Consider the following 115,343-nt stretch of genomic DNA (forward strand, 5'->3'; position numbering starts at 1 on the left):
TGGGAGCGTGAGTACGGCAGTTTCGAGCGGATCTTCCGGTTCCCGCTCGAGGTCGCGGAGGACAAGGTCTCCGCAGAATTCGCGAACGGCGTGCTGACGGTGAAGGTGCCGAAGCTGCAGCAGCAGAAGGCGCCGCCGCGCACGGTGCCGATCGCGAAGCGGTAGGAGCGGAGCGCCGAAGCGTCGGACGCGCAGGAATGCGCGTCCGACGCTTCGCGCGTCCTTACTTCAGCCGCGCGAGCTTGCCCTTGCTGCGCACGAGGTTCTTGTAGTCCCACTGGATCGCCGCGGCCTTCTTGAGCCAGCGGCGCAGCACCGTCGGCTTGACCTCTGCCGCCGCGTTGAAGAACACCGAGGCGTCCTTGAACTTCCCGCCGATCACGTCGAGGCCCGGCTCGCCAAAGTCGGCGCCGCTCCAGAACATCAGGCGGATGCCGGGCTTCTGCTTGCTGAAGCCGACGATGGGGTTCCCGTCGAGGAACCACACCGGATGCCGATGCCAGATCTTGGACTCGGCGCCAGCCAGCCTGGCGTCGATCTCCTTGGCGAGCAGCGTGCAGACGGCACGATGCGCGGGGTCCTGGTGCTTGATGTAGGCGGCGATGTCCTTGTGCATCCTAGTCCTGTGGGGCGCGCGCCGCTGCGAGGAACACGAGGGCGAACGCGAGGTCGGGGAGGGCGCTGATGGCCATCTGCGCCGGGAGCTGCCCGGCGATGGCGTAGGCGAGAGTCAACGCGAAGAACCCAAGTTTGCCGAGGCCGCCGACGACAAGCAACGGGGCCGGGACGACGCGCTGACGTGCCATCCAGGCGTAGACGCCGCCGAAGAGCGCGATGGTGAAGCCGACTTGGGCGGCGAAGAAGGGACTGACATCGACCGGCACGAACGGTGACGGGCGCCCGAAGGCCAGCGGCGCAAAGATCGCGACGCCCAACCCGTTGAGCCCGACGCTCGCCCACAGCGCGCCGCGGAGCAAGCGGCTACGGTGCACCCGAGCTCTCACCCAGCGCCCGAAGATAGCGGAAGAGCCCTTCCATCTCATCGGCGGTCAGGTGGGCGAAGCGGTTGCGCGAGACGCCGCTCATCATTGGGAGCTCACGTCCGCCCTTGGCCTCGCCGGAGCGCATCAAGTGCGTGAACTCCTCCAACGTGTAGGCCGGCAGGATGCCCGGCAGCGACGGGGAGCCATCGACGCCTTGCATCTCGTGGCCGTGGCATTCCGTGCACATCGTGATGGCGGCGTAGTGCCCGGTGCGCAGCGTGGTGTCGCTGGGCGGGGGCAGCGGCGTCTCCGTCTCGACGTAGTAGCGCGACGGGCGGAACTGCCCAAGCGCGACACCGACGCGTCCGAGCGGACCGAGTTGGAGTGCGCCGTCCATCCCGTCCGTGCTCGGCAACGATCGCAGGAAGGCCAGCAGGCGCGCGAGGTCGTCGTCGGTGAGCGAGCGGAGCATCTCCGCGGGCATCGTGAAGAGCGACGTCGAATCGCCCCGGACGCCGTGGCGCAGCGCCCGCTCCAGCTCGGCGTCCGAGCGCGTGGGCACGAGGCGGGTCAGGTTCGGTGCGACCACCGTGGCGACATTCGGCTCGGAGAAGAACACGCCGCCCTGCAACGCGTCGCCGTGGCAGGCGAAGCAACCACGGGTGCGCGCGATGCGTTCGCCTTCGGCGATGGTCGCCGAATCGTTCGGCAGCGGTTGTGCGAACAGGGGCGCATCGATTGTGTATCGCGCACGAATCGTCCGCTCTGACATCGCGTAGGCTGCCGTCGCCGCGACCAGCACGAGCACGGTCAACGATGCGGCGGCGTAGCCGATCCACTTCAGCAGACGGTTCACGCGGTACCCCGGGTTATGGATAGCGACGCTTGAGCTCGGCCACCGACTCGGCCACGATGCGCTCGAGCACGGTGAGATTCACGTCGGTCAACTGCTTGAAATACAGGCAAGACTTACCGATCCGGTACTTGCCGAGCTTGGGCAGAAGTGCCCGGTTCTTCGCGGTCTCGGCCATCACGTAGACCACGAGGTCCTTTCCGCGGATGGCGAATCCCGCCACCGGCCAGTCGCCCGTGCGCCCCGTGGCATAGGTGTACGTGTACACGCCGAACCCGACGATGCTCGGCCCCCACATCTTCGGGGACTTCCCGGTGACGCGGCGGAGCATCGCGGTGAGCTGCTTGCAGTCCTTCGCCTGCTGGGGCGTCGCTCGGGACTTGATGTACTGCGCGACGCTGGCGTTGGTGGGTTTGGTCTTGGCTTCGGCCATTGGGAGGGGACGTTGGCGGGTGCGGGATAGGACCTCGGCCACCAATAGAACGCCCGAGCATCGCGCCCGCCACTGCCCGCCACTGCCTGCCGCTCTCAGCGCGTACGCGTCACTGCGGCTCCAGCGCGGACGCCGGCACCCGGTACGCGACGATTGTCGGCACGTCATCCTCGTCCCGCTCGATGCTGATCATCGTGCCGTTGCGCAGGAACAGGACGGGACGTGCCGTGCCGAGCGTGACGGTTCGGATGAAGCCCGAATCGAGATGGAAGACGTCGGCCACGGTCGGCTCGTCGCTCAGGACGTCGCGCGTCGCCCAGACGTAGCCGCGCGCGTCGAGCGTCAGGTCGGTGTACGCGGGCATCCGCGGCTCGATGTGCGCCACTTCGAGCAGCCGGTCGGTCGGGATCGTGCAGGGCTTTCGTCCCTGGAGCTGGATGCTGCGTCCCGGACCGAGCTCGCGTGCGGCGAGGGCGCGATCGGTGGGGCGACGGAGCGTGTCACGCGACAGCGCGCGCGGTGCCGCCCGTGGTGTCCGCACGACGATGGTGAACTCGCCAGTCGACGAGACGATGGTGTCGCCGCGCGCGTCCCAGGCAAGGACCGGCTGGAAGACCGGCTCCACGGAGTACCCGATGACGTTGCAGACGGACTCGATCATCCCGGTCTTGGCGGACGGAACGGAGTCGAGGACCTGCCAGGCGTCGGCTGCTTCGGCGAGGAGGCGTGCTCCCCCGCCGCTGCGAGGAGCCGAGCTGCCGACGATTGTTGCGTCGGAGCGAAAGCGAAATCGGAACGGACGTCCCGACGTCGCGACATACTCCTCGCGAAACTGACCCGCTTGGTCGAACACCACGAGCCGACTCTTCTCGGCGTCGAACACGTGCACGGCGCCGTCCGGCGCGACGGCGAGCGTCAAGGGAAACGTGAGCTCCCCGGGACCCGGACCGCGGCGACCCCAGCTCGCGCGCAGCACGCCGCTGGAGTCGAGCACGGCGATGCGCCCGGCGGTCCGGTCGATGACGAAGAGACGGTCCTGCGCGTCGGCGACGACGTCGTTGCGCGTGAGCGTCTCGAAGACCAAGGCCGTGTCATCGACACCGCCGATCTGCCAGAGGCGCTGGATCGGCGATTCTACGAGCGCGTCGGGGTTCGGGGGCTTCGAACCGGAGTCGGCACAGGCGACTAGCAGGCCCGCAGCGCAGATGTGAGCGAGGTAACGCGGCGCATCGGCGAGGCGATCGGTATCCATTCGTGGAGTCGGCATCGTAGTCGTCGCAGCGGCGTCAGCGAATCGGACGCTCGGCGACGAAATCATACATCGTGACGCGCCGGAGCCGATAGTACGCCACCCAGTATCCGCGCAATGACTGCAGGTACTGCAGCAGGGCCTGGTCCTTCTCCGTCTGCGCTTGGTACAGGATGTCCGGCCCGATGCGCCCGATGACATAGCGGTTCTTGGCCACGTCGAAGCGCTTGGCGCCGACCGTGTCAGCCTTCGCCGCAATAGCCAGTTGCCGGCGTGTGAGCGCGAGCTGGAGGGCGGCGAAATGTGCCTCCTGTGCGGTCTGTTCGCGGGTCTGACGCCCGGCGTGCTCAACGCGCTCGCCGTCGAGCTTGGCCGCTTGCATCTGCGCGGTGCGACCGCCCCACTGTACCAGGGGCACGGACACGGCGAGTGTGACGCGCTGCGCTTCGCCGAGGTCGCGATACACGTCGCCGACGCCGCCTAGTGAAGTCTGATTGAACCCCATCGACGCTTGCAGGGTGGCGCCGGCACCGGTGCCGTAGCGCGCTTCCGCAACGCGCCGGTCCGCCTGCGTCTCCTGCAGGTGCAAGTCGGCGATGGTCGCACGATTCCGAAGGGCCTGTTGCACGGCGAGCGTCGTATCAGCACGCAGTTCGGGAACGTCCGCATCCACGACGACCTCGAGCGCCGTACCGACTGGCAGGTTCAGCGCGAGACGCAAGGCCGCCAAGGTCCGGTCCCGCTCCAACCGGGCGCCGTCGAGCGCCACCTGCGCGCGCAGCAGCGCGAGTTCGCTCTGTAGGAGCTCGTTCTCTCCGAGGCGCCCGACCTCGAAGCGCCCGCGGTTGAGCGTATATAGGGTGTCGTTCACTGCCGCGTTCGTTTCGGCGTTCACCAACTGCAGTTGTGCCGTGTAGTAGTCGAAGAACGTATTGGTCGCCTGCACGGCGATATCTTCCATCGCCTCGAGGTACGCGCGCTCGGCGATGTCGGCCCGCAGGTCCTGCTCCCGGGAGTCCCATCGCAGGCGATTCGGCCGGAAAATATCCTGCCGGATGCCCAGCAAGAGCGGCGTCGAGTTCCAAAGCCGGTCGTTGATGCTGCCACCTCGATCGAGGCGCGAGAGGGCGGAGCTCACGAACAGGTCTCCGCCCAACACGGGCAGGCGCTGCGTCAGCGCCATATTCGCCGAGGCCTCGTTCTGCTCCTGCTCACGGTAGACCGTCTGGCCCGTGACCGGGTCAATGACGGGGATGATGGAGCGGTTGTAGGAGGGCGCGTTCCCGGTCAGCGCGAGCTGGGGCAGCAGGCCGGCACCGAATGCGCGGTCCCGAGCCCGCGCCGCGTCCCGCGTCGCCGCCGCCGCCTTGGCCGCGTGGCTCTCGCGCTGCGCCCGCGCCACCGCATCCGCGAGAGAGAATCGCAACGGGGCCTGCGCCCATAGCGGCACGGCCCAGAGCAGCAGGACGGCCGCCACCGGCCGAATCGCTCGTGTCATCGGTTCACTCGTATCGAAGGCAGACCACCGGGTCCTGCCGCGCCGCGCGCCAAGCAGGGACGATGCCGAACACCAACCCCACCGTCAGCGAGACCCCGAAGGCCACCGCCACGGAGACGCCCGACACCATCGTCCGGATCCCGGCGAGGTGCTGGATGCCGACGCTGAGCGCCGTGCCGACCGCGATTCCCGCCACCCCGCCGGCGACGCTGATCAACACCGCCTCGGCAAGGAACTGCGCAAGGATGTCCCGTTGCGTCGCGCCCATCGCGCGGCGCACGCCAATCTCCCGGATCCGCTCGAGGATCGAGGCCAGCATAATGTTCATAATGCCGATGCCGCCAACGATCAGGGAGATGCTCGCGATGGCGCCGAGTACCACGTTGAAGATGGTCTTGGCGCGCTGCTCCTGCTTGAGCAGCAGCTCCGGCACGGTCACCTCGAAGTCCACGACGCCGTTGTGGCGGCGCGTCAGCATCCGGCGCACGACGTCGGCAACCTGCGGTACCTGCCGCGAGTCCGCCACGCGCACCACGATTCGGTCCAACTGGTTCTGGTTTGAGCGCTCGGCGCGCACTTCGGCGGGCGGTTCCTCTGTCTCGGCCGTGGGGGCGCCCGCCGGGCGACTGGCCAACTCGATCTGCGCCTGGGTCACAAGGGCGCGGTTACGGTAGCGCAGCAGCAGCGATTGGACCGGGACGAAGACGTCCATTCCGATGTCGCGGAGGCCGAGCCGCTCGGTGTTCTCGCCGGCCACTTGTCGGTCCGCCAGCACGCCCACCACCGTGAGCCAGGTCTCTCCGACTTTGATGGGCCTGCCAATGGGGTCCTCGGTCGTGAAGAAGCGAGTACGGACGCCGTGGCCGATGATGGCGACGGGCCGCCCCTGCGCCATCTGCTCGGCCGTAAAGTGGCTGCCGCGGGCCAACTGCATATTGAGCAGGCGGAAGTACGCGCTGTCAACGCCGACGACGCGCCCCGACCGGCGGCGGCCTTCGCGCGTGATGGACGTGTTGAGGACGATCTCCGCACTGACCGCATCGACGCCCGGCACGTGGGCACGAATCGCTTCGGCATCGAGGTACGTGAGTCCCGGTGTGAAGCGCTTCGCCTGTCGCGCGTCCTCCTCCTCAGCGGCGCCCTCCTGCTGTTCGACATAGGGCGCGACGAGCACGTTGTTGGCGCCCAATAGCTTCATCTGCTCCAGAATCTCGGCTTCGGCGCCGCGTCCGATCGCGAGCATCGCGATGACGGAGGCCACGCCGAACAGGATGCCGAGCGAGGTCAGGCCGGCGCGCAGGCGATTGTGCGCCACGGCCTCGAGGGCCGTGCGCAACGCAAACAGCGCGTGCGCGGCGAATGCCTGGCCGCGCGCCGTCCAGCGGCCGCCCTCAGGCACCGGGCGGAACGGATCGCGTCGTGGTCGCCGTGTCGCCTGCGGCGGCTGGCGCGCCGCGAGTCGACCCTGGCAAGCGCACGGCCGAGAGCCGATCCGGATTCGGCGGTGGCACCAGCAGCACTTGATCCCCGGCCGACACACCCCGCAGCACGACGACCTCGTTGTCATTCATCACACCGGTCTCGACTTCCTGCCGGATGACGCGCACTCCGCTGCGGCGGAACACGTAGGGCACGTCGTCGATGGTCGTCACGGCCTCGAGCGGCACGGAGAGCGCGTCCGCGAGCCGTGCGGTCCGTACCGCGTTGCTCGTGGTCATCCCGGGCCGCAACGTGGTGTCCGCCCCCGACACCGTGATGCGCACTTCGAAGACCTTGGCATCGGTGTTGGGTCGCTGCTCCCCGACATTGGCGACGCCCGCCACCACGCCTGCGAGCCGCTTCGTCGGATCGGAGTCCAGCGAGATCGTCACCTGCTGCCCGACAGCGACTCGCCGCACGTCGATTTCATTGACGTAGGTGATCGACTCCATTTTCGAGAGGTCCGGAAGCGTCGCCACGTTCGGATCCCAGGGGCCGATCTGCGAGCCCGCGGTGCGCTTCTTGCCGTTCCACTCCTTGACGTAGATCACCATTCCTTCGGATGGCGCGCGGATCGTGAAGCCCTGCGTGACTTGGTCCACGATGGTCAAGAGGTTGCGCTGCCGCTGCACGTCGGCACCGACCTCGTTCATCTTGGCTCGCGCTTGCTCCACCCTCGTCACGTAATCGAGCCGAGCCTGCGCCAGCGCCCGTTGCGCGCGCTCCAGGTCGATCTCCGCCTGCCGCTGCACCGTGGGGGCCTCGTACACCGCCTGCTCACGCGCCAGCCGCCGCTCCTCAAGTGCGAGCTCCATCCCGCGGATGTCTTCCCGCGCTTTCGAGAGATTGAGTGTCGAGTCGAGCATCGCCTGCTCGAACTGCGCCTCCGCCTTCTGCAGCGCCAGCGATACGTCCGAGCGGCGCTGCGCCAGCGAGGAACGATCGAGTTCCGCCACGAAGTCGCCAGCCTTCACGATCGTCCCTTCGGGCACGAGCGTCTGGATGCGGATGTTGAAGGCGTTGGCCTGTTGCATTCCGGGCGGCCCGGCGATCTGCACGAAGGACTGGGCGCGGAGCTCTCCCGCAGTGGTCACCAGCACCGTGAACTCGCCTTGGCGCACCGAAGCCACCAGCGAACTGCCGTCGTCGACCGCAGGGCGTGCCAGCAGCCACGCGCTGGGGACGCCCAGCAGGAGCAGCACCAGCACGATCATCGTCTTGCGGGACTTCGGAAGTCGCACGGATCGCGTCTCGAGAGAGGGGTGGGAGTCCTGCAGGGGGCGGCGCGAATCACCCGCTCCCCTTAGACGTCTGGAGCGCGCCAAGGGTTGCACTGCCCTCCGCTCGCCGCCAGCGACGATGCGGGGGAACCCTTGGCGGCGCATCCCCCTTCACGGACTCTTAATGAAGTGCTAATGCCGCGGCGTGGATTGGCTGACCAGCCCCAGTCCACGCGAAGGCTGACCATCGCCCGTCAGTACCCGAGCCGTCGCAAATACTCGCGCCCCGCCGCCACCGTCGCCCACGCATCCGCCGGCTCGTCGTGCTCCACGAACACGTTGCGCACCCGCCCCTCCAACGCCACCGACAGCAGCCGTCGCCAGTCGATCACACCGTGCCCGACGTCCATCTGCCGGTGATCCGGCGGGCCCGCGGAATCCTTCAGGTGCAGGTGCGTGATGCGATCGCGATGCCGCTGCAGCAACTGGACCGGGTCGTGCCCGGCCTTGAACGCCCAGAAGCAGTCGAGCTCGATGTCCACGTACGCGGGATCGCTGGTCGCGAGCAGCAGGTCCCAGCGCGTCTGCTCGCCGATGCGCTCGAACTCAAAGTCGTGATTGTGGTATCCGGTGCGGATCCCGTGGGCGCTGGCCTGACGGCCGGCGGCGCTGAGGAGGGCGCCGAGTCGCCCAAAGCCCTCGGCGCTGCGCTGGGCAGGTGCGGTCCACGCGACAATCAGATGCTTGTGGCCCATCGCCTGCGCCGTCGCGATCGTGGCATCAATACGCTCAGGCTGCAGCGCCTCGACAGGTACGTGCCACGCCGGCGCCTTGAGGCTGAGGGCGTCGAGCTGCGAGCGCAGCACAGAAGGCGAGCGGCCCCAGTCGCCCCACCACTCGATCTCCTGGTACCCGAGTCTTGCGATTTCGCGCAGCGTCCCTTCCGGATCCGCCCGCATCTCGTTGCGCAGCGTGTACAACTGCACGCCCACGCCGTCGAGCGCCCGCGAAGCCGGGAAGGCGCGCAGCGCGCGGGGGAGGGCGCTGGCGGCAAGCGCCGCGGCACCGAGGGAACGAAGCATCGAGCGGCGGGTCGTCACGGGATGTACTTCCTCGGGTCGAAGGCCATCTGCGGTGTGTAGAGCGCGCGCAGCGTCTGGATGTCGCGGTCGGGGTCGCCGGTGGTCGCGAACGGCGGATGGATATGAATAGAGCGCGTGGAGAAGTCGAACGCCACCGGCACGATGGGTATCTGGGCCTTGTGCGCGATCCACCAGAAGCCGGAGCGCCAGCGCGGCGTGGCTTTGCGCGTGCCCTCGGGCGAGAGCGCGATGGTCACGCGCTCGCGCTGCTGCACGAGCTCGGCGGTCTGGGTCACGACGTCCTGCTTGCTGAAACGGTCCACCGGGATACCGCCCAGCCAGCGCATCAACAGGCCCAGCGGAAAACGGAACAGCGTGTCCTTGCCGAGGAATGTACCGCGCAGGCCGATGGCGTATTTGGCCATCACGCCGACGCAGAAGTCCCAGTTGGAGGTGTGCGGCGCGACGATGAGCACCATCTTCTTCACGTCGGGGATGGGCTCGCCGGTGAACCTCCACCCGAAGATCCGCATCAGCCCAGTGGCGACGGTGCGCGTGAAGGCATTGCCGCGCGAGTCCACGCTCGGCGCGAGCACGGGGACGTTGACCACGCCCCCGCGGCGTCCGGGCGGGTCGGGCAGGCGGTCGCTGCGCGCGATGGGGCCGAGCACGCGCCAGCTGAACAGGCCGAACGCCGAGAGCAACAGGCCGACGCCGGTGAAGATCGTCGACCAGGCCGGCGCGCCGTCGGCGCGTCGCAGCACTTCCACCAGCGTGCCGCCGACGAGCGGGCCGGTGAGGAAGCCGAACGAGCCCGCCACCTGGAAGCTGCCGAAGAGGCCTTCCCCTGCGCCGCGCTTCGCGAAGTCGCTGACGAGCACGAGGCTCGGGGCGAACATCAGCGCGCTGAGTACGCCGCTGGCGATCATCGCCCAAGGCAGCAGTGACATCGGCAGGAAGCCATACAGCGCGTACACGCCGCCGAAGGCCACGTTGGCGCCGATGAGTGGCCAGAACCAGCCGACGCGGTCAGCGAGCTTGCCGGCCGGCCAACTCAGCACGGCGAAGGGCAGCAGGAACAAGGACATCAGCATTCCGCGCGTGGCGGCACCGACGCCGTGCACCTCGGTCAGGAACAGCGTGAACGTCGAGACGAAGATGCCGATCAAGAAGCGGTCGGCGAAGCCATACGCCAGCGGCATCCAGCTCACGAGGCGGCGGCGGTCCCAGCGATACCGCGCCTGCGGGTCGCGCGCGGGCGCGGCAGACTCGGGGACGAACGCGCCGGTCACGGACGCGAGCAGCAGCAGCACCGCGCCGACGCGATACACGCTGAGCGGATCGCGGTCGATCAAGAGGCCGCCCAACGGTGCGCCGACACCGACGCCGACCATCAGCGCGCCGGCCACCAAACCCAGCGACGCCCCGCGACGCTCCCCGCCGCTGCGGTTGGCGGCAATCATCAGGAAGGTCACCGCCGGCAGGTGCGCGATGCCGTCGAGCGCGCGCCAGGCGAAGAGCCCCGCCAGCGTCGTCGACGCGCCCATCCCGACGAACGAGACGGCGTCGAGCGCCAGCAGGCCCATCACCCAGCGCCGCGTCTGCGGCCAGCGACGGTGCAGGGCCATCGCGACGGGCACGGCGACGATGCCGGCCAACTGGTTGAGCGAGACGAACAGGTGCGCCTGGAACCGCGTCCCGCCGTGCCGGTCGACCACGAGCTCGGTGAGCCCGGGGACCAGCAGCGTGATGGGGACCAGCGTCAGGAACGTCGCGAGCGCGATAGCGCCCAGCGCCGGGGTATTCGAGCGCGTCACGCCCGAAATCTACTTGAAGCCATCCTCATAAAGGTCGGCCAGCCGGCCCAGCGAGCTACCAAAATCCCCAGTGGACTCGGCCACCTGCAGCGCCGCATCGAGCTCCGGCGTGAGAATCGGGCTGCCGCGCAGCGTCACGCTCAGCGGCTGCGAGGCCAAGGCCCGCTCGCCGAATCGCCGCACGTGCGCGTACAGCTGCGGGTCCCCCGACGATTCGGCTGCCAGCATTGCCGCGCGTGGCAGTGGCAGGCCGGCCTCGATGCATAGGGCCAGCGTGCGCGCAAATCGCGCCCGCACGAACTGCGACCGCCGCTGGTATCGTTGTGCCAGCCCGGCCAGCACGACCCCGCCGCCGGCGAACCAACCCACCAAGCCGAGCGCCACGATCGTGAAGTACGCCTTTACCTGGCCGTAGAAGATCAAGGGCAGCGGCGCGACCCACACCGCGAACAGCGTGAGGAACATCGGGTAGGTCATCCACTTCTTCACCTGCAGGATCATCCGGTACTGCCGCTGGTGAAAGTCGGCGAGATGCGTGAGCATTTCCGCCAACTGTCCGGATTCTTCGCCCATTCGCAGCAGCGCGGCCTCGAAGGGCTCGAACAGCTTCGGCGCGGCACGCACCAGGCTGGCGATGTCCTTGCCCTTCGACGTGCCGGCGAGGAGATGATCGCGGATCGCGCCGGTCGCCCCGCCGCGCGCGACGGTCTTGGAGAGGATCGCTGGGTGGGTCAGCCCGGCGCTGAGCCCCATCCGCCAGCCACGATAGAACTCGGAGCGGTCGCGCCCGTCGTCGAAGGCGCGCATCACCGCGGCGATCGACGTCTTCACGCCACGGCCCTCGCCGCGCGTTCTTCGCGCACCAAGTGGCGCAGCGCCCACACGCCCAATGCCGGCCCCACGGCCAGCAGAGCGAAAGCACCTTCCCAGCCCACGCGCGCCACGGCCGGCGGAATGAGTTGGATGGTGAGCGTCGTGAGCAGGAAGCCCAGCGACACCTGCACCGTCAGCGCCGTGCCCACCGCGTGCGCCGGCACCGACTCCGTCACCAACGCCGAGAACTGCGCCGAGTCGGCGATGATGAAAAAGCCCCAAGCCAATGCGAGGATGGCGACAAGCCACGGAGCGCGCCCAAAGGCGAAGCCGATCGCCAGCGCCAGCGCCCCGCTGGCGAGCATCGCACGTGAGGCCACGCGGGCGCGTCCGATGCGATCGCCCACGACACCGCCCCAGAGGCAGCCGAAGCCGCCGATGGCGATCGTCGCGAAGGCCAGCACGCCCACCCAGGGCGCCGCCGCCGATTCAGCGCGGCCACTCGACGCCACGGCACTCGCGGCCAGGAACGCCGGAATCCAGGTCCAGTAGGAGTAGAGCTCGGCCATATGCCCAAGGTAGCCGCCGGTGGCCTGCCGCCAACGGGCACTGCGCAGCACTTCGCCCACCAAGCCCCACGAGAACGGGCGCGCCGGGAACGCGAAGGGGCCGTCGAACCAGCGCCAGTGGATGAGCGCGGCGGCCAGCAACGCTGAGCACGAGGCGGCGATGATGGGGACGGCGAAGGGCAGGGCCGGAATCGCGTGCCACAGGTACGGCGAGGCCTTGCCGACGGTGAGCGCCCCGACGACGAAGGCGATCGCGATGCCGCGGCGGGCGAGAAACCAAGTCGCCGCCATCTTCATCGCGGGCGGATACACACCAGCGAGCATCGCACCGGTGAGGGCGCGGCCGAGCAGGGCGGTGCCGTATCCCGGCGCGACCAAGAGCAGGAGGTTGGCGGCAGCGCCGAGCACCGCGCAGACAGCGAAGAGCCGACGGGCCGGAATGACGTCGGCGAGGTTGAGCAGGGCCGAGACAGCTGTGCCGGCGACGAAGCCCAGCTGGACGGCCGTGGAGAGCCCACCGACTTGGGCGGGCGACAGCTCCCAGCGCAGGGTCAGGGCCGGCGCCGCGGCGCTACCGGCGAACCACAGGCTCATCCCCAGCAGCTCGGCCACGGCCACCAGCGCGAGCATCCGCCAGGCTTGGGCGGGTGGGTGCGAAGTGTCGTCCGGCGCGGTAACTTGGCGCCCATCTCCCGCAGAGGCGTGCATCGCGTGAAAGATACGGCGGCCGAACTCGAGCTGCTCATCCGTTCCAAGTACGCGCTCCTGCTCCTCGACACACCGGAGCTCGAGCGCGCCGACCAGTTGCTGGCAACCATCGCCTCGCAGCAGTCGCTGCTGTTCTTCTCCTGGAGCCGCTCGCGGGGCATTCGCCGGGGCGCACAGCCGGGCGACCCGATCATCGAGAAGACGGCCGAGCCCGCCGCGGCGTTGGCGCGCATCCCGCAGGAGGGTGTCGGCGTCTTTCACTTTCGCGGCCTCGGTGCGTTTCTCGACGATCCGGTGGTGGCCAGCCACGTCACCGACGTGGTGGCGCACTTCGGCAACCGTCGCGGTGCGCTGGTGATTTCCGGGCACGGCGTGCACCTGCCGGACTCACTGCGACCGCACGCGGTGACGCTCGAGCTGCCGCCGCCGAGCTTCAACGACCATCGCCAGTTGCTCGAGCGCGTCATCCGCGAGCTCTCGGCCAAGATGCCGGTGCGCGTCGAGATCACGCACGAGGAACGCACGCGCCTCGTGAACAACCTCGTAGGCCTCACGCACACCGAGGCCGAGAAGGTCATCACCAAGCTGATAATGGAAGACGGCGCCCTGCGCGCCAACGACGTGAAGCGCGTGGCCGAGGCTAAGCGGCAGGTGGTGGAGCAGGACGGCCTGCTGGAATACTGGCCGGCCGAGCAATCGCTGGGCGAGGTCGCGGGGCTGCACGGCTTCAAGGCCTGGTTGGCCAAACGTCGCGCCGTGGTCCACGACCCGCAGCGGGCGGCGCAGTTCGGTCTCGGGTTCCCGCGCGGTGTGTTGCTCCTGGGCGTGCCGGGCTGCGGGAAGTCGCTCTGCGCCAAGGCCGTGGCCAGCGAATGGGGCCTGCCGCTGCTGAAGCTCGACCCGGCCAACCTCTACGACAAGTACATCGGCGACAGCGAGAAGAACTTCAAGCGCGCGATGCGCACCGCCGAGCGGATGGCGCCGATCGTGCTGTGGATTGACGAGCTCGAGAAGGCCTTCGCCAGTGGCGGCGACTCTGACGGCGGCGTCTCCAAGCGTGTGTTCGGCACCTTCCTGAGCTGGTTGCAGGAGCGCCAGGGCGACGTCTTCGTGATGGCGACGTCCAACGACATCGCCAAGCTGCCGCCGGAGTTCATCCGCAAAGGGCGCTTCGACGAAGTGTTCTTCGTGGACCTGCCCAAGGTGGCGGCGCGCTCCGAGATCTTCCGGATCCATCTGCAGCGCCGCAACCAGGATCCGGCCCGCTTCGACCTCCCCGCGCTCGCGCAGGCCAGTGAGGGCTTCAGCGGCGCCGAGATCGAGCAGGTGGTGGTGGGCGGCCTCTACGGCGCCTTCTCGGGCAACACCGCGCTCGACACCGGCGCGCTCCTGCACGAGATTTCGTCCACCCGACCGCTGTCAGGCACGATGTGGGAGCGGATCGCCGAGTTGCGGGAATGGGCCTCGACGCGCACCGTCGCGGCCGACTGAGAGCCGATTCACCCACCGTCGCACCCACCCTTACGAGGCACTGCCGATGCGCATCAGACTCGCCGCCACCCTCGCCGGCCTCGCGCTGGCATCCACCGCCTGCGCCAGCTCGTCCTCGACGCCTGCGGCTTCCGCGCCGGCGCCTGCCGCGGCTCCCGCCGCCGTCGCCCAGCCGGCCCCTGCCGCGGTCAACCCGGTGGGCCGTTGGACCATCGCCCTCACGGCACAAGGGCAGGCCTTCGACTTCGTGATGGACCTGCGCCACGTCTCCGGCGACGACTACTCGGGCGTCATCTCCAGCCAGGCCTTCCCGCCGATGTCCACCAACTCGGCCAAGCGCAGCGGCAACTCGATGATCATCAAGGTCACCGCGCCCACGGGGGACGAGGCCACGTTCAACATCATCTTCGAGGGCGACGTCCTCAGCGGCGAATGGTCGATGCCGGGGGATGGGTCGCGGGTGAGCGGGAGACGGGTGGCGCAGTAAGGTTCGGTCCGGACTGCGTTTCACCACAGAGGGCACAGAGGGCACAGAGGGCACAGAGAACGGCAACTGCGAACTGCTCCTAACGCAGAGGCGCAGAGCTCGCAGAGAACAGCAACTGCTTTTTTAGGGGGCTCGCACCGATAACTCGGTACGAGCCCCCAAGAATTTGCAGTTGCGGTTGTAGTTCTCTGCGAACTCTGCGCCTCTGCGTTGAACAAGCAGTGCAGTTCTCTGTGCCCTCTGTGGTGAATAGCAGTTCAGCCCGTGACGTCGAGCGGAACCACCTCCTCCCCGGGGTTCACGAACAAATCCTGCTCCACCGCGTGCTGCGTGTCGTGCAGGACCTTGTACCGCCCTCCGAGCGCCATCAGCTCGCGGTGCGACCCGCGCTCGATGATCTGCCCCTCCTCGAGCACGAGGATCTGGTCCGCTGAGCGGATCGTCGAGAGCCGGTGCGCGATGACGAAGGTCGTGCGTCCGGCGCGCAGTTGGCGCAGGGCCTCGCGGATCTCGCGCTCGCTCTCGGAGTCCAGCGAGCTCGTGGCCTCGTCGAGGATCAGCACCTGCGGGTCGGCGAGGATGGCGCGGGCGATCGCGACGCGCTGCCGCTGCCCGCCGGAGAGCTTCACGCCGCGCTCGCCGACGATGGTCTCGTAGCCGTCGGGGAAGCCCTTCACGAACTCGTCGCAGTTGGCGATGCGCGCCGCCGCGATGATCTCGTCGCGCGTGGCCCCTGGCCGCGAGAACGCGATGTTCTCGGCCACCGTGCCGTCGAAGAGGAAGTTGTCCTGCAGCACCACGCCTAGCGTGCTGCGATAGTCGCGCAGGCGGAGCGTGGCGAGGTCCTGCCCGCCGATCGTGATGCGGCCGCGCAGCGGACGGTTGAACGCCAGGATCAGCGAGATCAACGTGCTCTTGCCCGAGCCGCTGGAGCCCACCAGCGCCGTGGTCGTGCCGGCCTTGGCGGTGAAGGTGACGTCCTTGAGCACGGGAATGCCCGGACGGTACTCGAACCACACGCCCTCGAACGCGACGTCGCCGTTAGCGTCGTTCAGCAGATGCCGAGCGCGGTCGTCCTCGTCCTCGGTGGGCGTCTCGAAGATCTCGCGGATGCGGTCGAGGCCGGCGAAGGCCTCCGTGATCTGCGTGCCGATGTTGGCCATCTGCACCACCGGGAAGCTGACGAGGCCGACGAAGAACACGTAGCTGATGAGGTCGCCGAGCGTCATCTGGCCCGCGGCCACCGCGCGGCCGCCGACGACGAGGATCAGCACGCCCACCGCACCGATGATCACCGTCGCCATCGCGCCGACGGCGCTGGTGCCGGTGATGGTGCTGGCGATGTTCCGGAACAGCCGATGTGCGCCGCGCGTGAAGACGATCTCCTCGCGCTTTTCGGCGGTGTACACCTTCACCACGCGCGCGCCGCCCATCGCCTGGCCGAGCCGTCCGCTGACCTCGGCCTGGATCTTGGAACGCTCGCGGAAGATCGGCCGCAGCTTCACGAAGGCGTAGGCCATCACGCCGCCGAACACCGCCAGGAACACCAGCGTGACGACGGTGAGGAACCAGTTGAGATAGAACAGGTAGCCCAGCGCCAGCGAGGCCGTGAGCATCCCGCCCACCAGTTGGATGATGCCCGTGCCGATGAGGTTGCGGATGCCTTCGGCGTCGTTCATCACGCGGTTGATGAGGATGCCGCTCTGCGTCGCGTCGAAGAAGCTCACCGGGAGGCGCAGCACACGCGCCTGCACCTTGCGGCGCAGTTCGGTGATGGCGCGCTGGGCGGCCACCGAGATCACCTGCGAGAGCGCGAAGGAGCTCGAGGCTTGCAGCAGCGTGGCCACGCCGGCGGCGACGGCGATCGGCGTGAGCAGCTCGATGCGTCCCTTGCCGAGCACCTCGTCGACGATCCACTTCACGCTGCCGGGGAGGACGAGGCCCGAGAGGCGATTGACGAGCATCAACACGAGGCCGATGCCGAGGGCGCCGCGGTGCTGCCACATCAGGCGCCGGGTCTCGGCCCAGGCGGCCTTGTAGTTGGTGGGCTTCTTCTCTGGCTTGGCGGGCTGGGTTGGTGCGGTCACCGAAGGGTCTCGCGGATCCGGAGCATCGGCTCCGGGTCGTCGGTAATGATGCCGTTGATGCCAGCGCGCCACAGGCCTGCGGCGCGGGCAGGGTCATTGATGGTCCAGACGTGCGTCGGGCCGCCGGCGGCGCGCATCATCTGCGCAAAGCGCTCGACGGGCAGGGGGATGATGCGGTGGAACGGCGGGATGCAGAGCGCTTGGTACGGGAGGCGCGTGGGCCGCGCACCGGCAAGGGCCGGAAGGTACTGCCTCGTGAGCGTGCCGGAGCCGGGGCTGACCGGCACGCCCGCCTCCTGAAAAGGAATCAGCGCCTCGTCCAGAAAGCTCCCGACGAGCACGCGGTGCAGGTTCTGCGTCTCGCGGAGGACGGCGAGGGCAGGGCGGGCGACCTCCACCGACTTCATCTCGATGATCAGCGGCAGGTCGGGGATGGCCGCCAGCGCCTCGCGCAACGAGGGGACGGGCTCGGGACGGTCGCGGAAGGCAAAGCTGCGTCCGCCGTCCGTACTGAACCGGTACGCGGCGTTGACCTGCGCCAACTCGGCGCTGCTGCGCTCGCGGATGGGGCCCCGGGCGTCGGTGGTGCGGTCCAGGGTGGGGTCGTGGTGCAGCACCGGTTCGCCGTCGCGGGCGAGGTGCAGGTCGAATTCCAGCGCATCCACGCCGAGCGCTGCCGCGTGGCGCAGCGAGGCGAGGGTGTTCTCGGGCCGCACGGCGCGGGCGCCGCGGTGGCCGATGACGAGGCGGCGCGAGGGGTCGAGCAGGAGCACCCTGCAAAATACACGGCGGGGGGTGGGCCGCTTGGCCCACCCCCCGCCGGTCCTGCAGGTGTCGCTTAGAAGTTGTACGAGACGCGGGTCGTGGCGAACCGGCCGACCGGGGCGACGCCGATGAACGACGGCACCTGGTTGTCGAGCAGGTTCTGGATGTTGAGCGACCAGCGGATGTTCTGGGCCACCGGGAGCTTCCAGGAGAAGCCGGCGTCCAGGAAGGCGTTGACCGGGACGCGGTCGTAGCGCACCGGCGTACCGACGTTGTAGCTGTTGAACACGCCCGAGTTGACCGGGAAGGCGTCCATATACCGACCGCGGATCTCGTAGCTCATATTGCGCGTCTCGTCCGAACGGCGGACGGTCAGCGAGCCCCGGTGCTTCGGCGTGTTGGCGGCGAGCGGGTTGGCCGCCGTGGCGCCGCGCGCGTCAGCGAAGACGTTGCGGCTCAGGTTGGAGTAGGTGGCCTCGACTGCCCAGCCACCGTCGAGCAGGTAGTCGACGGCGAGGTCGATGCCGCGGACGTCCACGTGGCCTTCGGCGTTCTGGTACGTGAACACGAAGTACGAGCGGTCGTACAGCGGCGAATCGAAGGCCAGCGTGCCCGTCGGGATGCTCGCGAGCGTGGTGATGATGGTCGACATCGCCGCCGGTACGGCGGGCGCCGGCACACCATTGGCCACCAACGCGCCCTGCAACGTGGCATTGCCGCCGACGAAGCCCGTGAGGCCGTTCGGGCTGGTGCCGGAGCCCGGATCGAAGAACACGGCGTCGTCGAAGTTCACGACCTGGGTGGTCGGATCGGCGGGCCGGATCTGGTACCAGTAGTCCGCCGAGAAGCGCAGGCGGTCACCGATGATGCCCTTGTAGCCGATTTCCCAGGTGTTGGAGAAGTTGGCACCCAGCGGGGCGAGGTCCTGCACGGTGTTGAAGTTCACCAGCGGCGAGCCGAGGCCCGGCGTCAGGTTGCGCAGGACCAACGGCATCTGCGTGTTGGTCGGCGTCAGACCGTTGAGGGCCGCAGCGATGTTGTCGCGCTGGGTCGTGTTCAGGCCGAATGCCGCGGCCAATCCGGCCGCAATCTGCGCACCGACGCCGGCGTTGAGCACCGCAGGGAACATCTGGGCGCCCGCCACTGGGGTGCGGTTGTTCCCGGTGAAGTTGGACTGCATGCACAGGCCGTTGGCCGTGGTCTGCGCCGTGGCGCAGCTGCGGTCATAGCGCCAGCCGTCCTTGGCCGGGTTGCCGAAGATGCGCACTTCCGTATTCCCGGTGGCCGGGTTGTTGAAGCCCGGGCCGGCGTCCACCGACTGTCCCGACCACTGGTCGAGGAAGAAGGCGAACGACGCCGGCGAACCGAACGCGCGGTTGAACGTGAAGCGGAAGTTGTGGTTCGGCGCGGCCTTGTAGAGCAGCGCGGCGCGGGGCGAGAACTGCGTGCCTTCGATGCGCGAGTTCATATCGCCGCGCACGGCGCCGAGCAGGTCCAGCTTGTCGGTCAGCGGCTGCGTGAACTGCAGGTAACCGCCCATCTCATTGATGTTGTCGTCGTTCTCGTTGCGACCCATAATCGTCCCCTTGGTCTCCGGGGTGGTCGCGATGTAATCGATGCCGCCGACGAGGCGCGTGCTGCCGAGCGTGTACGCCTGCTGCGCCTGGAACACCAGCACCGAGGACTGGTCCACGACCGGGATGCCGGAGCGGAGGTAGAAGGTGCCGTTCGGGTCGTTGGCGTCGTTGTTGCCGGAGTTCGACGCGTTGTAGAACACCTGCGCGAAGAAGTCCTTGTGGCGGAAGCGCTGCTGGAAGTTGGTGTAGCTCCAGTTCTGCACCTGCGCCGCGCCGAAGGTCGTCGTGATTTCGAGTGCGCTGCCGGCCATCGTGTAGCCGAAGGTCGTGATGGCCTCGGTGTCCTCGTTCGGGCGCCAGTCGAGGCGGGCCTCGGTGCTGTAGCGCTCGAGGCCGAAGTTGCGCGTCACCGGCTGGCCCTGGCGGCTGGCGGGCACGCGCGCATCGGTGGCCGACCAGGTGGCCGGCTCGTTGGGGTCGTTGTACTGCCAGTCGTCGGCGCGGAAGTACTCGCCCGAGAGCTTGAAGGCGAACTGGTCGTTGATGCGCTGCGCGTGGCGGCCGGCGAGGCGGAACATCGAGCGCTCACCGCCGTCCAGCGTCAGCGAGGTGCCGCGCGAATCGAACGGCGACTTCGTGATCACGTGGAGCACGCCGGCGCCGGAGTTCGGGCCATACAGCGCCGAGGCCGGACCCTGCAGCACCTCGATGCGGTCGATGTCCTCGCCGGTGCCGGTGAACAGGAACGGCACGTTGACGCGCAGCGAGGGCACGCCGGCGAAGCGGTAGTCCTGCAGCATCAGCATCGACGTCGAGAACGCGTTGTTGAAGCCGCGCGAGACGATGTTCGCCTGCACGATGCCGCCGTTCGAGATCGACAGGCCCGGCTGACCCTTGAGGTGGTCGGTGACCGTGACCGCCGGACGTTCGGCGATGCGCTCCGAGGTGATCATCGAGATCGCGTTGGGCGACTCGAGGATCTTCTCGCCGCCGACGCCGCGCACGCCCGTCGAGACCACCGGGTTGAGGATGGCGGCGACCTGCGTCAGCGCGACGTTGAGGGTCACCGTCGCGCCGGCCGCTACCGTCACGCCCTCGATGCGGCGCTTGGAGTAGCCGATGGACGTGACCTCGACCGCGTACGTGCCGGCCGGGACGGTGAGGCGGTACGAACCGTCCTCCCCGGAACCGACGGGCATCCCGGCGGGCGTGGCGCCGGTGAAAGCCTGCACGCGAGCGCCCGGGAGCGCAGCGCCCCCTTCCTCCTGCGTGACGCGGCCACTGATCGTGCCGTTCTGGGCGTCGGCGGCGCCAGCGGCCGCAACGAAGCCAAGGACCGCGAGCAACCTGCTGACGAGACGGATGCGCATACGAGACATACCTCGAAGCGGTGGGATGTGAGGTCCACTCGGACCCAGCCTGGCCTTGGTGACGGAAATCACCCCGGCGGAGGACACCCTAACTTCCTCTGCCGACGGGTGTCCGTCAACCTTTATAGGCGGGCCGCCCGCCCCACCCGGACGGGGCGCGGGCCGCGCTGGTCCCGCCCTGCCGCCCTCAACGGATGCCGAGCGCCTTATGCGTCTGGACCGACAGGTGCCACTGGGGGTGCGCCAGGCAGTAGGCCACGGCCCCAGCCGTGGCCTCGGCAATCCCCGGTCCGTCCATCGGCTGCAGGTAGAAGTGCCGGAAGCTCATCCTCGCAAAACGCTCGGGCGGCGCCTTGTCCTGAGGATACACGAGCTTGAGCTCGTCCCCCCCGCTGACGGCAAGGGGTGCATCGGCCTTGGGACTCACACAGACCCAGTCGATCCCTGCCGGCACCGGCTGGGTGCCGTTGGTCTCCACCGCCACCTCGAATCCGCGGGCGTGCAGCGCAGCCACGGCCGGCGCATCGAGCTGGAGCAGCGGCTCCCCGCCGGTGCAGACCACAAACGGTCGCCCCCCGGCATCGGCCGGCCAGCGGGCCGCCACGGCCTCAGCCAGCGCCTCCGCCGTCGCGAACTTCCCGCCGTCGGGCCCGACACCCACGAAGTCCGTGTCGCAGAAGCTGCACACTGCCGTCGCCCGATCCCGCTCACGTCCGGTCCAGAGGTTGCACCCGGAAAACCGGCAGAACACGGCCGGCCGACCGGCGTGAAAGCCTTCGCCTTGAAGAGTGTAGAAGATTTCCTTGACGGAATACATCGGGACGGATGACGGATGACGGAGGACGGAGGCTACAGTCCAATGTAGCATCCGTCCTCCGTCATCCGTCCCGATCCGCTTCCTCAAACCCCTTCGCCCGCAACAAGCACGCATCACAGCGCCCGCAGGCCTCGCCCGTGGGAGCGGGGTCGTAACAGCTCGTCGTCATCGCGTAGTCCACGCCGAGGGCGCGGCCGCAGCGGATGATCTCGGCCTTGGTCATCGCGATCAACGGCGTCAGCACGCGCAGTCGCTGCTGGCCTTCCACGCCGGCCTTCGTCGCGAGGTTGGCCATCTGCGCGAACGCGGCGATGTACTCGGGACGACAGTCCGGATAGCCGGAGTAATCGAGGGCGTTCACGCCGATCAGGATGTCGTTGGCGCCCAAGGTCTCAGCCCAGGCGAGCGCGAAGGACAGGAAGATCGTGTTGCGCGCCGGCACATACGTCACCGGGATGCCCTCGCCGACGCCGCTGAGGTCGTCGTGCTTGGGCACGGCGATGTCAGCGGTCAACGCGCTGCCGCCGAAGAGGCGCAGGTCAATGTCGACGACGACGTGCCGCGCCACCTTCCATTGCGCGGCCAGCGCCCGGGCCCGTTCGATCTCCAGGCCGTGCCGCTGGCCGTAGCGAAACGTGAGCGCGTTGACCGCGTAGCCGGCATCGGTGGCCATCGCCAGCACGGTGGCGGAGTCGAGGCCTCCGCTGAGCAGCACCACGGCCGGCGTGCCCGGTGCGACCTTCGCCAGCACGTCGCTCATCCCGTGCGCAGGCTGGCGACGATCTCGCGCAGGCGCACCGAACCCTTGAGCAGGGCGTTGGCCGCGCCGGACATCTCCTCGCAGGCCGCGCTCTGTTCCTGCGTGGACGCCGAGACCTGCTGTGCCGCCGCGGCGTGGCCCTCGGCCGCGCGCGCCGCCGCCGAGATATTGGACGCGGCCTCGTTCACCGCCGCGACGTTCTGGTCTGCGACGCTGCCGAGTCCGTCGGCCGCGCCGCGAGTGCGTTCGGCCGACTGGCTGATGTCGCCGAGGGCCGCATCGATGCCCTGCGACGCCGCCTCGATGTCCGCGACGCGCGCGGCCCCGGTCGCCATCGCCTGCGTCGTCGTGCCTACCCGCCGCGTGACCACGGCGGTCAACTGAATCACGTCCTCGGCCGCCTGCTGTGCTTGGTCGGCGAGCTTGCGCACCTCGTCGGCGACGACGGCAAAGCCGCGCCCCGCCGCGCCGGCGCGCGCCGCCTCGATCGCCGCATTCAACGAGAGCAGGTTGGTCTGCTCGGCGATGCGGCTCACGATCGCGACGAACTGGTTGATGCTCTCGGCGGTGGCGTTGAGCTCCTTCACTTCGAGCGCAGCGTGATCCACCGACTGGCGGATCTCGGCGAGCATCGTGCGCGACCGCGCGATCTCCTGGCGCTTCTCGCGCGAGAGGCGTTCGATCTCGCTGGCGAGGTCGGCGACCTCCTCGGCGCCGGCCTTCACCTCGTGGGCGCGCTGCCGCACGCCGCCGAGCGCGCTGTCGGCGTCGCGCAGGGCCGAGACCTGGACCTCGGCGCCCTCGGTCACTTCGGACATCGCGGTGGCCGTCTGCGTCGCGGCGAGCGATACCTGCTCGGCGGCCGAGGTGAGCTGGTGGGCGGAGGTCGCGACTTCGTCGGAGGTCGCGCTGGCCACCTCGGCTACGCGGGCGAGGTTGGCCGCCGAGGTGTTCATCGCCTCGGCGAGTTCGCGGAACTCGCCCGGCAGGTCGGTGTCGGTGCGGACGTCGAGCTCGCCGCGGCTGAGTGCGCGGGCGTGTGCCACGAGTTGGCTGAGTGGCGTGCCGATCGACCGGCCGACGGTCGTCACGATGCCCAAGCCCAACGCGATGGCCCCGAGGACCACGAAGAGCAGGAAGCGCTGTTGCCGCGCCGCCGACTCTTGCAGCGCGGCGGTGGTGCGCTCGAGGCTGGTGGCGCGCTGTGCGTCGAGGCGTTCGATATCCGAGGCCAAGGCGGTCTCGAGCTCCCGCGTCTCGGCGATGCGCGCCTGGGCGGCCGTCGTGCGTCCGAGGTCGGCGAGGCGGTGCGCCGCGGCGAAGGCCGTCTCGAGGGCGGAGAGGCGCTCATCGATGGTCGCCACGAGCACGACTTCGTGCGAGCTGAGCCCGCTGCTGGCGTTCAAGGCGCGTTGCGCGGCGTGCGCGCTCCACCCGGCGTCGCGGAAGGCGCGGAGGTCGGCCGCGTCGCCGCGTTCGAGGTAGCGCCGCCCGGCCGTGATCTGCAGCGCGATGTTGGTGGAGAGCGTGGCGCTGAGTGTGGACTCGCGGCGTACCGAGCCGAGGGTGCGGCCCATCTCCTCGCTGAGACTCCCGATGGCGGCACGGCCCACGGCTCCGGCCAGCACGAGCAGGCCGACGACGATGGTCAGGCCGAGCGTGAGCCGGCTGCGGATGGTATCGAGGCGGATCATCGGGACTCCTCCACCGGCACCAAGGCCCCGCCGCGCACACGGGTCATCGTCAAGCTCTTCCCGATGGGATCGCCGGTGAGCTGGAAGGCGATGGCGCCGGTGACGCCGCGGAGGGGGTCGCGCGTGGTGCGCGCTCCGAGCCAATCGCGCAGCTTGGCGCGGTCCGGGCCCACGGCGCGCAGGCCGGCCGCCATCACCTGCACGGCATCGTAGGCGAGCGCGGCGTTGCCGTCAGGATCTTCGTTGTACTTGGCGCGGAAGGCCTCGACGAAGCGTTGCGCCTCCGGGCGAGGATCCAGTGAGGTAAACGGCGCGCCCACGAGCGCACCCTCCGACGCCGCGCGATCGGCCACGACACCGGTCCAGCCGTCACCGCCGAGGAAGTCCGCCGTGAGTCCTTGCGCCCGCGCCTGCCGTAGCAAGGCCATCCCCGAGCGCTCGGTGCCCGCGACGAAGACTAGGTCTGCACGGCGGGCCAGCGCCCAGGCGACGAAGGCTTCGGCGTCACCGCCGCTGCCGTCGATCGGATCGAAGCCCAGCACCTCGCCGCGGAAGGTGCTGCGGAACGCGTCGGCGAGCCCGCGGCCATAGGCGTCATTCTCGTAGAGCACCAGCGCCCGCCGCTTGCCCATCCGGTCGGCGAAGCGCGCCAGGTCGGCACCGTTGGCCGAGTCGCTGGAGATGACGCGGAACACCCAGCGCGAGATGCCCGTGAGTTCCGCCGAGGACGCCGTCGTCGCCAAGGCGGTGAGCTGGCCGTCGTACACCTTGGAGGCCGCGACCATCGCGCCGGAGGTGACGTGCCCGACCACGGCAGCGATGCGCTCGTCGTCGACGAACTCCTGCGCGATCGTCGCGGCTCGCGAGCCGTCGCCGCCATCGTCACGGAACTCGATGACCAACTGCTGGCCGTCGATGCCGCCGCCGGCGTTGATCTGCTCGAGCGCTAGCTCCGCGCCCCGCTTGTTGGCGATGCCGAAACCCTCCTCGAAGGGGCCGGCCATCCCGAGCCGATATTCGGCGGCGGAGTCACCGCAGGCCAGGAGCATTGCGGCGGGGGCGAGGAACGACAAGTAGCGACGGAGATTGCGCATCAGGGGGACGGAAGACGGAGGGGGAGCCGTCTGCGAGACATCTATATCTATGCTCCCGCGACTGTCAGTAATCTGGACAGTTCCGAGTCGATTCGGAACGGCCGAGGGCGCTCAGCTTGCTGAGTCGCGGAGGGCGGCGAGGCGCTGCCGGGCAAGCTGCCGGAGTGGTTCGATAGCTTGGTCGCCGAGCGAAGTGCGGCGGAGGAACTCCTCGTACGCCGACATCGCCTTCTGCCGGTCCCCGACGCGCTCGTAGAGCGCGGCCCTCGTGAGGAAGGAGCGCGTGTAGACGACGAATCCCGGCTCACTGAGCGCCTGTGCGTTGAAACGGCCGGGATCCAGCGCCTCGAGATACCGGATCGCCCAGTCCGTGTTGCCGACCGCTGCCAGCACCTCCGCGCGGCCGTAGGCCCGCTGGCCGGCGAAGCCGAAGCGCGCGGTACGCAGGCTGTCGGGTGGCGTGAAACGCTGGGCGATGTTGCGCGCCGTGGCGGTGTCGCCGCGGCTGAGGGCCTCGAGCGCGTCGAGGTCGGTGTGCTGCACCGTCCCGCCGCCGGGCAGGCGGCGGATCGCGTTGGAGTAGAGCGTGTCGCGCGTCGCGAGATAGGCGGCGTACATCACGCCACCGGAGGTCGCCGCGACCTGGGCGAGGACGCCCTCCGCGCCGCCCGCGACGCGGCGGGTACCCTCCGCGAGCAGTCGGCGGTCCGCGGCCGACACGCTGCCCGTGATGCCGGCGCGCAGGCCGGCGGCGTACCAGCCGAGCACCTGGCCCGTCGGCGTGCTGGTGAAGGGAAAGACCGGGTCAACCTCCTCGACGTAGGCCAGCACGCGCGCGACTTCCGTCGCGTTGCCGACTGCGGCGGCGGCATTGAGTGCCGTCGCGATCGCGATGATGCGCTCGTTGGCGGGCACGCGCCGGAACTCGGCCGGCGACGTGCCGCCGAGGACATCCCGCATCTCGGTGAAGGCCTCGAGCGGTTGGTCGGCGAGCAGGCGGAACGTGATACGCTGCATTCGCATGCCGGGCGTGCGGAGCCCGGGCCGCTGCATCGCTCGCTCCATCGTGAGCAGTGCGGAGTCGACCATTCCGGCCACGAAGAAGCTGTTGGCCAGCGAGAGGTGCGGAGTGGATGCGTCGGGGTCGGCACGCACCCAGCCGCGCGCCATCTCGAGTCCGATCTCCTGCGCCTGCATCCGTCGGCGTTCATATCCGGCTGGCCCACCGATGGCCTGTAGCTGCTCGGGGCTGGCGAGAATGAGGACCGTATCGCCATCCAGCACGGCCTGCCGTTGTGGGCTCGCGAGGCCCTGATACTGTTGCACCAGATGGCTGTAGGCGAGGTGGAAGGTCGAATCGATTTCGATGGCGCGCCGGAAACCCGCGATGCTGCGGTTTACGCGCTCCGAGATGCGGGCGACGGACTCGTTCGGTGCCCCGACGTCGTGGAAGTACGAGTCGGCGAGGCCGTACCACCCCTCGGCCACCAGCGAGTCCGTCGAGAGCAACTCAGCATAGATGCGCTGGGCGTCGAGGAGGCGTTTCCGGGAGTCGTCTTGGCCGGCGAGTACAGCCGAGAGGCCCTCGACCAGCGCGAGATGGCCTTGTACCAGCAGTTGCTGGCGGCGGGGCAGGCGGTCCGCCAGCTCAGCGGCGCGCCGCGCAGAGTTCACATACTCGGCCGACGCGCCGTCGCCCCAGCCCAGCGCCAGCGCGCGCCTGTGCCAGGCCAGTGCGAAGGTGGAGTCGGCGGCGATCGCGACCTGGAAGGCGGAATCGGCTTGCTGCAGGCGCCACGAGTTGAGGTAGCGGACGCCGTCGAGATACGCGCGGTAGGCCGTCAGCGAGGTGGTGGTCTGCCGAGCGACGTCCACGCTGGCCGAGGTCGCGCCGCCGGCGACGTTGAGCAGGTAGCGTGCGAGGTCATCGAACAGCGACCGCGGATCGGCGCTGAGCGCTGCGGCGCGCGTGACCGTGTTGAGCGCGCGACCGCCGCGCACGTCGTACAGCCGCGCCGTGACGAGCAACGAATCGGCGGTGGTGGACACCTGGCCCATCACCAGCGTCCCGGCGCCGCCGCGCCGCGCCATCTCCTGCGCGCGGTCGAGGTCCACGCGTCGGTCCTCGGCGCCGGCCTCGCGCACGTATTTCATCGTGCGCTCGTAATCCATCACCTGCAGGTCGGTCCACTGCGCCAGTGCCAGCGTGAGCATATTCACGGCGCCGTCCCGCAGCCACTGCACGTCGGGGTTGCCGCTCTGGATCTCGAAGGGCACGACGGCGTAGCTCTTGCGCGGGTCGCCGCCGCCGTCGCGCGAGCCGAAGGCCGCGTAGGCGCCGAAACCCAGCGCCAGCACCGCGACGCTGATGGCGGCCCAGAGACGTCGGCGCCCCGCCGGGGGACGGAGCGCACCGAGCGCGCGCGTCGCGCCCGAGCCTGGCGTCGGTGTCCACGAGGCGGCGATCATCTCCGCCATCTCGCGCCCGGTAGTCCAGCGCTGCGTGCGGTCCTTCGCCAGCGCGCGGTCGATCGCCACCGCCGCGCCCTCCGGCACCTGCGCCGCCGCTTCGGCCACCGGCTTCGGCGTCTCCGTGAGGTGCTTCACCAGCATCCCGGCCACGTTGCCGCTCTCGACCACGGGCTTGCCGGTGAACATCTCGTACCCGACGAGGGCCAGCGCGTACAGGTCGCTGCGACCATCGATCGTCTGCTCGCCGGTGGCCTGCTCGGGGCTCATATACCGCGGCGAGCCGAGGATCATCCCGGTGCCGGTCATATTGCCGCTGCCCTCGAGCGCGCGTGCCACGCCGAAGTCGGTGAGCATCGCGCGACCGGTCTCGCGGTCGATCAGGATGTTCTCCGGCTTCACGTCGCGGTGCACGATGCCGTTGGCGTGGGCATAGTCCAGCGCCATCGCCAGTTCGTGCAGGATGCGCTCGCCGTGCTCCGCCGAGACCTTGCCCTCGCGGCCGAGCAGGTCGCGCAGCGACTCGCCCGGCACGAGCTCCATCACGAAGTACAGCAGCCCGTCGGCTTCCCCCGCGCTGTACACGGCCACGATGTTCGGGTGGCGCAGCTTGGCGACGGTGCGCGCCTCAAGGAGGAAGCGCTCCTTCAGCTCGGGGTTCAACGCCACGTCGCCGCTGATGACCTTGATTGCCACGGCGCGGTGCAGCGTGCGATCGGTCGCACGGAACACGCTGCCCATCCCCCCTTGGCCGAGCAGGGACTCGATCTCGTACTGCGAGCCGAGCCGGGCCTCGAGGGCGCTGCGCAGTGCGTCGCTGTTCATCCGGTCGCCTTGCCGCGGCCGTGGCGCGCCGCCGGCTGTTGCTGCGTGAGGCAGTGCAGGGTGCCGAGACCCCAGACGAGGTCCACGGCGTGGATGCCTACAATCTGCCGCGACGGCATCAGCTCGGCGAGCGTGTTGAGCGCCACACGGTCGTTGGCGTCGTTGAACGTCGGCACCAGTACCACGCCGTTGGCGATGTAGAAGTTGGCGTAGCTCGCCGGCAGCCGCGTGCCGTCCATCACGACGGGTCGCGGGTACGGCAGGGTCACGACGCGGATCGCATTGCCCTCGGCGTCCGTCGCGCCCTCGAGCCGCGTGAGGTTGTCCAGCGAACGCGCGTGGTTCTCGTCGGACGGGTCCTCTTCGTGCGCCAGCACCATCACGCCCGGCGCCACGAAGCGCGCGATGTCGTCCACGTGGCCGTGCGTGTCGTCACCGACGCAGCCCTCGCCGAGCCAGATGGTCTTGGTGATGCCCAGCGTCTCAGCGAAGATCCGCTCGTAATCGGCGCGCGTGAAGCCGGGGTTCCGCACCTGCACGTCGCTGAGCAGCCACTCCTCGGTCACGAGCATCGTGCCGCGGCCGTCGGTCTCGATGCCGCCGCCTTCCAGCACCACACGGCCCTCGCCGTCGTGCCGCTGCGGTTGCGTGAGCGGGAGGCCGGTGTGGTCGGCGATGAACGCGCCGATCTTGTTGTCGCGTTCGAAATTCTCGTATTTGGCCCAGGCGTTGAAATCCCAATTCACCGCGTGCACGACGCCGGCGGCGTCGTGCACGAAGGTCGGGGCCGAGTCGCGCAGCCACACGCGGTCCGTCGGGCACTGCATCAGGTGGATCCGGCCCTGCTTCACCTCGTGCATCCGCAGGCAGTGCCAGGCCGCTTCTTCCGTCTTCTCGTCGTGCACGAGGATGTTCACGCGCTCGTGCTCGGCGAGCGCACGCGCGATCTCGGCGTACACCCAGGGGATCGGACCGAACTTGCCCGGCCAATCGGGTTCGTGGTGCGGCCACGCGATCCAGGTCGCGTCGTGCCGCTCCCACTCCGCGGGCCAGCGCACGCCACCCGCTGCCGCGCGCGGCGCCGCCTTCCGCGCGGCCATCAGTGCCCGATCCAGCGCGAGAGGATCGGTTCGTAGGCGTCCACGCGGCGGTCGCGCAGGAAGGGCCAGTTGCGCCGCGTGTACTCGATCAGCGCCGGGTCGCAGCTGGCGATCAGCGTGTCCTCGTCGGTGCCCGCCTGCGCGAGATAGCGGCCGTAGGGATCCACGATGAAGCTGTGCCCGAAGAACTCGATGCCGTCCGTGCCGGCCTCGGGCTCGAGGCCCACGCGGTTGGGTGCGGCGACGAACACGCCGTTGGCGATCGCGTGCGCGCGCTGCGCGGTGCGCCAGGCGTCGGTCTGCGCCGCACCCCACTCGGCCTTCTCGGCCGGATGCCAGCCGATCGCCGTCGGATAGAACAGGATGTCCGCGCCGAGCAGCGACGTGATGCGCGCACCCTCCGGATACCACTGGTCCCAGCAGATGAGCACGCCGATCGTGGCGTAGCGCGTCTTCCAGACCATAAAGCCGCCGGCCTCGCCGCTGGGGCCGCGCATCCCGGCGGGCTGCACCGGATGGTCGCTCTCGCCCGGGGCGAAGTAGTACTTCTCCTCGAACATCGGGTCGTGCGGGATGTGCATCTTGCGGTACACGCCCAGCGGCGTGCCATCGGCGTCGATCACGACGGCGCTGTTGCGGTACACGCCCGCCGCCTGCTTCTCATAGATGGGCACGACGAGCACGACCTGCAGTTCCTTCGCGACCCTCGCCAGCGTCGTCACGGTCGGACCATCCACCGGTTCGGCCAGGTCGAAGCGCGAGGCGTCGAGCTTCTTGCAGAAGTAGGGCGCGTTGAACAGTTCCTTGAGGCAGATGACCTGCGCGCCCTTCTTGGCGGCGTCGCGGATGCGCGTGACGGTCGCGTCGAGGGTCTGCTGCGGCGTGTCGAGGACGCCGTCCTGGATGGCGGCGACGGTAAACGGAGGGCGGGGACTCATAGCGCGGAATTTCGCCCTACGGGCCGCGCACCGCTACCACGATGTCCATCACGTTGGTGCCGGTGTGCCGCGCCGGCAGGATGGCGTCGGCGGCAGAGAGCGCCCCGTAGGCGTCGCAGCGCGCAAGGGCGCGCGCTGGATCGGCGCCCGCCCGCTGGCTCGCGCGCCAGGTCTCGCGCCCGACGAGTGCTCCGGCCGCCGGGGCGGGCCCGTCCCGGCCATCGGTTCCCGCCGCCAACACCCAGGCCTCCGCTGCGAGGTCGTCCAGCGACTCGGCGGCGGCCAGCGCAAGCTGCTGGCAGCGCCCGCCCAATCCGTGGTCCTCCGGCAGGCGCACCGTGGTCTCGCCGCCCCAGATGAGGCAGGTCCCGGGTGTCGCGCGCGCGAGCGAATGCGCAATCACGTGCCCCGCCGCCGTCGCGTCGCCGGTCAGCGTCGTACGTGAGAGCAACACGGGTGCGTATCCCAATCGTTGCGCCTCGGCCGCGATGCCTTCGAGCGCCGAGGAGTTGCCCACCACGAAGGGCTCCTCGATGCGGGCGAAGACTTCGCTGCCCGGCTTCGGCGTCTCCGGCAGCGCACCGGCGCGCATCGCACCCAGCGTACTGGCAATGGAGAGCGGAACCTGCTTGGCGAGCCCCGCATCGCGCAGGATGCGCTCCACGTGCCAGGCACTCAGCGGGTCCGGCGAGACGGGCCCCGAGCCGATCATCGACGGATCTTCGTTGGGCACGTCAGCGAGCAGGATCGGGATGACGCGCGCGCAGTCGAGTGCGGCGGCAAGGCGGCCGGCGCCCCAGCGCGAGAAACGCTTGCGCACGGCGTTGATCCGTGAGATCGGGACGCCCGCACCGAGCAGCAGCGCGTGCAGCTGCGCGAGATCCTCCGGGCGTACGCCGGCGATCGGTGCGCCGATGAGGCTCGAGCTGCCGCCCGAGATGCAGATGATCACGACATCGTCGCGACCGATGCGCTCGAGCAGCGCGCTGACGCGGTCGGATGCCTCCAGGGAGCGGACGCCTGGGACCGGGTGGTCGCCGAGGACGTACTCGAGCACCGCGTCTGCGTGCCGCATCTGCCCGTCAATCGGTGCCTGAGCCACCACCAGCCCGCCGGCCACGTGTAGCCTGCGCGCGCGGCACTCCAGTGCCGTCGCGGTTGCCATCGCGTGCGCGGCCTTGCCGATGGCGAGGATCCAATGCGGGCGGTCGCGGCCGAGCTCGAGCGTGACCTCGCTGGCGGCAAATCCGCGCCGCACGGTGGCGGACGGGTCGGCGGCGGCGAGTGCGGCGTCGTATAGGGCGCTAGCCGTCGCTCGCGCTGACGGCGTCATTGCAGCAGCGGGGCTAGTTGCCGCTCCGCGCGCGCCGCACCGCCTCGCCCAGCTCCGTGTAGGAGTCCGCCGATAGCTCCGCAAACGGCCGCATCACGTGGGTGATCCGCCCGTCCGGCCCCACCACGTAGAGCACTCGCCGAAGCAGGTTCATCGCCGGATATTTCACATCGTAGAGCTGCCCGACGGTCGCCTCGCGGTCGCTGAGGAAGGTCATCGGGAAGTTCTCGTCCTTGGCCCAGGCGGCGATGGTGTCCACCGGATCCGTGCTCACGGCCAGGACCGTGACCCCCTCGCCACCACTAAAGAGGCTCGGGAACTGGTCGCGGTAGGTCTGCATCTGGACCGTGCAGCCTCGGGTCCTGGCCCGCGGGTAGAACGCGATGACAACGACTTGGCCGCGCAGGTCGGACAATTTGACGGGGTTTTGACTCACGCCCACTTTCGTTGCCGCAGGCAACGAAAAGTCTGGCGCGAGGTCGCCAACGCCCGGGGTGCCCCCCTGCGGGGCCTGTTGGGCGACGAGGGGCCCGGCGGCCAGGATGAGGGCCGCCGCGGTGATGGAACGAACGAGAGAAGTCTGCATATCCGTAGTCTGGGCTCCCTCGGAGGCCGGCGCAATGTCAGTCCAACTCTTCATTCTCAGGGAATGAACACCTCCAGCAACCCAGCGCCCTCCGCGCAGAGCATCGGTGGCGAGATGGTCTCGCTGCTCCATCGGCTCGGCTTCGACGTCGTGGTCCGGGATCCGGACACTGTCGATATCCTGGCAGCCAGCCCCGGCGCCGAGCGCGCCCTGCTCGCGGCCACGCCCGGGGCCGTCCGCGTGGCCACGGCACGAGTCGCTGGGGTGGCCGTCCGGGTCGAGCTGCTGCAGGCCGCAGCCGCCACCCCCGTGCTCACGCCGCGGCAGATGGCCGTCGGCGCCCTCCTCAAGGACGGGCTCCGGAACCAGGACATCGCCGACCGGCTGGGCATCAGCGTCCACACGGTCCGGCGGCATATGGAGCAGGTCTTCCGACGGCTCGGCGTCTCGGATCGCGAGGCTGCCTCGGCGTTGATTGAGTCCATCAGCGCCAAGTCGTAGGTCGCGTCCGGAGGCCCCGCCGCTGGCGGACGCTCCCGGGACGCCCTGCGGACGCTGGCCGGACAGTCGGGGAACTGGGCGCTCCTAGCGTTGAGGCGTACACCAACCCGGAGTCGCCGATGCTGAACGCCGCCTACCCCCGCCCGTCGCTGTCTGTCGCCCGCCGTCCGCTGCCGTCCACGCCCGGTGCGCTCGGCACCGAGCTGGCCACCCTCCTCCGTGCGATCGGCGTGCCGGCCGTCGTGACAGACTGCGCCGGCCGCGTGATCGCCGCCACACCGGAAGCCGCGCACGACCTCGCCTGGCGCGGCGGCAGTCTGGGGGACGGAGTGGAGGTCCGCATCTGCGGGCAGACCTTCAAGCTCGTGATGACCCGCGGCGCCTCGCGAATGCAGGGCCTCGACCTCACGCCGCGCCAGCGGGTGGTCATCGAGCTCGTCGCCGAAGGACTGCGCAACCAGGAGATCGCGGACCGGCTCGGCATTTCGCTGCACACCGTGCGTCGCCACGTCGAGGCCCTGCTCAAGCGCCTCGGGGTGCACACCCGCGCCGCGGCGGCCGTGCTGCTCAAGGAAGCTCAGCGTCACGAGCAGCTCGGCGGAGCCTCCAAACACCCGTCCCGGGCCGCCTGAGCGCTACGGCGCGCTCGGGGCGTCCAGCACCCGCAGCGCGCCGGGCACGCAGGCGATTGTCACCGTGGCCGACTCGGCGCGGTGCAGTTCGCCGTCGAGCTCCAGCCACGGCGGGGCGGGGCAGGTCACCGTGAACTCGGGCGCGGCCGTGTGCCGCACGGCGGGATGATGCAGGTGCGTGCCGGTCAGGGCGCGCACGAGCAGGGGCAAGCGTCCCAGCCGGATGCCGTCGCCGAAGAGCACGGCGTCGAGGCGACCGTCGTCCACTCGCGCGCCGGGTGCGATGCGGAACGTGCCGCCGAACTCCTTGCCATTGGCGATGACGAGCATCAGGCGCCGCGCGGAAGCCGACGCGCCCACTCCGGCGATGCCGCGGACCTGCGCGTCGAGCCCGGCATAGGTGAAGAGCTCACCCAACGCCGCCGCCACATAGACCGCCGGCCCCCGCAGCAACGGAATGCGCTTGGTGGCCTGCAGTACGGCCACATCGAAGCCCATCCCCGCGACGTTGGCGAACCAGGCATCGCCGGCGCGGCCGAGATCGACGCGGCGCTCTTCACCGCCGGAGGCGACCAGCGCGGCCATCGCGTCCACGTCCCGCGCCGACGCGCGGAGGTTCTTGGCGAAGTCGTTCCCCGTGCCTGCCGCGACGAAGGCCATCCGCGCCGGCGAGCCGAGCTTGCCGAGCGCGACGGCGCACTTGCCCCAGGTGCCGTCCCCGCCGGCGACGACAATGGTGTCGATGCCATCATCGAGGGCCTCGTGCACACGGCGCGCTTCGTCCCCCGGCGCAGTCGTCGCGACGAGGTCGGTGATGCCCTGCCGCGCGAAGGCGGCGCGGATGCGCGCGTGCATCCGCGCGCCGCGGCCGCGACCCGAGGCCGGGTTCCAGATGAGCCGCGTGCGCAGGGTCAGCCGGAGCGCAGCTGGTCGGCCAGCGCGCGGGTCTCGGCGTCCGGCGCGGCGTCGAGCTCCTGCCGCATCGAGCGCGCGAAGTCGTCGTAGAGCTTGAGGGCGTCGGCGCGGGCGCCGGCGCGCGCCAGCAGTTGCATCAGCTTGCGCACCACGCGCTCCTCAAAGCGCACGAGCCGGGCCACCTTGCGCACCCACTGCGTGGCCATCGTGAGGTTGGCCTCGCGCTCGAGCTGCTCCACGTAGCGCAGCGCGTGCTGGAGCGCCGTCTGGCGAACGGCCTCACGCTCCTCCTCCAACCACTGCTCGAAGCCCGGGGCGTCAGCGAAGAATCCCGGCAGCAGCGGGCCTGGGTACAGCTCGATCGCGCGCAGGAACTGCCCGGCCTCGCCGGCCGCCTCGAGCGCATCCACGTCGCACCAGACAAGGTCACGGTTGAGGGCCAGCTCTTCATCGCCGCGGCTGAGGATGACCTCGTCGCCGATCGCCTTACGGACCGCGTGCACCGCCTTGCGCAGTGCCGTGCGCGCCGACTCGGTGTCCACCTCGGGCCAAAACAGCGTGGCGATGAGGTCGCGGCGATGGTAGCCGCGCGGCCGCGCCACGGCGAGGTACGCCAGCAGCGCCACGCGCTTCGTCTGCGTGAGCAGCGCGTCCGCCTCCGGATGCCCGACCAGCTTCACCCCGCCGAGGAGGTGAAGCTGGAGCGGACGATCGGGCGAAAACGGGAGCGCCACCAAGGACCTCCGACCGACGGGTGGTTACTGCGCCAGCTGCCGGAGCACGTAGTGCAGGATGCCGCCGTGGCGATAGTAGTTCATTTCTTCCGGCGTGTCGATGCGGCTGCGCACCTGGAAGCTCTTGTCGCCGGCCTTCACCGTCAGCGTCGCCCGCGGGGCCATCGCATCGCTCATCCCCTCGATGCTGATCTCCTCGAAGCCCGTGAGCCCCAGCGACTGGCGCGTCTCACCGTTCACGAATTCCAGCGGGATCACGCCCATCCCGACGAGGTTGGAGCGATGAATGCGCTCGAAGCTCTCGGCGATGACGGCGCGCACGCCGAGCAGCGCGGTGCCCTTGGCCGCCCAGTCGCGCGACGAACCCGTGCCGTACTCCTTGCCGGCGATGATCACCAGCGGCGTACCGGCGGCCTGGTAGGCCATCGACGCGTCATAGAAGCTCGTTGGCTCGGCGTTCGGCGCGGTGCGCGTCCACCAGCCTTCCATCCCCGGCGTGAGGTCGTTCTTGAGGCGGATGTTGGCGAAGGTGCCGCGCATCATCACCTCGTGGTTGCCGCGGCGGGCGCCGTAGGAGTTGAAGTCCTTCTTCTCCACGCCCAGCGACTTGAGCCACTGGCCGGCCGGTGACTTCTCGGCGATCGAGCCGGCGGGCGAGATGTGGTCGGTGGTGATGGAATCGCCGAACATCCCCAGCACGCGGGCCTTGGCGATCGGCTTCACGCCCGGCGCGGTCTTCGACATTCCCTCGAAGTACGGCGGGTGCTTCACATAGGTGGACTTGTCGTCCCAGGCGTAGCGGTTGCCCGTGGGCACCGGAATGGCCTTCCACTCGGTGTCGCCGCCGAAGACGTCACTGTATTCCTTCTCGAACTGCTCGCGCTTCACCGAGCTGAGCACCACGTCTTCGACTTCCTTGGGGCTCGGCCAGATGTCGCGCAGGAACACGGGGCCGTCGCTGCCGATGCCGAGCGGCTCGGTGTCGAGGTCGATGTCCACGCGGCCGGCCAGCGCGTAGGCCACCACCAACGGCGGCGACGCGAGGTAGTTGAAGCGCGTCTGCGGATTCACGCGGCCTTCGAAGTTGCGGTTGCCCGAGAGCACCGCCGCCACCGTGAGCTTGCCGTCGTCGATCGCCTTGCTGATGGCTTCGGGCAGCGGACCCGAGTTGCCGATGCAGGTCGTGCAGCCGTAGCCGACGATCTGGAAGCCCAGCGTGTTGAGCGCGGGCTGCACGCCGGCCTTGGCGAAGTACTCGCGCACCACCTTGGAGCCCGGCGCCAGCGAGGTCTTCACCCAGGGCTTGGTCTTGAGGCCCTTGGCTACGGCCTTCTGCGCGAGCAGGCCGGCGGCGAGCATCACGCTCGGGTTCGAGGTGTTGGTGCAGCTCGTGATCGCCGCGATGACCACCGCGCCGTCCTTGAGCTGGAAGCGTTCACCGCGGTGGTCGCAGTCCATCGCCGCCGCGGTGAGGTCCACCGGCGCGCCCTCGGATACCATCGCTGCTTCGGGCGAGCCTGGCCCCTTGCCGGCGGCGCCCGCCTTCACGGCCGCGGCCGCCGCGACGCGCTCGCGTTCGGCCTTGTAGGCCTCGGCGTAGTTGGCCTTCATCGCCGTGAGCGCGATGCGGTCCTGCGGACGCTTCGGGCCCGCCAGCGACGGTACCACCGTCGCGAGGTCGAGCTCCAGCGTGTCCGTGAACACCGGATCCGGCGTCGCGTCGGTGCGGAAGAGCCCCTGCGCCTTCGTGTACTCCTCCACCAGCTTCACCTGATGCTCGCTGCGGCCCGAGAGACGCAGGTACTTGAGCGTCTCGGCGTCCACCGGGAAGAAGCCCATCGTCGCGCCGTACTCCGGCGCCATATTCGCGATCGTCGCGCGGTCGGCCAGCGAGAGCGAGCTCAGGCCCTGACCGTAGTACTCGACGAACTTCCCGACGACCTTCTTCTTGCGCAGCATCTCGGTGCAGGTGAGCACCAGGTCAGTCGCCGTCGCGCCCAGCGGCAGCTTGCCGACGAGCTTGAAGCCGATCACCTCGGGGATGAGCATCGACACCGGCTGGCCGAGCATCGCCGCCTCGGCCTCGATGCCGCCGACGCCCCAGCCCAGCACGCCGAGGCCGTTGATCATCGTGGTGTGCGAGTCCGTGCCCACGAGCGAGTCGCAGTACACGGCCTTCTTGCCGTTCTCCTCGCCCACGAAGGCGACCTGGCCGAGGTACTCGAGGTTCACCTGATGGCAGATGCCCGTGCCCGGCGGGACGACGCGGAAGTTGCGCAGCGCAGTGCCGCCCCAGCGCAGGAACTGATAGCGCTCGCCGTTGCGCTCGTATTCGAGCTTGGTGTTGATCAGCTCCGCCGCCTCGATGCCGTACTCGTCCACCTGCACCGAATGGTCGATGACGAGGTCCACCGGCTGCAGCGGATTGATCTTGGCCGGGTCGCCGCCGAGCGTCGCGATGGCGTCGCGCATCGCCGCGAGGTCCACCACGCAAGGCACGCCGGTGAAGTCCTGCAGCAGCACGCGCGCCGTGCGGAAGGCGATCTCCTTGTCCACCGGTGCCTTCACGTTCCAGGTGGCCATCGCCTCGATGTCGGCCTTCTTCACGAAGCCGCCGTCCTCGTTGCGGAGCAGGTTCTCGAGCAGCACGCGCAGCGAGAAGGGCAGCGTTGCGAGCGTGGCGCCCTTGAGTCCGGCCACGGCATCGAGCTTGTAATAGATGTAGGACTGACCGTCGACGGTCAGGGTGGAGCGGCTGTTGAAGCTGTTCTTGGCGGACATCGGGAGTCCCAGGGGGAGTTCGGCCGGAGCCACTGAATCGGAGCGGCGCTCGACTCAGGCTGACTGGAATCTAAGGCTCGAACTGGTCCAATGCAGGACGGACAATGACGGAGGACGGATGCCGGTCGGCGCCGTAGTTGGCATCCGTCATCCGTCTTCCGTCTGCTCCTCCAGGATTGGCATCTCCATCGTCACGTGCCGCTCCCCGTCCTCGATCGCCTCCACCTGGATTGCCTCGGCGTGGCACTGGTGCACGAAGTCCCCGTCCGAGCGGCTCCATTCCGTCGGGCTGTGCAGCACCTGCGCCTTGCCGTTCTGGTCCATCGCCATCATATGCGGCGCCAGGGTCGCACAGAGCGTGCAGCCGGTGCATTTGTCCCGGTCCACGCGCACCTCGACCATCCGGCGCGGCCAGACGCCGCCGAGCAGCAACGAGGCGCCCACGCGGTCGAGCGCCTGCACTGCCGCCTCGTAGCCGAGGTCGATGATGCGCGAGACGTGGCCGAAGCTGAACCAGTTGTAGTGCCACACTGCCGGCCGCACGAGCAGCAGGGGCGGGCCGCCCCAGTTGGCCAACTGCAGTGCCTGCAGCGACTTCATCATCACCTGCGCGCTGCGCACATAGATGGCGGCGAAGCCCTTCTCGCCGATGCGCCGCGCGCGCGCGATGTTGCTCGAGCCGACGTCCACCGCGACGACGGCGTCCATCCCGTGACTGGCGGCGAGGGCGGGTACGTTGTCGGCAATGCCCCCGTCGGCGCAGGTGCGGCCGCCGATCTTGCCCGGCGGAAAGAAGCCCGGCAGCGCACAGGAGGCGTACACCGCCTCGCGGACCGACACGTCCTCCAGGCCCGGCAGTCCCCAGAGCACCAGCGCCGCGCGCTCGAGGTCCACCGTATTCACCAGCAGGCGCCGCGGCAGCTCGCGGAAGGTGCCCGCCGGCACGATGTCATCGATCAACGCCTGCAGCGGCCGCGCCAGGTACAGCGAGGGCGAGAGCATCCGCTTGGTCACCATTCCCACGTGGTTGATGCGGAAGAGATCGTGCTTGGTCAGCGCCTTGGCCCGCGCGACCATCTCGGCGATGGGCATCCCACCGGCGTACGCGGCGGCGATCAGCGAGCCGATGCTCGTCCCGGCGACGACCGTCGGCGAGATGCCGCGTTCCTCGAAGGCCTTGAGCACGCCGATGTGCGCGAAGCCCTTGAGGCCCCCGCCGCCGAGGACGAGGGCGAGCTTGGGGGGAAGGCTGAGGGACTGGGGGGAGTGCGCGTGCATCGGTGTCGCGATTCGCCGTGGGTCGTCAGTAGAGTAAGATGCCCGTGCAACCTCCCGTCCGCGGAACGGCGTTGGCGGCGGCGGGGTTCACCAAGTGTGGGCTGTGGACCTCGCCCTGCGCAACGCCCGTTGACTCCTCGATGCCCGGTTCGTTCCTGACGATATTCGCTGAGTTGGAGGCCGCCGTCGCGGATGGCGCGCTCACGCGCTACGCCGTGGGTGGGGCGATTGCCGTCACGTTCTATCTTGAGGCGACGGAAACCGAGGATGTCGATGTCTTCGTGGTCGCGGACGACCACGGGAGCCTGCTGAATCCGTTTGGCGCGGTGTACCAATGGTTTCGTGAGCGAGGCGCCGGCTGGCAGGACGAGCACCTTGTGGTGGCTGGCTGGCCCTTGCACCTTCTCCCGTCCACCGGGCCACTCGTTGACGACGGGCTGCGGCACGCGCGGCGCGAGACCGTCGAGGGACAGCCAGTGTGCGTTCTCAGTCTCGAGCACTTGGCGGCCATCGCGCTCGAGACCGGTCGAGGCAAGGATCGCCTGCGCCTGCTGCAGATGTGGGAATCGTCGCTGCTCGATCGCGAGCGTTTCCTCGCACTGGTGGAGCGGTTCGGTTTGACCGATCGCTGGCAGAGGTTTCTCCTGCTCATCGAGGATTCGACGTGAAGAAGTCGCTGCAGCGCGCCCTCGTGTCCAAGCGGACACAACGACAGACGTCGGCGAAGCAGAGCGTGGCCAAGAAGCTGGCGGTCGTCGAGCGGATGCGTGACCGGAAGGCGTCAATTCAAGGCCGCGCGGCGCCAGCGAGGCGGTCCGGCGCGTCGCGCTAGCTTGCCGGGCGTGTGCCCGCGCACCGCGAGCCCGGGCCCATAGCTTTCTGCAGATGCGCCTGCTCCTCGTCGAAGACGACGCCCGGATGGCCGCGACGGCCAGCCAGTTCCTGCGCAACCACGGTTTCGCCGTGGACCACGCAGCCACCGGCCGTGCGGCGCTCGACCTCGCCGCCCTCAACCCCTACGATGCCGTCGTGCTCGATCTCGGGCTTCCCGACCTCGACGGTCTCGACGTCTGCCGGCGCCTGCGCCAGGCGCAGCCCTCGCTCCGCATCCTGATGGCCACCGCCCGCGACGCCGTGGACGCGCGCATCGCCGGCCTCGATACCGGCGCCGACGACTACCTCGTGAAGCCATACGCGCTCGGCGAGCTGGTCGCGCGCCTGCGCGCGCTGCTCCGCCGCCCCGCCGACGCGCTGCCGCCGGTGCTTCACCTGGGCGACCTCGCACTCGACACCGGCAATCGCAGCGCGCGCCGCGGCCCGCGCGAAATTCCGCTCACCGCCAAGGAATACGCGGTCCTCGAAGTCCTGATGCGCCACCCCGGCCAGGTGCTCACGCGCGAGCACATCAGCCAGCACGCTTGGGACGACAACTACGATCCGCTCAGCAACGTCATCGACGTCTATATCGGCCGCTTGCGCCGCAAGGTCGACCCGCCGGGCGAGGCGCCGATGCTGGAGACGATGCGTGGGGTCGGGTACCGGCTGGCCCCGCCCGGAGCGGCGCGGTGATCCGGCACTCCATCCGCGCGCGGCTCACCGCGTGGTACGCGGGCTCGGTGCTGCTACTCCTGCTCACCGGGACCTGGGCGGCCCGCAGCTACGTGCGGCAGTCCATCGAGGAGGAGTTCGCGCGCTCGCAGGACGCTGCCGCGATGCTCGTCAGCGGATTCTTCCGCGTCGAAGTCGCGGAGTATCGCGACATCGAAGGCACGCTCGGGCACATCGTCGGCGAGCTGGTGATTCCCGACCGACATATCCACTTCGTGCGGCCCGACGGCAGCGACTACCTGCCGCCCCCAGGCGTCCGTGTGATGCCGCTTCCGGTGCTCGCCCCGCCGCTGCGCACGGTCCATCGCCCCTTGGACCCCGACCTCGCCCCCGGCTGGCAGGTGCGGCTCACCTCGTCCGCAGCGCCGCTGGCCCGCCAGCTCGCCGCCGTTGACCGCGGGGCGCTGCTGGCGATCCCGCTCGCCGTCCTGCTCGCCATCGTCCTCGGCTGGGTGCTCACCGGCCGCACGCTGCGGCCCGTGGCGGCGATGGCGGACGCCGCCGACCGCATCAGTGCCGACGCCTACGGGCGCCTCCCCGTCGCCGTGCCCGACGACGAACTCGGGCGCCTTGGCATCCGCTTCAACGCCCTGCTCGACCGCCTCGACCAGGCGATCGCCACCCAACGGCGCTTCCTCGCCGATGCCGCGCACGAACTGCGCACGCCGATCGCACGGGCCCGCGGGGTCGGCGACCTCGCGTTGTCGCAGCCGGCCGGCGCCGAGGACCGCAATGCCCTGCAGCGCACGCAGCGCGAGCTCGAGGTGATGTCGCGTCTCGTGGACGAACTGCTGGAACTCGCGCGCAGCGACGCAAGCCGCGGCGCGGCGCTGCAGCCCGGCTTCCTCGACGACGTCGTGACCGACGTGGTCGGGCGATTCGACGGCCTCGCGCGCCGCAACGGCGTTGCGCTGCTCGTGGAGGTGCCGGAGGAAGCGCCGGTGCGGATGGACGCCGCGTCGGTCGCGCGGTTGGTCGGCATCCTCGTGGACAACGCCATCCGCTACACGCTGCGCGGCGGCTCCGTCCGCGTCGCCGTGAGTGCGGGTCCCGACGCCTCCACCCTCGTCGTCGAGGACAGCGGCATCGGAATCCCGGCGGCGGAGCGCCACCGGCTCTTCGAGCGCTTCTTCCGCGGCGCGGCCGCGCGTGAACTCGCGCCGGACGGTTCCGGGCTCGGCTTGCCGATCGCCCGCGCCGTCGCCGAGCGCCACGGCGCGCGGATCGAGATCGCCGAGCACGCGCCGCGCGGCACCCGCATCAGCGTCCGCTTCCCCCGCGCTTGACCGCCCTCCCTCCCTTTCAACGATGACGTCCCCGACTCTGCGCCTGCTGGTGACCGGCGGCACCTTCGACAAACAGTACGACGAGATCCACGGCACCCTCGCCTTCGGCACCTCGCACGTCGAGGACGTGCTGCGCCGCGGCCGCTGCCTGGTGCCGCTGGTGGCGGAAGTCCTGATGCTCAAGGACTCGCTTGACCTCACCGACGAAGACCGCGCGCGCATCGTGGCGGCCGCACGCGCCAGCGCCGAGTCGCGCCTCGTGATCACGCACGGCACCGACACGATGGTCGAGTCTGCCCGCGCCCTCGCCGCGGCGGATCTCGACAAGACCGTCGTTCTCACCGGCGCGATGATCCCGTATGCCTTTGGGTCCTCGGATGGACTCTTCAACCTCGGTTCGGCGCTGAGCTTCGCGCAGGTGCTGCCGCCGGGCGTCTACGTCGCGATGAACGGCCGCGTGTTCCCCTGGGACAACGTGCGCAAGAATCGCGAGCGCGGGGTGTTCGAACCGGCGCGCTGACGCCGGCGCATCCCGCGCGCGTTCATCGTGGGTTCATCCGGGCGGCCTAGCTTGCCCGTTGATGCCACGATTCCGCTTCGGCGCCCTCGGCGCCATCCTGCTGGTCGCGCAAGCGGCCACCCCGCCGGCCGCCGTGGCACAGGCGGCACCGCGTGATGCGACGGGGCTGTCGCCGCTGACGCTCGAAGAAGCTGTCACGCGCGCGATGCAGCACGGCCCCGCCGCCCAAGCCTCCTCGGCGGCACGCCAGGTCGTCGTCGGGCGCGCGCGCGCCGACGCGCAATGGGCGAACCCCACCTTCGAGCTCCGCCGCGAGAACGAAGGCTCCCCGCTGCCGTACGATGACTTCGCGACGTTCACGCTACCGGTCTCGTTCACCGGCCGGCGCTTCGCCCTGCGCGATGCGCTGGGGGCCGCGCGCGAGCGCGGTGCGGCCGACTCGCTGTTCGTGCAGCGCGAGGCCGGCTTCGACGCCGCGCGCGAGTGGTGGACGGTCTGGGCGGCGAGTTCGATGGCCGACTTCGCTGCGGCACAGGCCACGCGCTTCGCCGAGCTTGCACGCTTCGATTCCCTGCGCGCGGCCGAGGGGGCCATCGCCGAGGCCAGCGCAATCCGTACGCGCCTCGAAGCCGAGCGCGCCGGCTACCACGCGGTGCAGGCGACCGCCGCCGCCGGGCGCGCGCGCGCCGCGCTGGCGGCGCGTATCGGGCTCGAGGATCCGCGCACGCTGCGCATCGCCGCCCCACCGCAACTGGACCTCTCGCCGCTCACGCTCACGTCCGACGAGGCCGTGGCACAGGCGCTGGCGTCGCGGCCGGATGTGCGCGCCGCGCAGGCGGCCGTGCGCGAGGCCGATCGCCGCCGCGCCGCCGAGGACCGCGGGTCCTTTGCAGACGTCGGCGTCACCGCGGGTTACAAGGGCACCAGCGGCTATGCCACTGGCGTGGTGGGCCTGTTCGTCACGCCGCCGGTGCTCAATGCCAACGGCGGCAACCGCGAACGCGCGACGGGCGAATGGCTCTTGGCCGATGCCGAGCGCCGCGCGATCGAGATTCGCGCCCGCGGCGAGGTGCAGGCAGCCTACGATGCGGTGCGTGCGATGGACGCGCTCGCCGTCCGCGCCGACGCGGCCAGTCCGGCGCGTGCCGACGAACTCGCGAGCGCGGCCGAGGCGGCGTATCGCGAGGGCCACGCCACACTCACCGAAACGCTCGAGGCGCTGCGCGCCGTTGCTGACCTCCGCGCCGCGGCCCTGCAGGCCACCGCGGACCGCCACCTGATCCGACTCGACCTTCGGCGTGCGATGGGTGCGCCGGTCCTGGAGACCCCGTGATGCGCGCCGTCGCCCTCGCCGCCCTCGCCGCCCTCGCCGCCTGCGGCGGCGAAGAGTCCGCCACGACAACCGAGGGACCCGCGGCCGCTGATACCGCCTTGATCAGCGCCGAGGCCCTGCGCATCGGCGGCTTCGCGCTCGGCGCCGCGGCCGTCGAACCCTGGCGCGAGTCGTGGCGGCTGCCGGCACACGTGTCGTACGATCCCAACGACGCACAGCCCCTAGGCTCGCTGGTCGAGGGCCGCGTGCTCGAGGTGCGCGCGTATCCAGGCGACCGCGTGCGCGAGGGCGACGTGCTCGTCGTCGTGCACTCGCACGAGATGATGGACGCGCGCCAGCGGCTCATCGCCGCGCGCGGACAGGCCGTCAGCGCCGACTCCAACCTCGCGGTCGCGGTGCAGGCGGCCGGCCGCAGCGAGCGGCTGCTCGCGGCGAAGGCCATCGCGGTGGCGGACGTGGAGCGCGCACGCGCTGCGCACACCGCGGCGATCGCCACGCGCGACGCGGCGTACGCGGAGTTGGATCGCGCCGAGGGCTATGTGAAACACCTCTTGGGCGACGGACCCACCGGCGACGCCGACGAGCACGCGGCATTGGTGCGCGCGCCCTTCGACGGCGTCGTGACGAGCCGGCAGGCATTGCCCGGCCAGGTCGTGCTCGTGGGCCAGCCACTGGTCACCGTCGCACGCGACGCCGGACTCGGCCTCGTGCTGCAGTTGCCCGAAGAAGCCATCGCCGCCGTGTCCGTCGGGGAACCGGTGCGCTTCACCGTGCCGGCGTATCCGGGTCGCGTCTTCGACGCGCGCATCACGCGCATCGCACCGGTGGTGGACTCCACGAGCCGGGCGGTCGAGCTCTGGGCGCGCGCCGCGGCGGGATCCCAGGCCTTGCTGCGCGCCGAGATGACGGCTGACGCGGAGTTGTTGGGCGCGGACGGCGCGCCGGTGCTCGCGGTGCCGGCCGAGGCCGTGCAGCTGATGGAAGGCGACACCGTGGTGGTGAAGGGCACGCGCCTCGGGGAAGGAATGCTTCTCGAAGCCGTGCGCGTCAGCGTCGGGCGCCGCAACTCGCAGCGCGCGGAGATCCTCGCGGGCCTTGTGGCTGGCGATTCGATGGTGACGCGCGGCGCGGCACTGGCCAAGGCCGAGATCCTCAAGCGCCAGGGCGCGGGCAGCGGAGACCACCACTAGTGCTCAAGCGCCTGGTCGACTTCGCGCTGCACCAGCGCTTCTTCGTCATCGGCGGCGTCCTCACGGTCGTCGCCTTCGGCTTCTACGCGCTCACGCACATCCCCTTCGATGCGTACCCGGACCTCACCGGCACGCGCGTCGAGGTCATCACCAGCGCGCCGGGGATGCCGCCGGAGGACGTCGAACGGCTCGTCACGTATCCGCTCGAGTCCACGCTGATGGGCATCCAGGGCGCCGAGAACGTGCGCTCGGTGAGCAAGCAGGGACTCTCGCTGATCACCGTGAGCTTCCCTGACAAGGTCGACGTGTACTTCGCGCGCACCTTGGTGCAGCAACGCGTGGCCGATGCCGTGGGCGCGCTGCCCGCCGGCATCGAGCCCGGGCTCGGGCCCGTGAGCACGCCGATGGGCGAGCTCTACCAGTACACGGTGACCAGCGACTCGATGTCGCTCACCGACTTGAAGACGCTGCACGACTATACGATCCGCCCGCGGCTGCGCGTGATTCCCGGCGTGTCGGAAGTGAACTCCTGGGGCGGGTTCATCGAGCAGATCCACGTCGTCGCCGAGCCGGCGCGCCTCGCCGCGCGCGATCTCACGCTGCAGGAGGTGCACGACGCCCTCGACGCCAATAACCGCACATTCGGCGGCGCCTACGTGGAGACCGCCGGCGAGCGCTTCACCATCCGCGGGATGGGGCGGGCCGAGTCGCTCGAGGAGATCGGCCGGATGGTCGTCGCCACGCGCGGCGGCGCGCCGGTGCTCGTGCGCGACGTCGCGCGGGTCGAACGCGGCGCGCTGCCGCGGCAGGGTGCCGTCACCCAGGACGGCGAGGGCGAGGTCGTCACCGGAATGGTGCTCAAGCTCAAGGGCGCCGACTCCCGCCGCGTCATCCGCGACGTGCGCGCGCGGCTCGACGAGGTCCGCGCCGGCCTGCCCGCCCACGTGCAGATCACGCCGTTCTACGACCAGACGGAGCTGATCCAGCGCACGACGAAGACGATCACCAAGAACCTCATCGAAGGCGGGCTGCTCGTCATCGCCGTGCTGTTCCTGTTCCTGCGGAACTGGCGCGCCTCGCTCATCGTCGCGTCGGTGATCCCGCTCTCGATGCTCTTCGCCTTCGGCGGGATGCACCTCTTCGGCTACGGCGCCAACCTGATGTCGCTGGGCGCGCTGGACTTCGGCCTCATCGTCGACGCGTCGGTGGTGATGGTCGAGAACTTCGTGCGGCGGCTGGAGGAAGGCACACCGGAGGACCGGCGCTCGGTGTTCCTCTCCGCCGCGGTCGAGGTCGGCCGGCCGATTCTCTTCGGCATCGCCATCATCGTCGCCGTGTACATCCCGATCTTCACGCTCGACGGGATGGAAGGCCGGATGTTCAAGCCGATGGCCTTCACGGTGGTGACGGCGGTGCTGGGCTCGCTGCTCCTGGCGCTCACCTACGTGCCGGCCGTCGCCTCGCTGGCACTCAAGCACGACCACGAGGAACGGCACCGGGTGCTCGACGCCCTGCGCGCGGCCTACGCCCGCGGCCTCGCTCGCGCCATCGTCCACGCGCGTCGCGTCGTCGGCGTGTCGGCCGTGGCCGTCGTCGTCGCGCTGGTGTCGCTCGCGTTCATCGGCACCGAGTTTATGCCGAAACTCGACGAGGGGAACATCCTCATCACCTCGCGCCGGCTCCCCAGCATCTCGCTCGAGGAAGCGACGCGGCTCTCGACCGAAGCCGAGCGGATCATCCGCCGCTTTCCCGAGGTCATCACCGTCGTCACCAAGGAAGGCCGCCCGGACCTCGCCACCGAGGCGATGGGTCTCTACGAGGGCGACACCTACGTGATCCTCAAGCCGCACGACGAGTGGACCTCGGCGAAGACCAACGACGAGCTCGTGGCGCGGCTCGATTCCGCACTGGCCGCGATTCCGGGCCTGGAAATCGCCTTCACGCAGCCGCTGGCGATGCGTCTCGACGAGGCCGAGAGCGGCATTCGCACGGACCTCGGCATCAAGATCGTCGGGCCCGACCGCGAGGTGAACGAGGCGCTGGGTGCACGCATCGAACGCATCGTCGCCGGCGTGCGAGGCGCGGCGGACGTGTCGGTGGAGATCGCCGACGGCAGCGGCCAGTACCGCGTGCAGGTAGATCGCACCGCCTTGGCTCGCTACGGCGTGCAGGTCGCGGACCTGCAGGCGGCACTGGATCTCGCCACCGGCGTCGCCGTGGCCACGGAGCTCGTGGACGGCCCGCGGCGCGTCGGCGTGGCCGTGCGCCTGCCGGAGTCCGCGCGCAGCGACCTCGAGGCGCTCCGGCGCATCACCGTGCGCACGGCCAGCGGCGCGCGCATCCCGCTCGGCTCGTTGGCGACGATCGAGACGGTGATGGGCCCCGAACTCATCGCCCACGAAGACGCCCAGCGCCGCACCCTGGTGATGAGCAACGTGCGCGGCCGCGACCTCGGCAGCTTCGTGCAGGAGGTGCGCGCGCGCGTGGCCGCCGAGGTCACGCTGCCGCCGGGCGTGTTCCTCGAGTGGGGCGGGCAGTACGAGAACCAGACGCGTGCGCTGGGGCGCCTGGCGCTCGTCGTGCCGGCCGTGGTGCTGATCATCTTCCTGCTGCTCTTCCTCTCCTTCGGCTCCGTGACCCAGGCCGGTCTCGTGCTGCTGAACGTGCCCTTCGCGCTGGTCGGCGGCGTGGCGATGCTCTGGATGCGCGGGCTGAACCTCTCACTCTCGGCGAGCATCGGGTTCATCGCGCTCTTCGGCATCGCCGTGCTCAACGGCGTGGTGATGATGGAGCACATCAATGCCTTGCGCGCGCGAGGCCGCGTCCTCGAGGACGCCGTGCTGCACGGCGCCGTGGACCGCCTGCGGCCGGTCCTGATGACGGCGCTCGTCGCCAGCCTAGGCTTCGTCCCGATGGCCCTCGCCACCAGCGCCGGCGCCGAGGTGCAGCGGCCGCTCGCGAGTGTCGTCATCGGCGGGCTTGTGACCAGCACGTTCCTGACGCTGTTCGTACTGCCGGTGCTGTACCGGGCGCTGGCGCGTTGGGAGGCGACTCGTAAGGACGGATGACGGAAGACGGATGATGTATGCTTAGGACGTTGCGTGCCGTTCGCATCCGTCCTCCGTCATCCGTCCTCCCTCCGAAGTCCAATGCCCGACCCGCTCCTCAAGTATCGAGAGGACTTCCCCATCCTCTCCACCTGCACCTACCTCGTCTCCAACTCCCTTGGCGCGATGCCGCGACGGGTGCCGGAGCGGTTGCAGGAGTACGCCGACGCCTGGCGCACGCAGGGCGTGCGCGCCTGGGCCAAGGGCTGGTGGGAGATGCCGGTCACCGTCGGGGATGTGGTCGCGCCGCTGATCGGCGCGGCGGCGCAGGAAGTGGGCGTCGTCCCCACGGTGACGATGGCGCAGGCCACGATCCTCTCGGCCATCCCGTTCACGAAGGGCCGCGACACGGTCGTGATGACGGAGTTGGATTTCCCCAGCGTGCGCTACGCGGTGGAGCAGCTGGCGCCGAAGTTCGGCGCGCGCGTGGTGGTGGTGTCGAGCGCGGATGGCATCTCGATCGACCAAGCGGCGCTGCACGCGGCCATCACCGAGCGCACGGCCTTGGTGTGCGTCAGCCACGTGCTCTTCCGCTCGGCCTACATCATCGACGCCGACGCGCTGGTGGCGCACGCGCACGCGCAGGGCGCGGTGGTCTCGCTGGACTCGTATCACGCCGTCGGAGTGATCCCGGTGGACGTGAAGCGCAGCGGGGTGGACTTCCTCGCCGGCGGCGTGCTCAAGTGGCTCTGCGGCGGTCCGGGCGGCTGCTTCGTGTACGCAAGTCCGGAGGCCAGCGCGCGCTTCGCGCCGGCGCTGACGGGGTGGCAAGCGCATCGCCGGCCGTTCGCGTTCGAGCCCGCAATGGATCCTGCCGACGGCATCTGGCGCTGGCTGGGCGGCACGCCGACGGTGCCATCGCTGTATGCGGCCACCGAGGGCCCGCGCATCGTGGCGGCTGCCGGGATGCACGCGGTGCGCGAGAAGAGCCTGCGGCAAACGGCGCGCTTGGTGGAGTTGGCTGACGCCCGCGGCTATCGCGTGCACGCCCCGCGCGATGCCGCCCGCCGCGGCGGCACGGTGGCCTTCGACGTGCCGCACGGCGCCGAGGTCGCGCAGGCCCTGCTCGCGCGCGACGTCGTCATCGACTACCGGCCCGGCGCCGGCATCCGCGTGGCCCCGCACTTCTACTCCAGCGACGACGAGGTGGAGCGCGTCGTCGGTGAGATCGACGACATTCTGGCCACGGCGGACTGGAAGCGCTTCGCACACTCGCGCCCGACCGTCACCTGACCCTTTCGCTCGCTGCGTCAGAGGGGTAGCTTCGCTAGAGACGTGGTCCCCACCCGAACGCCCAGCCCACCCCGATGCCCACGCCGCCGAAGAAGCTCCGCAAGCAGTACGTCAACAACGAATTCCCGACCGCCGTCCTGCGCTTCGAGGATGGGCACGAGATCTCGATCAAGCGCGGCACCGGGAAGGCCTTCGATTGCTACGCCGGCGAGAACATCAAGCTGCTCGCGGTGTTCGATCCGGACGCCCGCGAGCGCGACTTGATGGAGACGCGCCGCGCCGACGACTTCGACGACGCGTGAGCGGGGCCTGCCAGCGCGCCTAGGGCGCGAGCAGCTGCAGGGTCGTAATGGCCGCCTCTAGCCGGCTGGCCGTGCAAGGGAGGTTGACGAGTGCATCGCGCGCACCGAGCGCTCCGGTACTCCCGTGGTCGTGCGCGAGATAGATCACCGCAAGTTTCGGATGGAGCGTCCGAAGGAGCCGCGCGAGATCGCGGCCCGCCATCGTCGGCAGGACCAACGGCGTGATCAAGAGCGCGACTGACGCGTCTCGCAGCGTGTGGACGTCTTCCGCCGCGGCGAACTCCCGGACTTGGTGCCCGAGGCGGACGAGCGCGCGGCGTGCGAGTTGCCGGATGTCCGCGTCGGGTGCCACGACGACGCCGACGGGGCCGCCCGTCAGCGGTTCGGGCGGCGGTGGCGCTTCCTCGGTGGCCGCTCGCGTCGGGAGGAAGATCGTCACCCGGGCACCCGCGCCGGGCGCGTTCTCCAGATAGAGGTTGCCCCCCGCGCGACGCGCCACGGCCAGTGCGCGCGGCAGGCCGAGGCCGCCGTGCTCTGCGGTTCCCTTGTTGGTGTAGAACGGTTCTGTTGCGCGCTCGAGGGCCTCCGGGTCGAATCCCGGCCCGGAATCCTCGACCACCGTCGCCACATATTGCCCCGGCGCGAGTCCGAAGCGGTCGGCTGCCGCGAGGTCAAGCGTTCGAACGTTGGTGCTGATGATGACACTGCCACGCCCGCCGATGGCCTCGGTGGCGTTGCGCGTCAGTACACCGACCAGGTCGAGTATGTGTTCGGCGGGCAGCCCGACCTTTGCCCCGGTGGCGTCGAGCACGGCGAGCACGCGGAGTGCCGGGTAGTCCCGCCTCAGGCGAAGGACGAGATGCTGCAACACGCCGTCCAGCACCACGTCCCCGGTGGCGAGCGGCTGGTTACCGCCCAGAATCGCGAGCTGGAATGCGAGCGCTGCGGCCGCCGTCGCGTCCTGCAGGATCGAATGCGCGCGATTCGCCACCCGCACGTCCGAGGTCTCCAACAACTCGGTGGCGTTCTGGATGATTGCCTGCGTCTGCCGCCCAAGGTCGCGCGAGACGCCCCGCGCAATCCGCGCGATCGCCTCGAGACGCTGCGCCCGCTCGAACTGCCGCTCGACCACGCGCTGCGCCGTGACGTCGGTGGAGATCTCGACCAGCCCGACGACGCGATCGTCGAGACTGATGACCGGCGCGATGGCGACGCCCGTTTCGATCAAGCTGCCGTCCTTGCGCCGTCGAGTCGCCGATTGATCGACGAAAGTCTGCCGCGTCTGCAGGACTTCACGAAGCAAGGCGGCGTCGTCCCAGGCGTGTGGCAGGGTGGGCAGGTGGCCCCCGCGCACCTCCTCCGCGAGCCAGCCGTAGGTCTGCTCCGCCATCCGGTTCCATTCTGTGACCGCGAGCTGTTCGTCGAGCGTGATGATTGCCACCGGGCTTGATGCGAGGACGGCGTACGCACGCGCGTCCCGGTCCCGGATCATCTGCTCGGCGGCAGGGCGGGTGCGCATATCGCGGGCGATGAGCGCGAGGCGCGGCAGCGCGGAGTCCCGCATCAGCCACACCTTGCACTCCAGCGGCACCCAGGTGCCGTCGGCTGCGCGTGCCTTGACGTCAAGGACGGGCAGTGGATTGCGGCCAGAGTACTCAGCCTCGATCGCCAGGGACGACGCATCGCGATCGTCCTCGTGGACCCAGTCGAGGAGATGCGTCCCGATGACTTCGCTCGGGTCATACCCGAGGATTCGCATCGACGCCGGATTGGCGTACTCAACGCGGCCCCGCGACCCGATGACAAGAATCAGGTCGGACGCTGCGTGAACGATTTGCCGGAAGTACTCGTCGTCGGTGCTGAGGCCGAAGTCGGGTATATCCATAACGTCGTTTTGGCTCCCGAGTTCGGCTGTTATGAAGCGTGGACAGGACTGTACAGGAAGTATACAGACGCCGAGTATCAGGGGATAGCTGACGCGGTTGCTCGGGCTCGGAGTCTCTCGTAGACTCGTCCCGATGATGTCTTCTCGCTGCAGGCCCTCGTGAGGGAAGCTGTGCGCGTCCAAGGCGTGGAGCGACTGGACGGTGCGGTTGTTGCACTCGAGAGTTCCGTGCTGGCGCAAGGGCTTCCGATTCCCGCGAACGCAGATGCCTCGCGCCGAATGCTGGCGGCCGTGCGCGCCGCGGGCGCCGTCCCGGCCATCACCGCCGTCGTGCGCGGGCAGGCCACGCTCGGGCTTACGCCGGAAGAGCTCGCGCGCTTCCTCCGGCGCGACGGCGTCCGCAAGGTCTCGGCCCGGGACCTCGGCGCCTGCGTCGCCGACGGCGCCGATGGTGCGACCACGGTAGCGGCCTCGCTGGCGATCTGTCGTGCAGCCGGTGTACGGGTCTTCGCCACCGGCGGCATCGGCGGCGTGCATCGCGAACCCGCCTTCGACGAGTCGGCAGACTTGCTCGAGCTCTCGCGGACGCAGGCCGTGGTGGTCTGTGCCGGCGCCAAGTCCATCCTCGACCTGCCCGCCACACTGGAACGGCTTGAGAGCTACGGCGTGACGGTGCTGGGCTACGGGGCCGATGAGTTTCCGGGCTTCTTCGCCGCGTCGACCGGACTGACCGTGCCGCTCCGGGCCGACTCACCCGCCGCCGTCGCCCGCATTGCGCAGGCAAGCTGGTCACTGGGTCACCCGGCCGCAGTGCTGGTGGTGCAGCCGCCGCCCGCCGCGGCAGCGCTGGGCGCCGAGGAGGTCGCGGCGGCGGTGGACTCGGCGCTGGCCGCCGCCCGCCGCGATGGTGTACGGGGCGCCGCCGTCACGCCATTCCTGCTCCAGCGGGTACAACAGGCCACTGGGGGGCGCTCGCTGTCGGCCAACCTGGCCTTGCTCGAGTCCAATGCCGCGCTCGCCGGGGAGGTCGCAGTGGCGTTGGCGGCCCTGACCTAGGCGTGCGTCAGGATGTCTGTTGACTTCGTGGTCCGCATTATAGGTTAGTCGGACAACCCTAGCGCGCTGGAGGTCACCCGCACGATGCCCTCTCCGTTCCTGAGTTCCGAGGAGTACGACGAGCGCGCGCACCAACTGTACAACGAAGGCAACTACGACGAGGCGCTCGCGCTACTGCGCGAGGGCCTCGGATTGTATCCCAATGCGGTGGAACTGCACGTCGGCGTGGGCTACGCGCGCCTCGCGCGCGACGAATTCGCCTGGGCGCGGCGGTCCTTCGAGGAAGCGCTGGTGCTCGACCCGGAGCACGAGGACGCCCTCGCCGGGCTCGGCGAGGTGCTGCTCAAGCTCGGCCAGCACAACGCCGGCCTGAAGAGCTTCCGGCGGATCCTCGAACTCGGCTACAACGATGACATCGAGCTGATGCTGCAGGTGGGGCGCGCCCTCTTCCGCGAAGGCTTTATGGAAGACGCCAAGGACTTCTTCGAAGTCGCGGTGCAGCAGACGCCGGAGAATGCCGAAGCCGTCGCGATGGTCGGCTATGCGCAGCACCGGCTCGGTGACGAGGCGGCCGCCGTCGAGACGCTGCGCAAGTCGCTGCAGCTCGACCCCGAGCACAGCGAGGCGCGCATCTACCTCGGCAACATCCTCTATGACCAGGGCGAGTACGAGGCCGCGCTGTACCACCTCGACCGCACCAAGCCCGAGGAGCACTGGGACGAACTCGGCATCTGGCGGCTGCTGGAGCTGCGCAAGTCGCACCTGCGCCTGCGCGACGACGACCCCTCGCTGCGCATCTGGGAGCAGCGCCTCACCGAACTCACGCCGGCGCCGGACGCGTTGGACGAGATGCTCGGCGAGATCGAGCAGCGGGCGGCGGAGCAGGAGCAGGAGGACGCGCGTGCGCAGCTCGAGCTGTTCGGCGCATTGCTCAGCGACCTCACCGAGCAGAAGGGCGGGCCGGCGCGGCACCGCGTGATCGGCCGCGACGGGCAGACCTACGACGGCGACTGGGACGAGATCGTGGCCGCGATGCGCGACGCCACGCCGGGACAGGCCGGGCGCAGCGTCGAGGAGTTTATGCAGTCCGAGGCGCGGCGCGGCTATGCTCTTACGGGCACCCTCATCCCGACCCGCGACGCGGAGAGCTTTCTCCGTGCCAGCGCCGACGCCGGCCTCTTGCGCATCCTCGCGTGATCGCGCTCCGGAACGTCGGCAAGACGTACCGATCGCTTTTCGGCGCCGAGGTTCGGGCCGTCACGTCGGTGACGCTCGAGGTGGCGCGCGGCGAGATCGTCGGCATCGCGGGACCCAACGGGGCGGGCAAGAGCACGCTCATCAACATTCTGCTCGGCCTGTTGCCCGTGGACGAAGGTGAGGTGAGCATCGACGGGCTCTCGCCGCGGCGCTTCGCGCAGCAGCACGGCGTCGCCTACCTGCCCGAGCTGATGACCTTCCCGCTGGAGTGGCGCGCCGAGGAGACGCTGTCGCGGATGGCGGCGCTGGCTGGGCTTGCCCCGGCAGCGCGCGTAGCAGCCGTGGAGCGCGTGATCGAGGCGGTGGGCATCGCCGAGCACCGGCGCAAGAAGCTGAAGGCGCTGAGCAAGGGCAACCTGCAGCGCGTCGGGTTGGCGCAGGCCCTGCTCGCGGACCGCGACCTCGTGGTCTTCGACGAACCCACGCACGGGCTGGATCCCGTGTGGACGGCACGCTTCCGTGACATTGTCGCGGGGCTACGGCGTCCGGGTCGAGCGATGCTCATCGCCTCGCACAACCTCGACGAACTCGAGCGCCTCTGCGATCGCGTGGCGATCATCGACCACGGCCAGGTGCAGCGCGTGGTCTCTGTCCGCGAGGCGGCGGGGCAGGGTGCGCCGCGGCGCTGGCGCATCCGCGTAGCGCAGGCGCCGGACGCCGTCGCGGCGCACTTTCCGGGGGCGACCGTCAACGGCCACGATCTCGAGTGCACGGCCGACGTCGCCGGCCTGAACGCCGGGCTCGCCGCCGCGATCGCCGGCGGGGCCCTCATCCTCGCGGTGGCACCGGCGGAGTCCTCGCTGGAAGAAGCCTTCCGCTCTGCCGTGACGGCCAGGTGACGCCCCGATGACGCTGCGCCCCCTACTTGCCTACGCTCCCTGGCACGCGCGGGATGTCCTTCCGCGCGCCCTGGTCCCCTTGGCGGTGTTCGCGATCGTGGGGGGGCTGCCCGTCTTTGGCTACCTGCGCAACCAAGAGATCATTGACCTCGCCAACAACGCCACGCAGGCCGACTTCGTCCGGGCGATGTTCCGCGAGGTGCTGCCGCTGGCCATCACGCTCGGCGCCTTCCTGTTTATGACGCAGAGCGTCGCCCTCGACCGCGACCGCCAGCACACGCGCTTCTTCTTCGCGCATCAGGTCCTGCCGGACGCGTTCTACCTGCAACGCTTCGTCGTCGGCCTGGTGGTCTTCGTCGCCTGCTTCGCGCCGGTGCCATTGGTGATGCAATGGTTGCTGCCCGACCTCCCGGTCCTCGGTGCCTTCGGGGCGCTGGTGATTGCGCTTGTGCTCGTCGGCGGGCTGACGGTGCTCGCCGGCTCGCTGACGCGGCGCGACGGGCTGGCGGTCATCCTGACGTTCATCGTCGTACGGACGCTGCAGCAACTGTCGCAGGCCGACGTGCTGGCCGACTGGGCGGACCCGATCGTGCGCGGGATGCCGCCAATCCAGACGATGGCGGAGCTGCAACGTGCCTTCCTGACCGCCGCCGCCTTCCAGTGGACGGACGTCGTGCACGTGGTCGGCTATGGGCTCGGACTGCTGGCCGCGGGCCTGCTCGTGGTCCGCCGATCTCCGCTGGTGCGGTGATTCGGTGACGTCTGCGTCTAGGTCCCTGCTGCCGGCCGAAAGCGTCCGTCGCGAGCGCCTCCCCAACGGACTCACCGTCCTCATCCGGCGCGACAGCACCGCCCCGGTCGTGGCGATCGTCACCTGGGTGAAGGCAGGGTACTTCGACGAGCCTGACTCCACCGTCGGCATCGCCCACGCGTTCGAGCATATGTATTTCAAGGGCACGCCGACGCGGGGCGTGGGCGAGATCGCGCGGGCCACCAAGCTCGCCGGGGGCTACCTCAACGCCGGCACCATCTACGACCACACGCACTACTACGCCGTGCTGCCGGCGAGCGGCTTTGTGGCTGGCCTCGAGGTGCAGGCCGACGCCTACGCCAACTCGGTGATCGATGCCGGCGAGCTGCGCCGCGAACTCGAAGTCATCATCGAGGAGACCAAGCGCAAGGCGGACTCCCCAGCGCCGCTGGCGCTGGAAACGATGTTCGAGTTGCTGCACGACCGGCACCGCATTCGGCGCTGGCGAATGGGTCGCGAAGCCGAGCTGCGCGCGCTCACCCGCGACGACCTCCTGGCCTTCTATCGCAACTACTATCGGCCCTCCAACACGGTGCTGGCGATTGTCGGCGACGTGGACCCCGATGTCGCACTGGCCGAAGCCGTGCGGTGCTACGGGCACCTAGCGGACGCACCCATCGCGCGGAAGCCGGGCCCGCAGGAGACTGAGCCCGCCAGCTTCCGCGTGCGCGAGTGGGCCGGCGACATCGCCCAGACGGAGCTGGTCTTCGGCTGGCGCACGCCCGGCAGCGACCACCCCGACGCGCCGGTGCTCGACTTGCTCGGCACGGTGCTCGCCGGCGGGCGCGCCGCGCGCCTCACGCGCGCTACGCGCGATCGGCGCTTGGTCTCGAGCATCAGCGCGTACAACTACACGCCCACCGAGATCGGCGTGTTCGTCGTGCACGCCAGCGCGGCGGCGGAGCGCGCGCGCGAGGCCGCCCGCACGGTCGCCGACCAGCTACGCCGTGTCCGTGACGGCGACCTCAGTGCAGGCGAGGTCGACCGCGCCCACCGCCTCGTAGAGGCGCAGTGGTTGCGGCGCCTCGAGAGCGCCGAGGGGCAGGCCAACTTTCTCGGCTCCTGGGAACTCGTCGGCGGTTGGCAGCAGGGCATCGCGTACCGCGACGCGATGCTCGCCGCCGATGCCGCGCGGTTGACGGAGGTCGCTAACCGCTGGCTCGACCTCGACCGCGCGGCGCTGGTCGCGTACCGCCCGAGAACGGCGGAGCCGTTGGCGGCTGACGCGGCCGCCGTACGCGCGCTGCTCGCCGAACCCGGCATCCCGGCGCTGCCGCCGACGGCCGCGGTGCCGACGCCCAAGGCCCCGCCCGCCGCGCGCGCGACGCACGAGCGCGTCGTCGACGGCATCCACGTGTTCCGCACGCCGGCGGGCATTCCGATCCTCGTCAAGCCCCGTCCCGGTGCGGCGCTCGCCCACGTCGGCTGCTTCATCGCCGGCGGCGTGGTGGACGAAGTGCCGCAGCGCGGCGGACTCTCGACCTTGATGGCACGCACGATGCTGCGCGGCACGGTGCACCGCGATGCCACGCAGCTCGCGGAAGCGGCCGAGCGCCTCGGCGGCACGCCCGCCACCAGCGTCGGTACGGAAGCGATGCAGTGGACGCTCGGCGTCCCGACCGAGCGGCTCGCCGAGGCCGCCACCCTGCTCGCGGAGCTCGTGCTGGCGCCGACCTTCCCCGAGGACGGGCTCGAGGCCGAGCGGACGATTGCGCTGGCCTCGCTCGGGGCGTTGCGGGACGATATGTACCGCCAGCCGATGCGCTTGGCGGCAGAGGTCGCCTGGCCGGATCATCCGTACGGTCGCTCCACCCTCGGCAGCGAGGAGAGCGTGCGCGCGCTCGGGACGGCCGAGCTCCGCGATTGGCACACGACGCGGGTGCTCTCGTCCGCGGCGGTAGTCGCCGTCGTCGGCGACGTGGATCCGCAACGTGCCGCCGACGTGCTGGCGACGCAGTTCGCGGGGCTGCGTGCCGCCCCTCGCCCGAACATCCCGCGTGCGGAGTGGCCGGCCGCGCACGCCATCCGCGTCGATGAGCGTGACCGCAAGCAGACGGCGCTGGCGCTGTTCTTCGACGGGCCGGCGCGCGACAACCCGGCGCGCTTCGACGCCGAGATGCTCGGCGGCGTCGCCAGCGGCCTCGGGGGTCGCTTCTTCGAGGAGCTGCGCGACCGCCAGTCGTTGGCCTACACCGTGATGGCGCGTCCCTACGCCCGCGCCGTGGGCGGGACCTTCGCGGCGTACATCGCCACGTCGGCGTCCAAGGAGGAGATTGCCCGCGCCGGCCTGCTCGCTGAGTTCGCCAAGTTTCGCGAGGACCTCGTGGCGCCGGAGGAGCTCGAACGCGCGCGGCGCTACGCCATCGGTGCCTGGCAGATCCGTCAGGCCAGCGGGGCCGCCGTGCTCGGCGAGCTCGCCGATGCATTCCTCTGGGGGCGCCTGGAAGACCTGACGCGCTACCCGCAGGATCTCGCGGCCGTCACGCCGGAGCGGATGCGGGCGCTCGCGGCACGCTGGTTCGATCCGTCACGGCGCGTCGAAGGCGTGGTGCGCGGACGCGCCTAGCGCGCCGTCGCGCTGCCGTGGCCCATCGCGGCGTTGAGCCAGCGGACCATCGGAAGCAATGCCGCGTAGTCCTTCAGGATGTTGTCCACGAGCCGCGGCGAGAGCGCCTCGGCGTCGCTGAGCATCCGCGAGGCCGTGAACGAGTTGAAGCGCAGCAGCTCCGCCGCCGGATGATCCGGCGCCACGCCGCGCGGCACCCGCGTCAGCTTCACGCCCGGCTCGTCGTCGGTGAGTCCGCCGAAGCGCCGTACGAAGGCCGGGGCCTTGAGCAGCGTCGCGAAGGGGCGGTGATCCTCGAGCAGGCGCTCGCGGATGCGGTTCAGCGCCGGACGCGGCGGCATCCAGTATCCGGCGGCGACCATCGAGGCGCCGGGCTCGAGATGGAAGTAGAACCCCGCGCCGCCGTGCGCCTCACCCACGCTGCGGCCCACGCCCCGACCGGCATCGCGGTGGAAGACCCACAATGCCGCGTGCGTCTTGTACGGCGACTTGTCCTTGCTGAAGCGCACGTCGCGGTGGATGCGGAACAGCGCGCGCTTCGGCGGCGCGACGAACTCGGGCGCCAGCGTCGCAAAGCGCACGTCCAGCTCCTCGGCGAGGCGCCGCAACGGCTCCTTCACCGCGCGCTCGTAGACGGCACGGTTGGCCTCGAACCACGGCTTCTCGTTGTGCCGCTTGAGGCCCCGGAGAAACTTGAGCGACTCCGGCGCGAAGCCGGCGAACGCGCTCACGGCGTCGTGCGCGGTGGGTTCGGCAGGCGTGGGGCGTTCGGCGCGCCCACGACCGTCGTCAGCGAGCGGTGCCCGTTCGCGCCCACCGTGCGCACGCCCACCCACACGTCGTCGAGTTGCTCGTCGAGCAGGAAGCTCGTAGCCAGGCCTGCCGGCACGATGCGCGTATACGTCGGCGCCGTCGTGCGACGCACGAGCAGCTCGTAGCCGCTGACGCCGGGGACGCTGTCCCAGCGGATGTTGAAGCTCTGCCCGCCGGATTCACGGTCCCGGCTGTAGGCCGTGCGCGTCGGCCGCGATGGCGCCGCCGCCAGCGAGACCACGGTCGCCAAATTCAGGCGCGCCACCTTGGCGATGTAGCCGAAGTTGACGTGCTCGAAGGTGTCGGTGACGAGGTGCTGCCGCTTGTAGTTCTCGAGCCGCTCCGAGAAGCGCAGCGCCGGAATGCCCTGCCGATGGAACGGTGCGTGGTCGCCGCCGCGGCCCAGGCGGTCGAGGCGCAGCACCGGCAGGACCTCGAAGTCCGGCTGGTAGAGCGCACCGATCGCCCACACGTAGCGCGCCAGCTCGCCGCCGCCGACCGCCAGCGAGTCCACCGCGAACACGCGGACGGAAGTCGAGTCCACGCGGCCGTCGTCGGCCACCACATTGCCGATAATGTCGTCGGTGAACGCCGCCGTCACCGTCTTGCCCTCACGCTGCAGCCGTTCGGCGAACTGCGTCGAGCCCAGCAGGCCCTGCTCCTCGCCCGTGTAGAGCACGAAGGCGATCGTTGCGTCCAGCCCCTGCGGGAAGTGCTTGCCCACCACCCGCGCGAGCTCCATCACCGCCACCGTGCCTGAGCCGTCATCGTCGGCGCCGGGCGCGTCGCCGGTGGCGTCCATCGGGTTGGGCGACGAGCAGACGCAGGAGTCGAAGTGCCCGCCGATCACCACCACGCGGTTGGGGTCGCGCCCCGGCAGCCAGGCGACGACGTTCACGATCGGCCAGCGCGGACGCTCGATGTGGCGCGTGATGACCGCGGTCCCCGTGTCGTACTCCACGCGGAGGCAGCCCCCGCAGTCCCGCGACGCGCGCTGCAACTCAGCGTAGATCCACCGCCGCGCCGCCCCGACGCCTCGCGTGCTGGACAGCGTGTCGCTCATCGTGTGCCGCGTGCCGAAGGACACGAGCACCGAATCCATCGCGCGGAACCGTGCCGGCGAGACCTCCGCCATCGCCGCCGAAATGCGGGCGTCGCGCTGCAAGCCGAGCGTGGAGGGATTCTGTGCGCCCAAGCCGGACGCAAGAAGTAAGGAAGCAAGAAGCAAAGTGCGCATAAGAAGAGACTCAGAGGAACCCGCAGTGAGCCAGCCAGAGAAACAACGAAGGGAGGCTCTCAAGTGCTGAAAGCGCCTCCCTCTACGCCGTTCCCTTCCGTCTTCAGTCTTCCGTCATCCGTCATCCGTCTCAGAACATCGACATCGCCAAGAACGACCGCAGCGAATCATTCGTCGCGCGCAACCGGCCCGAGAGCAGGCGGACGCAACTCCACAGCACCTTGTACGCGATCTCGCGGTTGAAGTCGAGTAGCAGCTCGAAGTCGCTGCGCGAGATGGTCAGCACCTTGGTGCCGCCGTTGGAGATGGCGTCGGTGGAGCGCTCGGAGCGGTCGAACACCGACATCTCGCCGAAGAGGGCGCCGGGCTTGAGCACGGCCAGTGCTTCCTCGCCGCTGCCGGGCACCACGCGCGAGATGCGCACGTCGCCCTCGACGATCAAGTAGAGGCGGCTGCCGGCCTCGCCTTCCTTGAAGATGTACTCCCCCGAGACGAACTCCTTGGTGCGGCAGACCTCGGCGACGCGCGCGAGCTCGCCGTCATCCAGGTTCTGGAAGATCGCCACGCCGCGCAGGAGCTCGACCACATCCGACATTGCAGCCTCGGGTAGTGCAGGGAAGGAGACCTAGCGAAGCTACCCCAGAGGCTCGGGGCAGGGCAAGCTGTGGTGCCGCAACCGGTTGCCGTTTTAGCTTGGGGGATGCGACGGATCGGGCTTCTCGGCGGGGCTTTCGCGCGCCGCGCGGCACGTGTGGCGGCGACGCTTGCGTGCTGGGGCGTGCCGGCGACCCTGGCTGCCCAGGTCCACGACGAACTGCGCCACGCGCCGCGGGTGCCGCAGTGGGAACTCCGGGCGGAGGGGGTGGCTGCGCAGCAGCCGAGCGCGGTCGTGGGCGCGGGGGTCAACCTGCGCGCGGGCTGGTATGTGCGTGCGGGGGCGCTGCTTGCGGCTGGGGCGGCCTTCCCGGAATCTGGTCGGGCAGTCGGCCTAGCACGGCTCGACGCGACGCTGCGCTTCCACCTCGATCCGTTTGCCGACCGGCCGCGCGGACTCTATGCGGGTGGCGGGCTCAGCGCCGCGCACGTCGGCGGCGGAGACGGATTGCAGGATCCGCGTCTGATGCTGCTGGTGGGCGTCGAGGGCGAGCCGTCTGCCGGCCGTGCCTGGGCGTTCGAGGTCGGTGTCGGCGGCGGACTGCGCATCGGCGTGGCCCGGCGCAGCGCACGCCGCGACGGCTACCGCTAGCCGCCAGCGCAAGGCCTTGAAACGACGAAGCCCCGGCGCGTGGCCGGGGCTTCGTCTGCATCAGGCGGCGCTGACCGCGTCTTCGGTCGCGCCCTTCTTCACCGTCGGGGCCGCGAAGCGCTCACCGAGCACCCGCAGGTCCGCGATCTGCTGCTTGCTGAGCTCGTGGTAGCGTTCGGCGAGATACTGCATCGTCTCGTTGAACCACTCCGTCTGGTGCTCGGGCAAGGACCCGATCACGCCACAGCTCATAATGTGTTGGAACAACTCATTGCGCGCATCGTCGAACGGGGATGGCGCAGCGGTCCGTGCCGGACCGCGATTTTTCGGTCTGCTCATCTCGTCCGTTTTGAGGTGAGAGTGGACGGTTCGTTCCGCCCACGGGCGAAAGCTAATCGAGGTGCGCCCATTCTCCTACCCCACGTGTGCAGATAGTTTGCGAGGGTTCACCCTCACATCGTGACCCCGTTCGGAGCAGCCCGTGGCCCGCAAGTCTCCCGGTTCAAACAAGTCCTTCGGCGCGATCGTCGCCGTCGTCGTGGTGGTCGGCGTGGCCGTCCTCGGGTACGTCGTGTCGCGTCCGCGCCAGGTCCAGCAGATCGACCTCGCCACGATGCCCAAGGTCGAGGCGGCGGGAATCCTCAAGGGCAATCCCGATGCGCCGGTGCAGGTGATCGAGTTCGCGGACTTCGAGTGTCCCGCCTGCGGCAACTTCGCGATGGTGACGATGCCGGACGTGATGAAGCGCCTGGTCGAGACCGGCGTGGTGGCGTTCCGCTTCTACGATATGCCCGGGCACACCAATTCGATCCCCGCCCACAATGCGGCGCACTGCGCCAACGAGCAGGGCAAGTTCTGGGAGATGCACGACCTCATCTACGCGGGCCAGTTCGACTGGAACACCCAGGCGACCCGGAACCCGAAGCGCGTGCTGCAACGCTATGCCGAGCGCATCGGGCTCGACGTGAACCAGTGGAGCGAGTGCGTGGACTCCGGCCGGCAACTGCCGCAGATCTCCGCGAACCGCGAGGAGTCGGCTCGCTTCCGCGCCCGCTACACCCCGACGTTCGTCATCGGCGGCACCGTCGTCGATGGATCGATCCCGTACGACGAGTTCAAGCGCTACGTGGACGCGGCCCTCGCGCAGGCCACCACGATGGCGCAGCCGCCGGGCAGGTGAGCATCGGGCGGTCCTAGTCCGGGGCGCGGCGGACGCCGCCCCAAGCGGCGCCCGTAGGCCCGGAACGCGGCCGCCCCGGCTTCGCCGACGGCGCGCTCGTCCCCTCGGGTGGCGCCATCAACCCGGCGCCCGCCACCGCGGCACTGAGCGCGTACGAGCCCGTCACGCCGCCGTGGAAGCTCGTCGCCCACACGCGGTACGTGCCCGCCGGCAGCATCCGCACGAGGCGTGAGTCGGTTCCCGCGCCTCCATCGTCGTCCGCGTCGAGGAATTCGTCGTCCGCGGTGCGCAGTTCCAGATAGGTGTCGAAGCCAGCGCTCGTCAGGTTGAGTTCCACCATCGTCGGAGCGTCCAGCGTCAGCGTCCACGGGTCGCCGAAGGCGCTCGGGTAGCCTTCCATCGGGCAGTCGGTAATCGCCAGCGCGCCGTTGACGGTGCTGGGCAGCGCCAGCACGCCGGCCGCCGGGCAGGGTACCGACTCCTCCACGCTGAGGGTTACGGTGCCGCTGTTTCCCGCGAAGGTGCCTCCCCACAGCAGGTACTCGCCCGCCTGCAGCATCCGCGTGACGGAGGTAGTTCCCGGAAGGAACGCGACGTTGGCGTCGAGGAACTCCAGCAGCGGACCGGTGATGGCCACGACGGGCGCGAAGTCGGCCGACGTGGCCGAGACGCGCACGCGCTGCGGCGCGGCTAACGTGAGGCGCCAGCCCTCGGCCGCCGGACCGGCCAGCAGCGTGCAGGAGGCATCGCCCACGGCTGCGCTGGCCTCGCCGCCCAGCGTGATCGTCGCGGTGATCCCGGTGCCGCAGTTGCCTCCGGTCACGGCGCTGCTGAGTTCAAAGCTGTTCGTCACGGCCGGCACATCGTCTGCGCCCACGAACAGATGGTAGGTCCCCGCGTGCTGGACGGTCCGCATCGTGGCGGTGACGCCGTCGGTGCTGAACGCACCCTCCAAGACCCAGCCGTCGGCGTCGAGCAGGAAGAGCAGGGGCACGAAGCCCGTCGCCGAGACCGTGAAGCGCGCCCCGCCGCTCCCGCTAAACGTCACGGGGTAACCGAAGGCGCGGTACGCACCATAAAGGATGCAGCTGCCGGCCCCACCGATGCTCCCGTTGCGTGAGCCGCCGATCGCCAATGCCGCCTGTGTGCTCGCCGCGCAGGGCGGATAGCGCACGTGGACCGCCACCGAACGCGTGGCCGTGCCCGACGTCGCCGTGATGAACGTGGATCCGACGCCCACCGCCGTCACGAGTCCGCCCTCGGACACCGTCGCGACGGCCGACGCCGACGTGGTCCACGTCACCGGGGCCCCGCTGATCGTGGAGCCGCTGGCGCTCGTGGCCGTCGCGACGAGCTGCCGCGTGCCGCCGAGGTCGAGAGAATCGCCCGCATTCGCGATGACCAGCGCCGCCACGCGCGGCGCCGGCGCCGTCGCCGTCTCGCAGCCGGCGATGAGCGGCAACGTGAGGAGCAGGGCGACAGCCGTGCGGGAAATGCGGCGCAGCGCGAACCGGACCATCGACAACTCCAGTGAGGGATGTCTGAGATATGCCGAGTCGCGCCCGAGGTGCCATCACGCCCTAGGGCCACGCACCAAGGGAGCGTTTCGGCGCCTGCTCAGCCCTCGTCGGCCTCGTACTGCTCCTTCAGCGACGCCACCACGTTCGGATCCGCCAACGTTGTCGTATCACCCAGTGCACGGCCCTCGGCGATGTCTCGCAATAGCCGCCGCATAATCTTGCCCGAGCGCGTCTTCGGCAGGTCCGCCGAGAAGAGCACGTCGTCCGGCCGCGCGAGCGCGCCGATCTTCTTGGCCACGAACTCACGCAGCTCATCGCGCAGCGATGAACTCTTCTGGAAACCGTCGCGCAGCGTGACGAAGGCGCAGACGGCCTGGCCCTTGAGGTCGTGCGCCTTGCCGACCACCGCCGCTTCGGCCACCGCCGGATGTTCGACCAGCGCCGACTCCACTTCCATCGTGCCGATGCGGTGTCCGGCCACGTTGAGCACGTCGTCCACACGCCCGAGCAGCCAGAAGTAGCCGTCGGCGTCGAGCTTGGCGCCGTCGCCGGCAAAGTAGAGGTCCGGGCGGCCCGGCCACTTGGAGAAGTACGTCTGCACATAGCGGGCGTCGTCGCCCCAGATGGTGCGCAGCATCGACGGCCACGGCTTGGTGAGCACCAACAGGCCACCGCCACTCGTGAGTTCGTTGGCCGCCGCATCCATCAGCTTGGCGGAGTAGCCGGGGAGGGCCTGCGTCGCCGAGCCGGGCTTAGTGGCGGTGAGCCCGGGCAGCGGCGAGATGACGATTGAGCCCGTCTCCGTCTGCCACCAGGTGTCCACCACCGGGCAGCGGTCGCCGCCGATGTGCTCGCGGTACCACATCCAGGCTTCAGGATTGATCGGTTCGCCGACGGAGCCGAGCAGGCGCAGCGTCGAGAGGTCGTGCCGCTGCGGGTGCTCCACGCCCCACTTCATAAAGGCGCGGATGGCCGTGGGCGCGGTGTAGAGGATGGTCACCCCGTAGCGCGCGATGATGCTCCAGAAGCGGTCGCGCTCCGGCCAGTCGGGCGCGCCTTCGTACATCACGCAGGTGGCGCCGTTGGCCAGGGGTCCGTACACGAGGTAGCTGTGGCCGGTGATCCAGCCGACGTCGGCCGTACACCAGAACACATCGTCGTCTTTGAGGTCGAACACCATCTTCGTCGAACTGGCGACGCCGGTGAGGTAACCGCCGGTGGTGTGCACGATGCCCTTCGGCTTGCCCGTCGTACCGGAGGTGTAGAGGATGAACAGCACGTCCTCGGCGTCCATCGGCTCCGGCGCGCACTGATCGTTGGCGTGCTGCATCAGGCGGTGGTACCAGTGGTCGCGGCCCTCCTGCATATCCACGTGCGCCTCGCCGATCGGCCCGCCCGCGCGGCGCTGCACCACGACCACGTGCTGCACGCTGGGGCATCCTTCGAGCGCCTTGTCGGTGTTGCGCTTGAGCGGCACGACCTGCCCGCGACGATACCCGCCATCGGCGGTAATCACAACCTTGGCCTCGGCGTCGTTCATCCGGTCGCGCAGGCTCTCGGGCGAGAAGCCGCCAAAGACCACCGAGTGGATGGCGCCGATGCGCGCACAGGCCAGCATCGCCACGGCCGCTTCGGGAATCAGCGGCAGATAGATGCCGACGCGGTCGCCTTTCGTGACGCCCAGTGACTTGAGCACGTTGGCGAAGCAGCGCACCTCGCGCGCGAGCTCCCAGTAGGTGAGCGTGCGCCGGTCGCCGGGCTCGCCTTCCCAGATGATGGCCGCCTTGTTGCGCAGCGCCCCGGCGAGATGCCGATCGAGGCAGTTCTCGCTGACGTTGAGTTGGCCGCCGATGAACCACTTGGCGTGTGGTGGTTGCCAGTCGAGCACGCGTTCCCAGGGCTTGGTCCACCGCAGCGTGGCTGCCTGCTCTGCCCAGTAGTGGATGAAGTCCCGGTCAGCCGCTTTGTGTCGGCTACGGTCGTGGACGTGGGCCTGCGCGCTGAACTCCGGCGCGGGCGGGAAGGAGCGATTCTCGACGAGCAGGTCGCGGATCTCTTGCATAGGCAAAATGCTAATGACTGCGGTGGCGTATTCCGGATATGTCAACATATGCGACACTGACGCATTTTTTGCCAGATTTACCGCAAGCCGCGGTGCTGATTGGGGGAAGTCACGCTGTGACAGACTGCTAACTGCTTGTTGAATATGATGTTACGGCGCGAGCTTGGTGGCACGGGTATCGCCATTGTAGCGAGGGCAGAAATGCACTCCGCCCATCAGGAGCCCTCGTGGCCGCGACTATGACCTATCACAGCCCGGACCCCATCCTCGTGCCCCTAGTGTGTCCGCCCCGACTCACCACTGAGCATCGGGTGGATTTCCGCCGCGATGCGCTGCACGCGCTCGACGCCGCGTTGGCAGTCGGCGCACGGGCGGTCACGCTGGACCTCGGCGCGGTCGTGGAGATCGACGCCAGCGGACTCGGCGTCTTGATTCTCCTGCAGAAGCGGGCCCGTGAGCTGGGGATGCGCACGCGTCTCGTGCAGGTGCCCGGCGTGGTCGAGCAGCTCCTCAAGGAGACGCAGATGGCTCCCCTCTTCGACATCGTCCGCACCGGATAGGCCCCGGGGCAGCGACGCCCCCGTTCGACGATGGCATCGGGTAGCTTTCGCCCGATGCCTCACACCCAGGACCCGACGCCGTGACGGCGTTGCTCGACGCGTCCGGCCTCGCGCGCAGCTTCGGTACGCGCCGCGCCGTGGATGGCGTACGGTTCGCCCTCGCTGGGGGAGAGGCGCTGGCGCTCTTTGGCCCCAACGGCGCTGGCAAGACCACGCTGCTGCGGCTGCTCGCCGGACTGCTCAAGCCCGATGCCGGGCAGGCACGCATTGCGGGCGAGCTGTTGCCCGCCACTGCCGCCCGTGCGCGCATCGGGCTCATCTCGCATCGCACGATGCTCTACGACACGCTCACCGCGCGCGAGAACGTGTTGTTCGCGGCGCGGCTGTACGGCCTCGCCGACCCGGATGCCGCTACGCAGCAGGCCCTCGACCAACTGCGCGTGGCTGACCGCGCCGAAGTGCCGGTGCGGGCGCTCTCGCGCGGTCTGCAACAGCGTGTGGCCATCGCGCGGGCCATCGTGCACGAGCCGGATGTCCTGCTCGCCGACGAGCCCTACACGGGCCTCGACGAGCAGGGCGCCGGCGCGCTCACCGGACTCTTGCGCGAACGCCGCAGCGCCGGTGCGGCGCTGGTGGTCGTGACGCACCAGTTGCAGGAAGGCCTCGCCGTCGCGTCGCACGCGGCGGTGATGCGCGCCGGCCAGTTCCTGCGCCTCGAATCCACCGCCGGACTCGACGCCGCACGCTATGCCACCGAGTACCGAGGAATGTTCTCGTGAGCCGCGGCGCGCCGCCCGCGGCCCTCGCTGCCGCCTGGCTCGTGGCCCGCAAGGACCTCGCGATCGAGTTCCGCTCGCGCTCGGCCTTCCTCTCCGCGCTCGTGCTCTCGCTGCTCTCGTTGGTGATCTTCTACTTCGCCTGGGACCCGACGGCCGTCGCCGCGGTGGATGTCGCGCCGGGGATCCTGTGGGTGACGTTCACGTTCTCCGGCCTGCTGGGCCTGCACCGCTCGTTCGGCGTGGAGGCGCAGGAGCGCGCGATGGACGCGCTGCTCGTCGCGCCGATCGCCCGCGAGTCCCTCTTCCTCGGCAAGGCCTTCGCGAACCTCATCTTCGTGCTGGGCGTTCAGTTGGTGGCCCTGCCGGCGCTGGCGCTGTTCTACAACCTGCCGCTTGGCACCACGCTGGGGCCGCTGGCGCTGGTGATGGTCGCCAGCGCCATCGGCTTGACCTGCGTGGGAACGTTGTTCGCCGGCATCACGTCCAACACGCGGATGGCGGAGTTGCTGCTGCCGGTGCTCGCGCTGCCGTTCTTCGTGCCCATCGTCTTGCCGGCGGCGCAGATGACGGCCAAGCTCCTCGCGGGGCGGCCGTTCGCCGAGTCCATCGGCTGGCTGCGCATCCTGCTCGCGTTCGACCTCGTCTTCCTCTACGCCTGCACCATCGCGTTTCCCTTTACGCTCGAAGACTGACCGGATGACTCACTCCTCGATGGCGCGCCCGCGCGCCGGCTTCGATTGGCTGATGCTTGCCGCCGTCGCGCTGATGGCCGGCGCGCTCGTCCGCGCCATTTGGTTCACGCCGCCGGACCGCTTGCAGGGCTACGCGCAGAAGATCTTCTACATCCACCTGCCCTCGGCCTGGGTGGCCTTCCTCGCCTTCGGCCTCACGGCGATCGCCGGCGGCGTGTGGCTCTTCATCAAGGACGCGCGCCTCGACCGCTTCGCCGAGTCCTCGGCCGAGGTCGGGGTGATCTTCACCACCGGCGTGCTCATTTCGGGGCCGCTCTGGGGCAAGCCGATCTGGGGTGCCTGGTGGGTGTGGGACGCGCGGCTCACGCTGACGCTGTTCCTGTGGTTCCTCTACCTGGGCTACCTCGTGCTGCGCAGCGCCGTGGACGACCGCGAGGCGCGGGCACGCTACTCGGCCGTCGTCGGCATCCTTGGCGCGCTGCTGATCCCATTCATCCACCTCAGCGTGTACCTGTTCCGCACGCAGCACCCGACGCCGATCGTGGCCAACACCGCGGGTATCCAGATGCCGCCGGTGATGATCACGACGCTGTTCCTCTCGCTCGGCGCCTTCACCGTGCTGTATCTCGCGCTGGTGCGGCAGCGGATGGCGCTGGCCGCCGAACGCGATGCGCTCCTCGACGCCTCGACGGCGGAGTGACGATGCCTGACAACGCCATCTACTACCAGATTGCCTACGGCGCGATCATCGCGCTGTTCGTGGGCTACGGCCTCTCCATCCGCCTGCGTCGCAGGGCCGTGGCGGCCAAACGCGCCGCGCACGAGCGGCCGCGGTGATCCACCCCTGGAAGGACCTCGCGCCCGGGCGCACGCCGCCGGAAGTCGTCACGGCCGTCATCGAGATCCCGCAGGGCGCGCGCAACAAGTATGAGTTGGACAAAGAGTCCGGCCTGTTCCGCCTCGACCGCGTACTGTACTCCGCCGTGCACTATCCCGGCGACTACGGGCTCATCCCGCGCACGCTGCACGAGGACAACGACCCGCTCGACGTCCTCGTGATGATCAAGGAGCCGACATTCACCGGCTGCTTGATCGACGTGCGGCCGGTGGGCGTGCTCAAGATGCTCGACAAGGGCGAGCCTGACGACAAGATCCTGGCCGTGCCCGTGGATGACCCGATGCACGGCGAGTACTTCGACATCGCCGACCTGCCGCAGCACCAGCTCAAGGAAATCGAGCACTTCTTCGCGATCTACAAGGACCTCGAGGGCAAGCGCGTCGAGGTGGTGGGATGGGGCAAGAGCGACGAGGCGATGCGCATCATCGACGAAAGCATCGTGCGCTACGCCGAGGCCTACCTCTCGCAGGGACCGTAGCGGGCCCGGCGGTCCCTCGCGGTCTACTCTCCGCTACCGAGCCAGCTCCGCATCCGCTCGCGGAACGCGCTCTCGCCTTCGCGCCGCGGCACCTTCGTGATCACGGTGATGCCGCCCATAATCGTGTTGCCGGTGACGCGGATGGTCGGCGCACCCGGCACGCCGGCCTTGGACTTGTCCGCCACCGAGCCCATAAACGACGAGCAGTCCACGTCCGCCGGTAGCCCAGGCGGCAGGATGATCTTGAGGTCGCCCATAAACACGTCGGCCTGGATGTCCACGCCTTCGGCCGGAATCGGCGTCTCGCGGAAGTCGAGCAGCACGCTGCCCATAATCGTGCTCGCGAGAATCAACGGCGTCGGCGTCCACGCGCCTTCTTTCTTGATTTCGCTCATCACGGCGGCGTAGCGCTTCTCGCCGGGGCCGAGCCCTCGGCCGCGCTGGCGTTCGGGCGGCAGCGGACTGCGGGGTGCTGCCGGCACGGGCGCGCTCAGCGGTACCGGCGGCGGCGCGGGCTCACCGAGGCGTTGGATCTGGATCGCCGGCAGTCCGTCGAGGACCGTATTGAGCTGTGCGCGGTCGGCGGACTTGTACACGCGCTCGAGGCGCGCCTCCAGCTCACCGGTGGTCAGTTGGTCGCGTGCGTACGCGGCGCAGAGCTTCTGGACGACGTCTTCGCGTTCGAGCTCGAGGGTCATAGGTCGAAACCTACGCGTTCAGCGGCCCCAGAGTGACGTCAGCGTTCCAAATGGCGGTAGCCGCCGCGGTAGTACACCAGCGGATGGCCCTCGCGCAGGGCGGTCGCGTGCACTTCGCCGACGAGGATCGTGTGGTCGCCGGCCGGGTGCCGCGCCACTACGCGGCACTCCAGGTGCGCGAGCGCGTCGTCCAGCAGAGCCAGGCCGTGCAGTCCACGGCGCAGCGCCACGCCGTCGAAGCGGTCCACCTCGCGCTCGGCGAAGCGGCGCGACACCGCTTCCTGCCCCTCGGCCAGCACGTTGACGGCGAAGGTCTCGCAGTGCTCGAGCACCGGGGCCACGCTCGCGCCGTTATCGATGCAGACGAGGATCATCGGCGGATCAAGCGACAGCGAACTGAACGCGCTGACGGTCATCCCCACGTCGCGGCCGTCGTCGTCGCGCGCGGTCACGACGGTGATGCCTGAGGCAAAGCGCCCGAGAGCGGCGCGGAACTCCGCGGGATCAACCGGCATCGCGTGCCTGCTGCGCGAGCAGCGCCGCCTGCGCCCGCAGCGCCGCCGACGCCGGCTCGGCGTCGCCCAAGCGGCGCATCCGGCGGCGATACGACCGCGCCGATTCCAGCGCGAGCGCGCAGGCGACGCAGGCGGCCGCGTGCGCCTCGACGCGCGCCGACGTCAACGCATCCGTCTCGTCCGCGACGAAGTCGCCGAGGACGGCCCGGACAGCGCTGCAGGGCGTGGTGTCGTGGTGCGGGGGAGGCGTGTCGTTCATTCTTTCTCCACTCAACCATTAACTTCCCCGACGGTTCCCACCAGCCTCCCACCCCCCGTGTCCGCTACCGTCGACCCCCTGCTCCCCCTGGCCCTGCTCGAGGCCGTCCGCACCGTGGACCTCCCCGACGCAGAGTACGAGACCGAGTTCGTCGAGGAGCTCCGGACCAAGCGCTTCGGGCTCAGCGACACGGTCCACGCGCAGATTCGGCGCTATCACGAGGCCGTCAAGCGCAACCAGCGGCCCAGCGCCGAGGAGGCGGCGGGCATCGCGCGGCTCATCGGGCGTCGGCCTGACGCCGAGGCCGTGTTCCGCGAGGCCGGCCGCAACCTCGCCCGCCGCACCTACGACCGCGTCTCGCCGCTGGTCAAGCGCCTCACGCACCTGCTGCCCTCGCTGTTCGCGCGGCCGCTGGCGCTGGGGCAGATCCGGCGCATCGGGGCGCGGTACCTCGCCGGCAATGTGCGGCGCGTGGGGGCCTCGGTGCATCTCGAGGTGCGCGAGTCCGTCACGCTCGACGCCGCGCCGCGCCAAGCCGGCTGCAGCTTCTATGAGTCTGCCCTGCGCGAGCTGATGCAGCAGTTGGTGGACGGCGTGGGCTCGGTGGAGCACGTGCGCTGCGCCTCGCGCAGCGAAGGCAGTTGCGAATGGCGCGCCCAGTGGCGGACGGTGCGCTGACGATGCTGACGCCCCAGATGCTTCCCGCCGTGCAGCGCGCCCTCGCCGAGGCCGGCCTTGATGGCTGGCTCGTCTACGACTTCCGCGGCCTCAATCCCGTCGCCGCCTCGGTGCTCGGCATCAAGGGGATGGTCACGCGCCGGATCTTCGCGTGGATTCCCACGGTCGGTACGCCGCAGGCCATCACGCACGCCATCGAACCCGGCCCCTGGGCTGCGTGGCCCACGGAGTGGCCCAAGCACGTGTACTCCGCCTGGCGAGAGCTCGAGGCGCTGCTGCCCACGCTGGTGAAGGGCAAGCGCGTCGCGATGGAGTACGCGGCCGGCGATGCCGTGCCGGTGGTCGACCGCGTCCCAGCCGGTGTCATCGAGATGGTACGCAGTGCCGGCGCCGATGTCGTCACCAGCGGCGAACTCGTCACGCGATTCTTCGCCGTGTGGTCCGACGCCGAGATCGCCAGTCACCGGGCGCACGCCGAGCTGCTGCGCGGCTTCGCCCACGCCGCCTTCGCGCGCGTCGGCGAGACCATCCGTGCCGGCACGCCGATCCACGAGCACGAGGTGATGGAGTGGATCCAGGGCCAGTTTGCCGCCCACGGCCTGTTCACCGACCACGGCCCCAACGTCTCAGCCAGCGAGAACGCCGCCAACCCGCACTATGAGCCCAGCGCGGCGCACCCGCGGCGCATCGTGAAAGGCGACGTGCTGCTCATCGACCTGTGGGCCACCAAGCAGCAGCCCGGCGCGATGTGGGCGGACCAGACCTATATGGCCGTCGTGGGCACGCCCAGCGCCAAGCAGCAGGAGGTGTGGGCGACGATCCGCGACGCGCGCGACGCCGCCATCGCGCTGCTGATGCGCAAGCTCGCGACTGGCGAGGCGGTGCAGGGCCGCGAGGCCGACGCGGCCGCACGTGCCGTCATCGAGGCGCGCGGCTACGGCAAGTACTTCACGCACCGCACCGGCCACTCCATCGACGCGCGCGGCCTGCACGGGATGGGGCCCAACCTCGATGACCTCGAGACCCGCGACGAGCGCCAGCTACTGCCGGGCGTGGGGTTCTCGATCGAACCCGGTATCTACATCCCGGGGGAGTTCGGGATGAGGACCGAGGTGAATGCGTACGTGGGGGCGAGTGGGCTGGTGGTGACGCCTGGGGAGTATCAGCGTGAGCTCGTGGTCCTTTAAGGGCGGTTCACCACAGAGGACACAGAGGACACAGAGAACTACAAAACCTAGGGGGTGCGCACCGATACGTCGGTGCGAACCCCCTAAGTACTTGCTCTTGCAGTTCTCTGTGTACTCTGTGCTCTCTGTGGTGAACCGCAGTTACCCCAGCACCCGCCGATCCACCGCCATCGCCACGAACAGCAGCGCGAGATACAGCAGCGAGTACCCGTACACCCACCACGAAGGCTTGGCACGGGCGCTCGGCTCCGCGACGCGCACCTTCCACACCCCCCAGAGCAATAGCCCGCCCAGCAGCAGCGCCGAGACGAGATAGAACAACCCGAAGGCCTCCCACGTCACCGGCAGCACCGTCAGCGCCACCAAGAGCACGCTGTACCACCACATCTGGTCGATCGTCTCGCGTTCGCCCCACACCAGCGGGGCCATCGGGACGCCGGCCTTGCCGTAGTCGCCCTGCTTGTTCAGGGCGAGGGCCCAGAAGTGCGGCGGCGTCCAGTAGAACACGATCAGGAACAGCATCCAGGCCGTGAGGTCGAGCCGACCCGCCACTGCCGCCCAGCCCACCAGCGGCGGGAAGGCCCCCGCCGCGCCGCCGATGACGATGTTCTGCGGCGAGCTGCGCTTGAGCCAGCGCGTGTAGATGAACACATAGAAGTAGAAGCCGGCCAGCGCCATCGCCGCGGTCAGCACGTTCACGAAGCGCGCAAGCAGGAACGTGGCCGCCGTCGCGAGCCCCACCCCGAAGGCCAGCACCGCCAGCGGGTGCATCCGTCCGCTGGGGATCGGCCGCAGCCGCGTCCGCGCCATCACGTCGTCGATGTCGCGGTCGATGTACATATTCACCGCGTTCGCGCCGCCAGCCATCAGGTAGCCGCCGATCATCACGAGCATCACGATGGACAGCGTCGGCACGCCCGCCACATACATCGGGGCGACGGTGGTCACCAGCAGCAGCGAGATGATCCGCGGCTTGGTGAGGGCGATCAGGTCCTTCGCCAGCGGGGCCTCGGCCCGCAGCTCGGCGCTCGCGGGTCCGGTCATAGCGTGATCGACTGCGAGGCGGGGTCGAACTGCACCTCGACGATCGGCGGCCGGGTCGCGGCGCGCCAACTCAGCCACAGCACTAGCGCCAGCACTAGGGCCGGCCCCCACGCGAACACCCGTTCGACGAACGGGACGCGCGTGCCGGCCAGCGCCCAGGCGCGGGCGGTGGAGCGGAGGATGGCCACCTGCGCGACAATTACCGCGAGGACGGCCGCCCAGAAGAGCAGGGTCGGGAGGGAGGCTGGCATTGGTCTGGGTGAATAATCGCCCCATCCCCTCCCCGCAGGGAGTGGGCTTGCGTAGCTTCGCCCTATGGCAACCTCCCCCGAAGCACAGCCCACGCTTGCGCGCAGCATCGGCCTCTGGAGCGCGATGGCCGTCGTCATCGGCTCCACGATTGGCTCCGGCATCTTCCGCTCCCCGGCCGGCATCGCCGACAAACTGCCCGGCCCCGTGCCGATGCTGCTGGCCTGGGTGGCCGGCGGCATCTTCGCGATGTGCGGCGCGCTCACGATCGCCGAGCTCGCCAGCGCCTTCCCGAAGACGGGCGGCATCTACGTGTTCCTCAAGGAAGGCTGGGGTGACCGCACGGCCTTCACCTTCGGCTGGGCGCAGTTGGTGATGATCCGCGCGGCGTCGCTGGGCGCCATCGCCATCACCTGCGCCGAGTACTTCTTCCGCGTGATGGGCTGGAGCCTGGACGAGGCGATGCCCGTGCGCTACGCCGCGGCCACGGCCATCCTGCTCACCGCCAGCTTCAATATCCGCGGGGCCAAGGTTGGCGCGGCGTTCACCAACTTCACCGTGCTGGCCAAGTACGGCGGCCTGCTGTTCATCGTGATCGTGGCCTTCGCGGTGGGCCTGCCGACCAACGGCCTCAGCAACTTCACGCCGGCCATCCCGCCGGGCAGCCTGAGCATCAGCGCCTTCGGCCTCGCCTTGGTCAGCACGCTCTGGGCCTTCGACGGCTGGGCGGACGTGTCCAACAACGGCGGCGAGGTGCGGGACCCGCAGAAGAACCTGCCGCGGGCGCTCATCGGCGGGACGCTCCTTGTCATCGCGATCTACCTGGCCGCCAACCTCGCGTACCTCTCGGTGCTGAGCATCGAGGAGATGCGCGTCTCGCGGCTCGTGGCGGCCGACGTGGCCGAGCGGGTCATCGGCTCGGCGGGCGTGGTGTTCGTGTCCGTGACCGTGATGATTTCGACGTTCGGGACACTGAACGCCGTGCTGTTCACCAGCCCGCGCATCTTCTTCGCGATGGCGGCGGACGGGCTGTTCTTCAAGCAGGTGGCGTCGGTGCACGGTAGCTGGGGCACGCCGTGGGTGGCCATCGTGATGACGGCGACGCTGGGTGCGCTCTTCGTGCTGCTGCGGACCTTTGAACAATTGGCGGACGCCTTCGTGACGGCATTCCTGCCGTTCTACTTCTTGGCGGTGGCCTCGATCTTCCGCCTGCGCCGCCGGCCGGATTACCAGCCGTCGTTCCGCGTGCCGTGGTATCCGCTGGTGCCGGCGCTGTTCATGTGCGCCGTGCTCTACCTACTGGGCAACGCGCTGATCAGCCCCGACAGCCGCTGGCAGACGGCGGGTGTTCTCGGCGCCTGTTTGATCGGTTTGCCGGTGTATTCGTTGACCGTGGGCCGCCGCCGGTAACGGTTCGGTAGCCTCCGGCCTCCGTCGGTTGACGGGGGTGCGGCGGGGCGGCGAGCTTCGCACTATATTTTCGTCGGCTTTACAGCGCCGGACCGACCCCCGGGTCTGGAGGCGCACCGCTGGTTCCCACCCCACAGAGGAAACCCCAATGAAGCGTTGGATCCTCCGGTTGACGTTTGCACTGGCCGCGATGGCCGCCGCTGCGTCTGCCACCATCGTCTCCGCGCAGGTGACCACGGGCCAGATCCGTGGCATCGTGACGGACGGCGAGAACCGCCCCCTCGAGGGCGCGCGCATCACCGCAGTGCACCTGCCCTCCGGCACCCAATACGTGGGTGCCACTCGGGCGGATGGACGCTTCAACATCCCCGGTATGCGCGTCGGCGGCCCCTACAGCGTCGCGGCGACGATGATCGGCTTCGCACGCCAGAGCCGCGACGACATCGAGGTGGTCCTCGGTGCCTCGGCCGACCTGATCTTCAAGATGGACGCGGTGGCCACCCAGCTCAGCGCCGTGACCGTGACCTCGGAAGGTGGCGAGCTCAGCTCGACCCGCACCGGCGCGGCCACCAACGTGCGTCGCGAGGCACTGGAGCAGTTGCCGACGATCACGCGTCGCCTGGCGGACTTCACCCGCCTCACGCCGCAGGCCAGCGGCAACAACTTCGCCGGCCAGGACAACCGCCTCAACAACATCACGGTTGACGGTGCGGCGTTCAATAACTCGTTCGGCCTCGGCGGCCAGCCGGGTGACCGCACGCAGGTCTCGCCGATCTCGCTCGACGCGATCGAGGCGGTGCAGGTGAACATCGCGCCCTACGACGTGCGCCAGGGCGGCTTCGTCGGCGCCGCGGTGAACACCGTCACCCGCTCCGGCACGAACGAGTTCTCGGGCTCGCTGTACTACAACGTGCGCGACCAGGACTATGTGGGCCGTACCGCCGGTCGTAGCACCTTCAACCCCGGCACCTTCAGCTTCGACCAGATCGGCTTCCGCCTCGGCGGCCCGATCATCAAGGACAAGCTCTTCTTCTTCGTCTCGTACGAGTCGGACGAGAACACCGCGCCGGGCAACACCTTCCTGCCGCGCGAGGCGGGCCAGACGGCCGCCGGCAACATCACGCGTGTGCTGCGATCCGACCTGCAGAACGTGCGCGACACGCTGATTACGCTCTTCGGCTACAACCCGGGCCAGTTCGAAGGCTATCCGGGCGCCACGCCGTCGGCGCGCCTCACCACGCGCATCGACTACGCGCTGAGCGACCGCAACAAGTTCTCCTTCCGTTACTCCTCGCTGGACTCCGAGACCGACGTGCTGGTCTCGACCTCCAGCTCCCTGGGCTTCGGCCGCACGCGCAACCAGGGGATGAGCTATACCGGTTCCAACTACACGATTCTCGAGAACATCCGCTCGTACGCCGCGGAGTGGAACTCGCTGATCACGGACCGGATGAGCAACCAGATGATCTTCACGTACACCAAGCAGGACGAGTCGCGTGGAGCCATCAGCAACCTGTTCCCCTTCGTGGACATCCTCGACGGGGGGCAGACCTACATCTCGTTCGGTTCCGAGCCCTTCACGCCGAACAACGAGCTGCGCTACAGCACCTGGCAGCTGCAGAACAACTTCACGATCTACGGGAACCGCCACGACCTGACCTTCGGCCTCAACATCGAGGGCTATGAGTCGGAGAACGTGTTCTTCCCGGGCAAGCAGAGCGCGTATGTGTACAACTCGCTGCAAGACTTCTACGATGACGCTCGCGGATTCGTGGATGCGTGCGGAACGGGAGCTGCAGCCCAGACGTGCTCGGCCTACGCTGCATCGCCGGCCGGTGTCGGGCCGCGCCGCTTCCAGGTGCGCTACGCCAACATCGCCGGGATGGAGAAGCCGGTCCAGCCGCTGGAAGTCAACTTTATGGGCGCCTACGTGCAGGATGAGTACCGCGTCGGTCGCGGCCTCACCCTCACCGGCGGCCTGCGTGTGGACGTCGTGAGCTTCGGCAACACGGCGGAGGAGAACACACAGGTCAACTCGTATACGTTCCGGGACGAGAACGGCAACAACGTGCAGTACAGCACGGCCAAGCTGCCGGATGCCACGCCACTCTTCTCGCCGCGCCTCGGCTTCAACTGGGATATGCGCGGCAACGGCCGTTCCGTCGTGCGCGGCGGCAGCGGCATCTTCACCGGCCGCCCGGCCTACGTCTGGATCTCCAACCAGATCGGAAACAACGGCATCCTGACCGGCTTCATCCAAGCGGACGGTCCGGGCGGGTCCGAGCTGACCACTCGTCCGTTCCATCCGAACCCCGACCACTACAAGCCGGCTACGGTGACGGGTGCGCCGGCCGCGTCCTACGAACTGGCCCTCACCGACAAGAACTTCAAGTTCCCGCAGGTGTGGCGCTCCAATCTCGCGATGGACCATCGATTCGAGAACGGCTGGCTCACCACGGTCGAGTTCATCTGGGGCCGTGACGTGAACGGCATCTATTACATCAACGCCAACCTGCCAGCGCCGGATGCTGCCTTCACGGGCCCGGGTGCCCGTCCGCGCTGGTTGTCAGACAAGTGCCCGGCCACGACGAACGAGCGCGAAACGAACCGCATCAATTGCAACATTACCAGCGCAATCGTCCTCAAGAACCAGAACGTCGGCCAGACGTATAACGCCGCCATCTCCCTTGAGCGCGCGTACCGCAACGGCTTCTACACCAAGCTTGCCACGGCCTACGGCACCGCCACCAACACCGTGGACGCGGGATCCATCGCCTTCGGTTCGTGGAACAACAACCAGCACACCGGCAACCCCAACCTCCCCGGCCTCGGTGACGGTGCCGGATATCAGGGCCGCCGCTCCTGGATCGTGAGCTCCTACACGCGGGATTGGTTCGGCTGGGGCAACACCACGATCTCGGCCTTCCTTGAGAACTTCCAGGTCGGCCAGACCAGCTACGTCTTCGGTGGAGACCTCAACGGTGACGGCGGCACCTCGAACGACCTGATTTACGTGCCGCGCGACCAGTCGGAGATGAACTTCGCGCCGATCACCGGTGCGACGCCGTTCACGCCGGCTCAGCAGGCGGCGGCCTGGGATGCCTATATCGAACAGGACCCGCACCTCCGCACCCGTCGCGGCCAGTTCGCCCGCCGCGGTGGCCTCAAGCTGCCGCAGGTGACGCGGATGGACCTCAGCGCCTCGCAGGACCTGAGCGCGCTGTTCGGCGGAAAGAAGAACTCGCTCCAGGTCCGTGTGGACATCCTGAACTTCACGAATATGCTCAACAGTGACTGGGGTCTTGCCCAGTTTGCCGTGAACAACGCGCCACTGATTCCGCGTTCGTTCCAGACCACGGGAACGGTTGGCGGTGTGGCGTGCACGGTCGTCGCGCCCTGTAACGGACCGGCCGACGGTACCGGTGCCGCGATCTACACGATGCGCGTCATCAACGGCCAGTTGCAGAACCGCACCTTCCAGAAGTCGGCGAACACCAACGACGTCTGGCGTATGCAGCTCGGCCTCCGCTACACGTTCAACTAAGCCCAGTTCCCGCTCGGCAGACCGCCCCGTCAACCGTCACGGTTGCCGGGGCGGTCTCGTTTCCGGGGGGAGAGGGAACGGCAATTCACCACAGAGGGCACAGAGGGCACAGAGAACTGCGCCGGAGAGCGGTGCTGGCGGTGCGAGAACGGCAACCGCGAATCAACGCAGAGGCGCAGAGGACGCAGAGCACTACAACTGCCACTGCAAAAGCTTTGGGGGTCCGCGCGGATGCATCCGCGCGGACCCCCAAGTACTCGCAGTTGCACTGCTCTGCGATCTCTGCGCCTCTGCGTTGAAGGCAGTTGCGGTTCTCTGTGCCCTCTGTGGTGAAAAGCCGTTCCCTCTCCCCCTCAGAAGATCGACAGCTTGATGTACTTCCGCGGATTCCGCTGGAAGTCCGCCGTCAACGAATCGAGCCGCGTCAGCAGCGCCCGCGTATCGCGGTAGAGCCCCGCATCGTTGAGCAGCAGGCCCGCCGAGCCCTCGCCGCCCTCGAGCTTCGCCAGCACGCCGTTGAGCTGCTCCGTCGTGGCCCGCAGGTCACCCGCCAAGCTCCCCATCGCCGTCGCGGCGCCGGCCAGCGCCTTCACGGTACTGTCGACGCTGGCGGAGTCCACCGCGCTCACCACGCGCCGCACCGCCGCCTGCGTGCGCGACAGCTCCTCGGACTGCACCGCCGCGATGGTCGTCAGCTGGGCCAAGAAGCGATTCGCGTTCTGCACCGTCGCCCGCAGCTCGCGCAGCCCGCCATCCTGCACCAGGTCCCGGTTGAGCGCCGCCGTCAGCGACTGCAGGTCGCTGCCGATGGAATCCACGCGCGCCAGCACGTCGCCGATCTGCACCGACGGCGGGCCCGCCGGGATCGTGTCACCCTGCGAGAAGTCCTCCAGCGTCAGCGGTCCCTCGGGGTTCACGGTCACCATCATATCGCCGAACACGCCGTTGGGGACGATGCGCGCGATGGCGTTGCGCGGCACCTGGTAGCGCTTGTTGATGCGCATCGTGACGAGCAGCGTGCCCTCGCGCCGGAACGCCACGTCGGACACATACCCCACGGACACGCCCGAGAGCAGCACGGGCTGGCCGGGCCGTAGTCCGGCGCCCCACTCGAACACCGAGTACACCGGATAACCCGGCGCGATGCCGCCGCGGGCCAGCAACAGGGAGCCGAGCACCCCGAGCACCAACGCCAGGGTGGCCACGATTCCCACGAGGACTTCGTCGCGACGCTTCATTAGGCCTGAAGATACGGGGCGAGGAGGACGGCCGTGATGGCGTCCAGGATCAGGATGGCGATGGACGACACCACGACGGCCTTGGCCGTGCTCTGGCCGACGCCCTCGGCGCCGCCCCGCGTGGTGTAGCCCTCGTAGGTGCAGAGGAAGGCGATCGCAGCCCCGAAGAGCGTCGCCTTGATCAACGAGTACGTCACCTGGAACTGGTCGTAGCCCAGGCGCACCCCTTCCATAAACTGCGCGTACTTCACGTCGGTGATCGTCACCGCCGCCATCAGGCCGCTGAGCACGCCGAAGACGTCGGCGAACACCGTCAGGATCGGCAGCATAATCACCGCCGCGATGATGCGTGGGATAATCAGGTAGGCCACCGGGTCGAAGGCCAGGGTCTCCAAGGCATCGATCTGCTCGGTGACCCGCATCGTCGCGATCTCGGCGGTCATCTTCGCGCCGACTCGTCCCGCGAGCACCAAGCCCGTGAGCAACGGCCCTGTCTCGAGGATCACGATCTGCCGCGAGCTGAGGCCCACGATGCTGAGCTGGATGCCCGGAAACAGCTGGTAGCGGATCTGGATCGTGATCACGCCGCCGATGAAGGCGGCCACCATAATCGCCAGGGGCAGGGAATCCACGCCGATGGTGCGCATCTGGTGGAAGACCTCGCGGCTCCAGGTGCGGCCTTCCTTGAGCGCACGGCCCAATTCGCGGAAGAACAGCACCCGCGCCCCGATGCCCCCGAACAGCGCCATCGCGCTGCGCCCCATTCCCCGGAAGAACCGGAGACCGGTGCGCGGCACGATCGGGAAAGTCTCGGTGGGACGTCCAGCCACGTTAGGTCCGGACCTTGATGAGGAGGAAGGTACCGATGCCGGTGAACAGGGCGCCCGGCATCCAGGCGGCCAGTTCGGGCTTCACGAGGCCTCCGGCGCCGATGGCCTGCGTCAGCTGGAGCAACACGAGGAAGATAACCGTCACCGCGAGCGAGATGGCCACGCCGTACGCGGTTCCGCCGCGCTGGGTGCTCGTGGCCAAGGGCGCGCCGATGAGCATAATGATCACGCAGGTGACCGGGATGGCGATCTTGAGCATCCGTTCCACGCGCAGCTTCTTCACGTCGGCACCGGAGCGCTCCATCGCCGCGATGAACCGCCCGAGGTCCTGGAATCCCATCTCGGCCGGCGCCTTGGGGTTGGCCATCAGGTGCTGCGGCCGTTCCGTGAAGTAGCGGTCGCGCAGGGAGTCGAACTGGACGCTCATCGACGACAGCGAATCGGGCATCAGGTGCAGGTACCCGTTCTTGAGCGTCCAGCCCCTCCGGTCCGCCCAGTCCGCCGACTCGGCGGTGATCACGAAGCTCGGGAACTCGGGGCCGACGCCGCGTCGCTCGATCTCCACGCGTTGCGCCGTCGCCGAGCCGACGTTGGCGTAGCCGATCTTGTAGACGCGGCCCTCGTCGGCGGCGTAGGCGAAGTTGGAGCGCTCGTTCGCCAAGCGCACCGACTTCTCCTGCAGCAACTCCAGCCGGCGCGCGTTCAGCGGCGGGATCAGCTCCGAGAGCGTGAGGCCGAGCAGCGTCGCGACGACGGCGCCGAAGCCGATCGGTGCGATGAACCGGTGGAAGCTGATGCCCGAGGCCTTGGCCGCGGTGATCTCGCTGTGCCGCGTGAATCCGCCCACCGTGAACACCGTCGCGAAGAGCACGGCCGCCGGCAGCACGAGGAACATCGTCTCCGGGATGCCGAAGAGGTACGCCAGCGCGATGTCGGCGGGCGGGAGCTCGCGCGAGAGATAATTGTCGAGCTTCTCCGAGATGTCGATGATGATCACGAGCATCGGGAAGCCCAGCGCGGTGGCGGCGAGGACCTTCCAGAACTCGCTCAGCACGTAGCGGTCCAGCGGGTGGATCCAGCTGCGCCGGCGGCTCACGTGGGGCTCCGGCGCCACTTGGCCTTCGCGGCGTCGACGAGCCGCCCCCACCACTCGCTGGTCTCGCTGCCGCGGTGCGTCGAGCCCTCGCTGCCCAGTCGCGCCGTCAGCACGATGCCGACCGCGCCGAGTACGGCGTTGGCGCCCCACATCGCGAAGGCGGGGTCGAGCAGCCCGCGGTCGGAGAGCGCCTCGCCGGCCAGCAGGCCCACGTAGTAGATCGCGAAGACCCCGAGGCTCACGCCCAGCGTGAGGCCGACGCCGCCGCGCGGGAAGCGCAGGGCGATGGGGGCGCCGAGCAGCACGAAGACCACGCAGGCCGCGGCGATCGAGAACTTCTTCTCGATTTCCACGCGGTAGCGGTCCATCTGTGCCTTCACGCTGCGCATCTCGAAGCGGTAGCCCTCGAGGATGACGGCGTCATAGTCCGGGAGTGTCTGGGGCGTGACGCGCTGGGGTGCGGGCACAGGCTCCTGCGCCGCCTCGGCCGACTTCACGCTGGTCCACTCGCGCCACTTGGCCAGCGCCCCGCAGTAGTACGCAGCGAGGCGCCAGCGCTCACGCGGCGGCACGGCCAGCGTATCCGCCGGGTTCTCGGCCAGATGCACCTGCCGCCAGACGACCGTCCAGGAATTGCGCGTGGACTCGACGCGTTCCTGCAGCTCGCAGATGGTGTACTCGCGATCGGAGCGGTAGGCCGCGTTCCTCGTGGTGCCGCGGTCGAGCCCGGCGGCGATGCCGCGCACGACGATGCGATCCTCGGTGAAGAAGCTGCGCTGCAGCCGCTGTGGGGCGTCGGCGGCGCTTTCCACCGACTGACCGTGATAGAGCGTCAGCACCAGGTCGGTGCCGCTGGCCGAGAAGGCCAGGCCGCCACTGTCGGCGCGGATCGTGCGTCGCGCGGCCGCGTCGCTGAGGTCGTAGATGGTGACGTCGCGCATCCGGTTGGTGCCCGGCTCGATGCGCGCCGCCCGCAGGTACAGCGAGCCGCGCACGACCTCGTTGATGACCTGCTCGCTGAGCGCCAGCGTCGGCTTCACCCGCGCGATGTCTCCCTGCAGGGTGGCCAGCCGATGGTTGGCGCGCGGCAGCACTTGGTCGTTGAACCAGACCATCAGCAGCGCCAGCCCGATGGACGCGATGATCACCGGCCGCACCAACAGTTGCATACTCACGCCGCTGGCCTTGAAGGCCGTGATCTCGTTCTCGGCGGCGAAGCGTGAGAAGGCGTGCAGCGTGGCCATCAGCACGGCCATCGGCAGGGTCATCGCCACCGTGAACGGGAGCGAGAGCACGAGGAACTCCACGATCACCGACCACGGCAAGCCCTTCCCGACGAGCTCGGGAAACTTCTTGGCGATGAAGTTGAGCAGGAGCAGCGAGGTCAACGCCGAGACGGCGAAGAGCAACGGCCCGAGGTGCTCGCGGAGGACGTAGCGGGAGGCGATCTTCACTTGCGTATATTCCACTAGCTATTGATGGCCGGGCAAGGTGCGGCGGTGTATACCCCACAGCACCGTGTTCGCCGCGCCACCACTTCCGCCCCGTCCCGATGTCCCGGCTCCTGCGCCCGTTCCGTTGCGCCCCCGCGATCGCCCTGCTGCTGCTCGCCTGCGGCGGCGGGGAGGCCGCCCAGTCCGACGCCCTCGTGACCGACCGAACCCCGCCCGAGTTCGATGGGGCCAAGGCGATGGCCTATGTGCGCGCCCAGATGGCCTTCGGGCCCCGGGTGCCCGGCACGGCGGCCCACCGCAACGCCGGCGACTGGCTGGTCAGCGAGCTGCGCGAGCGCGCCGACACCGTCCTCGTGCAGACCTGGACCCACGTGACCGCCGACGGCAAGCGCCTCCCGATGCGCAACGTGCTCGCGCGCTTCAATCCGGCGGCCAGCGACCGCGTGCTGTACCTCGCGCACTGGGATTCGCGTCCGACGGCCGAAAAGGCCACGAACCCGGCGGACCGCGGCGGCCCCACGCCCGGCGCCAACGACGGTGCCTCGGGTGTCGCCGTGCTGCTCGGCGTAGCCGACGCGCTCAAGGCGCAGCCGGCGGGCATCGGCGTGGACCTGCTCTTCGTGGACGGCGAGGACTGGGGTGACTTCGATACCGATACCGACGTGCTGATCGGCTCGCGCCACTTCGTCGCGAACCTGCCGCGCAACTTCGCGCCGCGCTTCGGCGTGCTGTTCGATATGGTCGGCAAGCCGGACGCGCGCTTCCTCTACGAGTCGCACTCGATGCGCGCCGCCCCCGACGTCATCCAGCTGGTCTGGGGCGCGGCCCAGCGGCTCGGGCACGGAGCGTACTTCCCGACCCGCGAGTCGTTCCCGATCACCGACGACCACCTGCCGTTTATCGAGAAGGGCTTCAAGGTGATCGACGTGATCGACATCGACTACGCCTACCACCACACGCCGGAGGACACCGAGGACAAGGTCTCCGAGCGGACGCTGCAGGTGGTCGGGGACGTCGCAATGGCGGTGTTGCGCGCGATGCGATGATGGTGCGCGGTGGGCCTTGCCGCGCGATGCTACGGCCGTGCCCACCCCATCCGAGCGGCGCGCGCTCCTGTTCGTGGCTGCCGTAGCGGTCCTGGGCGTGGGGGTGCGCGGTGCACGCTCCCTGCGCCCCCCGGCCACGGCTGTGACGGGGCCCCAGGCAGCCCTGGCCGCCCAGCTCGCGGCGGTGGAGTCTGCGGTCACGGCAGGCGGCCGACCGAGGTCCACGACCCAGCGGAGTTCCGCCGGGGTGACCAAGGCGCCGGTCGCAGCGTCGGCGCACGCTGCACCGGTCGCCCCTGTGGACGTAGACCGTGCCGACGCGGCCGAACTCGAGACTCTGCCAGGCATCGGGCCGGCGCTGGCGCGGCGCATCGTCGAAGACCGCGCCGAACACGGGAGCTTCGGGGGCTTGTCGGGTCTGCAGCAGGTACGAGGCATCGGGCCGGCCCTGGCCGCCAAATTGGCGCCGCGCGTCACATTCTCTGGTCCGCCTCGTCCTCCACGGGCGGCGGCCAGTGGACCGCGCAGTCTACATCCTTGACACTTGTGCGTTCCCCCGTCCACCTTCACGCTGTCACGCGACGCGCAGACCGGCCCTGGACATCTCCGGAGCCGGCAAGCGCGCCCTATCCCGTGCATCAGGTATGACGGCAGCGGCCAGCGCAGGCGGTGAACGGATTGGCGATCTCCTCCTCAAGGAGGGATTGATCACGCGCGAGCAGTTGCAGAAGGCCCTGGATGAGCAGCGGCAGCAGGGCACCCGTGTGGGCTACAACCTCGTGAAGCTCGGCTTCATCCAAGAGAACGAGCTCACGCGCACGCTGGCGCGGCAGTTCAAGATGCCGGCCGTGGACCTCTCGAAGTTCGAGGTGGACACCAAGATCATCAAGCTGGTGCCGACGGACCTGGCCACCAAGAACCTGGTGCTGCCGCTGAAGCGCGACGGTCGCACGCTGACCGTGGCGATGGCGGATCCGACGAACCTCGGCGTCATCGAGGACCTCAAGTTCATCACCCGCTACGACATCTTCCCGGTGATAGCGGGCGAGTTCACGCTGCGCAACGTCATCGAGAAGCACTACGAGTCCAACGAGCAGCAGATGTCGGCGCTGCTGGACGAAATCGAGGGTCTCGAGGACAGCGAGGTCGAAGTCGTCGAGGAGAAGGAGGAGGAGATGTCGGCGACGGCGCTGGCCGCCGCCGTCGACGACGCGCCGGTCGTGAAGCTGATCAACGCGATCCTCACCAACGCCGTGAAGCAGGGTGCCTCGGACATCCACTTCGAGTGTTTCGAGAAGGACCTGCGCGTGCGCTATCGCATCGACGGGCATCTCGAAGAAGTGATGAAGCCGCCGAAGAAGATGCAGCCGGCGCTGATTTCGCGGTTCAAGATTATGAGCCAGCTCAACATCGCCGAGCGCCGCGTGCCGCAGGACGGCCGCATCAAGCTCAAGCTGAGCGCCAACAAGGTCGTGGACTTCCGCGTCTCCACGCTGCCCACGCTCTTCGGCGAAAAGGTCGTGCTGCGCATCTTGGCGCAGAACAACCTGATGGACCTCGACAAGCTCGGCATCGAGCCGCAAGCCGAGCGCGACCTGATGCACGCGGTGCGGAGTCCCTACGGGATGGTGCTGGTCACGGGCCCCACGGGTTCGGGCAAGACCACCACGCTGTACTCGAGCATTATGCTCATCAACAAGGTCGAGACGAACATTATGACCGCGGAGGACCCCGTCGAGTACAACCTCTACGGGGTCAACCAGGTGTTGGTGCGCAACGAGATCGGGATGACCTTCGCAGCCGCGCTGAAGGCGTTCCTGCGGCAAGACCCGAACATCATCATGGTCGGCGAGATCCGTGACCTCGAGACCGGCGGCATCGCCATCAAGGCCGCACTCACCGGTCACCTGGTGCTCTCGACGCTCCACACCAACTCCACGGCCGAGACGATCACGCGTCTGCTGGATATGGGTCTCGAACCCTTCAACGTCAGCTCGGCGCTCAACCTCGTGCTTGCGCAGCGCCTGCTGCGCCGCATCTGCAGCACCTGCAAGGAGCAGTATCGGATCTCGCCCGAGGAGGCCACGGCCGCCAAGTGGACCGAGAAGACGACGCTGCGCGACCTCCGGTTCAAGGAGGACGCCATCCACGGCCTCAAGACCCGCGCCCCGGACGACGTGAAGCCGCTGCTCGCGAACATCACGCTCGACACGCGCGTGATGGATATGCCGTTCTTCCGCGGCAAGGGCTGCGACAAGTGCAAGGGCTCCGGTTCCCGCGGCCGGCAGGGCGCCTACGAGGTGCTGAATATGACCCCGGGGCTCCGCAAGCTGATCCTCCAGAACGTCGGCGCCGCCGAGATCAAGGACTTCGCCATCGAAGAGGGGATGCTCACCCTGCGGATGGACGGCCTAGTCAAGGTGTGGAAGGGCATCACGTCGCTGGAGCAGGTGATTACGGAGACGAGCGCGTAGGGGACGGAGGACGGATGAGAGAAGCTGCCTCCGTCACCCCACCCTCCGTCCTGCACGCCATCGTCTGCCGTTGCTGTCGCCCGTAGCCTCCGTCCTCCGTCCTCCGTCCTCCGTCCAAGTAATGACCGCTCCCCAAGCCCCCGCCTCCCCCGCCAGCCAGCTCAACCTGCGCGTCCTCCTCGAGGAACTCCTCGAGCGCGGCGCCTCCGACCTGCACATCACGGCCGGGGCGCGTCCGATGCTGCGCATCGACGGCGACATCGTCCCGTCGCGGCAGGAGGTGGTGCTGCAGCCCAAGGACACGCTGCAACTGGCTTACTCGGTGCTGACGGAGAACCAGAAGAAGCGCTTCGAGATGGAGGACGAGCTCGACTTCTCGTTCGGCATCCAGAACCTGGCGCGCTTCCGCGGCAACTGCTTCAAGCAGCGCGGCTGCGTCTCGATCGTGCTTCGCGTCATCCCCTTCGAGATCCTGACGTTCAGCCAACTCGGACTCCCGCCGGTGATCGCGCGGCTGGCCGAGAAGCCCCGTGGCCTCGTGCTGGTCACCGGCCCGACCGGGTCGGGTAAGTCCACGACGCTGGCCGCGATGATCGACAAGATCAACAAGGAGCGAAAGGGACACATCCTCACGGTCGAGGACCCGATCGAGTTCATTCACAAGCATCAAGGCTGCATCGTCAACCAGCGTGAGGTGGGCTCCGACACCAAGAGCTTCGGCTCGGCCTTGAAGTACGCGCTGCGCGAAGACCCGGACGTCGTGCTGGTGGGCGAAATGCGCGACCACGAGACCATCCACGCCGGCCTGACGATCGCCGAGACGGGCCACTTGGCCTTCGCGACGCTGCACACGAATTCGGCGGCCGAGGCCATCAACCGCATCATCGACGTGTTCCCGAGCCACCAGCAGGCGCAGGTGCGCGCCCAACTCGCCTTCGTGCTGGAGGGCATCATCACGCAGACGCTGCTACCCAAGCGCGCCGGCAAGGGCCGCGTGATGGCCGCTGAGATCCTGGTGTGCACGCCGGCAATCCGCGCGCTGATCCGCGACGACAAGATCCACCAGGTCTATTCGATGATGCAGTCGGGCAAGAAGTTTGGGATGCAGACCCTCAACGACGCGCTCTACGCCCTCTATACTGCGCGCGAAGTCAGCGAAGAGGAGTGCTTGCGCGTGTCCGGTGACCCCACCGAGTTCCTGCGAATGATCGGCAAGTCCCTCGTGGACGAAGGACCGACCGGCGGCGGCCCGTCCAAGGGTGCGCCTGTGGCGGGCGGGCGTCGATAATCGTCTAGGACACCAGAGGAGACCATATGCCGACCTTTGTGTATACCGCACGCAGCGCCACGGGCGAGATGAAGTCCGCGACCATCGAGGCTGCGAGCAAGGAAGAAGGCGTCAACCAGCTCAAGCGGCTGCGGATGAACGTCGTCAAGATCGAGGAGCAGGCCAAGACGGCGCCCAAGACCAAGGGTTCGATCGCGATGCGCGACATCGTGATCTTTACCCGCCAGTTCTCCACGATGATCAACTCAGGCCTTCCGCTCGTGCAGGCCCTCGACATCCTGTCCAAGCAGTCCGAGAACCCGGTCCTGCAGGCGGTCACGCGTCAGGTCGTGTTCGACGTGGAGTCCGGACACACCGTGGCAGATGCACTCGGGAAGCATCCCAACGCCTTCACCGAACTCTACGTGAATATGGTGGCGGCGGGCGAGGCGGGCGGCATCCTCGATACCATCCTCCTGCGCCTCGCGACGTTTATGGAGAAAAACGACGCGCTCGTCCGCAAGGTCAAGGGTGCGATGATCTACCCCGGCGTCATTATGGGTGTGGCCGGGACGGCCATCACGGTGCTCCTGCTCTTCGTGATTCCGACCTTCCAGTCGATGTTCGAGTCAGTGGGGCTCGCGCTCCCACTACCGACTCGCATCGTCATCGCGCTGTCGGAGTTCCTGCAGTCATACTGGTGGGCCGTCCTCGCAATCGGCTTCGCGGTCTTCAAGTCCCTGCAGAAGTACTACGCGACCAACAACGGCCAACTGGTGATTGACCGCCTGCTGTTGAGGGCGCCCGTGCTCGGCGATGTGCTCCGCAAGTCTGCGGTCTCGCGCTTCACCCGCACGCTGGGAACGCTCATCAGCTCCGGCGTCAGCATCCTGGACGGGCTGGAGATCACCGCCAAGACCGCGGGCAATCGCGTGATCTCGGACGCCATTATGGCCTCCCGCGCCTCGATCGCCGGCGGTGACACGATTTCCGCCCCGCTCGCGAAGTCCGGCGTCTTCCCGCCGATGGTGATCTCGATGATCGCCGTCGGTGAGCAGACCGGCGGTCTCGACGAGATGCTCTCGAAGATCGCCGACTTCTACGACGAAGAAGTGGACGCCGCCGTCGGCGGCCTGCTCGCCCTGATGGAACCGATGATGATCGTGTTCCTCGGCGTCGTCGTCGGCGGGATGGTCGTGGCGATGTACCTGCCGATCTTCGATATGATCAACGCCGCGCAGTAGCGAGCGGTCGGCCTTCCCCCCACAGCCGTGGGGGGAAACGCCGGCTATCGCCCTGCGTCCCCAGGTGTGAGCCTACACGGCGTGACTCCACGACCGCTCCTCATCTGGGCCCTTGCCGCCCTCCTCGCGTCGCCGCTCGCTGCGCAGGAGGAGGCGCCGACGGCACCACCGCGCCCGCCGTTCCCCCTCGGCGAGGCCCTGCGCTACCGCGTCCACGTCACCGTCGGGGGCAACGTCGGTGAGGGGCAGATGCGCGTGGAGGGACCCCTGGCCGAGCGCGACGTGGTCACCTGGCGCCTGGTCTTCGAGATGGAAGCCGGGCGCGGACCCATCCGGGCGATGGACCGCACCGTCTCGTGGCTCGATCCGGTCCGCTTCCGTTCGGCGCGCTTCGAGAAGACCGAGCGGCATCCGCTGAGCCGCAGCGAGGAGAAGGTTCTCATTGACCTCGCTGCCGGCACCTGGCGCGACGGCGAGGGCCCGACCCACCGCCTCGGGCACGCCGACCCCCTCGACGAACTCTCGTTCCTGTACTTCCTGCGCACCATCCCGCTGGACCGCGATACGACCTTCCAGATCTCGCGGCACTTCGACGCCGCGCGCAACCCCACCACCATCCGCGTGCTTGGCGAGGAATTGGTGGAAACCCCGGTCGGGATATTCCGCACCCGGGTCGTGGAGATGGACGTGCGGGACCCCAAGCGCTACCGGGGCACCGGGACCATCCGGTTGAACATTGACACCGACCAGTGTCGGGTTCCGGTGCGGATTGTCAGCCGGATGCCGGTACTCGGCACCACGACGCTCCTGCTGATTGGCTGGGTCAGCCCGCCCCGGTACCCCGGCGCGATGAGTTGCGACGCGTAGGGGAATCCCCTAGGAATTAGCCATCAGGGGCCTCACCCAAGTTCCGGCACCGCCTTACTGCCCGAGAACGCCCCCGAGCGGATACTCCAGTCACGAATCGCGCAGTCGGCGCGGCTCGCCACGCAGTCCCCCTACTGGAGCAGTTCCGATGCGTGTCTCACCTCCCCGCTGGGCCCTCGTTCTCACGATCCTGACGCTCGCCGCCGCAGCGAGCCCGATCCAGGATGCGCTCCGCCTCAAGCCGGAGAGCAGGCTCTGGTTTGAAGGCACCTCGACCGTGCGCGACTGGAACTGCAAGGCGCCGCAGATCGATGCCGCCATCGCCGCCGACGCCGGCGCGCCGGCGGCCGTCCTCGCCGGCACCAAGGCCGTGCGCACGGTGCAGCTGACCTTCCCGGTGGCCGCGCTCGACTGCGAGAACCGGACGATGAACAACCATATGCGCACGGCGCTCAACGCCGAGCGGCATCAGCAGATCCGGTTCACGCTGACGGACTACGCGCTGACGCGCGGTGCCAACACGACCGGCACGCTGCAGGGTACGCTGCTGATCAACGGCCAGACGCGGCCGATTGCGGTGCCGGCGCAGTTCGCCGATGCCGGCGGCGCCCTGCGGGCGACCGGCCGCTATCCCCTGAATATGAACGATTGGGGCGTCCAGCCCCCGCGGTTGATGATGGGCACGCTCAAGGTGGGCGACACCGTCACCGTGCACTTCGACCTCCTGCTCCAACCCTGATCGGCGGTCAGCCGATTCTCTCTCCCTGAGGATTCCAACAATGTCGTCGCTCCGTATCCCCCTCCTCGCCGTCGCCGCGCTCGCGTTCGCGGCCCCGCTCGCTGCGCAGCAGCCGGCGGTGGACGACGAGTCGAAGTTCCAGCCGCCGACCGTCGTGCAGTACCTGCGCCCCTACGACAAGCGCGGCATCAACATCTTCGAGACCCCGAAGGTCGAGAACGTCCCCTACACCGGCTTCGCGCTGCAGTGGGGTGCCGCCTTCACCCAGCAGTTCCAGGGGCTCGACCACGAGACCAGCGGCTCGACCGCGCTCAAGCCGATCGGCAACGGCTTCAACAACGCGACCGCGAACCTGTATATGAACGCCCAGGTCGCCCCGGGCATCCGCGTGCAGCTCACGACCTACCTGTCGTCGCGCCACCACCCGGAGACGTACGTGAAGGACGGCTTCCTGCAGGTGGATGCCTCGCCGCTCGACGTGCCGCTCTTCCACAAGCTGATGGAGTTCACCACGCTGAAGATCGGGCACTTCCAGGTGAACTACGGCGACTTCCAGTTCCGCCGCACGGACAACGGCAACGCGATGTACAACCCGCTGGTGGGCAACGCGTTGATGGATGCCTTCACGACGGAAGTGGGCGTCGAGGCGATCGTGCAGCGCAACGGCCTCTTCGGCGTGATCGCCGCGACCGGCGGTGAGATCAAGGGCCGCGTGGACCTGCCGGATGACCGCGCGCCGGCCTATATGGTGAAGGCGGGCTTCGACCGCCAGCTCAATGACGACCTGCGCGTGCGCCTCAGCGGCTCGTACCGCACCACCGCCTCGTCGATCAGCAACTCGATCTACTCGGGCGATCGCGCCGGCTCGCGCTACTACTACGTCCTCGAGAACACCGCTGCGACGGAATCGGCCCAGTTCACCTCGGGGCGCATCAACCCGGGATTCTCGGACGAACAGACGGGCTATATGATCAACCCGTTCGTCAAGTTCCGTGGCGCCGAGTTCTTCGGGATGTATGAGGTCGCCAAGGGCCGCAGTGCCGCCGAGACCGACCTGCGCGAGGTCACGCAGCTGATGGCGGAAGGCCTCTACCGCTTCGGCCGCAACGAGAGCCTCTACCTCGTCGGGCGCTGGAACAACGTGGCGGGCGATGTCGGCGCCGCTGCACCGGACGCGGACGTGACCCGCACGAACTTCGGTGGCGGCTGGTTCGTCACCCCGAGCCTCCTGATGAAGGCCGAGTGGGTGAACCAGCAGTACAAGGGCTACACCGGCGCCGCCGACACCCGCAACGGCGGCAAGTTCAGCGGTTTCATGATCGAGGCAGTGCTGGCGTTCTGAACAGGACGGATGACGGAGGACGGATGAGAAGGGCGGCGGGAGCATAGCTCCCGCCGCCCTTCGCGCGTCTCGCGACCGTCGCCCCTCTCGCGACCGTCGCCCCTCTCCCGACCGTCTCCCCTCTCCCGACCGTCTCCCCTCTCCCCCTCTCCCCGCCATCACCCCCCTCACCACCTCCCGTCTCGCTATCTTCCGCCGATGCGACTCCTCGTCCTCCTCCTCCTCCTCTCCGCCTGCACCGGCGCCGCCTCCACACCCGCGCCCGCCGCAGACCCCTCGCCCATCCCCGCGCTCGACTCCGCGCGCCTGATCAGCGACCTCTTCCGCCTCTCGCACGACTCTATGGCCGGCCGCGCCGCGATGACGGCCGAGAACGCCAAGGCCCGCGCTTTCCTCGCCAGCGAGCTGCGCCGCCTCGGCGTGGATCCCGTGAACGGTCGCCACGAGCATCCGTTCGCGATGCCGCGGCGTAATCGGCCCGACTCCGTGCAGGGCGTCAACGTACTGGGGATGGTGCGGGGCAACGAGTTCCCCGACCGCGTGATTGTCGTCAGCGCGCACTTCGACCACGTCCCGCCGCGCAACGGCCAGATCTACAACGGCGCCGACGACAACGCGTCGGGGACCGCGACGCTGCTGCAACTCGCGGCGCACTTCCGCCGCCACGCGCCGCGGCACACGCTCATCTTCGCGTTCTTCGACGCCGAGGAGATGGGGCTGCTCGGCGCACGCGCCTTCGTCGCGACCCCGCCCGTGCCGCTGGCGCAGATCGCCGCCAACGTGAATATGGATATGGTCGCGCGCGGCGATAACGGCATCCTGTGGGCCGTCGGGACGACGCCGTGGCCGCAGATGAAGCCCATCGTGGAGTCGCTGGTCCCGTTGGCACCGGTGACGCTCAAGATGGGCTTCGACACCGGCACCGGCCGCGACAACTGGACCTCGCTGTCCGACCAAGGCGCGTTCCACGCACAGGGGATTCCGTTCGTGTACTTCGGCGTCGAGGACCACCCCGACTACCACGAGCCCAGCGACGATCCCGAGAAGGTGAATCCGGCCTGGTTCTACGCCTCGGCCCGCACCGTCGCGGCCTTCGTCACGCGCCTGGACGCGGCGGTCGCCGGCTGGCCAGCGCGCTGAGGGCGGCGGCGAGACGCGCCTCGCCCTGCCCGCCGATCTCGATCACGTCCGCATCCATCGCGCGGAGCTCGTCGCGAAACATCGCGAGGAGCTCCGCCCGCTTCGTGGGGCGGTCGCGCACGCCGTCGGCTTCCCAGGGCAGGTCGGGCAGGCAGAGCAGGTAGAGGTCGGCGCGGCGCGCGCGGGCTTCGGACACGATCCAGTCGGGGCAGTGGCCGTAGTAGTGGCGCGCATACACCACCGTGCTCACGAGGTCGGTGTCGTGCACCAGCAGCGTCGGCGCGCCCACGCGTGCGGCATCGTCGAGGCCCATCGCGAGCTTGGCGATCGGCTCGACGGTCTCGGCCGAGAGCGGCGTCGGGTCGGTCTCGACGAAGCGACGCGCGCCCTCGGGTACCCACGGCGCGCCGTGCCGCTCGGCGATGGCCTGTGCGAGCGTGGTCTTGCCGCTGTTCTCGGGACCAGTCAGCACGACGTGGTACGTCGCCTCGCGCGCCCGCAGCGTCGCGCCCCATTGCCGCCAGCCGTGGATGGCCAGCAAGAGGAAGGCGACGTACAGGCCGGCGGTCGGCCACATCGATTGGTGCAGGTACATCGCGATGTAGGCCACGTTCACGCCGATCCAAATGGCCCAGTTCTCGCGCAGCTTGCGGGTCAGCATCCACTGGGCGACGAGGCTCACTGCCGTGGTGGCGGCGTCGGGCCAGGGCAGCGAGGCATCGGTGAACCGCGCCAGGCCGCCGCCGATGAGCAGCGTCGCGGCCACGGCGATGCCGGCGAGGAGCAGCAGCAAGCGCGGCGAGGCCCGCGAGACCTGTACGCCGCTGTGCGAGGATCCGCCGTACTTCCACTGGTACCAGCCGTACAGCGACAGCGTGAAGTAGAAGACCTGCAGCCAGGCGTTGGCGTAGAGCTGGGCCCGCCCGAGGATGATAAAGTACAACGCGGTGTTCACTAGCGCGGTCGGCCAAGCGGCGATGTGCTCGCGCGTGCTGAGCCAGACGCTCAGGATGCCGAAGCCGACGGCGATGAGTTCGAGTGGATCCACGGAGGCAGGCTAACCCGGGGCCGGGGCGGGGGACAAGCGGGATTGTGACGCGGGCAGGGCAGGTGGGGTCAGGGAGACGGGGATACCTGCGGCGTTGAATCCAGCCCGCGCCCCCCGCTAGATTCAGGGATACCCCCCACCCGGACCCAATGGCGAAGGAAGAAGCGATCGAACTCGAAGGCACCGTGAGCGAAGTGCTCCCCAGCGCGACGTTCCGCGTCCTGCTGTCCAACGGACACGACGTGCTGGCCACGATGGCCGGCAAGATGCGGCGCTTCCGCATCCGGGTGCTGCAGGGCGATCGCGTGACGGTCGAGGTCTCGCCCTACGACCTCAGCCGCGGTCGCATCACCTTCCGCCACAAGAACTGAGCCGGTCAAACGACGAGGGGCGCGAATCCATCGGATTCGCGCCCCTCGCGTCGTTTCGTATGCGGACCGAGCGGTACCGGCTTAGTGCGCGGCGGCGGCCTTCGGCTTGTCGGGCTTCTGGTACGTGGCCTTGTGGATCGAGAAGGCCGTCAGGTTCGCGACGATCGCCAGCACGATGATGGCGGCGGCGAAGCCCCACCCGAGCTTGTTCGGATCGTACGAGGTGTCGCTCTTGGACATCACGGAATCTCCGCTAACGGGGTCAGGGATGGAATGCTAACGGATTGTCCGTCGTTCCCGCCACTGGCGAGCGGCGCTCAGCGCCCGCGGAAGCGGTTGAGCGCACGGCGGTCCTGCTTGGTGGGCCGCCCCGGCGCCGGCTCCATCGCCGGTGCGGCCTTGGTCAGCTGCCAGTGCAGCTTCTCGCGCGCCTCGCGCGAGGCGGCGGTCTCTTCGTACAGCCGCTGCGCCTCCGGTGCCGGGCCCCGCCGCTCGGAGGTGCCGCGCACGACCAGCACGTGCTCGTACGGCCCCATCCTGATGCGCAGCTCGTCGCCGGGACGGACGGCCTTCGCGGGCTTGGCGCGGTCGCCGTTCACGTACACCTTCCCTCCGTCCACCGCGTCCACAGCCAGCGAGCGTGTCTTGAAGAACCGCGCCGCCCACAGCCACTTGTCCACGCGGACGGGGTCCGTCCGTAACGCCGGGAGGTCGTCGTGATCCGCCATTCGATGAAGCTAACGCTGCTGCTCGCGGCCGTCTCGGCCTGCGTCGACCGCGCCGCCAAGGCCGAGGCCGAGCAACAGGCCGTCCGGAGTTCGATGGCCGCTGCCGAGACCACGGCGCGCCAGGCAGCCGCGCTCCCCTCGGACGGCAAGTGGACCGAGGCGCACCTGCTGGACCGCCTGCTACGGGCCGGCGTCGCACCCCGCGCCAGCGATCGGCCTGCACCCGCCGCCCCCTGGATGGGGCAGCCCGCCATCGCGCTGCTCGCGGGGGGCGGGGAAGTCTACGCTTGGATCTACAGTGACTCCGTCGCACGGAAGGCCGCCACCGACCCGCTCAACCCGGCGACCGCGGCCCCACCCGGTGCGGTGACCCCCTTTCCACCCCCGATGCTGTTCGTCACCAACAACAACATCGCGGTGGTCATCACCGGCGGGCGCGTGACCAACCACGAGCGCATCCAACTGGCTATCCAGGCGGGCTTGCCGTTCACGCCGTCGCCCTAGGGTCCCTCGCGGTGGCGCTCGGAACCCCGCAGTTTGCATCGGGTGAAACACGGACCCGCAGCGGTTGGTAGGGCGGGCTCTTCCCACACTTCGACGCCCCTCCGGTATGACACGCCGATTCCCCCCCGCCCTCGCGACCGCGTTCATCGCGTTGCTCGTCTCCTCGACCGTCGCGCCGCTGGGCGCGCAGGGCGGCCTTCCGATCAATGCCCAACTGGGCCTGCCGCAGGGTGAGTTCGCGGAGAACGTGAAGGCCGCCGGCGGCATCGGCTTCGGCGGCATCTTCCCCATCGCCACGGAACTCGGCATTCGCGGCGGACTCGACTTCATGGTGTACGGCAGCGAGACGCGTCGCGTGCCGCTCGGCGGCGGGGCCCTGGGCCTCATCAACGTGGACGTCACCACCACCAATGCCATCGTCGGCGGCCACATCGGCCTTCAGGTCGGCCTGCCCAGCGAGCGGCCCAAGCCCTACATCGGCGGGATGCTCGGCTTGAGCAACTTCAACACCACGTCGCGCGCCGCTGGCTCCAACTCCAGCGACCAGACGTTCGCGTCGAGCACCAACGAGTCGGACAACGCCTTCAGCAAGACCGTGCTCGCTGGCTTCTACTTCCCGTCACGCGGCTCCACGCTGATCGACCTCGGGGTGCGCTACACCTGGAACGGCGAGTCCGTGCGCTACCTGACGCAGGACGGCATCACGCAGGACATCGCGACGAACTCGCTGATCCTGAATCCCAGCGAGACGCGGGCCGACCTGCTGACGATCACCATCGGCGTGACGGTGCGCTTCGGCGGGCAGGGGCAGAAGTAGGGCGCGGCGAGGGCGGGGCGCGCCGTCTCGTTCGCCGCGCCGTGCACCCCCTCAGTCGTCGCCGGACCAGCGGCGGTCGCGCTTCACGTGCGACCGCCGCTTCTTTTCGTCGAGGCGGGCCTGGCGCTGCCCGCGGCTCGGCGCCGTCGCCTTGCGCGTCTTCGGCACGACCAGCGCATCGCGAATGGCCCGCGCCAACCGGGCGAGCGCCAGCGCGCGGTTCTGTGTCTGGCTCCGGGTGTCGGCGGCGACCACGCGGATCGCCCCACGCGCATCGAGCTTGGGGGCGAGTCGCGACTCCAGTTGCGCGCGCTGGGCGTCCGAGAGCGCATTGGACTCGCGCATCACCCAGACCACCTCGACGCGCGTCGAACTGGTGTTCACGTGCTGGCCGCCAGGGCCGCCGGCGCGCGTGGCGCGGATCGTCAGCTCGCTGGCCGGGATTCGCACCCGCCCGTTCACGACGAGCCGACCCTCCTCGTCCCAGAGCTCCCGCGCAGTCACGACGGCGCCCCGGTGTTGCAAAGTGCCATACAGTTCGTCACCTTTGGTCCGTTGTGAATTGCAAGACCCGGAGCCCCCAATGAAGACCATCAGCGAGGAGACATCGGAGCGACGGCTGGCGGTGCTCGAGCCTCGCCGGCTGCTGAATGGGATATATGTCGGGCGCCTGATCGTCGCGAGTGCCAACTTCGCGTGGGCGCTGCTCTTTGCGCTCTTCGCGGACCCCATCAACACGTTCATCGCCGCCTCGGCCTTCGTCACCGCGATGGGCCTGACCGCGGTGTCCTACGTGCGCACCGAGGTCAACCGGCAGCGCGCCGGCGCCGGGTTCCTCTACGCCCAGTTCGCGCACGACCTGTGGCTGATCACGGCGGTGGTGCACGTGACCGGCGGCGGCGATTCGCAGTTTGCTGCGCTGTACATCCTCGTCAACGCGATGGCGGCGCTGCTGTTGCCAATCGGCAGCTCGCTCCTGCTCGCGATGCTCGGCTCCGTGCTCTATGTGGGCGACGCCTTTCTCGTGAGCGGCGGTGCGATCACGATTCCCCTGCTGTTGCAGCTGGTGGTCTTCGTGCTGGTCGTCGTGGGCACGAGTTACATCGCCGGGCGCCTGCAGGAAGCGGGGCAGGGCCGCGCGCAACTGCAGGCGGAGCTGGCGAGCGCGCAGCTCCGTGCGGCGGACATCCTCGCCAACATTCGATCCGGCATCATTACCGTGGACGACCTCGGGCGCCTGCTCTACGCGAACCCGGCGGCGGCGCAGTTGCTCGGCATACCGCTAGATGCGCTCGGGACGCCGATGCTGCCCGAGCTGCGCCGCGTCGCGCCGCCCGTGGCGGACGCCATCCAGGCGCAGATCGAGGACCGACGCACCAGCGGACGCTCAGAAGCGCGACTCGAGCGCGCCGGCGGCAACGTCCCGATCGGCATCACCACCACCTCCGTGACCGGCGACCTGCGACCGGTCGGCGGCGCGACCACGGTCATCGTGCAGGACATCTCGGACGAGAAGCGGCTTGAGGCATTGCGCCTCCGCGCGCAGCGGCTGGAGGCGGTGGCCGAGCTCAGCGCCTCGCTGGCGCACGAGATCAAGAATCCGCTGGCGGCCATCCGCTCGGCGGTCGAGCAGATCGCCGGCCGTCCCAACGCCACCGGCGACGAGCGCACGCTCGGGGGGTTGATCACGCGCGAGTCGGACCGGCTTTCGCGCCTGCTGAGCGAGTTCCTGGACTTCGCCCGCGTGCAGGCGGCCCGCCGCGATCCGCTGGACCTGCGCGACGTCGTGCGTGCCGCGACGGCGCTGGCCAAGACGCACCCGGACCGTGCGGACGCGGTCGAGCTGCTGCTCTCGTTGCCCGAGCAGGCGACGCCGATGGATGGCGACGAAGACCTGCTGCATCGGGCCGTCTTCAACCTCGTGCTGAATGCCTGCCAGGCCAGTGGAGACGGCGGTCGCGTCGACGTCGCGCTACGCCGAGTGCCGTTGCCGCAACAGCCGGCGGGCCTGCCCTTCAGCGCGGACGCATACGCCATCGAGGTGACGGACCGTGGCGAGGGCATCCCGGCCGACATCCAGGACCGTCTCTTCGAACCATTCGCGACGACCAAGGTCGGTGGCAGCGGGCTTGGCCTCGCCGTCGTGCACCGCGCCATCGAAGCCCATCGCGGCGTGATCCTGGTGGACAGCGATCGCGCCGGCACGCGCTTCACCATCTACTTGCCGACCGAGGCGCAGGCCTCCGGAGCCGTGGTATGACCGACCCCGCCCGCCGTCCCACCGTGCTCGTCGTCGACGACGAATCGGGCATTCTCCAGACCCTGGAGATCCTGCTGCGCGCCGAGGGCTTTGAGGTACACCCGGCGCACGGCGGCAAGGCCGCGCTCGAGCGCATTCCGCAACTGACGCCCGACATCATCATCTCGGACGTGCGGATGCCCGGTGTCACCGGCGTGGACGTGCTCAACGCGGCACGCGAGCACGATGCGGAGGTGCCGGTGATCCTGATGACGGCGCAGGCCACGCTGCAGACGGCGATGCAGGCCGTGAACGCCGGTGCCTTCTATTACATCCAGAAACCGTTCCGCAACGACGAGTTGCTGGCGATCCTGCGCCGTGCGGCCGAGCATCGGGCGCTGCGGTTGGAGAACAAGTCGCTCAAGCGCGAGATCCGTCGCCGCGAACGGCGGGGCGCGGGCGCTCCGGTCGGTACGCACCGGGCGTGGATCGACGCATTGTCGTTGGCCGAGGCCGTGGCCCACACGGAGAGCACGGTACTCATCACCGGCGAGTCGGGCACGGGCAAGGAAGTCGTGGCACGCTACATCCACGAGCTTTCGCCCCGTGCCGAAGCGTCGTTCCTGAGCATCAACTGCGGCGCGTTGCCGGAAGGGCTGCTCGAGAGCGAGCTCTTCGGCCACGTGAAGGGTTCTTTCACCGGTGCAGTCAAGGACAAAGACGGCCTCTTTAGCGCCGCGGCCGGCGGCACCTTCTTCCTCGACGAGATCGGTGAGACCACGCCGGCCACGCAGGTGAAGCTGCTCCGCGTGCTGCAGCACCGCGAGGTGATTCCGGTGGGCGCCACCGAGGCGGTACCGATCGATACGCGGATCATCGCCGCGACCAATCGCGACCTCGAGGAGGAGATCAAGCGCGGCGGCTTCCGGCGCGACCTGTTCTACCGTCTGAACGTCATCGCCATCCACCTGCCGCCGCTGCGCGATCGCCGCGAGGACATCCCCTTGCTCGCGGAGGCCTTCTTGCAGCGCGGCGGAGAGCAGCGCAACGAGGCGCCGAAGCAACTCTCGGCCGAGGCGGCCGAGGCGTTGCTGGCCTATAACTGGCCGGGCAACGTGCGCGAGCTCGAGAATGCGTTGGAGCGAGCGCTCATCCTCACCACCGGCCCGACGATCGGCCTCGGCGCGCTTCCCGAACGCATCACCGAGCGCCGCAGTGAGCCGCTCATCACTGAACGCGTCGCGGCCAACCCGACGCTCGAGCTGATTGAGCGCGCGTACATCACGTGGGTGCTGCAGAGCGAACAGGGCAACAAGACACGCGCGGCCGAGGTGCTGGGCATCGATCCGTCGACGCTGCACCGCAAGCTCTCGCGCTACGGAGGCGACGCGTGAGCGGGCCGCTGGACAAGGATCTCTGGCGGGCGGCGGCGCTCGCGGCCATCGGCGCGACGACGGCTGCGCTCTTGCTGATGACCAGCGACCTGATCGGGTTCTTCTTCGACGATGCCATCTATGCGCTCACGGCGCAGGCCATCGCCGACGGGCACGGCTTCACATATATGCACCTCCCGGGCCATCCGCCGGCCATCCACTACCCGCCGCTGTGGCCGCTGCTGCTCTCGCTGGGCTTCATCCTCGGCCCGGAGTTCCCGCAGAACGCCGGTTGGCTGCGCCTGATGAACCCGGTGATCATCGGTGGCGCGGCGGCGCTCGCGACCTTCTACGTCATTCGCGTACTCGGCTTCCGACCGCGTGCGGCGCTCGGCGTCGTGCTGCTCGGCTTCATCAGCGTGCAGGTGCAGTTCTTGGTGAACACGATCCTCTCGGAGCCGTTTTTCCTGTTGTGGTTCTTCGCGGCGCTGCTGCTGGCGGAGCGGGCGCGTACGCGCGGGACGGCCACGGACTGGGCCTTGCTCGGCGTGGCCGTCGGCTGCGCGGTGCTCACGCGCACCTTGGGTTTCGCACTCGTGCTGGCGGTCCTGAGCGTGGCGGTGCTGGATCGGCAGTGGCGCGGCGGCGCGGTCTTCGCGGCGGCACTGGGACTGACGCTGCTGCCCTGGCAACTCTTTGTCTGGCGCGTGGCGCCGGGATTCCCGCCCGAGATCGCCGGGTCGTACGGCAACTATCTCAGTTTCGTGACGCGCGGCTACGTCGAAGGCGGGTTGACGGTGGTCAGTGAGGTGGTGATGAAGAACCTGCGGGACAGCTGGGACTTCATCGGCGTGCCATTGCAACCCTTCGGTGGTGTGCCGTGGCGGTTCCCGCTGGGCGCATTGGCCGTCCTGGCCCTGCTGGGCGGTTGCATCGCAAGCCTGTGGCGTCCCGCCGAGCGCGTGCTGGCGCTCGCGACGCTCGGGTACATCGCGGCGGTGATCGTATGGCCATTTCACGTGGAGCGCTTCTACTGGGGCCTCTGGCCCGCGTTCATCATCTTGGTCGCGCTTGGGATCCGCGCCCTGTTGGCCTGGGGTGGCAGGCTGGCGCCGCTGCCTCGGCGGCTCGCGATGGGCGCGGCTGTCACGCTGGGCGGCGTCTTGGCCGTGGGCAACATCGCGTACAACGTGAACGGCCTCAACAAGGGACACGTGTCCTTGGCGCCCGGCGTGATGACCAACCGCAACCTGCCGATGCTGCGCTACATCAACTCCCGCGAGGACTTCCGAGACAAGGTCGTCTCGGCAGACGTCGCGTCGATGGCGTCGCTGTACTCGGGGCTCGAACTCATACCCACCGGCGACCTGCGGGTGACCGACCACGTGCGCGGGGCGAACGTTCAGGAATCGGCGAACCGGCTCGTGGCCATCGACGCGCGGTATCGTCCCGAGGTGTTCGTGTTCCTGCGCGGGCCGGGAATGGCGCGCGTGATGCCGCTGGCCACGTTCGCGGATGGTCGTACGTTCGTCGAGGTTCCGTCCGGTGACTCGGCGATCCAACTCTTTGAGCTCGAGGCTCCCTGATGCGCGAAGGTCCCTCCGTTCCGCCCCGCGCCCTCACACCGGTCGCGACCGATGCCCTGGTGCTGTCCGTCCTCATCCCCGTCTACAACGAGCGGCATACGATCGCCCGCATCCTCGATGCGGTGCACGCCGTGCCGGTGCACAAGCAGGTTATCTGTGTCAACGACTGCTCCACCGACGGGACGGCGGAGATCTTGGCGGACCTGCACACGCAGGGACGCATCGACCTGCTGCTCACGCACGAAGTGAACCGGGGCAAAGGCGCGGCCATCCGCACGGCGCTGGCAGCCAGCACGGGGAATGTCGTCATCGTGCAGGACGGTGACCTCGAGTATGACCCGGCTGACTGGACGACCATCCTCGGTCCCATCCGCGAGGGCAAGGCCGACGCCGTCTTCGGCTCACGCTTCCTCGGTGGCCCGCACCGCGTGCTGTACTACTGGCACTCGATGGGCAACAAGGTGCTGACGACCTTCAGCAATATGATGACCAACCTCAACCTCACGGATATGGAGACTTGCTACAAGGCGATTCGTGGGGACCTCGCGCGTTCGCTGCACCTGACCAGCAACCGTTTCGGTTTCGAGCCCGAGGTCACGGCGCGCTTGGCGCAGGCCAACGCGCGCATCTGGGAAGTGCCGATCTCCTACTCGGGCCGCACCTACGCCGAAGGCAAGAAGATCGGCTGGCGCGACGGCGTCGCCGCCATCTGGCACATCTTCCGATTCAACCTCTCGCGATGAACACGGACGCGCCTTCGGGCGCCGGGCCACGGCTCCCGCTGGCGATCGTCCTGGTGGTGCTCGCGGCGCTGCTGGCGTCGGCGGCGTCGCTGGGCAACGGCTTCGCACTCGACGACCTGCCGATGATCGTGGACAACCCGCGCATCCGCTCGCTGGCCGATCCGCTGGGATTCTTCGAGGGCACCTACTGGACCACGCCCGGCCTGCGCGCCGCCGCCTGGCGCCCGCTCACCTTGCTGGCCTTCGCCGTGCAGTACGCCATCGGCGACGGGACCCCGCTGGCCTTCCACGTCACCAGCGTGGCGCTCAATGCGGCGGTGGCGGTGGCGGTGCTGGCGTTCTTGCGCGCGCTGCTGCCGACCGGAGCGGCGCTGATCGGGGCGCTGCTCTTCGCCGTGCATCCGGTGCACGTCGAGGCCGTCGCCAACGTGGTCGGCCAGGCGGAACTCTGGGTGGCGCTGTTCGTGGTCGCGGCGCTGGCGCTATACGCGCGCGCACGGCGGCGCGACGCGTTGGGCCTCCCCGCGATGCTGGGCATCCTGCTGTGCTTCGCGCTCGCGCTCGGCTTCAAGGAACACGCGCTGGTGCTGCCGGCCTTGCTACTGGCACTCGAACTGCTGGTGCTGCGTCGCAGCCACGCGCCGGCGTCCGACGGCTGGCGGCGCATTCGTGCACTGCACTATGCCCTGGCAGCGCTGGCCGTACTCTGGTTCGTCACGCAGATGGAGCAAGTAGGTGGCGTGAACGCCGGCTCCCCGCACGCCGCGCTCGCCGGCCGCGGGATGCTCGAGCGCTCGTGGATTATGCTCGCGCTCGTCCCGGAGTTCGCGCGCCTGTTCCTCTGGCCGGCGCGGCTCTATGCGGACTATGCGCCGCAACTGGTCCCCGTATTGCCGACGCCGTCCGGGACCCACGTTTGGGGTGCGCTCGGTGTCGCCGGGTGGGCCACGGCCCTCATCGCGACGTGGCGCCGCTGGCCGGTCGTCGCGCTGGGGCTGGTCTGGTTGCCAATCTCACTCGCCCTCGTGGCCAACGTGCTCGTGCCCACCGGAATCCTGCTCGCGGAACGCACGCTGCTGCTGCCGTCGGTTGGCGTGGTGCTGAGCGTGGCGGCGGCTGGAGCCGCGCTTTGGCCGCGCCTCGGCACACTGCCGCCGGGCGTCCCGCGCGTGACGCTCGTGGCCACGCTGGGCCTCGTCGTGCTCGGCGCGTCGCACAGCGCGCAGCGCAGCCTCGCGTGGAAGGACAACCTCACCCTCGTGACCACGCTGGTGACCGACGCGCCCCAGTCGTCGCGCGCGCAGTTCTGGCTCGCCGACGAACTGATTCAGCAACAGGAGCTGGCCGCGGGCGAAGTCGCCCTGCGCCGTGCGATGGCCCTGTGGCCGGAGTATCCCAACGTTCCGCTCGCGCTTGCCGCGACGTATCAGTCCACCGGCCACTGCGATGCCGCGCTGCCGCTGTTCGAGCGGGTCATCGTCCTCGATCCTACCAACGCGTCGGCGCACTTCGGCTACGCCGGCTGCCTGCTCAACCTCGGGCGGTTCACTGACGCGAGGATGGAATCGCTGCGGGGGGCGGCCAAAGCGCGAAGCGCGACCGCGTTCCGGATTGTGCTCTACGCGGCCGACTCGGCCCTAGCGGCCACCGACAGCGTACGTGGGAACAACTTCTGGCTCCGGCGGCAGGCGCAGCAGGCGGGTCGAACGCCGGGCCCCGGGGCCTGATTCGGGGAGCGGGGACTGCTCCGGGGCCTGCAACGGCTCGGGCAATTCGCCCACGTCGCCCCTGCTCGGGCTTCTGGTAGACGATGCGTAACACGTTGTTCCACTTACGTTTGAGAGCGAGCTGGACGGATGGCAAGCCTCTTGCGTAAGTTTGTGACGGACACTGATCAGTCCCCGTAGGACCCTCACCCGCACCTAGGAGCACCAGGATGCTGCAGAACAAGAAGGGCTTCACCCTGATCGAGCTGCTGATCGTGGTCGTCATCATCGGCATTCTTGCCGCGATCGCGATCCCGAAGTTCGCCAACACGAAGGAGAAGGCCTACATCGCCTCGATGAAGGCTGACCTCCGTAACCTCGTGACGGCGCAGGAAGCGTACTTCTCGGATGGCGCTGTCTACGCCGCCTCGCTGGCCGCGCTGGGCAACAACTACGCGTCGTCCACCGGCACGTCGTCGATGGCGATTGCTGCCAACTCCGGCCTCGGCTGGTCGGCGATCATCTCGCACACCGCGACGACGGTGACCTGCCGCATCGGTGTCGGCACGAACGTGACCTCGCCTGATGGCGAGGGCGAGCCGACCTGCCGCTAAGTCGTTCCACTGTATGACCACGAGGGCCGGACGCCAACGTCCGGCCCTCGTGCTTTCCTCCCCATCCGCAATATGGCGATGGGGCCTCAGGCGTCGGGCCACGCTAGTCTCGGCCAATGCGAACCCGGCCCGGCGTCTCCCTCGTCGAAGTCCTCGTCGCCGCGACCCTGCTCGCGGTCGGCATCGGTGGCACGCTGCAGTCATTGTTGCTGAGCGCGCAGTTACGGCACTCGGCCGACCTCCGCGAGGCCGCCGCCGGCTACGCGCTCGACCGCCTCGCGTGGTTCGAGGCGCGGGCCTGCGTCCAGGCCGACACGGCCGCCGTCGAGCCCAAGGCCCCGGGCATTGAACTGCGCTGGCAGCTCCGCGCGACGGATGTCGAGCGTCGACTGCTCCTCGAGGTCCACACCGACCTGAAGCCGCCGCGCGCGCCAATCCGCCTGCACGCCGAGGCGCGATGCGAGTGAGACGCGGTCACACCCTCGTGGAAGCGCTCTGCGCCTTGGCGCTTGGCGGCGTCCTGGCCGCAGCATCCGGGCTGGCGCTGACATCGGCACGAGCGGCGCTCGAACGCGCCGAAGCCCGAGAGCTCGGCGGGCGCGCCGAACGCGAGGCGGCGGGCATCGTCGGCAAGGCCATCGCATCCGGCGCCCACCTCGAACAGTTGGGTGACACGGCGGTGGAGCTGGACGTGCTCATCGCGACCGGCGTGGTCTGCGCCACCGAGCTGCGCGCCGTGGTGCTCCCCGCCTTGCGCCCGCAGTCCGGCAGCGTGCCGACCGCCGTTGCGTTGTTCCCGGCGCCGGATGACATCGTGGAGATCCGGCAGTTCGGCAGCGTGGCCGGAGGCGCCTGGTGGTCCGCCTTGGTGGACTCGGCCGCCGAACGCAAGCTGTCTGTCCACTGCCGCGCCGAAGACGGCTGGCGGGACGCGACTGACGATGCTCCGCTGTTGCGCCTGGTCGTCGGCGACACGGTCCCGGCGGAACTCGAGCCCGGCGCCGAGATCCGCGTACTGCGACGCGGGCGCTTCGCGCTCTATCACGCAGGCAAGGGCGAGTGGGTGCTCGGCTGGCGACGCTGCCATCCATATGGCGGGACCTGCAGCAGCATCCAGCCGGTGGCGGGGCCGCTTCGAGCCCCGAGCGCCGGTGGGTTCCGCATCCTGCGCGACGAGGCGGCGGGCATCTGGGCGGTGCAGAGCGTGGGTGTTGGTGGGCGCGGGGCGCGCACCGAGGTGCCGCGGTGAGGCGACGTGGCATCGCGCTACCGGCGGTGTTGTTAGTGCTCGTCGCCTTGGCGATGCTGTCGTCGCTGGCCTTGGGCGATGCATTCGCCGCAGCGCGGATGGCGGCGCTGGCCGAGGACGCCGCAGTTGCCCGCGCGACGGCGTCGCGAGGTGTAGCAGCCGTACGCGAGCCGCCTGACGTACCGTGGCTCTGTCTCCAGCCCCCTACGGCATCTGTTCGCCGCGAGGTCCGTGTGGAGGGTGGTGGCCGCTCCGACATCTATTGGGTGACCGTGGCTCCCGGCGTCGTGCGCGCCGAGGTGGTGGCCAGCGGCCCAATGGGGGCGCGGCACCGTCGGCTGGCGTGGCTACGTCCGGACAGCGTGGATCTGGACGATCCGCGCCCAGGCTGCCCTCTGGCTAGCCGACTCCTCCCGGCGGACACGGGCTGGCTCACGGCCCACCCCGAGGGATAGGCTTCCGGGGCCAAATCACGGCAGGGCGTTACCTTGCGCAGACCCCGCTCGTGTATTGTCGCAAGGAAGTAGCCGTGTCGCATTGACCCTGACCGGGCGCGCCCGCAACTTAGGCGACCCGAGACTCTTTGTCCCCGCAGGCCGCTCACGGGAATCGTATGGCGCTTTTCGGTCGCAAGAAGACAACGGTTGGTCTCGATATCGGCTCCGGCCTCATCAAGGTTGCAGTCGTTGACCATTCCAAGTCGCAGCCCGAGCTCGTGCGGGCGGCGATTGCGCCGCTGTTGGCGGATGCAATCGTCGAAGGCGAGATTATGGACCCGGGCATTGTGTCCGATGCCATCACGGCGGCACTGCAGGATGCCGACGTGAGCACGAAGGATGTTGTCACGGCCGTCGGCGGGCGCGATGTCATCATCAAGAAGATCCCGATCGAACGTGTGAAGGAGGCCCAGGCGCGGGAGTTGATGCGCTGGGAGGCGGAGCAACACGTGCCGTTCGATATGGAGTCGGTGGAGCTCGACTTCCAGATTCTCGATCCCGACGGGACCGACCCCGAGATGAGCGTGTTGCTGGTGGCGGCCAAGCGCGAGCTGGTCGAGGCCAAGGTGCGCGTGCTCCAGGAGACGGGGTTGAACGCCGTGGCGGTGGACGTGGATGCGTTCGCGCTGCACAACGCGTTCGAGCTGAATTACCCTGACGCGATGAGCGGAACGGTCGCGTTGGTGAACATCGGCAACGAAGTGACGAACGTGAATCTCGTCGAGGATGGCGTGCCGATTCTCACACGCGACCTGCCGACCGGGACGCGTCGCATCAAGGAGGACCTCCAGCGCGAGCGCGGGCTCGGTTCGGATGAAGCCGACGCGCTGTTGCGGGGCTTCGACCGTTCAGAGCATCTCGATGCAGTGCTCGAGTTGCGTGGTGAGGAGATTGCGGTGGGGATCGAGCGTGCCGTGGCTTTCCTCGCCTCGTCGTCGCGCGCGGGCACCACCGTGTCCGGTGTATACGTGTGCGGCGGCGGGTCGCGCACGCCGGGGCTGTTGGACGTCCTCGGCGACCGGCTGCGCCTGCCCACGCAGGCCGCCAACCCCTTGGCCAATCTCGTGGTGCGTGACGGTGCCTTCGGATCGCTCGTCACGGACGAGGTGGCTCCCCTGATGATGCTTCCGCTGGGCTTGGCCCTGCGGAAGCTTTCGTGACCGTCCGGACGGATCGATGATCGAAATCAACCTCCTCCCTGGCGCCCGCAAGAAGAAGGGCAGTTCCAGGGGCGCGTCGCTGAATCTCGGCGCGCTCCTCGAGGACCTGCGTGGGCGCTTCAAGGACCCTTGGCTGATGTTCGCCATCGCCGGCCTCGTCGTCGGCGTGTCGATTATCGGTGCGATGTGGTATCTGCAGGACGGCAAGGGCAAGGAGCTGGCCGAACGCGAACGCATCGCGGTGCAGGACTCGACGCGCTATGCGGCAGTGCTGGCGCAGCGCACGGCCGCCGAGGCACAGCGCGACTCCATCCTCCGGCAGATCGCGGTCATCTCGGCCATCGACGGCGACCGCTTCATCTGGCCGCACCTGATGGACGAAATCGCCCGCGCCCTGCCGACGTATACGTGGCTGCGCACCGTGCAGCAATCCAACCAGACGCCGGCGGTGTCGCCGGAAGCGCTGGCCGCGACGGGTGCGCCCGTCATCGGGATCCGGCTGATGGCCTACACCGTGGACCTGCAGGCCGTGACCCTCTTTATGAAGGACCTGGAAGCCTCGCCGTTCATCCGGAATGTCACCATCTCCAGCTCGGAGTCGGCGACGGTGGACGGCAAGGATGTCCACCAGTTCCAGCTTGATATGCAGTACCAGAAGCCGGATTCGACCGCGATCCGTACCGTTCCCCTCTCGATCGCGGTGAGGTAGCCAATGGCCGGAATGCCGACTAGCCAACGCGACCAGTTGCTGCTCGTGCTCGGGGTGGTGGGAATCCTCGGGGCCGGTGCCTACTGGTACATGCCGTACCAGACGAAGGCGACTGCGCTCGCCGCGACGGAGACGCGCTTGGAGCGCCTCGACGCCTCGAACCAACGCGCGAAGGCACTGCTGGCCCGCGGTACGGTGGAGCAAATGCGTGAGGAAGCCAAGGTGCTGCAGGACAACCTGGCCCTGATGCGCACCTTGATCCCCGCGAGCAACGAGGTGCCGGCGCTGCTGGACCAGATTCTCGGCGCGGCGCGTCGAGTGGGTCTCGAGCAGGACAGCTTCGTCCCGGGCTCCGTCGTGCAAGGCGAGGCTTTCGACACCTACAGATATCGGCTGTCGTTCAACGGCACGTACCATCAGATTGGCGAACTGCTGGCCTCCATTGGCTCACTGCGACGGATTATGAGCCCGGTGAACCTGTCGCTGACGCCGACCCCGGACGGTCGCTCGCGCCTGCGCGCCAATCCCGGGGAGCAGTTGCTGACCGCGAACTTCGAGATTCAGACCTACGTCGTCCGAAGCACGCCCGGTGAGGAGGGGCCGACCCGATGAACCCACGCCTGCTGCTCATTGCTAGCCTCGTCGCGGCCTTGGCCTGGCCGGGAGTCGCCGAGGCGCAGCGGCGGCCGACGCCGGCGGCGCCGGCACGTCCGCGCGTCAGTACCGATGCCGTCCAGCGTGACTCGTCCGGTAATGTCATCTTTCATCGCGAAGTCTATGCGTACCCGCGGACGGGGCGGCGGGACCCCTTCTCGTCGCTGATCCAGACCGGCGACGTCCGTCCGATGGTGGCGGACCTCGAAATCGTGGCCATCACGGTCGGGCAGAGCGAGCGGCAAGCCATCGCGACCTTGCGCGACAAGTCGGCTAATGAGGTGTACCGCGTGCGGGTGGGGTCGACGTTTGGACGCCTGCGTGTGGTGGCAATCCGCGCGCGCGATGTCGTGCTCGCCATTGATGAATTCGGATATACCCGGCAGGAGACCCTGTCGATCACTGTACCCGCTGGTGGAGGAAGGACGCCATGAGGCGCATTCAGATGCTGGCCACCGTCGTGGCCGGCCTACTCTTGACGGGCGCTGCTGCGCCGGGTCCGGTGCCTGTCGCGCGCACGGAGGGCACCGCGACGGTGACCGCCGTGCGTGTGGTTCCGGGCGCCGGGCGCGCGGACGTCATCCTGTCGTTCGCCGGGGAGCTCGAGGTGTCCGACTTCGTGCTCGACGGACCCGCCCGGATCGTCGTGGACCTTCGCGGCGCGACGCTGCAGTCCCGCGCTCCGAGCTACGACCGCGTCAACCGCGCCGGCATTCGGAACGTGCGCCTCGGGCAGTTCGACACCGAGGTCGTCCGGCTGGTGCTCGACGTCGATTCGCCGCGGCGGTATGAGGTCACGCGGACGGCCACCGAGGTGCGCGTGAGCGTCTTTGGCGCCGATGACTTCTCGCCGTGGTCGGCGGCCGCCGTCGCCACCCGCGACGTGCCCCAGACGCCGGTTGCCCCCGTACGTGAAGTCGCGGCCGAGGCGCCGCGGTTCGAACCGCTGCCAAGTGCGCAGCGCAGCGAGCTGCCACGCATCTCCATCACGATCGCCAACCAGAGCATCTTCGACGTGCTCGCGCACTTCTCCGCATTTTCCGGTCGCACGTTCGTGACGGGCCAAGGCGTCACCGGAACCGTGCGGTTCACCGAGATTGTGAACCAGCCCTGGGACGTGGCGCTTTCGAAGGTGCTGCAGGCGAATGGGCTGCAGGCGGTCGAGGACTCGACTGGCATCATCATGATCGACAGCTACGCCAATCTCGCGCGACGTGTGGCCGCCGAGCCCTTGGTCACGCAACTGGTGCCGGTGAACTATGCCAAGGCAGCGCAACTGGCGGTCACGATTCGCCAACTCATTGCGGCCTGTTCGTCGGGCTCGGCGGGCTCCGAGTCGGCGACCATCGACGTCGCCACCGGTGGCACCACGGACGCCGATCCGGTAGCGCGTGCTGCGGGGGACGCATCCGCGCAGCAGACCTGTGGCCGTGGCGTCGTTACCTTCGACGAGAAGACGAACACCCTGCTCATCACCGAGACGGTCTCGCGACTGCCGGAGATCATCAGCTATGTCCGTGACCTCGACTTCCGGACGCCGCAGGTCGCCATCAGGGCCAAGATCATCGCCGTGGACCGCACCGCCACGGAAGAACTCGGCATCAGCTACGATTTCGGCTCGCCGACCAATTTCAGCCAGGCGCTCATCAATCGCGGTGTTCCGGGAGAGTTCCAGATTGGCCTCGGAGGCGACGCCTTCATCGGCGTGGCGAACTCCAATCGCACGTTCCAGGGCACCGGGGCACTGAGTCTCATCTACAACGTGGTGATTGGCGGCAACAACCTGACTGCGTTCCTCGATGCCTTGAGCACGCAGAACCTTTCCGATGTGCAGGCGGAGCCCAGCACGACGACCGTCGACAATCGTCAGGCGACGCTCTTTGCCGGCACGGAGATCGCCTTCCTGCTCACGCCCCCGACGGTTCCTGGGCAGATTCAGGCCGTGGCGCCGGTCATCCAGCGCCAGAAGGTCGGCATCACGCTCGAAGTCACCCCCCGCGTTACTGCCAACCGACAGATCTCGATGGAGATCAATGCCATCCAGCAGTCCCTGATCGGTATCACGATTGCCGGTCCCGAGATTTCCGAGCGTCAGGCAACCAATGAAGTCCTTGTCGGGGACGGCGAGACCGCCGTCATTGCCGGCCTGACGCAGACGCAGGTGACGCGCTTGGAGAGCGGCATTCCGTATCTGATGAAGCTGCCGTGGGTTGGTCGACTCTTCCGCGAGACGCGCGTCATCGAGCGCAAGCAGGACCTGCTGATCCTCGTTACGCCGCACATCGTCGATGAAGGCGAAGCCGTGCGCGCCACCTCGGCGCGGCCGCGCGAGTAGGCCATAGCCAATGGCAGGTGAGGGGGCCGCTTCGCGATATTGCGGGGCGGCCTCTCTGCTGTTGGACGGATGACGGATGACGGCAGCGCGTTCGGCGCGCACCGTCAGCACGCATCCGTCCTCCGTCCTCCGTCCATTCCCGATGCCCCACCTCACCTTCCGCACCGCCGGCGAATCCCACGGTCCCGCCCTCATCGCACTCGTCGAGGGCGTCCCGGCTGGACTGCCGCTGCTCGCCGCACAGGTGGACCACGAGCTCGCGCGGCGGCAGCAGGGCTATGGCCGCGGGCGGCGGATGGTAATCGAGACGGACCGCGTGGAGTTCCTGGCGGGCGTCCGCGCAGGCGAGACGCTCGGCGCGCCGGTGGCGATGATGATCCGCAACAAGGACTGGGCGAACTGGGAGGCGATTATGGATCCCGCGCCCCGGCCGGAGGACGAGGCGCCGGAAGGGCGCAAGCGACAGGTCACGCGCGTGCGGCCTGGCCACGCCGACCTCACCGGCCTGCTCAAGTTCGACCGCGACGACGCCCGCGACATCCTCGAGCGCGCCTCCGCCCGCGAGACCACGGCGCGCGTCGCCGCAGGGGCCGTCGCGAAAGCGCTGCTCGCCGAGCTCGGCGTGCGCATCGGCTCACACCTCGTGCACCTCGGCGGCGTGGACGCCAAGCCCGCGGCGCTGCCGGAGGACATCAACACGGCAGCCGACGCGTCGCCGCTGCGCTGCCTCGACGCCGACGCCGAGCGCGAGATGATCGCGCGCATCGACGCCGCCAAAGCTGACGGCAACACACTGGGTGGCATTTGCGAAGTTGTCGTGACGGGACTGCCGGTAGGGCTGGGCGCGCACGTGAGTTGGGACCGCAAGCTCGACGGTCGCCTGGCCGCAGCCATCTGCTCCATCCCGGCGGTGAAGGGCGTGGAGATGGGAATGGGCTTCGAGGCAGCGCGGCGCACCGGCGCCGACGTGCACGATGAGATCGAGCCCGCGCCGAACAGCCCGCGCACGGGCAACGTGCGTCGCCGGACCAACCGCGCAGGCGGGCTTGAGGGCGGGATGACCACCGGTGAGCCGCTGGTACTTCGCGTGGCGATGAAGCCGATCTCCACGCTGATGCGTCCGCTGCAGACGGTGGACGTGCGCACCGGTGAGCCGGCGGCGGCTGCCGCCGAACGCAGCGACGTCACGGCTGTGCCGGCGATGGGCGTGATTGCCGAGGCGATGGCGGCGCTGGTGCTGGCCGACGCGGCGCTGGAGAAGTTCGGGGGGGACTCGGTAGGCGAGTTCCGCCGCAACCACGACGCCTACCTGGCGCGGGTGGCCGAGCGCCTCGGATGAGCACGGTGCCCAAGCGCATCGTGCTGGTGGGGCTCAGCGGGGCGGGGAAGAGCACGGCGGGGCGACTAGCCGCCGAGCAGTTGGCCGCGCGCGGGACGCCTTGGGGTTTCGTGGACCTAGACGAAGAGATCGAGCGACGGGCGGGCCGGCGCGTGGAGGAGATTTTCGCGCGGCAGGGCGAAGCGGCCTTTCGGAAGCTGGAACGGGCCGTGTCGCAGGAGCTCCACGCCCGGGAGCGCCTGCTGCTGGCCACGGGCGGGGGCTGGGTGGAGCTGGGGGAGGTTCTGGGGCGGTTTCTGGCGGATTCCGAGCTCGTGTACCTCCGGGTGAGCCCGGCGGTCGCGGCGGCCAGAATTGGGGCTGAAGGGGGCGGACGCCCCCTGCTGGCGGGTCCCGAACCCGAGATTCGGCTCGAAAAATTGCTGGGGCGCCGAGAGGCGGCCTATATGCAATCGCAGCATACACTTAGCGTTGATTCGATGTCACCCGAACAGGTGGCCTCTTATATAGTTGCGCTTGCGACGGCGGATGCGGGGGACTAGGATGACCTCCCTGTTCCGTACGCAATCCCCGAGTAATGGCAACGACCAAGAAATCAGCCGCCAAGAAGGCGACCAAGAAGAAGGCAGCCGCCAAGCGCGGCGCCCCCAAGACCCGCGCGCGGGCTGCTGAGCCGGAGCTTCCGCACGACGAGGAAGCAGCCCGTTCCGCCGCCGGCAAGTCGCTGGTGATCGTCGAGTCGCCGGCCAAGGCCAAGACCATCGGCAAGTACCTGGGCTCCGGCTACGCCGTGAAGGCGACCGTTGGCCATATCCGCGACCTGCCGGTGAAGAGCATCGGCATCGATCCGGACGGAGGCTTCGAGCCCGAGTACGTCACCATCCCGGGTAAGGAGAAGACCGTCGCCGAGCTCAAGAGCGCGGCCAAGACGGCCAAGGCCGTGTTCATCGCCACCGACCCTGACCGCGAAGGCGAGGCGATTGCCTGGCACGTGGAGCAGCAGGTGAAGGGCAAGCACGCACCGCCGATCAAGCGCGCGCTGTTCTTCGAAATCACCAAGGATGCAGTGAGCAGGGCGCTGGGCGAGGCGCGCGCGATCGACAGCAAGAAGGTGGACGCGCAGCAGGCGCGCCGCGTGCTGGACCGGCTCGTGGGCTACAAGGCCAGCCCGGTGCTCTGGAAGACCGTCAAGAAGGGACTCTCGGCCGGCCGTGTGCAGACCGTGGCGCTGCGCCTCCTGGTGGAGCGCGAGCGCGAGATTCGCGCCTTCGTGCCGCGCGAGTACTGGAGCATCGCCGCGCGCCTCGAGCACGACGGGCAGGAGTTCACGGCCAAGCTGCATCACGTGGACGGCGAGAAGCCGGACATCCCGAACCAGGCCGTGGCCGACGCCATCCTCAAGGATCTCTCGGGCCGTTCGCACTTCGACGTCACGGACATCAAACGTCGCGAGCGCCGCAAGAATCCCGAGGCGCCGTTCAAGACCTCGACGCTGCAGCAGGAGGCCGCCAAGAAGCTGGGCTTCGGCTCCAAGCGCACGATGCGTCTCGCGCAGAACCTCTACGAAGGCGTGGAGCTCGGAAAGAGCGAAGGCGCGGTCGGTCTCATCACGTATATGCGTACCGACCACGTGCGCGTGGCCGACTCGGCTGCCGCTGCGGCGCGCGAGTACCTCGGCCAGCACTTCGCCAAGGAGTATCTCGCCGACGCGCCGCGGCTCTTCCCCGCCGGCAAGGACGATGCGGCGCAGGGCGCGCACGAAGGCATCCGGCCCACCGATCCCTCGCGCTCTCCGGAAAGTGTGGCCAAGTATCTCTCGCCGGAGCAGCTGAAGCTCTACACGCTCATCTGGCAGCGCTTTATGGCCTCGCAGATGGCGCCAGCGGTGTTCGATACCACGACCGTGGACTTCGATCTCGGCCGCTACTTGTTCCGCGCCACCGGCTCGGTCATC

General features: G+C 69.0%; 107 protein-coding genes (2 of these 107 only partly in view). 60 read left to right on the top strand and 47 right to left on the bottom strand.

The features are described 5' to 3' along the window. Positions 1-165, top strand: partial view of an Hsp20/alpha crystallin family protein gene (locus KF689_01485; protein MBX3132041.1) — the 3' end only. The gene continues 321 nt to the left of window position 1, outside the view; only the last 165 of its 486 coding nucleotides appear in the window; its start codon lies beyond the left edge, outside the window; it ends in the stop codon at positions 163-165. A 58-nt stretch (positions 166-223) separates the two neighbouring features. Here KF689_01485 and KF689_01490 read toward each other — a convergent pair whose 3' ends face one another. From KF689_01490 to KF689_01540, 11 genes are all read right to left on the bottom strand, one after another. Continuing rightward, the gene (locus tag KF689_01490; GenBank protein MBX3132042.1) at positions 224-616 is read right to left on the bottom strand and encodes a DUF1801 domain-containing protein; all 393 of its coding nucleotides are present in this window, start codon (positions 614-616) and stop codon (positions 224-226) included. 1 nt (position 617) lies between these two features. Beyond that, positions 618-992 (bottom strand): hypothetical protein, encoded by a 375-nt coding sequence (locus tag KF689_01495; GenBank protein MBX3132043.1) that lies wholly within the window; start codon positions 990-992, stop codon positions 618-620. After that, a complete protein-coding gene (locus tag KF689_01500) occupies positions 982-1,839 on the bottom strand; it encodes a c-type cytochrome (GenBank protein ID MBX3132044.1) in 858 nt (285 codons plus the stop codon). Before KF689_01500 ends, KF689_01495 begins: the two co-directional genes overlap by 11 nt. A gap of 13 nt (positions 1,840-1,852) precedes the next feature. Further along, positions 1,853-2,269: a DUF1801 domain-containing protein gene (locus tag KF689_01505; protein MBX3132045.1), complete on the bottom strand. Its 417-nt coding sequence runs from the start codon at positions 2,267-2,269 to the stop codon at positions 1,853-1,855. A 109-nt stretch (positions 2,270-2,378) separates the two neighbouring features. Beyond that, the gene (locus KF689_01510; GenBank protein ID MBX3132046.1) at positions 2,379-3,521 is read right to left on the bottom strand and encodes a hypothetical protein; all 1,143 of its coding nucleotides are present in this window, start codon (positions 3,519-3,521) and stop codon (positions 2,379-2,381) included. A 34-nt stretch (positions 3,522-3,555) separates the two neighbouring features. Continuing rightward, positions 3,556-5,016: a TolC family protein gene (locus KF689_01515; GenBank protein ID MBX3132047.1), complete on the bottom strand. Its 1,461-nt coding sequence runs from the start codon at positions 5,014-5,016 to the stop codon at positions 3,556-3,558. 4 nt (positions 5,017-5,020) lie between these two features. Next, entirely contained in the window at positions 5,021-6,583 is a 1,563-nt protein-coding gene (locus tag KF689_01520) for an ABC transporter permease (GenBank protein ID MBX3132048.1), read from the bottom strand. A 1,386-nt stretch (positions 6,584-7,969) separates the two neighbouring features. Next, complete coding sequence (locus tag KF689_01525) at positions 7,970-8,797, bottom strand: sugar phosphate isomerase/epimerase (GenBank protein MBX3132049.1); 828 nt, start codon at positions 8,795-8,797, stop codon at positions 7,970-7,972. 14 nt (positions 8,798-8,811) lie between these two features. Continuing rightward, positions 8,812-10,614, bottom strand: a complete 1,803-nt coding sequence (locus KF689_01530) for an MFS transporter (protein ID MBX3132050.1) — start codon at positions 10,612-10,614, stop codon at positions 8,812-8,814. Positions 10,615-10,623: 9 nt separating this feature from the next. Further along, on the bottom strand, positions 10,624-11,445 hold the full coding sequence (locus tag KF689_01535) for a type II secretion system F family protein (protein MBX3132051.1): 822 nt from the start codon (positions 11,443-11,445) through the stop codon (positions 10,624-10,626). Continuing rightward, entirely contained in the window at positions 11,442-12,704 is a 1,263-nt protein-coding gene (locus KF689_01540; protein MBX3132052.1) for a hypothetical protein, read from the bottom strand. The genes KF689_01535 and KF689_01540 overlap by 4 nt, the downstream gene beginning before the upstream one ends. A 3-nt stretch (positions 12,705-12,707) precedes the next feature. Here KF689_01540 and KF689_01545 point away from each other — a divergent pair, with 3 nt between their 5' ends. Next, on the top strand, positions 12,708-14,195 hold the full coding sequence (locus KF689_01545; protein MBX3132053.1) for an AAA family ATPase: 1,488 nt from the start codon (positions 12,708-12,710) through the stop codon (positions 14,193-14,195). Between the two features lie 46 nt (positions 14,196-14,241). Continuing rightward, positions 14,242-14,682 (top strand): hypothetical protein, encoded by a 441-nt coding sequence (locus KF689_01550; protein MBX3132054.1) that lies wholly within the window; start codon positions 14,242-14,244, stop codon positions 14,680-14,682. A gap of 257 nt (positions 14,683-14,939) precedes the next feature. Here KF689_01550 and KF689_01555 read toward each other — a convergent pair whose 3' ends face one another. The 12 genes from KF689_01555 to KF689_01610 form a co-directional block, all read right to left on the bottom strand. Next, the gene (locus KF689_01555; GenBank protein ID MBX3132055.1) at positions 14,940-16,688 is read right to left on the bottom strand and encodes an ABC transporter ATP-binding protein; all 1,749 of its coding nucleotides are present in this window, start codon (positions 16,686-16,688) and stop codon (positions 14,940-14,942) included. Between the two features lie 77 nt (positions 16,689-16,765). Beyond that, positions 16,766-17,542 carry a hypothetical protein gene (locus KF689_01560; protein ID MBX3132056.1) on the bottom strand — a complete coding sequence of 259 codons (777 nt, stop codon included), beginning with the start codon at positions 17,540-17,542 and terminating at the stop codon, positions 16,766-16,768. A gap of 65 nt (positions 17,543-17,607) precedes the next feature. Further along, on the bottom strand, positions 17,608-20,481 hold the full coding sequence (locus tag KF689_01565; GenBank protein MBX3132057.1) for a TonB-dependent receptor: 2,874 nt from the start codon (positions 20,479-20,481) through the stop codon (positions 17,608-17,610). A gap of 187 nt (positions 20,482-20,668) precedes the next feature. Further along, positions 20,669-21,298: a 7-carboxy-7-deazaguanine synthase gene (gene queE / locus KF689_01570; protein ID MBX3132058.1), complete on the bottom strand. Its 630-nt coding sequence runs from the start codon at positions 21,296-21,298 to the stop codon at positions 20,669-20,671. Between the two features lie 61 nt (positions 21,299-21,359). Beyond that, a complete protein-coding gene (queC, locus tag KF689_01575) occupies positions 21,360-22,058 on the bottom strand; it encodes a 7-cyano-7-deazaguanine synthase QueC (protein MBX3132059.1) in 699 nt (232 codons plus the stop codon). Continuing rightward, on the bottom strand, positions 22,055-23,752 hold the full coding sequence (locus KF689_01580) for a methyl-accepting chemotaxis protein (protein ID MBX3132060.1): 1,698 nt from the start codon (positions 23,750-23,752) through the stop codon (positions 22,055-22,057). The genes queC and KF689_01580 overlap by 4 nt, the downstream gene beginning before the upstream one ends. Further along, positions 23,749-24,846 carry an ABC transporter substrate-binding protein gene (locus tag KF689_01585; protein ID MBX3132061.1) on the bottom strand — a complete coding sequence of 366 codons (1,098 nt, stop codon included), beginning with the start codon at positions 24,844-24,846 and terminating at the stop codon, positions 23,749-23,751. The genes KF689_01580 and KF689_01585 overlap by 4 nt, the downstream gene beginning before the upstream one ends. A gap of 111 nt (positions 24,847-24,957) precedes the next feature. Further along, a complete protein-coding gene (locus tag KF689_01590) occupies positions 24,958-28,140 on the bottom strand; it encodes a protein kinase (GenBank protein MBX3132062.1) in 3,183 nt (1,060 codons plus the stop codon). Next, complete coding sequence (locus tag KF689_01595; GenBank protein MBX3132063.1) at positions 28,137-29,240, bottom strand: agmatine deiminase family protein; 1,104 nt, start codon at positions 29,238-29,240, stop codon at positions 28,137-28,139. The genes KF689_01590 and KF689_01595 overlap by 4 nt, the downstream gene beginning before the upstream one ends. Then, a complete protein-coding gene (locus KF689_01600; protein MBX3132064.1) occupies positions 29,240-30,178 on the bottom strand; it encodes a carbon-nitrogen hydrolase in 939 nt (312 codons plus the stop codon). Before KF689_01600 ends, KF689_01595 begins: the two co-directional genes overlap by 1 nt. A 16-nt stretch (positions 30,179-30,194) precedes the next feature. Continuing rightward, positions 30,195-31,511 carry a DUF4147 domain-containing protein gene (locus KF689_01605; GenBank protein ID MBX3132065.1) on the bottom strand — a complete coding sequence of 439 codons (1,317 nt, stop codon included), beginning with the start codon at positions 31,509-31,511 and terminating at the stop codon, positions 30,195-30,197. Between the two features lie 13 nt (positions 31,512-31,524). Beyond that, positions 31,525-32,097: a peroxiredoxin gene (locus KF689_01610; protein ID MBX3132066.1), complete on the bottom strand. Its 573-nt coding sequence runs from the start codon at positions 32,095-32,097 to the stop codon at positions 31,525-31,527. 63 nt (positions 32,098-32,160) lie between these two features. Between KF689_01610 and KF689_01615 the strand changes: the two genes are divergently transcribed. Then, complete coding sequence (locus tag KF689_01615) at positions 32,161-32,598, top strand: helix-turn-helix domain-containing protein (GenBank protein MBX3132067.1); 438 nt, start codon at positions 32,161-32,163, stop codon at positions 32,596-32,598. Positions 32,599-32,717: 119 nt separating this feature from the next. Further along, positions 32,718-33,230, top strand: coding sequence for a response regulator transcription factor (locus KF689_01620; GenBank protein ID MBX3132068.1), 513 nt, complete (start codon positions 32,718-32,720; stop codon positions 33,228-33,230). Between the two features lie 3 nt (positions 33,231-33,233). On the opposite strand, the gene KF689_01625 is transcribed toward KF689_01620, so the two are convergent. The 4 genes from KF689_01625 to KF689_01640 form a co-directional block, all read right to left on the bottom strand. After that, positions 33,234-34,085, bottom strand: a complete 852-nt coding sequence (locus KF689_01625) for a hypothetical protein (protein MBX3132069.1) — start codon at positions 34,083-34,085, stop codon at positions 33,234-33,236. A gap of 56 nt (positions 34,086-34,141) precedes the next feature. Continuing rightward, the gene (locus tag KF689_01630) at positions 34,142-34,879 is read right to left on the bottom strand and encodes a hypothetical protein (protein ID MBX3132070.1); all 738 of its coding nucleotides are present in this window, start codon (positions 34,877-34,879) and stop codon (positions 34,142-34,144) included. A 24-nt stretch (positions 34,880-34,903) separates the two neighbouring features. After that, positions 34,904-37,660 (bottom strand): aconitate hydratase AcnA, encoded by a 2,757-nt coding sequence (acnA, locus tag KF689_01635; GenBank protein ID MBX3132071.1) that lies wholly within the window; start codon positions 37,658-37,660, stop codon positions 34,904-34,906. Positions 37,661-37,807: 147 nt separating this feature from the next. Continuing rightward, on the bottom strand, positions 37,808-38,938 hold the full coding sequence (locus KF689_01640; GenBank protein MBX3132072.1) for a patatin-like phospholipase family protein: 1,131 nt from the start codon (positions 38,936-38,938) through the stop codon (positions 37,808-37,810). 140 nt (positions 38,939-39,078) lie between these two features. Here KF689_01640 and KF689_01645 point away from each other — a divergent pair, with 140 nt between their 5' ends. The 10 genes from KF689_01645 to KF689_01690 all read left to right on the top strand — a co-directional run bounded on the left by KF689_01645 (position 39,079) and on the right by KF689_01690 (position 49,517). After that, positions 39,079-39,606, top strand: coding sequence for a hypothetical protein (locus KF689_01645; GenBank protein ID MBX3132073.1), 528 nt, complete (start codon positions 39,079-39,081; stop codon positions 39,604-39,606). Next, on the top strand, positions 39,603-39,770 hold the full coding sequence (locus tag KF689_01650; protein ID MBX3132074.1) for a hypothetical protein: 168 nt from the start codon (positions 39,603-39,605) through the stop codon (positions 39,768-39,770). The genes KF689_01645 and KF689_01650 overlap by 4 nt, the downstream gene beginning before the upstream one ends. Positions 39,771-39,823: 53 nt before the next feature. Beyond that, a complete protein-coding gene (locus tag KF689_01655; GenBank protein MBX3132075.1) occupies positions 39,824-40,507 on the top strand; it encodes a response regulator transcription factor in 684 nt (227 codons plus the stop codon). Further along, complete coding sequence (locus tag KF689_01660; GenBank protein MBX3132076.1) at positions 40,504-41,832, top strand: HAMP domain-containing protein; 1,329 nt, start codon at positions 40,504-40,506, stop codon at positions 41,830-41,832. Before KF689_01655 ends, KF689_01660 begins: the two co-directional genes overlap by 4 nt. Before the next feature lie 22 nt (positions 41,833-41,854). Next, on the top strand, positions 41,855-42,352 hold the full coding sequence (locus tag KF689_01665) for an asparaginase (GenBank protein MBX3132077.1): 498 nt from the start codon (positions 41,855-41,857) through the stop codon (positions 42,350-42,352). Between the two features lie 61 nt (positions 42,353-42,413). After that, positions 42,414-43,685, top strand: a complete 1,272-nt coding sequence (locus KF689_01670) for a TolC family protein (GenBank protein MBX3132078.1) — start codon at positions 42,414-42,416, stop codon at positions 43,683-43,685. After that, positions 43,685-44,875, top strand: coding sequence for an efflux RND transporter periplasmic adaptor subunit (locus KF689_01675; protein ID MBX3132079.1), 1,191 nt, complete (start codon positions 43,685-43,687; stop codon positions 44,873-44,875). The genes KF689_01670 and KF689_01675 overlap by 1 nt, the downstream gene beginning before the upstream one ends. After that, entirely contained in the window at positions 44,875-47,943 is a 3,069-nt protein-coding gene (locus tag KF689_01680; GenBank protein ID MBX3132080.1) for an efflux RND transporter permease subunit, read from the top strand. The genes KF689_01675 and KF689_01680 overlap by 1 nt, the downstream gene beginning before the upstream one ends. Before the next feature lie 81 nt (positions 47,944-48,024). Next, complete coding sequence (locus KF689_01685; protein ID MBX3132081.1) at positions 48,025-49,215, top strand: aminotransferase class V-fold PLP-dependent enzyme; 1,191 nt, start codon at positions 48,025-48,027, stop codon at positions 49,213-49,215. Between the two features lie 74 nt (positions 49,216-49,289). Further along, positions 49,290-49,517, top strand: coding sequence for a hypothetical protein (locus tag KF689_01690; protein ID MBX3132082.1), 228 nt, complete (start codon positions 49,290-49,292; stop codon positions 49,515-49,517). A 19-nt stretch (positions 49,518-49,536) separates the two neighbouring features. On the opposite strand, the gene KF689_01695 is transcribed toward KF689_01690, so the two are convergent. Then, complete coding sequence (locus KF689_01695; GenBank protein MBX3132083.1) at positions 49,537-51,402, bottom strand: PAS domain S-box protein; 1,866 nt, start codon at positions 51,400-51,402, stop codon at positions 49,537-49,539. A 171-nt stretch (positions 51,403-51,573) separates the two neighbouring features. Between KF689_01695 and KF689_01700 the strand changes: the two genes are divergently transcribed. From KF689_01700 to KF689_01720, 5 genes are all read left to right on the top strand, one after another. Then, on the top strand, positions 51,574-52,458 hold the full coding sequence (locus KF689_01700) for a pseudouridine-5'-phosphate glycosidase (protein ID MBX3132084.1): 885 nt from the start codon (positions 51,574-51,576) through the stop codon (positions 52,456-52,458). 84 nt (positions 52,459-52,542) lie between these two features. Then, positions 52,543-53,655, top strand: a complete 1,113-nt coding sequence (locus tag KF689_01705) for a tetratricopeptide repeat protein (protein MBX3132085.1) — start codon at positions 52,543-52,545, stop codon at positions 53,653-53,655. After that, a complete protein-coding gene (locus KF689_01710; protein ID MBX3132086.1) occupies positions 53,652-54,554 on the top strand; it encodes an ABC transporter ATP-binding protein in 903 nt (300 codons plus the stop codon). Before KF689_01705 ends, KF689_01710 begins: the two co-directional genes overlap by 4 nt. A 7-nt stretch (positions 54,555-54,561) precedes the next feature. Further along, the gene (locus KF689_01715; GenBank protein MBX3132087.1) at positions 54,562-55,305 is read left to right on the top strand and encodes a hypothetical protein; all 744 of its coding nucleotides are present in this window, start codon (positions 54,562-54,564) and stop codon (positions 55,303-55,305) included. Positions 55,306-55,309: 4 nt separating this feature from the next. After that, the gene (locus KF689_01720) at positions 55,310-57,931 is read left to right on the top strand and encodes an insulinase family protein (protein MBX3132088.1); all 2,622 of its coding nucleotides are present in this window, start codon (positions 55,310-55,312) and stop codon (positions 57,929-57,931) included. Here KF689_01720 and KF689_01725 read toward each other — a convergent pair. The 3 genes from KF689_01725 to KF689_01735 form a co-directional block, all read right to left on the bottom strand. Continuing rightward, positions 57,928-58,662 (bottom strand): DUF2461 domain-containing protein, encoded by a 735-nt coding sequence (locus tag KF689_01725; GenBank protein ID MBX3132089.1) that lies wholly within the window; start codon positions 58,660-58,662, stop codon positions 57,928-57,930. The genes KF689_01720 and KF689_01725 overlap by 4 nt on opposite strands. Beyond that, the gene (locus KF689_01730) at positions 58,659-59,939 is read right to left on the bottom strand and encodes a M20/M25/M40 family metallo-hydrolase (GenBank protein ID MBX3132090.1); all 1,281 of its coding nucleotides are present in this window, start codon (positions 59,937-59,939) and stop codon (positions 58,659-58,661) included. The genes KF689_01725 and KF689_01730 overlap by 4 nt, the downstream gene beginning before the upstream one ends. Before the next feature lie 172 nt (positions 59,940-60,111). After that, positions 60,112-60,576: a cyclic nucleotide-binding domain-containing protein gene (locus KF689_01735; GenBank protein ID MBX3132091.1), complete on the bottom strand. Its 465-nt coding sequence runs from the start codon at positions 60,574-60,576 to the stop codon at positions 60,112-60,114. Positions 60,577-60,681: 105 nt separating this feature from the next. On the opposite strand from KF689_01735, the gene KF689_01740 reads away from it, so the two are divergent. After that, positions 60,682-61,227 (top strand): hypothetical protein, encoded by a 546-nt coding sequence (locus KF689_01740; protein ID MBX3132092.1) that lies wholly within the window; start codon positions 60,682-60,684, stop codon positions 61,225-61,227. Positions 61,228-61,287: 60 nt separating this feature from the next. On the opposite strand, the gene KF689_01745 is transcribed toward KF689_01740, so the two are convergent. Beyond that, the gene (locus KF689_01745) at positions 61,288-61,566 is read right to left on the bottom strand and encodes a hypothetical protein (GenBank protein MBX3132093.1); all 279 of its coding nucleotides are present in this window, start codon (positions 61,564-61,566) and stop codon (positions 61,288-61,290) included. 142 nt (positions 61,567-61,708) lie between these two features. Between KF689_01745 and KF689_01750 the strand changes: the two genes are divergently transcribed. Then, entirely contained in the window at positions 61,709-62,407 is a 699-nt protein-coding gene (locus KF689_01750; protein ID MBX3132094.1) for a DsbA family protein, read from the top strand. Between the two features lie 13 nt (positions 62,408-62,420). On the opposite strand, the gene KF689_01755 is transcribed toward KF689_01750, so the two are convergent. After that, a complete protein-coding gene (locus KF689_01755) occupies positions 62,421-63,926 on the bottom strand; it encodes an Ig-like domain-containing protein (GenBank protein ID MBX3132095.1) in 1,506 nt (501 codons plus the stop codon). A gap of 98 nt (positions 63,927-64,024) precedes the next feature. Beyond that, a complete protein-coding gene (acs, locus tag KF689_01760; protein MBX3132096.1) occupies positions 64,025-65,989 on the bottom strand; it encodes an acetate--CoA ligase in 1,965 nt (654 codons plus the stop codon). A 227-nt stretch (positions 65,990-66,216) separates the two neighbouring features. On the opposite strand from acs, the gene KF689_01765 reads away from it, so the two are divergent. The 5 genes from KF689_01765 to KF689_01785 all read left to right on the top strand — a co-directional run bounded on the left by KF689_01765 (position 66,217) and on the right by KF689_01785 (position 69,396). Beyond that, positions 66,217-66,549 (top strand): STAS domain-containing protein, encoded by a 333-nt coding sequence (locus KF689_01765; GenBank protein MBX3132097.1) that lies wholly within the window; start codon positions 66,217-66,219, stop codon positions 66,547-66,549. 80 nt (positions 66,550-66,629) lie between these two features. Next, positions 66,630-67,328 carry a heme ABC exporter ATP-binding protein CcmA gene (gene ccmA, locus KF689_01770; protein MBX3132098.1) on the top strand — a complete coding sequence of 233 codons (699 nt, stop codon included), beginning with the start codon at positions 66,630-66,632 and terminating at the stop codon, positions 67,326-67,328. Beyond that, positions 67,325-68,020 (top strand): heme exporter protein CcmB, encoded by a 696-nt coding sequence (locus KF689_01775; protein ID MBX3132099.1) that lies wholly within the window; start codon positions 67,325-67,327, stop codon positions 68,018-68,020. Before ccmA ends, KF689_01775 begins: the two co-directional genes overlap by 4 nt. 4 nt (positions 68,021-68,024) lie before the next feature. Then, entirely contained in the window at positions 68,025-68,720 is a 696-nt protein-coding gene (gene ccsA / locus KF689_01780; protein MBX3132100.1) for a cytochrome c biogenesis protein CcsA, read from the top strand. A gap of 133 nt (positions 68,721-68,853) precedes the next feature. Further along, positions 68,854-69,396 (top strand): inorganic diphosphatase, encoded by a 543-nt coding sequence (locus tag KF689_01785; GenBank protein MBX3132101.1) that lies wholly within the window; start codon positions 68,854-68,856, stop codon positions 69,394-69,396. A gap of 23 nt (positions 69,397-69,419) precedes the next feature. Here KF689_01785 and KF689_01790 read toward each other — a convergent pair whose 3' ends face one another. From KF689_01790 to KF689_01800, 3 genes are read right to left on the bottom strand one after another with little or no spacing between them, the layout of a single operon-like run. Beyond that, positions 69,420-70,094, bottom strand: coding sequence for a DUF1707 and DUF2154 domain-containing protein (locus KF689_01790; protein MBX3132102.1), 675 nt, complete (start codon positions 70,092-70,094; stop codon positions 69,420-69,422). 38 nt (positions 70,095-70,132) lie between these two features. Further along, positions 70,133-70,609, bottom strand: a complete 477-nt coding sequence (locus KF689_01795; protein MBX3132103.1) for a flavin reductase family protein — start codon at positions 70,607-70,609, stop codon at positions 70,133-70,135. Further along, on the bottom strand, positions 70,599-70,868 hold the full coding sequence (locus tag KF689_01800) for a zf-HC2 domain-containing protein (GenBank protein MBX3132104.1): 270 nt from the start codon (positions 70,866-70,868) through the stop codon (positions 70,599-70,601). The genes KF689_01795 and KF689_01800 overlap by 11 nt, the downstream gene beginning before the upstream one ends. Before the next feature lie 57 nt (positions 70,869-70,925). On the opposite strand from KF689_01800, the gene KF689_01805 reads away from it, so the two are divergent. Beyond that, positions 70,926-71,546 carry a hypothetical protein gene (locus KF689_01805; protein MBX3132105.1) on the top strand — a complete coding sequence of 207 codons (621 nt, stop codon included), beginning with the start codon at positions 70,926-70,928 and terminating at the stop codon, positions 71,544-71,546. Then, positions 71,516-72,733 (top strand): aminopeptidase P family protein, encoded by a 1,218-nt coding sequence (locus tag KF689_01810; protein ID MBX3132106.1) that lies wholly within the window; start codon positions 71,516-71,518, stop codon positions 72,731-72,733. Before KF689_01805 ends, KF689_01810 begins: the two co-directional genes overlap by 31 nt. 141 nt (positions 72,734-72,874) lie before the next feature. Here the strand turns inward: KF689_01810 and KF689_01815 are convergent, their stop codons facing one another. Together KF689_01815 and KF689_01820 are read right to left on the bottom strand one after the other, a co-directional pair. Continuing rightward, on the bottom strand, positions 72,875-73,777 hold the full coding sequence (locus KF689_01815) for a heme o synthase (protein MBX3132107.1): 903 nt from the start codon (positions 73,775-73,777) through the stop codon (positions 72,875-72,877). After that, positions 73,774-74,028, bottom strand: coding sequence for a hypothetical protein (locus tag KF689_01820; protein ID MBX3132108.1), 255 nt, complete (start codon positions 74,026-74,028; stop codon positions 73,774-73,776). The genes KF689_01815 and KF689_01820 overlap by 4 nt, the downstream gene beginning before the upstream one ends. 64 nt (positions 74,029-74,092) lie before the next feature. Between KF689_01820 and KF689_01825 the strand changes: the two genes are divergently transcribed. Together KF689_01825 and KF689_01830 are read left to right on the top strand one after the other, a co-directional pair. Next, positions 74,093-75,436 carry an amino acid permease gene (locus KF689_01825; protein ID MBX3132109.1) on the top strand — a complete coding sequence of 448 codons (1,344 nt, stop codon included), beginning with the start codon at positions 74,093-74,095 and terminating at the stop codon, positions 75,434-75,436. Between the two features lie 148 nt (positions 75,437-75,584). Next, on the top strand, positions 75,585-78,980 hold the full coding sequence (locus tag KF689_01830) for a TonB-dependent receptor (GenBank protein ID MBX3132110.1): 3,396 nt from the start codon (positions 75,585-75,587) through the stop codon (positions 78,978-78,980). Between the two features lie 353 nt (positions 78,981-79,333). Here the strand turns inward: KF689_01830 and KF689_01835 are convergent, their stop codons facing one another. From KF689_01835 to KF689_01850, 4 genes are read right to left on the bottom strand one after another with little or no spacing between them, the layout of a single operon-like run. Further along, the gene (locus KF689_01835) at positions 79,334-80,218 is read right to left on the bottom strand and encodes an MCE family protein (protein MBX3132111.1); all 885 of its coding nucleotides are present in this window, start codon (positions 80,216-80,218) and stop codon (positions 79,334-79,336) included. Beyond that, complete coding sequence (locus KF689_01840; protein MBX3132112.1) at positions 80,218-81,015, bottom strand: ABC transporter permease; 798 nt, start codon at positions 81,013-81,015, stop codon at positions 80,218-80,220. Before KF689_01840 ends, KF689_01835 begins: the two co-directional genes overlap by 1 nt. 34 nt (positions 81,016-81,049) lie before the next feature. Beyond that, the gene (locus KF689_01845; protein MBX3132113.1) at positions 81,050-82,144 is read right to left on the bottom strand and encodes an LptF/LptG family permease; all 1,095 of its coding nucleotides are present in this window, start codon (positions 82,142-82,144) and stop codon (positions 81,050-81,052) included. After that, positions 82,141-83,598, bottom strand: coding sequence for an LptF/LptG family permease (locus KF689_01850; protein MBX3132114.1), 1,458 nt, complete (start codon positions 83,596-83,598; stop codon positions 82,141-82,143). The genes KF689_01845 and KF689_01850 overlap by 4 nt, the downstream gene beginning before the upstream one ends. 98 nt (positions 83,599-83,696) lie before the next feature. Here KF689_01850 and KF689_01855 point away from each other — a divergent pair, with 98 nt between their 5' ends. The 9 genes from KF689_01855 (at position 83,697) to KF689_01895 (ending at position 93,717) form a co-directional block, all read left to right on the top strand. Then, complete coding sequence (locus KF689_01855) at positions 83,697-84,644, top strand: M28 family peptidase (protein ID MBX3132115.1); 948 nt, start codon at positions 83,697-83,699, stop codon at positions 84,642-84,644. Positions 84,645-84,891: 247 nt separating this feature from the next. Beyond that, the gene (locus tag KF689_01860; protein MBX3132116.1) at positions 84,892-85,185 is read left to right on the top strand and encodes a helix-hairpin-helix domain-containing protein; all 294 of its coding nucleotides are present in this window, start codon (positions 84,892-84,894) and stop codon (positions 85,183-85,185) included. Positions 85,186-85,288: 103 nt separating this feature from the next. Beyond that, positions 85,289-87,118, top strand: coding sequence for a Flp pilus assembly complex ATPase component TadA (gene tadA / locus KF689_01865; protein ID MBX3132117.1), 1,830 nt, complete (start codon positions 85,289-85,291; stop codon positions 87,116-87,118). Between the two features lie 121 nt (positions 87,119-87,239). Then, positions 87,240-88,406, top strand: coding sequence for a type IV pilus twitching motility protein PilT (locus tag KF689_01870; protein ID MBX3132118.1), 1,167 nt, complete (start codon positions 87,240-87,242; stop codon positions 88,404-88,406). A gap of 26 nt (positions 88,407-88,432) precedes the next feature. Further along, the gene (locus KF689_01875; GenBank protein MBX3132119.1) at positions 88,433-89,629 is read left to right on the top strand and encodes a type II secretion system F family protein; all 1,197 of its coding nucleotides are present in this window, start codon (positions 88,433-88,435) and stop codon (positions 89,627-89,629) included. A gap of 81 nt (positions 89,630-89,710) precedes the next feature. Then, on the top strand, positions 89,711-90,496 hold the full coding sequence (locus tag KF689_01880) for a DUF3108 domain-containing protein (protein ID MBX3132120.1): 786 nt from the start codon (positions 89,711-89,713) through the stop codon (positions 90,494-90,496). A 148-nt stretch (positions 90,497-90,644) separates the two neighbouring features. Beyond that, a complete protein-coding gene (locus KF689_01885) occupies positions 90,645-91,235 on the top strand; it encodes a YceI family protein (GenBank protein ID MBX3132121.1) in 591 nt (196 codons plus the stop codon). A gap of 40 nt (positions 91,236-91,275) precedes the next feature. Continuing rightward, complete coding sequence (locus KF689_01890; protein ID MBX3132122.1) at positions 91,276-92,577, top strand: hypothetical protein; 1,302 nt, start codon at positions 91,276-91,278, stop codon at positions 92,575-92,577. A 198-nt stretch (positions 92,578-92,775) separates the two neighbouring features. Then, positions 92,776-93,717, top strand: a complete 942-nt coding sequence (locus tag KF689_01895) for a M20/M25/M40 family metallo-hydrolase (GenBank protein MBX3132123.1) — start codon at positions 92,776-92,778, stop codon at positions 93,715-93,717. Here the strand turns inward: KF689_01895 and pnuC are convergent. After that, complete coding sequence (gene pnuC, locus KF689_01900; GenBank protein ID MBX3132124.1) at positions 93,674-94,765, bottom strand: nicotinamide riboside transporter PnuC; 1,092 nt, start codon at positions 94,763-94,765, stop codon at positions 93,674-93,676. The genes KF689_01895 and pnuC overlap by 44 nt on opposite strands. A 149-nt stretch (positions 94,766-94,914) precedes the next feature. Here pnuC and infA point away from each other — a divergent pair, with 149 nt between their 5' ends. Next, on the top strand, positions 94,915-95,136 hold the full coding sequence (gene infA, locus KF689_01905; protein MBX3132125.1) for a translation initiation factor IF-1: 222 nt from the start codon (positions 94,915-94,917) through the stop codon (positions 95,134-95,136). An 81-nt stretch (positions 95,137-95,217) separates the two neighbouring features. Here the strand turns inward: infA and KF689_01910 are convergent, their stop codons facing one another. Together KF689_01910 and KF689_01915 are read right to left on the bottom strand one after the other, a co-directional pair. Then, positions 95,218-95,376, bottom strand: coding sequence for a hypothetical protein (locus KF689_01910; protein ID MBX3132126.1), 159 nt, complete (start codon positions 95,374-95,376; stop codon positions 95,218-95,220). A 77-nt stretch (positions 95,377-95,453) separates the two neighbouring features. Further along, positions 95,454-95,864 carry an RNA-binding S4 domain-containing protein gene (locus tag KF689_01915; GenBank protein ID MBX3132127.1) on the bottom strand — a complete coding sequence of 137 codons (411 nt, stop codon included), beginning with the start codon at positions 95,862-95,864 and terminating at the stop codon, positions 95,454-95,456. Between KF689_01915 and KF689_01920 the strand changes: the two genes are divergently transcribed. Continuing rightward, on the top strand, positions 95,853-96,368 hold the full coding sequence (locus tag KF689_01920; GenBank protein MBX3132128.1) for a hypothetical protein: 516 nt from the start codon (positions 95,853-95,855) through the stop codon (positions 96,366-96,368). The two genes, KF689_01915 and KF689_01920, sit on opposite strands and share 12 nt — an antisense overlap. A gap of 106 nt (positions 96,369-96,474) precedes the next feature. Beyond that, a complete protein-coding gene (locus KF689_01925; protein ID MBX3132129.1) occupies positions 96,475-97,185 on the top strand; it encodes a hypothetical protein in 711 nt (236 codons plus the stop codon). A 51-nt stretch (positions 97,186-97,236) separates the two neighbouring features. On the opposite strand, the gene arfB is transcribed toward KF689_01925, so the two are convergent. Beyond that, on the bottom strand, positions 97,237-97,689 hold the full coding sequence (gene arfB, locus KF689_01930; GenBank protein ID MBX3132130.1) for an aminoacyl-tRNA hydrolase: 453 nt from the start codon (positions 97,687-97,689) through the stop codon (positions 97,237-97,239). Between the two features lie 79 nt (positions 97,690-97,768). On the opposite strand from arfB, the gene KF689_01935 reads away from it, so the two are divergent. From KF689_01935 to topA, 17 genes are all read left to right on the top strand, one after another. Continuing rightward, a complete protein-coding gene (locus KF689_01935) occupies positions 97,769-99,445 on the top strand; it encodes a PAS domain-containing protein (GenBank protein ID MBX3132131.1) in 1,677 nt (558 codons plus the stop codon). Next, positions 99,442-100,818, top strand: a complete 1,377-nt coding sequence (locus tag KF689_01940; GenBank protein ID MBX3132132.1) for a sigma-54-dependent Fis family transcriptional regulator — start codon at positions 99,442-99,444, stop codon at positions 100,816-100,818. Before KF689_01935 ends, KF689_01940 begins: the two co-directional genes overlap by 4 nt. Next, positions 100,815-102,383, top strand: coding sequence for a glycosyltransferase family 39 protein (locus KF689_01945; protein ID MBX3132133.1), 1,569 nt, complete (start codon positions 100,815-100,817; stop codon positions 102,381-102,383). Before KF689_01940 ends, KF689_01945 begins: the two co-directional genes overlap by 4 nt. After that, entirely contained in the window at positions 102,383-103,126 is a 744-nt protein-coding gene (locus KF689_01950; protein MBX3132134.1) for a glycosyltransferase family 2 protein, read from the top strand. Before KF689_01945 ends, KF689_01950 begins: the two co-directional genes overlap by 1 nt. Continuing rightward, complete coding sequence (locus KF689_01955) at positions 103,123-104,853, top strand: tetratricopeptide repeat protein (protein MBX3132135.1); 1,731 nt, start codon at positions 103,123-103,125, stop codon at positions 104,851-104,853. The genes KF689_01950 and KF689_01955 overlap by 4 nt, the downstream gene beginning before the upstream one ends. 212 nt (positions 104,854-105,065) lie before the next feature. Further along, entirely contained in the window at positions 105,066-105,446 is a 381-nt protein-coding gene (locus KF689_01960; GenBank protein MBX3132136.1) for a prepilin-type N-terminal cleavage/methylation domain-containing protein, read from the top strand. Between the two features lie 116 nt (positions 105,447-105,562). Continuing rightward, positions 105,563-105,913, top strand: coding sequence for a prepilin-type N-terminal cleavage/methylation domain-containing protein (locus tag KF689_01965; protein ID MBX3132137.1), 351 nt, complete (start codon positions 105,563-105,565; stop codon positions 105,911-105,913). After that, complete coding sequence (locus KF689_01970) at positions 105,904-106,695, top strand: prepilin-type N-terminal cleavage/methylation domain-containing protein (protein ID MBX3132138.1); 792 nt, start codon at positions 105,904-105,906, stop codon at positions 106,693-106,695. The genes KF689_01965 and KF689_01970 overlap by 10 nt, the downstream gene beginning before the upstream one ends. Then, a complete protein-coding gene (locus tag KF689_01975; protein MBX3132139.1) occupies positions 106,692-107,150 on the top strand; it encodes a hypothetical protein in 459 nt (152 codons plus the stop codon). The genes KF689_01970 and KF689_01975 overlap by 4 nt, the downstream gene beginning before the upstream one ends. A 158-nt stretch (positions 107,151-107,308) precedes the next feature. Then, positions 107,309-108,352 carry a type IV pilus assembly protein PilM gene (gene pilM / locus KF689_01980; protein MBX3132140.1) on the top strand — a complete coding sequence of 348 codons (1,044 nt, stop codon included), beginning with the start codon at positions 107,309-107,311 and terminating at the stop codon, positions 108,350-108,352. 16 nt (positions 108,353-108,368) lie between these two features. Further along, positions 108,369-109,061, top strand: coding sequence for a PilN domain-containing protein (locus KF689_01985; GenBank protein MBX3132141.1), 693 nt, complete (start codon positions 108,369-108,371; stop codon positions 109,059-109,061). Between the two features lie 12 nt (positions 109,062-109,073). Next, positions 109,074-109,673, top strand: a complete 600-nt coding sequence (pilO, locus tag KF689_01990; protein ID MBX3132142.1) for a type 4a pilus biogenesis protein PilO — start codon at positions 109,074-109,076, stop codon at positions 109,671-109,673. Then, the gene (locus tag KF689_01995) at positions 109,670-110,149 is read left to right on the top strand and encodes a hypothetical protein (GenBank protein MBX3132143.1); all 480 of its coding nucleotides are present in this window, start codon (positions 109,670-109,672) and stop codon (positions 110,147-110,149) included. The genes pilO and KF689_01995 overlap by 4 nt, the downstream gene beginning before the upstream one ends. After that, positions 110,146-112,050 (top strand): AMIN domain-containing protein, encoded by a 1,905-nt coding sequence (locus KF689_02000; GenBank protein ID MBX3132144.1) that lies wholly within the window; start codon positions 110,146-110,148, stop codon positions 112,048-112,050. The genes KF689_01995 and KF689_02000 overlap by 4 nt, the downstream gene beginning before the upstream one ends. 142 nt (positions 112,051-112,192) lie before the next feature. After that, positions 112,193-113,389 carry a chorismate synthase gene (gene aroC / locus KF689_02005; protein ID MBX3132145.1) on the top strand — a complete coding sequence of 399 codons (1,197 nt, stop codon included), beginning with the start codon at positions 112,193-112,195 and terminating at the stop codon, positions 113,387-113,389. Beyond that, entirely contained in the window at positions 113,386-113,931 is a 546-nt protein-coding gene (locus KF689_02010) for a hypothetical protein (GenBank protein MBX3132146.1), read from the top strand. The genes aroC and KF689_02010 overlap by 4 nt, the downstream gene beginning before the upstream one ends. A 35-nt stretch (positions 113,932-113,966) precedes the next feature. Further along, positions 113,967-115,343 carry the 5' portion of a type I DNA topoisomerase gene (gene topA / locus KF689_02015; GenBank protein MBX3132147.1) on the top strand. The gene runs 1,041 nt beyond the window's last position, so only the first 1,377 of its 2,418 coding nucleotides appear in the window; its start codon is at positions 113,967-113,969; the stop codon falls past the right edge of the window.

Source organism: Gemmatimonadaceae bacterium (assembly GCA_019637355.1).
GTDB lineage: Bacteria > Gemmatimonadota > Gemmatimonadetes > Gemmatimonadales > Gemmatimonadaceae > Pseudogemmatithrix.

Excerpts from the sequence above, each read along its gene's own strand:
- acs (MBX3132096.1), bottom strand. The coding sequence starts at position 65,989 with ATGCAAGAGATCCGCGACCTGCTCGTCGAGAATCGCTCCTTCCCGCCC.
- KF689_01885 (MBX3132121.1), top strand. The coding sequence starts at position 90,645 with ATGCGTGTCTCACCTCCCCGCTGGGCCCTCGTTCTCACGATCCTGACG.
- KF689_01935 (MBX3132131.1), top strand. The coding sequence starts at position 97,769 with ATGAAGACCATCAGCGAGGAGACATCGGAGCGACGGCTGGCGGTGCTC.
- KF689_01830 (MBX3132110.1), top strand. The coding sequence starts at position 75,585 with ATGAAGCGTTGGATCCTCCGGTTGACGTTTGCACTGGCCGCGATGGCC.
- KF689_02010 (MBX3132146.1), top strand. The coding sequence starts at position 113,386 with ATGAGCACGGTGCCCAAGCGCATCGTGCTGGTGGGGCTCAGCGGGGCG.
- KF689_01895 (MBX3132123.1), top strand. The coding sequence starts at position 92,776 with ATGCGACTCCTCGTCCTCCTCCTCCTCCTCTCCGCCTGCACCGGCGCC.
- ccsA (MBX3132100.1), top strand. The coding sequence starts at position 68,025 with ATGACTCACTCCTCGATGGCGCGCCCGCGCGCCGGCTTCGATTGGCTG.
- KF689_01675 (MBX3132079.1), top strand. The coding sequence starts at position 43,685 with ATGCGCGCCGTCGCCCTCGCCGCCCTCGCCGCCCTCGCCGCCTGCGGC.
- KF689_01600 (MBX3132064.1), bottom strand. The coding sequence starts at position 30,178 with ATGAGTCCCCGCCCTCCGTTTACCGTCGCCGCCATCCAGGACGGCGTC.
- KF689_01565 (MBX3132057.1), bottom strand. The coding sequence starts at position 20,481 with ATGCGCATCCGTCTCGTCAGCAGGTTGCTCGCGGTCCTTGGCTTCGTT.
- KF689_01640 (MBX3132072.1), bottom strand. The coding sequence starts at position 38,938 with ATGCACGCGCACTCCCCCCAGTCCCTCAGCCTTCCCCCCAAGCTCGCC.
- KF689_01665 (MBX3132077.1), top strand. The coding sequence starts at position 41,855 with ATGACGTCCCCGACTCTGCGCCTGCTGGTGACCGGCGGCACCTTCGAC.
- infA (MBX3132125.1), top strand. The coding sequence starts at position 94,915 with ATGGCGAAGGAAGAAGCGATCGAACTCGAAGGCACCGTGAGCGAAGTG.
- queC (MBX3132059.1), bottom strand. The coding sequence starts at position 22,058 with ATGAGCGACGTGCTGGCGAAGGTCGCACCGGGCACGCCGGCCGTGGTG.
- KF689_01585 (MBX3132061.1), bottom strand. The coding sequence starts at position 24,846 with ATGCGCAATCTCCGTCGCTACTTGTCGTTCCTCGCCCCCGCCGCAATG.
- KF689_01540 (MBX3132052.1), bottom strand. The coding sequence starts at position 12,704 with ATGCACGCCTCTGCGGGAGATGGGCGCCAAGTTACCGCGCCGGACGAC.
- KF689_01925 (MBX3132129.1), top strand. The coding sequence starts at position 96,475 with ATGACACGCCGATTCCCCCCCGCCCTCGCGACCGCGTTCATCGCGTTG.
- KF689_01625 (MBX3132069.1), bottom strand. The coding sequence starts at position 34,085 with ATGCACGCGCGCATCCGCGCCGCCTTCGCGCGGCAGGGCATCACCGAC.
- KF689_01510 (MBX3132046.1), bottom strand. The coding sequence starts at position 3,521 with ATGGATACCGATCGCCTCGCCGATGCGCCGCGTTACCTCGCTCACATC.
- KF689_01515 (MBX3132047.1), bottom strand. The coding sequence starts at position 5,016 with ATGACACGAGCGATTCGGCCGGTGGCGGCCGTCCTGCTGCTCTGGGCC.
- tadA (MBX3132117.1), top strand. The coding sequence starts at position 85,289 with ATGACGGCAGCGGCCAGCGCAGGCGGTGAACGGATTGGCGATCTCCTC.
- KF689_01820 (MBX3132108.1), bottom strand. The coding sequence starts at position 74,028 with ATGCCAGCCTCCCTCCCGACCCTGCTCTTCTGGGCGGCCGTCCTCGCG.
- KF689_01855 (MBX3132115.1), top strand. The coding sequence starts at position 83,697 with ATGTCCCGGCTCCTGCGCCCGTTCCGTTGCGCCCCCGCGATCGCCCTG.
- KF689_01910 (MBX3132126.1), bottom strand. The coding sequence starts at position 95,376 with ATGTCCAAGAGCGACACCTCGTACGATCCGAACAAGCTCGGGTGGGGC.
- KF689_01955 (MBX3132135.1), top strand. The coding sequence starts at position 103,123 with ATGAACACGGACGCGCCTTCGGGCGCCGGGCCACGGCTCCCGCTGGCG.
- KF689_01940 (MBX3132132.1), top strand. The coding sequence starts at position 99,442 with ATGACCGACCCCGCCCGCCGTCCCACCGTGCTCGTCGTCGACGACGAA.
- KF689_01835 (MBX3132111.1), bottom strand. The coding sequence starts at position 80,218 with ATGAAGCGTCGCGACGAAGTCCTCGTGGGAATCGTGGCCACCCTGGCG.
- KF689_01615 (MBX3132067.1), top strand. The coding sequence starts at position 32,161 with ATGAACACCTCCAGCAACCCAGCGCCCTCCGCGCAGAGCATCGGTGGC.
- KF689_01620 (MBX3132068.1), top strand. The coding sequence starts at position 32,718 with ATGCTGAACGCCGCCTACCCCCGCCCGTCGCTGTCTGTCGCCCGCCGT.
- KF689_01810 (MBX3132106.1), top strand. The coding sequence starts at position 71,516 with ATGGCGCGCCCAGTGGCGGACGGTGCGCTGACGATGCTGACGCCCCAG.
- KF689_01685 (MBX3132081.1), top strand. The coding sequence starts at position 48,025 with ATGCCCGACCCGCTCCTCAAGTATCGAGAGGACTTCCCCATCCTCTCC.
- KF689_01490 (MBX3132042.1), bottom strand. The coding sequence starts at position 616 with ATGCACAAGGACATCGCCGCCTACATCAAGCACCAGGACCCCGCGCAT.
- aroC (MBX3132145.1), top strand. The coding sequence starts at position 112,193 with ATGCCCCACCTCACCTTCCGCACCGCCGGCGAATCCCACGGTCCCGCC.
- KF689_01525 (MBX3132049.1), bottom strand. The coding sequence starts at position 8,797 with ATGCTTCGTTCCCTCGGTGCCGCGGCGCTTGCCGCCAGCGCCCTCCCC.
- KF689_01555 (MBX3132055.1), bottom strand. The coding sequence starts at position 16,688 with ATGTGGCAGCACCGCGGCGCCCTCGGCATCGGCCTCGTGTTGATGCTC.
- KF689_01595 (MBX3132063.1), bottom strand. The coding sequence starts at position 29,240 with ATGGCCGCGCGGAAGGCGGCGCCGCGCGCGGCAGCGGGTGGCGTGCGC.
- KF689_01670 (MBX3132078.1), top strand. The coding sequence starts at position 42,414 with ATGCCACGATTCCGCTTCGGCGCCCTCGGCGCCATCCTGCTGGTCGCG.
- KF689_01870 (MBX3132118.1), top strand. The coding sequence starts at position 87,240 with ATGACCGCTCCCCAAGCCCCCGCCTCCCCCGCCAGCCAGCTCAACCTG.
- KF689_01705 (MBX3132085.1), top strand. The coding sequence starts at position 52,543 with ATGCCCTCTCCGTTCCTGAGTTCCGAGGAGTACGACGAGCGCGCGCAC.
- KF689_01735 (MBX3132091.1), bottom strand. The coding sequence starts at position 60,576 with ATGTCGGATGTGGTCGAGCTCCTGCGCGGCGTGGCGATCTTCCAGAAC.
- KF689_01645 (MBX3132073.1), top strand. The coding sequence starts at position 39,079 with ATGCCCGGTTCGTTCCTGACGATATTCGCTGAGTTGGAGGCCGCCGTC.
- KF689_01580 (MBX3132060.1), bottom strand. The coding sequence starts at position 23,752 with ATGATCCGCCTCGATACCATCCGCAGCCGGCTCACGCTCGGCCTGACC.
- KF689_01790 (MBX3132102.1), bottom strand. The coding sequence starts at position 70,094 with ATGACCCTCGAGCTCGAACGCGAAGACGTCGTCCAGAAGCTCTGCGCC.
- KF689_01995 (MBX3132143.1), top strand. The coding sequence starts at position 109,670 with ATGAACCCACGCCTGCTGCTCATTGCTAGCCTCGTCGCGGCCTTGGCC.
- KF689_01605 (MBX3132065.1), bottom strand. The coding sequence starts at position 31,511 with ATGACGCCGTCAGCGCGAGCGACGGCTAGCGCCCTATACGACGCCGCA.
- KF689_01815 (MBX3132107.1), bottom strand. The coding sequence starts at position 73,777 with ATGACCGGACCCGCGAGCGCCGAGCTGCGGGCCGAGGCCCCGCTGGCG.
- KF689_01795 (MBX3132103.1), bottom strand. The coding sequence starts at position 70,609 with ATGCCGGTTGATCCCGCGGAGTTCCGCGCCGCTCTCGGGCGCTTTGCC.
- KF689_01715 (MBX3132087.1), top strand. The coding sequence starts at position 54,562 with ATGACGCTGCGCCCCCTACTTGCCTACGCTCCCTGGCACGCGCGGGAT.
- KF689_01825 (MBX3132109.1), top strand. The coding sequence starts at position 74,093 with ATGGCAACCTCCCCCGAAGCACAGCCCACGCTTGCGCGCAGCATCGGC.
- KF689_01950 (MBX3132134.1), top strand. The coding sequence starts at position 102,383 with ATGCGCGAAGGTCCCTCCGTTCCGCCCCGCGCCCTCACACCGGTCGCG.
- KF689_01800 (MBX3132104.1), bottom strand. The coding sequence starts at position 70,868 with ATGAACGACACGCCTCCCCCGCACCACGACACCACGCCCTGCAGCGCT.
- acnA (MBX3132071.1), bottom strand. The coding sequence starts at position 37,660 with ATGTCCGCCAAGAACAGCTTCAACAGCCGCTCCACCCTGACCGTCGAC.
- KF689_01505 (MBX3132045.1), bottom strand. The coding sequence starts at position 2,269 with ATGGCCGAAGCCAAGACCAAACCCACCAACGCCAGCGTCGCGCAGTAC.
- KF689_01520 (MBX3132048.1), bottom strand. The coding sequence starts at position 6,583 with ATGACAACGAGGTCGTCGTGCTGCGGGGTGTGTCGGCCGGGGATCAAG.
- KF689_01875 (MBX3132119.1), top strand. The coding sequence starts at position 88,433 with ATGCCGACCTTTGTGTATACCGCACGCAGCGCCACGGGCGAGATGAAG.
- KF689_01915 (MBX3132127.1), bottom strand. The coding sequence starts at position 95,864 with ATGGCGGATCACGACGACCTCCCGGCGTTACGGACGGACCCCGTCCGC.
- queE (MBX3132058.1), bottom strand. The coding sequence starts at position 21,298 with ATGTATTCCGTCAAGGAAATCTTCTACACTCTTCAAGGCGAAGGCTTT.
- KF689_01590 (MBX3132062.1), bottom strand. The coding sequence starts at position 28,140 with ATGAACAGCGACGCACTGCGCAGCGCCCTCGAGGCCCGGCTCGGCTCG.
- KF689_01695 (MBX3132083.1), bottom strand. The coding sequence starts at position 51,402 with ATGGATATACCCGACTTCGGCCTCAGCACCGACGACGAGTACTTCCGG.
- pilM (MBX3132140.1), top strand. The coding sequence starts at position 107,309 with ATGGCGCTTTTCGGTCGCAAGAAGACAACGGTTGGTCTCGATATCGGC.
- KF689_01745 (MBX3132093.1), bottom strand. The coding sequence starts at position 61,566 with ATGAGCAGACCGAAAAATCGCGGTCCGGCACGGACCGCTGCGCCATCC.
- KF689_01690 (MBX3132082.1), top strand. The coding sequence starts at position 49,290 with ATGCCCACGCCGCCGAAGAAGCTCCGCAAGCAGTACGTCAACAACGAA.
- pilO (MBX3132142.1), top strand. The coding sequence starts at position 109,074 with ATGCCGACTAGCCAACGCGACCAGTTGCTGCTCGTGCTCGGGGTGGTG.
- KF689_01610 (MBX3132066.1), bottom strand. The coding sequence starts at position 32,097 with ATGCAGACTTCTCTCGTTCGTTCCATCACCGCGGCGGCCCTCATCCTG.
- KF689_01965 (MBX3132137.1), top strand. The coding sequence starts at position 105,563 with ATGCGAACCCGGCCCGGCGTCTCCCTCGTCGAAGTCCTCGTCGCCGCG.
- KF689_01755 (MBX3132095.1), bottom strand. The coding sequence starts at position 63,926 with ATGGTCCGGTTCGCGCTGCGCCGCATTTCCCGCACGGCTGTCGCCCTG.
- KF689_01970 (MBX3132138.1), top strand. The coding sequence starts at position 105,904 with ATGCGAGTGAGACGCGGTCACACCCTCGTGGAAGCGCTCTGCGCCTTG.
- KF689_01550 (MBX3132054.1), top strand. The coding sequence starts at position 14,242 with ATGCGCATCAGACTCGCCGCCACCCTCGCCGGCCTCGCGCTGGCATCC.
- KF689_01740 (MBX3132092.1), top strand. The coding sequence starts at position 60,682 with ATGCGACGGATCGGGCTTCTCGGCGGGGCTTTCGCGCGCCGCGCGGCA.
- KF689_01985 (MBX3132141.1), top strand. The coding sequence starts at position 108,369 with ATGATCGAAATCAACCTCCTCCCTGGCGCCCGCAAGAAGAAGGGCAGT.
- KF689_01890 (MBX3132122.1), top strand. The coding sequence starts at position 91,276 with ATGTCGTCGCTCCGTATCCCCCTCCTCGCCGTCGCCGCGCTCGCGTTC.
- KF689_02000 (MBX3132144.1), top strand. The coding sequence starts at position 110,146 with ATGAGGCGCATTCAGATGCTGGCCACCGTCGTGGCCGGCCTACTCTTG.
- KF689_01655 (MBX3132075.1), top strand. The coding sequence starts at position 39,824 with ATGCGCCTGCTCCTCGTCGAAGACGACGCCCGGATGGCCGCGACGGCC.